We start from the raw sequence: 115,343 nt of genomic DNA, 5'->3' as shown, positions 1-115,343 counted from the left end.
ATTGTTGCCAGGCAATCAGCTAATTTAACTTCAGTCTCCTAGTCAATTTCGATATCGACACTACGAAAGTGTCGGTCCCTTTCCGGTGTGCTCTCGTCACTGCACTCATCACTCCCGTCATCACTAAGGACTTGAATTACACTTGTGCCGGGAATCACGAACAACGCTTCGGGTCTCATTCCTGCAAGGGACGAACTGTCAAGCTTCGCAAGTGGCACTGTCGAACTCGGAGACCATCGATAAAGAGCGAACTCTTGGGAATCGGCGGCAGGGCCTGCGGCTATGAGGTACGTCTGCGGAGAGCCGGGGATCAGTTCAATACTACGAATGCCGAGACCTCTTAACTGGAGGGTCCATACAGTTCCGAACTTAGCCGCTGTTTCGCCCGAATTGACGACCTCGGAGGGATTACTGAACTCGACTACAATAGCGTCGCCGTTTTTTTGTGGGCTGCGGAAACCCACGAGTAAGGCGCCGTTCTCGGCAGCCGCCAAGCCTTCAATATTAACCTCTGACCTCTGAACGTCGGCCGCAATGGCAAGTGCATTTCTTAGATCGCCCCTCGACACGCCGGCGCCGGCCAAAGTCGGCCCAGCGCTCCCAGCCGTTATATCCGTAGCAATGAAGCGCTTTCGTTTCGGCTTATCTTCTCCAGCCTTGTTGAAGGAGTGGGAACTGATCCAGTAAAGACGGCCTTCAACGGCCGCGGCACCTTCGAGGTCAGATTTATCTGCTCCGATAAAATCCTCAAAATTAACTTTGCCGACCGGGTCAGGAACGCCCCGTTTATAGATCCTGACCGTGTTGCTCTCGTCACTTGCGACTGCAAAATGCGTTGCATCTAGCGCCGCTGCGCCAGAGGCCTCACACAATCCAGAGTATTGAAAAGGAGCCGCAAGGGAGTAGGCGGGGATTGTTGCCGCTACAAGAACGCCAGCGAAGGCTCCGCCTAACCTACCGACCATTGGATGGTACTCACTTCGGCACGCATCTTCGCTTAAATGGCTCGATCGCGCAAGATCAAGTTCGCTAATCTTTACTTTTGTAGAACAAGGCTGCGCTTTTAGCCCGGGGTATCCAACGTCGGGTCTGCTTAAGTAATGCGCAGGGCACGTTTCCAAAACTTTTCTCCAACTTATCCAGGAGGCAAGTTTCGCATCTGTCAAGCTGGGCTTCTTAGCTCCGCCTTGTTGTGCCTGAACGCTGCAAGCACGGCACTTAGCTCGCAGATGCTCGCTATAACGCGCAGCACGATTTAACACTTTTCCTGCCCAATGGCCTTTGTACTCGATGCTCGCCTGGTACGAGATCCGCCCACCCGCAGGCAAAGCGGGGACAAGGGGCAGTGCATCAGTTAAACTGATGCACTGCCGAACTAGGATATAAGTTGACAGTCATCGAATATTCCTGAAAAGTACTAGTTCGGCCAAATGCCCGCATGGTTCCTGTTTCTGGGCGTGTGTCATGAAGATTAACGTCTTCCGTATATTCGGCTGGCGCGTTATTTGGCTGCCGATTGTTGGCACGCGCGCTTACCGCTTGGGCACAAAGCTCCACTGCCAAGAGATCCGCCGCCCCAGGAATTTTGCGATACGGCGAGCCACGGAATTTCTGATGGGCGTTGCGGCGGTGGTACTCACCACGCAAGCTGTCGCGCAACCAGCCGTCGAGAGCTTGGAGCCGCATACAGGACCGTCGTCGACGCTGGTCGAGGTCCACGGATTGGGGCTAGAAGGCGCGACGATAATGTGGGACGCCAATCGAGAGGGTCCAGTTGAGATGGCCATGCCAATCGCTGGGGCGACTTTTTTCTCCGTTCCACACGACGCGACGCTTGGATCCCATACTTTGCATCTCGTCCACGCTTCCGGTCAGAGTGTGGGTCTTACGTTCAACGTCACCGATGAGTATGTCGATACTCGACCGCGTGTTGATGATGTCGCGCTCGTAGACGCTGTCTTCGACGGCGCAACTGTTAGAGCAACGCTTTATGTTCAGGGCGCGAATATTGACGTCGGTGCCACGGTCCTCATCAATGATATAGCGGTCGCGTCACAGGCGCACAAAGCGCTGCGCAAGGACTTGTATGGCATGAAGCCGGAGGCGCTTGGCTACCCCATCCGCCATTATCTGAGCCATGTTGTTCCGCTCGACGCACGGCCCGTTGGAGAGACAATCGTGGTGTCGGTACGAAATAGGGGCGGCGAGACCAGTCCGGCCCGCTTCTACAAGCTGCCGACCGAGCCAAACGGGCTCGACAGCGACGGAGACACTATCCCCGATATTTGGGAAACGGCGCCAATAGACTTCGACCGAGACGGCAACGCTGATCTAGACCTGGCGCCCTTCGGCGTAGATCCCCATCGGAAAGATATCCTGGTCGAACTAGATATCATGGACGGGCTGCTAAACCCATTACCTAAGGCAGTTCGACGTATAATTCCGCGTTCCGATGAAATTCCTGTTGAGCAGAATTTTGCGAGGACGCCTTTTGAGGTCGTGGAGTTTGTCTTTGCCAATGCGCCCATTCTCAACCCGTTTGGAGACAACGGCATCGGCCTGAAGTTTGACACAAGCGGAAGCGTTCCGTGGGTCGATACTATTGCCTTCACGCAGGAGCAGCGGCAGAGCGAGAGATATGCGCTTTTCGCCGATTTGAAGTCTCAGCATTTTGACAGCGCGATTCGTGGCCGATTATTCCACTATGGAATTTGGGGATTCCGTCACGCTAACGGCAATACCGGCGAGAGTGACATAGACCATCTGAGGAATCGTGGTGGCGACGACTTCCTTATTGCAATCGACCGAATTCCGGACCTTCAATCCATGCGGGCTCGAGCTGAGGTACTCATGCACGAGTTCGGTCACAATCTTGCCCAGTGGCATGGTGGTGCAGACCACCTGGAAAACAAGCCGTTTTACTGGAGTTCAATGAGCTACAGTTGGTTGTATCGTGCGTCCAAGTTTTACGACGACGCCTGGAGGAAGCAAAATCCTACATGTTACCACGCCTATTATCAGCGCGATCATGCCCTCGAGGAAAGCGGGGCAGCCTTCAACGCATCTTTGGATATGATGCTTCCGGCGTTCTCTGAGGGGCTTGGCCGCTCGTTGGCCAACCCCCAAGACACTTTTAATGAGCATGTCGGGCTATGTGGACATCCAATCGACCTTAACGAGGACGGCGACATGGATGACGTGGTTAAGGCGCGCGAGTTAAAGATTTTTGGAAAGATACAGGGATGTTCGCAAGTGTATTGCCCTGAGGGCAAGCATTTCACCGATCATGCGAACTGGACGTCGCTTCAGTTCGATGGCCCGCAAACAAACGGCACCGTCTCGCCGGACGAAGGTGGAGTCCCGATTGTGTCTGCTAGCCCCAGCACTGTCGTCAACCCTGCAGCGGCTGAAACAGCCCCCAGCCCCTCAGCAGCACCCAGCTTGCCAAGCTCGGATTCCGAAGTGCGCGAAAGAGTTCAACTCACGGAAACGCAACTGACCCAGGCTTCTGTAATCGAGCTCTTGCCGCCGGCGCTAAATAAGCGCCTTGGTGAAAAACACACGGTAAACGATCAGAAGAAAGACGCCCAAGCTCCCTACGGCCAAGATATTCCGGGTGGGTTGGGTGTTGACCCGAATTCGTTCGCTTTTCAGGAGCCAGGGGCCGCTGGGGCGGCGGAACCCAACGTGACCACAGAAGGGCATATTCGGACTCAACTTGAACGGCTTGCGGATCAAAAATGGGGAGAGGCGCATCGCCGTCGTGTGCTCGACGACATTCAGATCGACGCGGGATCTGATGAGAATCTGTTGGTCACGCGTGACGGAGTTTTGAGGCCGGGGGCGGCGGGGGCACCGGCGCCCGAACCAGAGATCGAATTTCGCCTGGAAGGCGGACCGATCGAACGTGTCGATCGGCTAGTCTATTCCGAAGGAGGCGACGTATTGGCCGACACGCTCGAGGCAGGCACCAAGCCGGTCGAACTGGCGATCGAGCAGGCAGATATAACTGCGCGCCAATCAACGGGACAGGATGCATCGCCAGACGTCACGGTGACTGTGGCGGACGAAACGAAAACCCTCAGGCCAGGCGAAAGTGCATTGTTCAAGGAGGGACGCTTGCGAATAGAAGTTCTAACAAGCACCGGGCCGGCTGCGTCATCTGTGGTTAACGATGGGCCGCCCTATGCGCTTCGTATCCAGGCGTCGACTGTACAACCATGAGGCTGTGTAGAACCGTCGGGCGACGGTCCAATGGATTTCGTTGTTGCTTCTAAGAAGGAGGCTTGGTTGGTGACTTGCAAAATGGAGACATTGCTGGCCTACGCAGCCATATCCTGCGTGATCGCCACCGGATCGGCTGCCCAAGGCCTTCGGGACGTTGGATGGACCGACACCTACTTCAACTCCTATCGCTCTGCCTTCCGTGCTCCTGGAGCGGCAGCAGCGGAACCGGGAGCCGGGCCGAGTGAACCTAGTACGTCAATCGTTTGGCTTTTGCCCGTGTTAGGAATACTGGGCACGGGCGAAAATGCCCCAGGAGCGACCGCGGGGCCAATTCCTACGCTAAAGAATCGAGTTCCCGATTGGCCCGCATGCACTACCGAAAAACCGCAAATAAAAACCGTACCCGAGACCGTTGAACAAGCTGCTGGGCTAATCCCAGGCAGCTGGTACGTCCGTACCATTAACTTCGGCTGTATCAAGCTTGTTCTAGAGGGAAACCGCAACGAACCCGACCCGGCGGCTGCCCCTGCAGGCCAAGTGCAGGAAAGCGGAACGACCGAGCTTAACTTTCACGATGAAAATGCGGGCACTGCGATTGATCCGGAGGGCAACCTATTAAACCAAGTCGGCCCTACAGGTGCCCCTGCAGTGAAAGATAAAGGTACCCCTGTATTGACCGTCACTCTCGGCAATCTTCCTTACAGTTTGACGGTCGACTGCGTGACTCCCGAGAGCCGCACCTTTTGCAATAGCGAATCAGGACTGAGAGCTCTCGGGAAGCAATTGGTCGTCATAGCCGGAGATCCGACCAAATAAGGAGGCCATACATGGCGACAGGTTCGCGGTTACCCCTCAAGCTCCTAATCCTCCTCGGCGCAGTCGCGGCAGCGAACCTGCTGCCGAAGCACCCTGCTGAAGCACAGGAACTGACGTACTTCGCGCCAGGTGACATTTTGCCCAAGACCGTTGGCGGAATTGGGAGTCGGGCAGTGACGTTCCCGGACTGGATCTTCCCGATGGAGGTTGGCTCAGGAACAGGCCTGCATGCCTATATCGGCACGCAACTATCCACCTATCATGGTTTGAGTTGGAGCAATGATCCGAAGCTCTTCAATTACCCCCATAGAGACAACCAATGTGAGCCGCGGGCATGGAAAGTGCAAGCTTGCCCAAGTGGTATCGGCCACCAAGGAGTCGACATCCGCGCCAACGACAATTCGGACAAAAAATGGAATGTTATCGCTGTCGAAGGCGGTGTGGTGACCAGCATTACCTCCAACACCACGGTGAGCATAAAGAACGGCACACACACAGTGCAATATCTTCACATGCACCCCAATTCGATTCGGGACGCGGGCATTGACGAGGGAGATGTTGTCGTCAAGGGTCAGGTGCTGGGAAAAGTCTCATGCTTTATGAGTGGCTCTTGTTCGACATCCCGACACCTCCATTTTCATGCCTACACAGGTACGGTGGGTGAAGGTCGACTTTACCACGTATATCCCTCACTCATAGCAGCGTATCGGCGCGCTTGGGGTTTGCCCGACGGCGTCCAAAATGGCGAACTCACGCGTGATTCTATACGAGAGACAGGGGTGCCCGGTCCAAGACCCCAGCCCGTGGTTGTGCCCCAAACGAGTTGCGCGGGCATTCAATTGGGTGATGCGCCGTCGGGCGTGGACCGGAATGCCTTCAGCAGCCTATGGCTTCACAACTGCTCCGTCATGGGGCTGGTGGCCGACAACGTCACCGGAGCCCGCTCCTTTGTCTATTACCGTCCGAAAGCAGCAGTGAAGGATGTCGTTGCGGTCGAACCAATGCTCTTCACTGGTGTAAACGAAGCCGGCAACGTGCGAGGGCAAGCAAAGCACTATAGTTCGCGATGCGGCGTGGCTGTATTCGATGTATTTGGCAAGTCGTTCGAAGAAAATGGCAACCCGGTGATCGAACTAACCGGGAAGCGGCCACAACGCGATCCCACCTGTGCGACGACTGGTTCTGTGGATGAGGTTCTCCGCTTCACTTATATTGAAAGAGTCAGCCCGTCGAACGCGCCCGTTTCCCATGTGGTCCCGAACGACCGCATCACGCTATCGGAGAAGACGCGGAATTTTCTTGCTATCACATTCTACCCCGATGGGGAGGGGGTCATCCGGCTTCTTCCGTATTTTGCCGGGTTTCCCGGGCTGGCTCGCGAAGGAGGCTTGACCGACAGCAAAGGTGGTCTCATTCCATCCGTTCAAACCGACGAAGCAGGAGCGGCGATATCCTGGGTGTGGATCAAGAAACGCGCCCGTTTTACGGACGGCCTCAGGATAAAGCCGCGCACGGTCGCCCATAGCATGGCGGGCGTTGACCCGGCGGCTTGTGATTCCCAGATGCGCCCGACGCCAGGCGGTATCGAGGCCGCCGGTGAGGTTCCAGCGCGGGACGCCTGCAACCGCGTTGCTAATTACCTTCGCGGCTACGTCGGATTTGCAAACGGACGTGATTTCGCAAGCGACTATTTCGGGCGCAGGGTGAACGTGGACGAAGAACTCAATCTCGCAGAGTTAGATGTTGCGTGGAATTGGATGCGCACAATGTATAGCCACGAGTCCGGGAGACCGGCAGTTCTTACGCGTAGCGCGTTTGAACGAGGCCTCAAATTTGGCGATGACTACATCGCCTCGTTCTACGACGGAATTCCGGACGCTGTTAAGTCGGTCGAGTTTTATCAAGACCCTTGTAATTTCGCACAACCTGACTGCGTCACCCCTATTGCGGGAGTCCGCGTTGAGCCCGCCACCGCAGAAGAGGACCATTTGAGGGATACCGCAGAGCCAGATCAAATTGAGGAACTTTTCCGGCTCTTTTCAGGCGTCTCAGCTCGGTTGAAAAAGCTCGAAAATGCGGTCGGGGTTCCTTTATCGAGTGACGAGAGGCCAAATTAGGGTGACTGACCTGTGCTCTTACGACATGCGCCAATCGCCAATTAGGGGCGCCGGCTGAACGTCCGCTACCGCTTTTCGGACGCCAAGAGCTGCCAGTCTGCTGCCGTGAAGAGTTTCGGGCGCCGGGAGGCGTACGAAAGTCCCCGAGGAAGGAACCCGCGGGCCACAGGCGATGGCTATGGGGATTTCAATTTGCTGCTGATGTCAATGAGGGGGTGACGGGCATTGCTCGCAATTTTCTTGGGGAGTGTCATTTACTCATAAGGAACTGGCCTAAATCGGCGAGACGCTCGATCACGTGGTCCGGTCTGAATGGGAACCGCTCCATGTCAGCGCGCGTGCTGACGCCCGTAAGTACAAGGGCTGTCTTCATGCCCGATTCCAGTCCGGCGATTACGTCCGTATCCATTCTGTCACCGACCATGACCGTATCGGCCGCACTCACGCCTAGCCGCTCGAGCGCGCTTCGCATCATGAATGGGTTTGGCTTTCCCACGAAATAGGGCTGACGGCCTGTGGCCTTCTCGATGAGTGCTGCCGCCGCGCCGCAGGCGGGGTGAAAGCCACGCTCAGTCGGGCCAGTGGCGTCGGGATTAGTGGCGAGAAACCATGCGCCTCTTGCCACAAGCTCGGCGCCAGTGGCGATCTGCTCGTAGTGATACGAAGTGGTGTCGCCGAGGATCACGAAGTCGGGGCTAAACTCCGTAATCCGGCAGCCTGCACGCCGTAGGGGATCGACCAGGCCATGGTCGCCGATGACATAAGCGGAGGCTCCGGGTCTTTGCAGATTGACGAACCGTGCGGTGGCAAGCGCCGATGTGTAGACGTGCTCGGGCGATACAGGGAAGCCAACGGCCTTCAAGCGCTCAGCATGATCTTCCGGCGTGAAGCGTGAGTTGTTGGTGAAGATCTGAAACGGCCGACCCTCGGCGACCAGTCCGGCGACATAGTCTACCGAGCCTTCAATCGGTTGACTGCCCCGGACTAGGACCCCGTCCATGTCGAGCAGGTGCGCGATGATCATCGGATCTGAACTCTCAATCTCCTCGGGTGGATTTACTGCCTGAAAAATGTCGGCGCCACCGGGTTTGGCCTTCGAGGCAAGAATGCAGGCGAATGTACGGATTCAGAGCCGTGCGGGAAGGACTACTGATCTCTGTTGCGGCAATTGGAAGTAGCAGCGTAAAAAAGGGTTGGTGGTGCATCCGATCGCCCGCCGGACGGTGTATCGTTGGCTGGGACGAGGTGCCTCTGACAGACGCCGATTGCAGCGGCCCTGACAACTGCCGTCCGGCCGGGTTAAGGCGAGGAAGATGCAGTTCGAGCAGAAGCGCCCGACTGGTGTGCATCAAATGAGCGGCCGTCACATCTCACGGGATGTTGCCCGCCACGCCAGGCCATCTGCACGTTTGAGCTCGGCCCGCTTAGTCGGCCGGATGTTCGCACTGTGACATGGTCGGACACCATCCACCGCATGCCTCGCTGAGCGATGCCGGTGTAGATGGTCACCGCACGAATATAGCTCTGAAGTCGTTTACATTGGTGCCCGTCGGACCCGGCACAAACAAATCTCCGACGGCATCGAAAGCCGTCCAGGCATTGTTCCCGGCGAGCATGGCCCTGGCGTCTAAGCCGGCCCCGCGCATCCGTGCGACTGTCGATCCATCGGCGAAGGCGCCAGCATTGTCCTCCGAACCGTCTATGCCATCCGTGTCGGCGGCCAGGGCGCTAACGCTGGATAGCCCATCGATGCCGAGAGCGAAGGAAAGCAGCAATTCGCTATTGCGGCCGCCCTTGGCCTTCGCACGGAGTGTTACCGTTGTTTCCCCGCCAGAGAGGATAACAACAGGCTTGGGGAAAGGGCGGTTTCGGATCGCAACCTCTCGCGCTATCGCCGCATGCACCTGACCCACCTCCCGCGCTTCGCCCTCGATCGCATCCGACAGAATGACCGCTTCGACGCCGTGTTTACGCGCTTCAGCCGCAGCGGCTTCGAGAGAGACGGCGGCGGACGCAATGACGTGCACCTCGTTTCCGACAAAGCGAGGATCGGATGGCGAGGGCGCGTCGGCAACAGCAGAATTGAGATGCGCCATCACTCTAGCGGACAATCTTACATCATACGTCGCTATGAAGTTCAGCGCGTCGGCCCGATCGGCAGGGTCGGGCACCGTCGGCCCAGAAGCCACGAGCGCCGGGTTGTCGCCTGGAATATCGCAAATGATCAACGAGACGACCTTGGCCGGATGCGCGGCGAGTGCAAGCCGCCCCCCCTTGATCGTCGAGAGATGCTTGCGAACGGCGTTCATGGCCATGATCGGAGCGCCGGAGTCGAGCAATGCCTCGTTGACGGCGATTTCGTCGGCAAGCGTCAGACCTGGGGCAGGTGACGGAAGCAGGGCTGAACCTCCGCCCGAGATCAACGCAACAACCAAGTCATCGGCGGTCAGACCAGAAACCTTCTCAAGAATGCGCTTCGATGCATTTAGGCCGGCGGCATCGGGTACCGGATGCGCTGCCTCAATAATCTCGGTACGCTCACACTGAGCGCCGAAGCCGTACCGAGTTACGACCAGACCCTCCATCGGTGCGGCCCAAGCCCTCTCGAATGCCGACGCCATTTGGGCGGAGCCCTTGCCCGCGCCGATTACGATAGTCCGGCCCGTGGGTCTTGGCGGAAGATAGTCACGGATCATCCGGTCCGGATTAGCTGCCGCGACGGCGGCGGAGAAGATCGAGGCCAGGAACGACTTGGGATCGAACATGCGGTCAATCTCCTACTTGCCTCATTGCTGACTAATGGAAGGGAGGGCTGCCATCGACCTTTTGCCTGCGGCAGTTGGCAGTTCCGCTGCGAGGCCGGTCTTTCCATTCGGGTAGGCGGCATCGTCGCGTCCCTCAGGCAGGGCAACGGCGGTTTTTCAAATGGTTTTCGCGTGACCTATTGGTCAGCCAGGTCTTGGCCAGATGTTCACGTGTAGAACCCCGCATACGGCTTCAAAGGAACGATCTCGAAGTCCAGCATTCCGGCCTTCGCGAACGGCAGTGTCGCGAGCTTGGTTCTGACCTCGACCTCATCGGCCGCCTCCGCGATTTGGCAGGCCCCGCCTTGATCGCCTCGATGCCACAGCTGTCTTGTGAAGCCGAGCCCGTACAACTGCCGCGCCTGGTCCGCCTCCTGTTTAGCCAATTCGTCGAACTCGGCTGCAGTGAATTCACTTGTTCGCCGCCGGGACAATATTAGGAACTGCATTTTTAGGCCACTCCACTTTGGCGCCAGGAGGACGTCGATTCATGCAACCGCGGCAAGCGGGGCAATGGGAACTGCCATCTGGTTGCCTTTGACAAGATCGGCGCCCTTCTCGCCGATCATCATTGCAGGACCGTTGGTGTTGCCACTGATCAGCACCGGCATGATTGAGGAGTCGATGACACGCAGCCCTTCGATGCCTCTCACCCGCAATTCGGGGTCGACGACGGCCATGTCGTCCACGCCCATCTTGCAGGTGCCGACGGGATGGTAGTCGCAGCATGCATATTGCCGGACATAGGCCATGATCTCGTCATCGGTTTGAGCTGACGGGCCGGGGAGCCGCTCAGCCTCGATGAACCTAGCGATCGCGGGCTGCGAAAGGACCTCGCGGATCAACCGCACTGAGTTCAGGGCCATGCCGCGGTCATAAGGATCTGCGAGGTAGTTGGGATCGATCAGCGGCTCCGCGACTGGATCGGCCGATCGAAGCCGGACCGACCCGACGCTTCTTGGCCGCAGAAATGTCGAGTTGATGGTAAAGCCTCGTGCGCCGGGAAGCCGCGTTTGCCCCCCACGCACCACGGTAGCAGGCGCGATGTGGACCTGCAGGTCGGGACGAGTGGCATTTTCCGTCTGGAAGAAACCGCCCCCTTCGACGATTACGGAAGCAGCTGGCCCGTTACGATAGAGCAGCCAGCGCATCCCGTGCAGCATCGACCGAGGAAAGCGATCGTGCCCATCGTAGCTGATAGGCTGCTTTAGTGTGACGTGCACGTTTGTACACAGGTGATCCTGGAGATTTCGGCCGACACCCTTCACGTCCGCGACCGGCGCTATGCCAAGCGCTTTCAATTCATCCGCGGGACCTAGCCCAGACAACAACAGAAGCCGGGGAGAATTGATCGCCCCGCTCGAAACGAGGATCTCCTGGTTCGCTCGTAGGATCTCGCGGCCCCCGTCGAGCTCCACGCCGACCGCCTTGCCGTTTTCGATGACGATGCGCGTCACCCGTGTACGAGTCCTGACGGTCAGGTTCCTGCGGGTGCGGGCGGGGCGCAAATAGGAGACAGCCGCTGAGCGCCGGCGGCCGTCCCGGCAAGTCACCTGATAGAATCCGGCGCCATACATGCTTTCGCCGTTGAAATCCGGGTTGAACGGCAGGCCATATTGCTGAGCGGCTCTCACGAAGGCTTTGGTCAGCGGATGCGGGCTGACCTGGTCGGAGACCCACAGCGGTCCGCCCTGTCCATGATACCTGTTGGATAGGCGATCGTTGTCCTCGGACTTCCGGAAGTAGGGCAGGACATCTTCGTAAGACCAACCCCGGTTTCCCAAGGAGGCCCAATTGTCATAGTCCTCTTTTTGGCACCGGATGTAGATCATTGCGTTGATCGAGCTTGATCCACCCAACGTTTTCCCCTGCGGGTACCACACCGAGCGGCCGTCAAGATTTTGCTGCGGAACAGTATGAAACCGCCAGTTCACGCCACGCCCGAACAGCTTGCCGATGCCCCCCGGAATATGGATCATGGGGTTCCAGTCCCGGCTACCCGCTTCGAGCAACAACACATTGGCGGCGGGGTCTTCGCTCAGTCGGTTGGCGAGCACGCAACCCGCCGAGCCTGCCCCGATCACGATATAGTCCCACATCATTTCCTCCCGGTTTTCCCGGTTCGTCAACGACCCATGAATACAGGCGGTCGCTTCTCCGCAAAGGCTCTCAACCCCTCCGTTCGGTCGTGGAGCCCGAACGCCTCGGTCGTCAGTTCATGCTCAAGTCGCAGGCCCTCGGGCAGGGCCATCCGGTCAGCGGCGAGGACAGCGCGCTTGGCGAAGGGCGCGACAGCAACCGAGTTCGCAGCGACCGCATTGGCGATTTCCAGAGCTCTCTGCACAAGGCGATTCGCAGGCACGACCTCGCTGATCATGCCCTTGTGCTCGGCAAGTTGCGCATCGATCGTCTGTCCCGTCAGGATCATCTGCATAGCAAAGGATTTGCCCACGAGCCGCGGCAGGCGTTGCGTGCCGCCATCGCCCGGAAAGGAACCGATCCTGATCTCCGGGAATGCAAAGGTCGCCGTTTCGGAGGCCAGGGCTATGTCGCATAGCAGGGCGAGTTCCAGTCCACCTCCGAACGCAAAACCGTTGATTGCCGCAAGCAGGGGCTTTGAAAAAGCCTCGACCGATCGCCATGATTCCAGCCGTTCGGGATCGGTATAGGAGGCAACGCCCCGAACGAGCATGTCTGCAATGTCTGCTCCCGCCGAAAAGGCTCGGCCGGCACCAGTCAAGACAACACATCCAAGTGTCGGATCGGCTTCGGCTTCGGTCAGACACGCCGCCAACTGGCCCAGAAGCTCCTTCGACAGCGCGTTGAGCTTGTCGGGCCGGTTGAGCGTGACAACCAGAACCCGCTCCTTTCGCTCCGCCAGAACGAGGCGGGTGATGGATTCACTCCGCTGCATACGCAAGTCCCGTCGTAACTGGAGTCATCGCTTTGCGGTTACCCTTCAGGAGGTCAGATGCCTTCTCCCCGATCATGATCGTGGGCGCGTTCGTGTTGCCCGATACCAGACGTGGCATGATCGACGCGTCGGCGACGCGTAGCCCATCCACCCCGCGCACTCTGAGTTCAGGATCAACGACGGCCAGGTCGTCCTCGCCCATCCGGCATGTGCCGACTGGATGATAACCGGAACGGCTTTCCCGGCGGACGTAGGTCTCGTAGTCGGCCCGATTTCGAACAGCAGGCCCGGGCATGAACTCGTTGGCGATGTACTTCGACATCGAAGGCCGGGCCATGATGTCCTGACCGATCCGCACTGACTCGACGGTATGATCGAGATCAAATTTTTCCGATAGGAAATTGGGATCGATGACCGGCGCCCTCGCGAGGTCGGCGCTTGCAAGCGAGACAGTGCCTCGCGAACGCGGCCGGACGAGGTAGGCATTCAGTGTACATCCATTCCCCGTTGACTGATCTCCCGTGACGGCTTCGATCCCGGTTCCGGCAAGGAAGTGAAACTGGATGTCGGTCGAGGGATCGTTCCCATCCGCCGGCCAGAAAGCCCCGCCCTCAACTACGGTCGCGCTGATCGGACCATTGCGGAATAGCGCATACTGCAGCCCGGCCCAGACCTGCCGATGGGCCTTCTTGTAGACGTCATAGCTCTCGATGCGGGTAACGTTGTACATCATGAAGATGTCCAGGTGGTCGTGGAAATTCTGCCCAACGCCGGGCAGGTCGACGACAGACCGGATGCCATGGGCGGAAAGGTGCTTCGCTGGTCCTATGCCGGACAGCATCAGCAGTTTGGGCGTGCTGATGGCCCCGGCTGTGAGCACGACCTCCCGCTCGGCCCGCGCAAAAAATGGCCGCTTGCCTGTCACGCCCTCGATCCCCACTGCGCGTCCGCCTTCGATCACGATGCGGCGGACGACACAGCCGGTCCGGACTTCGAGGTTGGGGCGCTTGCGCGCGGCTCCGAGATACGCGACTGCCGCGCTGCAGCGGCGACCATTGCGGTTGGTGACTTGATAGAGGCCTGTGCCGCGTTGGTCGTGGCCGTTGAAGTCCGCATTGTAGGGCATGCCGTATTCCTGGCACGCCTTGATGAAGGCCTTGGACAAGGGATGCGTATGGCGTTGGTCCGAGACACCCAGAGGCCCGTCCGTGCCATGGTAGGTGTCCGCGAAGCGTTCGTTTGCTTCGGCCCGCATGAAATAAGGCAGCACGTCCTGATAGGACCACCCCGGGCAACCGGACGCCTCCCAGTGGTCATAATCCGCCGCTACGCCCCGGATATAAACCTGCGCATTGATCGAACTGCCACCCCCAAGCACTCGCGCCTGGGTGTAGGGCGGCGTTATGCCATCCTGATGTACTTGCGATGACAGCGCGAAATCCCAGGTCAGGGGGCCCTTGGTCGTCTTGTAGTAGCAGACAGGCAGGTGGATGTAAGGGTTCCAGTCGCGGGCGCCGGCCTCCAGCAGCAGGACCTTGCAATCAGGATCCTCCGACAGGCGGGCGGCAACCGTGCAGCCGGATGATCCGCCGCCGACCACGATGTAGTCGTAGGTCGGGTCTTGTCTGCCTAGCGAACCCATTTCAGGATGTGCTCCCCCACACAGACAGTCTCGTTGTTCTGATTGGTGACTACAATGTCGGAGCGGGCGCGGCGGCGTTGCGCGTCGATTTCGCGAACCGTGTATCTGAGGGTGACCCTGTCGCCGATCCGGACGGGGAGGAGGAAGCGGATTCGGTCATAGCCAAGTGAGACCGGCGTTTCGGTCGCCCGCACATCCGGAACTCGCTCGACGATTTCCGTTGAGCAGGCCGACATGTAGGCCACGAGCAGCGCTCCATGGGCGATGCGCCCCCCATAAGGGGAACCCTCCATCTCGCCATCATTGACGTGATTTGGAGAGTGATCGCCGCTGACATCTGCGAAGGCTCTTACCGCGCTCTCGGTCACTTCGCGCTCGAGGACCACCTCATCGCCCGGATTGAGGTAGAATTGGCTCGCCGACGTCATGCCGCGTATCCATAGACTGTATTGCCGGTGATGCCAGCGGCGGACAGCATCTTGCCGATCCTGGTGATTTCCGCCGGAATAGGCTTCATCAATGGGGGCCTCACAACGGCACGCTCGAGCTTGCCGAGCAGCACCAGAGCCTCCTTCATGCGATTGTGCATATCGAGGAGCGGCGCATCGTAAAATGCGCGGACCATCGGGTAAATCCGGTCGTTGACGGCCTGCGCCTGCGTCAGGTCGCCGGACTGCACCGCGCGAAAGAGCGCGACCTGAAGGTCGGGAATGACGCTTCCAGCGCCTGAGAGTAGTCCGTCGCAGCCCAGCGCGAGCGACCCCAGAAGCCACGCGCTGTGTGTTGTCAATGTCCGGACAGGTTGGTCCAAGGCCTTGAGTTCGCGGATCTGCCGTTCGTGCTGGTTGCCGTCGCCGATCTGGTCCTTCACCGCGCGGATCGACGGGAAGCGGACACAGAGATCGATCAATGTGGACAGAGGATAGGAAAGATTGGAGATGAGCGGGTACTGGAACAGGATGATCGGGAGGTCTGAGGCTCCCGTGATGTGCTTCAGATGCTCGATCGACATTTCCGGGCGCAAATGTCCGCCAAGCGCCATAAAATCGGGTGGGAAGACGAGCAGGCCCTGTGCGCCTTCGGCCTGCGCGCGTGCCGCAAGACGCCCGGCCTCAAGGCTCGAATTCGAATAGATTCCGACGAGTGTGGCCACGCCCTGGCCAGCGAGCTCCTCGACCGTCACGGCGACGGCCCGATGCTGCTCCTCGATAGTCAGCGCGTGGACCTCAGCGGCATGGCCATTGATGGCGATAGCGTCGACGCCGTCGACCGCCGCGATATCGTTCAAGTGTCGCCGATACGCCCTCTCGTCGATCGCGAAATTGGGGTCGAATGGCATCAGACAGGCGGGGATCACCCCCTTCGGCTCGAATGCGATACTGGTCACTCTAATCTCCTTGCCTATGATCGAAGGGGCCGCGCAATCCGTGCGGCGGCCCCTTCCTCGATTTCAGAATCCTTTGCCGATCATGTCCTTGGCGTTCTCGGCGGTAATCGCGACGGATTCGAGGAGCACCTCTTCCGGGACGCTTTCTCCTTTCGCGATCTTGTAGGCATATTCGATGCCCTCCGGCGCCACATACGGATAGGTGAATGTCGCTGCCAGCTTGCCGGCGGCAACCGCGTCGATGGCGTTGTTCTGTCCGTCGATGCCGATCACCAGAACGTCCTTAAGACGTCCTGCGCCTTCGAGGATCTGGATGGCGCCAAGCGCCATTTCGTCATTGTGGGCATAGACGGCCTGGATCTCGCCTTCGCCAAAGCGCTGCACCATGTCCTCCATGAATTTGACCGCCTTGTCGCGCGTGTAGTCGCAATTTTGTGTCGCCACGATCTTGAGATCGGGGGTCTTGGCTAGTTCATCGACAAAGCCCTTGTTGCGGTCTGTCGTGGCCGATGCGCCAGCCGTGCCCTGAAGCTCGATGATGGCGCCCTTGTTGCCCAGCTTCTTTGCAAGGAAGGCCGCGGCTGCCGCGCCGATCGGGAGATTGAGCGCGCCGATGTGGCACGTCACCTTGGTGTTGACCTTACGATCCAGGGTCACCACGGCGATCCCGCTCTCCATGGCCTGCTTCACGATGGGTGTCAGTGCGTCGGCAGTGAGCGGCGACACAATCAGCACCTTCGGTCCCTGAGCGATCAGGTTCTCGATGTCGGACACCTGTTTGCCGGAATCGTTGTTGCCGTCGGTGATGACGAGTTCGACATCCTTCAGGTTCGCATCGGCATACGCCTTGTTGACGTTGGTCTGCGCAACACGCCAGGGATGGTTCAATGTACATTGGCTGAAGCCGATTTTGATCTTGTCGTCAGCGAATGCCCTTCTGCCAATTCCGATCAGTGGAATAGCGGCGGCGCTGGCCATGAGCGTCAGTGTTCTGCGGCGTGTAAGTTCCATTTCTACCTCCCAGTTTCCTCTGCCCCAGCGTCCTCGTCACCATTGTCGAGGCTCGCCGGACAAAGATGCCTATCTGCCCTTCCGGTGACGCATGACCTCGAAGCCAACGGCTGCGAGGATGATCGCACCTTTGACGATTTGCTGCGTGAAGGGCGAAATGCCGAGCAAATTGAGGATGTTGGCCATCAGGGCGATGATCGCGGCGCCGATCACGGTCCCGACCACGCCGCCTTCTCCGCCGAACAGGCTGGTGCCGCCGATCACCACGATCGATATCGCTTCGAGTTCCAGGTTCGTCCCGGCGGTCGGCTCACCGACGGTGAGCCGGGAAACGAAGATGAGTGCCGTCAAGGACGAGAGCAGGCCGGATATGACATAGACGCTCATCAGCACGCGGGGGACATTTATGCCCGCGAGGCGCGCGGCCTCGGCATTCGAGCCCACTGCGTAGACCTGGCGGCCGAAAGCAGTGTGACGCAGCACAAAATACGCTACTGCGACGATCGCCACGAAGATCCAGATCGGGACCGGGATTCCCAGCAGGAACCCGCCACCAAGAAAATGGAATCCATCTGCGGCCGAGCCGAGGCTCTTGGGCTGACCGTCGGCGATCGTCATGGCGATGCCTCTGCCCATCACCAGCGTTCCGAGTGTCATGATGAAGGGCGGCATGCCCAGGACGACCACACCAACGCCGTTGAAGATGCCGAACAAAACGCCGATAGCGAGTGCTGCGAGGACAACGATTGGGATCGACACGCCGGCGGCCAGCATCATTGCTGCGCTCACGGATGTCACCCCGACGATCGAGCCGACGGAAAGGTCAATGCCACGTGTCAGGATGACGAAAGTCATTCCGACGCTGACGATGCCGAACAGGGCAACCTGACGACCGACGTTGAGCAGATTGCCGGTTTGCAGAAAGCTGGGGGAGAGATAGATCGCGACCCCGCAGAGAATCAGCAGCACCCACAAGAGCCCGATGCCTTGTGCCCAGGAGCGCATCCTGCGGGAAATGCCCGCCACTGAACCCGGGGCAACGTCTCGCGCCGTGATTTCCATGTTCTTCCTCCCTTAGATAACCGCGCGCGCATGTGCCTGATGCTTCAACAGCCAAGTGACGCCATCGGCCAATCCTCCCTGGTCGCAGGAAGGGCCGACGAATCCGGAGAGGCGCTTGACGGCGGTCAGGGCGTTGGCCACGGTCACGGCAACGCCCGCCCACTCCAGCATCTCGATGTCGTTCTCGGCGTCGCCAGCAGCTGCGCACTGCGCTCGCGTGATGTTCAACCGAGTTGCCAGGGTCTCGAGCGCAGATCGTTTCGAGACTTGGAGCGGTCCGATCTCCAGCAGCCGTGTGTGCGAGGAGGCGACTGAAAGCTCGGAGCCCAGGCGCTCCCGCAATCGTTGAAAGCCCGATAAGTCGCCGGGATTGGCTGCGACGCACATGATCTTGCCTGGCTTGTCAGGCAGGTCGGCAGGATTGGCTACGACGTGGAGCGCTTCACGGGTGATCTCCGCTTCGCGGCGGATGCTCTCAGTGATTTCCAGTACGTAAATCCCTGACGTCGTAAACCACATGGGGTTCACGCCCTCAGTCTTGGCCTCGATCATCGCCGCAAGCGCGGCGGCCCTCTCAATCGGTGCCTGGAAAATTGACGCCCCAGTCGCGACGTTGCCGATCCAACCACCGTTGAAGCAGATCGCAAGGTCTGTGACGCCCAGGCCCTCCGCATACGGCCTCAGCGCTGCCGGCGACCGGGCACTGGCCAGCACGACCGCCACGCCGGCACCACGAAGAGAGCGCAGGGCTGCAGACACGCGAGCCGGAAGAGCATAATCGTGGGTCAAAAGCGTCCGGTCGACGTCGGTGACAAAGAGGCGCAGATCGGGCATCGCCAAGTCCTCAACTGCCAAATATCGGGGTGCGGGGACCTGTGTGAATGAGCAGGGTCTTGAGCTGCGTGAACTCCTCAAAACCCGCCTGGCCCATTTCGTACCCGAAGCCCGATCCCTTCACCCCGGCAAGCGGTAGCTGCGGGGCGCCATCAATCACCGTGTTTGCCTGGACAAGGCCACTTCTCAGCTGCTTTGCTACGGTCATGACCGTGTTGATGTTCCTGGACCAGACGTAATTTGCCAGGCCATAGATCGTATCGTTCGCAAGCCGAATTGCGTCTGCGACGGAGTCAAAACGGGTGACGCTCAGTACCGGTCCGAAGATCTCCTCGCGGAAGATCGTCATCCTCGGATCGACGCGATCGAAGATCGTGGCTTCGTGAAAATGCCCGCCAGTCCCGGCTGCAATGCCGCCGCCGAGCACGAGTTCGGCCCCTTCATCGATGCCGGACTTTACGAAAGCGGCGACCTTCGCCAGATGCTGGTCATCGATGAGCGCCCCGACGTCTGTGGCCTCGTCGAATGGATCGCCGACTTTCACGCGAGAGGAGCGATCGACGACCTTCTTGACGAATTCGTCGGCAATGCTGGACTGAACGAAAAGCCTCGATCCGGAAATGCAGCATTCGCCATTGTTGAAGAACACGCCCATCAGCGCGCCGTCTATAGCCGCGTCGAGGTCTGCATCCTCAAAGACGATGTTTGCGGATTTGCCCCCAAGCTCAACTGAGGACTTAACGAGATTGCGCCCCGTATTCGAGACAACACGATGGCCAGTGCGCGTCGATCCGGTGAAGGAGACAAAATCGATCCCGGGATGTGAGGTGAGGTGGTCGCCTATCGCGGCGCCTTGTCCGCTGACCACGTTGAAGACCCCGGCGGGCACGCCGGCCTCGAAGGCCAATGCCGCCATCTCGAACGCACTGCCGGAGGTGAACTCGGCTGGCTTCAGCACCACGGTGCAGCCGGCCGCCAGTGCAAACGGGGCTTTCTGGGCCACGATCAAAGCCGGAAAGTTCCACGGTGTGATCAACGCGACAACCCCGGCGGGCTCTCGCATGATCATCGCAGTCTTGTTTTCCCCGAGATTGGTATAGGCCGACCCTGACATCTGCAGTGCGAGCGATGCCGCGTAGCGTATAAGGCCGATCGCGCCGTCAATGTCGCCACGCGCGAAGCGGATAGGCTTGCCGACCTCCTCGACCTCGATACGAACGAGACGGTCTTTGTTTTCCCGAAGACGGTCCGCCCAGGCGTGCAGGATATTTGCGCGATCCATGCCGCTCATTCGCGGCCACGGACCTTCGTCGAATGCAGTGCGTGCCGCCTCAATCGCAAGGTCGATGTCGCCGGTGGTTCCCCTGGCGTAGCGTGCAACTGTTTGTCCGTTGGCGGGAGACACGCGCTCAATGGAGTCCGTGCCGACGCCGTCAACGTAGCGGCCGCCAATGAAATGCTTGTAGTCTCGTATGCTCATCTGCTTTTCCTTCAATGCCAGACCGCGTGGGACATGATCTGTTCTTCGGTGGCGCCGGGACCTTCGAGAATGGCCGCCACGCAGCCTTGGCGCATCACAAGTATCCGGTGGCAAAGACCGAGGATTTCCGGCAGTTCGGACGAGACCATCACCACGCTGCTTCCGCGCGTCGCCGTGAGTTCGACCAGCAGGTCATAGATTTCTCGTTTGGCGGCGACGTCGACTCCGCGCGTCGGCTCGTCGACGAGCAGGATTTCATTGCCGGCGTGCAACTGGCGCGCGATGCCGCACTTCTGCTGATTGCCGCCCGAAAGAGTGCGCACCTTGGTTCCCGCTGCGGGCGTCTTTATCCGCATCTGACGGATAAACCGGGAAACCACCGAGTTCTCGCTACTTGGACGGATCAGGCCCCGCCAGCTAACCAGTCCAAGCTTTGAGACGGTAATGTTGAAGCCGACAGACTGGTCGAGGAACAGACCTTCTGTCTTTCGGTCCTCGGGGAGCAGTCCAATTCCGACAGCGAGGCCCTTTTGGGGCGTGTCGATTGAGACCGCCTTGCCATCGACCTCGACGGAGCCGGCATCGATACGATCGGCACCGGCGATGGCACGCAAGACCTCCGTGCGCCCAGATCCCGCGAGCCCGCAAACACCGAGTATTTCGCCACGGCGGACATCGAACGAGATGTTGTCGAGAATACCATCGCGCGTCAGGTTGCTGACCCGCAGCCTGATTTCGCTCCCAGGTTCGACACGTTTCGGAAAGACATCCTTCAACTCACGTCCAACCATGTGCCGGATGAGTTCGCCCGTATTCGTCGAGGCGATCGGCGTTGATGCCACGACCTCGCCGTCGCGCATGACGGTGACGTCATCGCAGATCTCGAACAATTCCTTCAGGCGATGGGTGATGTAGATGAACGAGACGCCATGCTCACGGCTCAGACGCCGAATTATGTTGAACAGATGCGCAAGCTCGGAATCACCAAGCACGGCTGACGGCTCGTCGAGAACGATGATCCGTGCGTCGCGTGCGATCGCCTTTGCAATCTCGACCATCTGGCGCTGGGCCACGCTGATTTGGTCAATGCGGGCTTCAGGACTTACGTCGAAGCCAAGTCGACCGAGCACTTCCCGGGCACCCTCTCTGACGCCTGGCCAATCGACGGTCCCCAGTTTGGTTTTCGTGAGGCGACCTAGGAAAATGTTTTCGGCGACTGTCAGGTGAGGCGCCTGGGCGAGTTCCTGATAGATCACGGCTATGCCGAGGCGCAGCATGGCGTCGGGGGTAGGGGACGGCACCACCTTTCCGTCAACCACCACCTCGCCCTCATCCGCGATGTAGGCCCCCGAGAGAACCCGCATCAGCGTTGACTTGCCCGCCCCATTTTCCCCGATGACACCATGGACGCCGCCGTGGCTGACGGTGAAGCTGACGTCTTTCAGCGCATTAACCCCGGGGAATCTTTTGTGAATGCGCCGCATCTCAAGGACCAGCGCGGGAGCCGCCTTTTGTTTTGAGAAATCGTTTTCTCGTTGAGGTGAAAAAGGAGCTTTCGTCATAGCCGATGAATCTGCATACCGCCGCCGATGTGGTAGATGTCGCCAGTGCTGAAAGGTATCGCGCCGACCGCAAGCGCGGCCACGCCGCGTGCTATGTCCTCAGGTTGCCCCCAGCGCCGTATCGCGGAAAGCCCGCCACCTTCGACCTGGCTCGTGTAGCGCTCATAGACGTCGGCCGTCATGTCGGTCTGGATGAGGCCCGGACGCACCTCATGAACGCAGATCCCGGCGTCTGCCAAGCGAAGTGCGAACTGTTGAGAGGCCATCGACAGGCCGGCCTTTGAGATGCAGTAGGGTCCTTTTTCCGGCGAGACCAGACCAGCGTTGGCCGAAGTGATCGTGATGATCGTCCTGTCATGCCGGCCAGCCGACCGTGCCAGCATGGCTTTGGCTACCGCCTGCGTGAGGAAGAAGGTCCCCCGCAGGTTGACGTTGAGCAACCTGTCGAAACTCTCCTCCGTGACATCGAGGAGATCGCCACGGACGGCGACCTGAATCCCGGCGTTGTTGACCAGGCAAGTCACCGCGCCGAGCTCGGCTTCGACACGGGATATGAAATCAGAATTCCCTTCGGTCTGAGTGATATCGCGCTTGTAGAAGGAAACCTTGCAACCAGTCGTTCTTAGGAGATCGACAGTCACATGGCTGCTCTCGTCGTCGACAGCGTCGACAACGGCGAGGTCGAAACAAGCCGAGGCGAGTTCACGGCAGATCGCGCGGCCAATGCCCCTGCGCCCGCCGGTCACGATTGCGACGCCCCGGTCTCCTGGCTCACGACCCTTGGGGGAAATCGAATGCTGTGAGGATTTTACCAGCATTATGAGGCTTGCCTTGCGGTCAGAGTTTCACCACGCGACGCAACGACGGCTTTGGACCGCAACAGTTGTTCGATTTCAGCCTGCTGGTAGTCGAGTTCAGCGAGGATCTCGCGGGTATGTTCACCAATCTCAAGTGCAAGCACGCGAAGCTCAGGAACCTTGCCGTCGTACCGGTTTGGGTGGTTGACCAGGTGAATGGTGCGGCCTCGCACGGAAACCTGCCTGAACACCTCCGAATGAACCAATTGCGGATCAGACAGCAGTTCGTCGTAATACTGGATTGGCGCCGACCAGATCCCGTGTTCCTGGAAGCGGTGATCGAGTTCGGCCACAGACAGTTTCGCAGTCACACTGTTCAGCCGCTGTGCATATTCGTCGCGGTCGCCGAGCCTGTCTATATCTACGGACTCGCGGAGACTTTCGCTCTCGAGCGCTTCGGCCAATGTTGCCGGGTCGCAGAGCGAGATCACGACGTGACCGTCGCTCGCCTTGTAAACCCCATAAGGTGCCGCGTGAAACCAAGTCGCAAGGTTCTCCTCACGATCAAGAACCTTTCGCGTAAAGTTGCCGGCCAAGAAGTTCACCAGTGCCTCGCCTTGAAGATCGATGCCGGAATTCAGCAGACTAGCCTCTACCCGCGTTCCCTTTCCGTCCCGGAGACGGCGCACAAGAGCCCCTAGTATGCCCATTGCGAGGAGAGCGCCGCCATGTTGGTCGATAATTGCCGCGCCAACAGGCGTTGGACCCTGCTTCGGTGCGCCAGTCACTCCGATCAGTCCCGACCGGGCCTGGATCAGCAGGTCTTGACCAGGCTTATTCGCCATGGGCCCGGTCGAACCAAATCCGCTTGCGGACGCGAAGATCAAGTTTGGGTTGAGAGCGTCGAGGGCGGCGGTATCGAAGCCCAATTTGGCAAAGACGCCCGGTCGAAAGTTCTCCATCACCACGTCGGCGCTGGCGATCAGGCGACGAGCAACGTCCTTGCCCTCTGGTGTCTTGAGGTCGACGCCAATCGAGCGCTTATTCCGGTTTGCGCACAAATAGAAGCCACTGATTCCCTCGACGAACACATCGGCGCCAGACCAATGCCGTTCATGGGCTCCATAGATTGGCTCAACCTTGATAACGTCGGCGCCCATGTCGGCGAGATACTGTGCGCCCGCGGGCCCCTGCAGGAAATGGCAGAAACTTACGATCTTTATGCCGTTAAGCAGCATCTTCGCTCCCTCTGGCCTTCTGAGAACGGCCTTGAGAAATCGTTTTCTTGAAATTACCTCCTTGTGTCAAGTGACTTATGCACAGAAAAGCAAGAAAACCGGTGCTAAGCTACGAAAAATGAGCTATCAGAAAACGGTTTCTCAAGGCAGCGGTGGAAGCAGGCATGGACAACGAGGAAGGCGCAAAGCTCATCGACGTCGCCAAATTGGCGGAGTGTTCGCCGGCCACCGTTTCCCGCGTCCTTAACGGCAATCCCACTGTCAATAGGAGCGTGCGCGAACGAGTCATTCGTGCCGCAGCGGAACTGCGCTATGTGCCAAACGGGTCGGCGCGGGCGCTGCGTTCAACACGTACACGGTTGGTTGGAGCCATCATTCCAACCCTCGATCATGCGATCTACGCAACCATGGTCGACGCCCTTCAGGCGCGGCTGGCGGAGAAGGGCGTCTCCCTTATCCTGAATACATCGACCTATGATATCGACCTGGAATACGAACAGGCAAAGCTCCTCGTTGAAAGGGGGGCGGAGGCAGTATTGTTGGTCGGCGCCGAGCACCGCCCGCAAACGCTGGCCATGCTCGAACAAAAGCGCGTCGCCTACGTTTTTACTTACACTTCTACCGCGACCGATGCGGGCGCCGCGGTCGGCTTCGACAATGAAAAGGCTGGGCGCGCCGCGGCGCGTTATCTCCTCGATCTCGGTCACACAAGGCTCGGAATGATTGCCGGCATCACCCAGGACAATGATCGGGCCAGGGGTAGACGGGACGGCTTCCTGCGGGAACTGGCCAAGGCGGATATCGACGCTGCTTCGGTTCCTGTGGCCGAAGGCGCCTACAAGATAGAGAACGGCCGTAGCTCGATGAAGATGCTGATGGCCTCTTCGCCACGTCCGACCGCGGTGTTCTGCGGCAGCGACATCCTCGCCGCGGGCGCGATCAAATATTGCGTTGAAGCGGGCCTCGCTGTTCCAAAGGACATCTCGATCATAGGCTTTGACAACCTCGAAATCGCGGTGCTTACCGCGCCTGAGCTGACGACGCTGGAGGTCCCGGCGCGGGACATGGGCCGCCTTGCGGCTGACTACATTCTCGCATCACCGCTGCAACGCCGACACCTGAGAGAGCGTGAGCTTCCTATCAGCCTGGTCGTGCGGGGGAGCACGGGACCTGGTCGCGCGAACTAGGCTCTCCTCCGGCGCGGTAGCCATGCCGCCGGGACCACGCCGCGTAGGAAGAAGACGAAACCGGCTACCACGGCATATCGCTGCCGAGGTTGTCGACATAACGCCCGTTATCCGCAGTCGTCGTTCGTGAAATGAGCGACTTCACGCGACTTGCGCTATCTTCCGGAAGAAGCGGAGCGTCGGCCCCGCCCATCTTTGTCCGCGTCCAGCCTGGATGGACCATCAAGATGATCACACCGTCCTTGGCCCAGTTCATTGCCATTCCCCGCATGACGCTGTTTACCGCCGCTTTCGAAGAGCAGTAGTCGTAAGCGGTCCCGGGATGTTGCGAAACCGAAGCCCAATCGCTCGAGATGGTTACGAGCCTTGCCTGGGCCGCCATGACGAGATTTGCGCGTAGCGCAAACGAGATTCTCGCCACGCCCAGCGTGTTGACGCGAAGCGTGTCCTCCCAGTCGCTGAAGACCACGCTCTCGGGTGCCGATCCCTTGCGACGATGAATGCCTGCATTGTTGATGAGAAGGTCGACGGCCTGTCCGGACAACCTGTCGCCGAACGCGGCAACCGAGCTTTCGCTGGTGACGTCGAGGGGAATGACCTCAACCTGAGGGCTTGAAGCGGCTAGCGCGACGATCCCTTCGAGATTCGGATTGAGGCAGCCGGCCACGACGCGGAAGCCGTCATTGGCATAAAGCCTGGCCAGCGCGAGGCCCAGCCCTTGTTCCGCTCCTGTTATAACCACTACAGACATAATCTGCTCCTCAGAAAATCAGGAAATGAGCTGTTCCACGCCATCTCGCATTACGCCGGCGGCTTGGTAGATCGCATCGATCGTGTCCATATTGCCAATCGGGTCTGTGCCTTCAGTCGGCATGGGCGATCCACTGCGAATGGCGGTCACGATGGCACCCAGTTGATAGTCGAAGGTCGTGCCTCCAGCGATCGTGAATTCCCGGAATTTGCCGTTGATCGTTTCGAGCACCGAATGACCGCGATGGGGCAGGAGACTGTTGATCAGAATGACTGTCCCATGCTCGGCCGCTACCTCGAAACGTGCATGCATATCCCAGGAAGGAGACATCCTTGTCTCGATTTCCGCGGTGACGCCCGACGGAAAACGCAACCAAGCATTCATCTCCTCATCAACGCCGGTGTCGGACATCTTGCAGCGCGCCGCGACTATTGAGGGCTCCTCGTTGAGAAGCGAGCGGCACCAGTGGACCGGGTAGCAACCGAGATCCATGAGCGCGCCACCTCCGAATTCAGGAATGTGACGAAACTCACCGCCATCCGGACCGATCGAGTGATTGAAGACACCCTTGAGCGAGCTTATGCGCCCGAGGCGTCCCGACGCGACCAATTCCAGGAGATACAGAAAAATGGGATGATACCGGTCATGGAACGCCTCTATGATCCGTCGACCGCAGCGTCTTCCAGCCGCCACCATAGTTCGAGCCTCAGGACCACTCATGGCAAACGGCTTCTCGCAAAGGACGTGCTTGCCCGCTTCGAGCGCAAGGATCGAAAACCGAGCGTGACTATGGGGTGGCAAGGCGTTGTAGATCACGTCGACCTCGGAATCGGCGATGACGTCTTCGTAGCTGCGATAGAACCGGGGTATGTTGTGCGCGCGGGCGAATGCTTCGGCCTTGCCCGGCCGAGCGGCCGCGATGGCGACAATTTCGACGTCCTCGCGTCTCGCAGCCGGCTCCACGATCGCCATGGGCGCGACCCGCGCGGCCCCCAGAATTCCGATTTTGAGCACCATGCTTCCTCACAGATTCTTGAGCGTCGAGGCCCTGACGCGGCCCTTGCCGCGGCAGGCCGACGATGTTGGTTAGTCGACGGGCGGTTTGGTCTTTATACCGAGCGGGATCCCTGGGGGCTGCGGAACTGCGTCGAAGCAGCCCGGGATCGACTGATCGTAGTCGATGACGGAGCCAGTCATCATTCCCGCTTCTTCCGAGCATAGGAATGCGACAGTTCTTGCGACTTCGCTCATGTCGAGCATTCGACCAATGGGGAGCTTGGACTCCGCGTCCGCACGCCAGCCATCCGTCGCTCCATGCCAGCGCCGCATCGTTTGCTCTTCGCCCGGCGTATACATCCAGCCGATGCAGAGGCCGTTGATGCGGCAACCGTAGCGCATCATTGAAAAGCCGGTGTTCTTGGTGAGGGTCACCAGCGCGCCCTTCGCAGCGCAGTAGGCTGACAAAAAAGACTGTCCGCCATGCGCACTCATCGAAATTACGTTAAGAATCGATCCCCTGATACCTTCGCGGACCATGATCGAGAGGCATCTCTGCATCAGGTAGAAAGGTGCCTTGACATTCGTAGCGAAGATTTGGTCGTACAGCGCTTCCTCGGTGTCGAGGATGGTGCCTCGATCGGTATTGCCGGCTGCATTCACGAGAACATCCACTCGACCAAATGTCACGTCACATCGTTCCACGATCCTGAGCACGTCGTCATGCCGGGACAGATCGGCCGCCACGAAGATCGCCTTGCAGCCAAGCTTCTGGACGTGTTGAACGACCCTCTGGCCACGCTCTTCGCTACGCCCAGTGACAACGAGGCCGTAAAGACCTCGCTCGACCAAAAGGTGTGCAATTGCTTCTCCCAATCCCTGCGTAGAACCGGTGACTATCGCGACCTTGCCATCGAAACGGTTGAGCATTTTGCCGGATATCTCGTCCTGCTTTGTAATTGCAGCCATTGCTTCCTGAGCCCTGCTGAGGTTGTGGAAACCCGGCGGCCCGCCGAGCCGCCGGGGAGGCCGACCTGATGATCAGTACGGAGAATCCGGGAAGTAGAAGAGGTCCGCGTTCTCTTTCGTGATCAGGGAGGTATTCAGGATGTACCGGCCATCAAGAGGAATCTTGCTCACGAAGTGCTCGGCCGTGAGCTCGATCGCTGTCGCGATCATGGATGGTGGATATGACACCGTAACAGGGACGTCCTGGCGGCTCCCTTCCTTGACCATTTGAACGATCTGTTTCATGCCGCCGCCACCCACGATGAAGAATTCTCCTTCACGGCCTGCCTGGCGGGCCGCATCGATGACACCAAGCGTTGTGTCGTCATCTTGCGTCCATACGGCGTCGATCTTCGGAAAGCGCTGCAGGTAGTCCTGCATGACGGCAAAGCCTTCGTCGCGATTCCAATTGGAATGCTTTTCGTCAAGGATCTTGATGCTGCTGTTGAGCGCCTTCTTGAAGCCCTCGACGCGCTGATTGTCGATTTCAGTCGGAATGCCGCGCATGGCGACGACCTCGCCGCCATCTGGAAGCTTTGAATTGATGTAAAGCGCAGCTTCACGCCCCAAAGCCGGATTATCGCCGGCGATATGGAACGTTTCGATCCCCGGTTCGGACAGCCCGCGGTCTACTACGGTGACGTAGACCCCTTGGCTGGCGATTTCCTTGACGGGCGCCGTCAACGGCGCCGATTCAAAAGGAAGGATGACCAAAGCCGTCATCGTCCCGGAGTTCAGGTCCTCGATGTCATTGACCTGTTCGGTGGCATTGGCCGCTGTTTGCAGGACAATTTCCAAGTTCGGGTATTGTGTTTGGAGCCGATCGATCGCCTGGCGGGCGTGGTAGTTCAATCCTCCCGCCCATCCGTGCGTGGCAGCCGGAATCGAGACGCCAATCCTGATCTTTTCTTCCTGGGCAGTGGCAGTGCCGGCCAAGCCGAGCATTGTTGCAGCAATAAGCGTTCTCTTCAGTGTCATGACTGTTCCTCCGGTTAAATTTCCGACTTGGGTTGACGTTATGTGCCTGGCCGACACGTCAGCGTTGGCTTGGCCTCTGGAGCAGCACCGCGATGATCACCACTGCACCCTGCATGGCACCGTTGAGGTAGGGGCTTACGATGCTAGTGAGGTTGAGGAGATTGCTGATCAGACTAAGGATCAGGACGCCGACCACCGTGCCCCAGATGCGACCACGGCCACCTTTCAGCAATGTGCCTCCTATGATCACGGCCGCGATGGCTTCCAGTTCCCACAGCAAGCCCGTCGATGGCGTTGCTGAGCCGAGCCGAGGAACATAGAGAAAAACCGCGATGGCCACGCAGACGCCCTGCACGACATAGGCAAGGAGTTTTATTCTGGAGACCTTGATCGCCGAATATCGCGCGACATCTTCGCTTGAGCCGATAGCGGCAATGTGCCTCCCAAAGACGGTTCTCCTCAGGACGAAATCACCAAGCAGTGCCATCGCAAGGAAAGCGATGACTGGCCAGCTCAGGCCAAGAACACCGCCGAAGTAGACTGGTCGGTAGAGCTCGCGCACGGCGAAGTCGAGTGTGAGGGCGCCGCCGTCGGCGAACCACGTCACGAGCGATCGCAGGATCCCCATCATCCCGAGGGTCACGATGAACGGCTCAATGCGGCCGAGCGTAATGGCGGCTCCATTCACAAGGCCCGCCAAAACAGTCACCAGAAAGCCTGCAGCGACACCAGCGGCGACCGCCGCATAGCCGGAACTGGCTAAAGGAGCCGCTGCGTTCATCACGACAATCATTGTCGCGGCGGAGAACGCAGCCATGGATCCCACGGAGAGGTCTATGCCACCTGATGTAATGACAAAGGTTGCGCCAATAGCGATGATTCCGATAAATGCGGAGCGCGCCAGCACGTTCTCAAGATTGTCGATCGAGATAAAAGTCGGGTTTAGAATCGCTCCAAGCCCAATAAGGATGGCGAGTGCAAGCAGCGGGCCGAAAGCCGCATAGTCGATTTGGAACCGTGATTTCTCCTCACCGCGGCCGGGGTGAGCGGCAAAAACGGAAGCCCTTGTCGTGTCTTGCTGGGTCATTTTTCACCATCATGAGAATTGTTCGCGACGCCGGCCGCGAGTTGCACGATTTCTTCCTCGGAAATGTCAGTTCCGGTCAGAAATCCGGCTATTGCGTTGTCACGCATCACCATCACGCGGTCGCTGAGACCAACGACCTCTTGCATGTCTGATGAAATCGCAACAACGGCGTTTCCCTCATCAGCCAGGCGGCGCAGCATCCTGTAAATTTGCGCCCGTGTGCCGACGTCGATTCCTCGAGTTGGTTCGTCGACGACGATGACACGCGGCCGATTCAGCAGGGACTTTGCAAGCATGACTTTTTGCTGGTTTCCACCGGACAGGCTGCCAACGCGCACATTGGGGTAGGGCGCATCAATGCTGAATTCGCGTACCGCCCAATCGCGAGCCTTGCGTTCCTTGTCGGCATCCACGAGCCGGAACCGTGAAAGGATTTGATCAAGGAACGAAACGTTGTGAGCGATGGTCTCGTTAAGAAGGAGGCCGCGCCCTTTGCGGTCCTCGGTTATGTAGACGACACCGGCTTCCAGCATGGCGCGGTACGTACTGTGTCGGATCGCTTGCCCCCAGAGTGCCAAGTCGCCACCGCGGCTACCGCGGAGAGCCACGAGTGATTCAAAGAGTTCGGTACGACCCGAGCCCACAAGGCCAGCTACGCCTAGGATCTCGCCCGCGAAAATGTCCAAGGTGATCGGTGGTGATGGAATGTCTGGCGAAAAGTTATTGATCGAAAGGGCAACACTGGAAGCCGGAGCTGCTGCCTTAGGCGGATATATTTGATTGAGTTCCCGCCCTACCATCAGGTTGGCTATTTGCTGAGCGGTCACATCCTCGATGTTCCAAGTGCCTTGGTATCGCCCATCACGGAGTACCGATACGCGGTCGGCGATGCGCTTGACCTCTTCGAGCTTGTGGGAAACGAAGACGACGGCCACGCCCTCCCGACGCAGGCGCTCGACCTGGGTGAACAGGTTCTCCGTCTCCCGCGACGTGAGCACCGCTGTCGGCTCATCCATGATGATGAGCTTTGCGTCCCGCAGTAGCGCCTTGGCGATTTCCACCATCTGCTTGTCGGAAACGGGGAGGGATGACACCCGTTGCCGGGGCATTACAGAACTGCCGAGTCTTGCGAGCATCTCGCGAGCGCGTCTCGTCATTTCGGCAATCGAAAGCAAGGCGCCGCGGTGCAACTCGTGTCCGAGAAACATGTTCGCAGCGACGTCTAGGTGTTCGGCAAGGGCGAGTTCCTGATGAATGAGGACGACTCCGCGTTCCTCCGCGGCCCGCACCGAGAAATCAGAGACGATTTCGCCGTCGATTGTAATGTGCCCACTATCAGGCCTAGCGAGGCCAGCCAACACGCGAGCTATGGTGGATTTTCCGGCGCCATTTTCGCCAACGATCGCGTGCACCTCGCCTTCGTGGATCGCGAATGAGATCTCGTCGAGCACAGTTGCGATACCGTAGCGCTTGGTGATCCGGTCGATCACCGCAAATGGTTTGTTATCGGCCTGGGCTTGCGGCCGCGTCGCCGAGGACGTGCTCCGGGTCATCAGGACAACGTCGCCATGGCGGGCCGAAAACCGCGCCGACCACCATAGGCACCGCCTGATTTCATCGATTCCTCCCAAACAAGGGCCATTCTTGGCCTCTTTGTGAAATCGTTTTCTCACGTAATACCCGCTGGCGGTAAACGGCCACGGCGAGGATAATTGAGAAAACGATTTCTTGCATAACGCCGAATCTCTGTCAAGATCGAAGAATGACACTCCTCGACGCTACCTTCGGTGATTTCGTAGATGCGCTGGAAACGGCCTACGATGAGGTCGGTATCAGGAATGCGGCTGACCGTCTTGCGGCGCGGCTGGGTTACCGATGGTTTGCCTATCTCGGTTTTTCGGAACCAGCGCTCAAGGTGCTTTCTTCGTATCCAGGTTCATGGGCACGACGGTACATCGAGCAAAGATACGAGGATATCGACCCTATCGTTGGGCTGGCTCGAAAATCACAACGGTCGTTTCAATGGGATCGCCGGACGTTGCGACTTCACTCAGTTTCTCAACAGCGCTTTTTCGCTGAGGCCGGCAAGTTCGGGATTCACAGTGGCGCGACTGTTCCGATTCGGGGAGGCTTCGGCCGATTCGCCGCGTTCACGCTCGCCGGCAATATGGACGCAGGTGTCGAGGTTCGTCCAACTGAAGTGATGGATACCCTACAACTTGCCGCGCTGTACTATCATTCGCACGTCTATGCGAAACTCCAACTGGGCCTGACCCGGCTTGCTGACGCGCCACTCACCCAACGGGAGCGGCAGTGCCTTTCTTGGGCGGCACGCGGCAAGAAGATGCCAGAAACCGCTACTATTCTCGGCATCACCACGCGAACGGTGGTCTTCCATCTCGAGAATGCCAGGTCGAAGTTGGGTGCGTCGACGGTGACGCAGGCTGTGGCCGAGGCCGCGCACCGCGGCCTTATCTCGTCCTGAAATAAACCCTCGCCTCCGCTTCCAGTCGGACCGCTGAGCGCGGTGCCGCTCCAATTTGCTTGGTCCGATCGACATGCCCCATCAACGCGGCACCCGCGCTTGAGCAGGCGTGGTCTCGCTCGCCAAGATTGCGTTTGAGTTTGTTCGGCTCGCCGGCCTGTAAAACCCTACAGCTACGCGGCTCGGCGCGCCGTGCTCTTTGTTGCTCTCAAGCAAAGGAGCCTGCTGCCATGCGTGTAATTCCAGTTACTCACTCGGACGACTCTGAATTTCCTGATCTGATCGCGGGAATGCACCGCTTGCGCTATCGCGTTTTTCGAAACCGTCTGAATTGGGACGTGTCTGTTTCGGGCGATATGGAGATCGACGCCTACGATGCGCTCAAGCCAACCTACATCATTGCAATCGATGACAGCAGCTCGGTGGTCGGCTGTGCGAGGCTGCTGCCGACGATGGGGCCAACGATGCTGGCGAACACCTTCCCCGCGCTGCTTGGATCGAATCCCGCTCCGCGAAGCGACAGAATATTTGAAAGCTCGCGCTTCTGTGTAGATACCGGATCGGCTGGCTGTGTGACCGCAGCTGGCCTTCGTGACGCGACGTTCAGCCTGCTTGCCGGGATTCTGGAGTGGGGACTGTCGAAGGATCAAGAGGCGGTGGTCACGGTTACAGACGTTCGATTTGAGCGCATTTTGAGGCGCGCCGGATGGCCGTTGGAACGCTTCGCTCCGCCCATGCAGATTGATGACACAAAGGCGCTAGCCGGTTACCTGCTGATCTCGGAATCCGTGCTGATGAACGTCCGTGAAATGGGGCAACTCCAAGCGCCCGTGCTCGTCGCTCGCGTCGCCCAACCGGTGGCGGCGTGATCACGGCTGCTGCTGGTCGACAATGACCATCGAACTGCGCCATCTTCGTTACGCTGTCGCCGCCGCGCATTATGGCAGCTTCCGTCGCGCGGCGGAGGCGCTCGGCGTCGAGCAGTCGTCACTCAGCCGCCGCATTCGACAGATGGAGGATCGTCTGGGAGTCGCAGTGTTCGAGCGATCGAGAAGCGGCGTGCGTCTGACGACGGTCGGCACCGAAATCCTGCGGACCTCCAGGCATCTGGTCGATGGGCTGGACCACATGATGGCGTCGGCCAAGGCCGTACGCCGGGGCGAGGCCGGCCGGCTGGCCGTCGGCTTCTATACATCGCTGTCGGCGGGGAATTTGCGGGCGAGCCTGATGGAACATGCGCGACGATTTCCGCGGGTGGAACTCCGCGCCGTCGAGGACGGGCGGGAGAGGCTCTTCGTAGGTCTAGAGCATGGCGCGCTCGACGTTGCCATTGTCATCGGCGAGCCGGTAGTCCGCGAAGCGGGAGCGATGGCATTGTGGGACGAACGCATCATGGTTGCGCTCCCGGAGAGCCATCCATTGTCGGCGAACGAAACCGTCTATTGGACCGACCTCAGAGGTGAAACGTTCTTGCTCAGCAAGCGTGACCCCGGACCGGAACTGCGGGACATTTTACTGACGAACTTAGCTTCGCCCGGAATCCAGCCCAAGGTCGTGAGCCAGGACGTTAGCTCCGAAAACCTAATGAGTTTGGTGGGGGCCGGCTTTGGGGCAAGCCTGATCTGTGAGGCCGGGATAGGCGCCAGTTACGCCGGCGTAGTCTATCGCGATGTTCAGGACGACAACGGTCCGAGCCGGGTCAACTACGTCGCCCATTGGCTGAGGAACAACGACAACCCAGCGCTGGAGCACTTCCTTAAGGTGTTGGAGGAGCCCTATCCCCCTACTAGGGCCGCCGAGTCCGTCGCGCCTTCGCGAACGCACGATCCGTCGCCATGAAGCGCTCGATCATCGGTACGATCAGCCTGGCCGGTTCGCCAACAGGCTGGCCAGTCTCCCGGGCGTGGATCTCGGCGTAAACGACGAGGTCGCGATGCACGGACGCAGGCAGTTCGATCGAGATCTTGGACGGTTTGTCGTCGGGAACGGCGCCAAGTTTGAGTTTCGTCATTGGTCTACTCCGTAGGGTTCGAGGACCAGGTCACGAGCAACAATCACCCTGACCGGGAAACCCGGCCGGATGGTGAGCGTCGGCGCCACCTGCAATTGCCGCTGGATGATCTGCTGACCGGCGTCGTTGATTGTGTCCTGGGCACCGCTGCGGATCGCCTGGATGAGCCGGTCGTCGTCATTCATCGTCAACTCGGCGCCGACAGCGAGCAGCGTCGAGAGGCCAGCGGCCTTCATCAGATCCCACCAGTGATAGTCGACGCCATCCTCCAGGCCGGCATAGCCGGCGGTGTCCGCACCGGGTTGCCGCTCGAGAACGATGGAGCGGCCGTTTGGGAAGATCAGCCGGTTCCAGACGAGGAGGACGCGGCGCTGGCCGAAGGCGACGCCATTGTCGTACTCGCCGATAAGCCTGGTGCCTTGAGGGACGAGGAGAATGCTGCCAGTGGGGCTGTCGTAAATGTGCTGGGTTACCTGTGCGGTGATCTGGCCGGGAAGATCGGAGCGGATGCCGGTGATGAGCGCCGCCGGGATGACGGAGCCGGCTTGCAGCACAAACGGCGAGGCCGGTGAAGCGACGCGATCGAGCGCGACCGTGCGGCGATCGACCGCGGCATTGAGAATGGCAAGCTGCTTGTCCTGCGTTCCGGCTCCGGCGAGGTTCGGCGCCGTTCCGCCGAGCGTCGGTTGTAATGTCGGAAGATCCGTAGCGGTCGCGGATCGGGTCTGGAAGAAGACTTCGCTGGTACGGGCCGCTTCCATTTCCGCAAGGCGCCTTTGTTTCTCCGGATCCGGCTGCGGTGTGGGCGTCACCTCGGCTGGGATCGGTCGCCCCTCCTCCCAGGCGCGCTTGATGGGGCCGCCGAGATCTCCAGGAAGTGGAGGACCGAGCTGTGGGATGCCGCTGTAGTCGGAAGGCAGGCTCTGCAAACCATCCGCCGTCTGGCGGCGATCGGTCGTGAACAGTTCATCGCCCTGCTGCTGCCGATCGGCGGTCTGGAGCGCATAGATCAGGGCGCCGCCTATACCGAGACCGGCGATAAGGCCAAGCCCGGCGAGCACCCTTCGGGAGATGCGGGTGACACGCGGCGCGTCGCTGCGCAGCCGCATGGTCGCCGCAGTGCTCGATGTCGCGGCCGAACCTCCGCTTGTATTGCGGATTTCCGTTTCGCTCATGATGATGGCCTCTCATCGGTTCGCACGATCCTGACGGTTTGCTGGCGCTTGCCGCTGCCGAGACGCAGTTCAGCGGCGCCGAACAGCCGATCGACGATCAGGATGTTCTGATAGATGCGGGTGTTGACGATCTCGGGCTCGCCGTTCGGGCCGATGACGAATATTGGGGGCAGCTCGCCCTGGACGATCCCGCGCGGGAAAACGACATAGACGCGGCGCCCATCGTCAAATACCGACATCGGCCGCCAGGGCGGCCTGTCGCCGGTGAGCCCGTACCGATAGATCCGCGCGGCAACGGCCGGAATAATCGGAGCGGTGGGAACGTTCGTGCGCTGCGATGCGGCTCGGGGATAGGCCCAGGCCACGGCCGGCATGTAGGGCTTCTCGCCCGCGTGCAGCTCCATCAGATAGGTGCGCCGGTCGGTGGTGATGACCAGGTTTGTCGTGATGTCTGTTCGGGTCGGCTTCACAAGAACATGGACACGCCGGGTCGCGCCGCTTCCGCTTTCCGTTTCGCCGATAATCCAACGCGCGGTATCGCCGGCGGCGATTGGACCAGTGCCGGTCAGACTCTCGCCGGGCTCCAGTGCGATGTTTGTGATCTGCCCGGGTGCCGCATACACCTGATAGAGCGCGCCGTCGCTCCAAGGATAGATCTGGATCGAGTTGTAGTATCCCTCCTTGCGCGGTTCGACACGTGCGGCGGTGTTGGCGTTGTCGATCCGCCCGGTCGGCGTGCTCGCGGGATTGCCGCCCTTTGCCGGAGTCCAGGCCGGCGGCACAAGAATGGGACGCGGCGGCCCGTCGCCTGTGCTGACGGCGACGGCCGGCAGCGGCGGCACGTCGGCGTCGTAGCTGATCGGCCGGGGCTTTGGCGCCGTTGCGCAGGCCGCGAGCGTCACGCAGGACAGCACGAGCACGCCAAGCGTGGATACGAATTTGCAGAAAACCGGAAAATCGGCTTTGCGGATCGTCGGTCTGGTCATTGCCCCAGCTCCTTTGACCAGTTGATGGCATTGATGAAGACACCCAGCGGGTTGCGGCGCAGCCGCTCGGCATCGCGCGGCGGCTGGATCACCACGGTGAGAATAGCGGTCCAGCGCTCGGTGCCGGCGAGCTGGCCGTTTTCGTAGTGGCGCTCGGTCCAGGCGACGCGGAACGAATCCGGCGAGGCGCGGATCACGCTCGAGACCTCGACGCTGACCTGCTGCTTGCCTACGCGCGTAAATGGGTCGTTGGAGCGCGCATAGTCGTTGAGAGCCACGGAACCGCGATCGGTGGTGAACTCGTAGGCTCGCAGCCAGTTCTGGCGCACGACGATCGGATCGGCGGAGATCGAGCGAACCTGTTCTACGAAGCGCGCCAGATGGAATGCGATCTGTGGATCGGTGGGGCGATAGTCGGCAACGGCCGGTTCGATTGCGCGGGCCTCCCCGGTTCTATCCACCTCTACGACCCACGGCACAACTGTGCCGCGCGACGACTGCCAGACCAGGGCACCTGAGAACCCTGCAGACAGGATCAGGCAGCCGAAGGCCATGAGCCGCCAGTTTCTGGCCTGTACGCGCGCCGATCCGATGCGCTCGTCCCACACCTGAGCGGCGCGTTGATATGGTGTCTCAGGCTCCGGCGTCTTGCCGTAATGGGTGGCGGCTCGTTTGAAGAAGCTCATGTGCGATCTCTCTCGGAAAGGCTGATTGAAGCGCCGCCGCCGTGGCTGTCGCCGGAGCGGACGGCGTGAGCCGCGGCGGTGACGCCGTGGCTCATGGCTTGGCTATGCCGCATGCGGCGGGCCCAGGCCGGCGGACCATCGCTGGACGTGGGTGGTAGGGGCGGCTCCGTGGTGCCGCCGCCGACAGTGCCCATCGAGGACGCCCCGCCGGTCGCTGCGAAGGCCGCACGGCCCCCGGTGTGGAAGGAAGCTCCGAGGGTTTCGGAAACGCGGGATGCCGCGCGCTTGAGCGGCGAGCCCGCTGCGGCGCCTGCGGCGCGCGCGACACCGCCGAGGCCCGCGGCGACACTCGCTGGTCCGGTCTCGCCGGCTGAAGCGAGAGAGTAGGCGGTAGAACCGCCGCCGACCAACGCGGCGCCGCCCCGAACGCCAGCGGCACTCGCCGACCAGGCTGCACGCCCGCCCCTGACGGCCTGCATGGTGGCGCCACCCGCGGCGACTCCGGCGCCACCGACCGCAAGACCGGTCCCGACTGCGGCGCCGGCGCCGAGCTGCGGCCCGCCGGAGACAATGCCGTTGGCGATGCCCGGTCCGAAGATGCCGAGACCGAGGAGCGAGAGCGCTGCCAGCACGATTGCCATGGCGTCGTCGATGGTGGGCTCCTCGCCACCAAAGCCGGACGTGAACTCGCCGAACAGGGTCGATCCGATGCCGATGATGACGGCCAGCACCAACACCTTGATCCCCGAAGAGATGACGTTGCCGAGTACGCGCTCGGCCATGAAGGCGGACTGGCTAAAGAGGCCAAACGGGATCAGCACGAACCCCGCCAATGCGGTCAGCTTGAATTCGATGAGCGTAACGAAGAGCTGGACGGCCAGGATGAAGAAAGCCAGCAGCACGAGCGCCCATGCGAATAGCAGGCATGCGATCTGGATGAAGTTCTCGAAGAAGCTCCAATAGCCCATCAGATCGGAGATCGATTCAAGCAGCGGCCGGCCTGCATCCAATCCGGTCTGGGCGACACGTCCAGGACGCATCAGGTCCGCAACGGAAAACCCGGTTCCCGATGCCATCAGGCCGAGGCCGGCAAAACTGTCGAAGACGATCTGCGCCAGGCTGTTCCAGTTGCCGATCAGGTAGGCGAAGATTCCGACAAAGATCGTCTTCTTGACGAGCCGCGCAATGATGTCCTCGTCGGCGCCCCAGGCCCAGAACAGGGCGGCGAGCGTAACGTCGATGACGATGAGAGTCGACGCGATGAAGGCAACCTCGCCGCCGAGCAGACCGAAGCCGCTGTCGATGTAGGAGGTGAAGACCTCAAGGAAGCGATCGATGACGCCGGCGCCTTCCATGGCCTAGTTCCGTGCTGCCGGCGAAAGGAAGCGGCGGCGGTTTTCGTCCCATGCGGCGAGGCATTGGGGGTCGCGCGTCGTGGATTCGCCCATCTGCTGGCAGCGTCGGAGCGTCTCGCGCAGCGGATCGCTGCGCGGCGCCTCGGTCACCGGGGGCGAGGGAAGAGTGCCGGCCGAAATTTCCTCGCGCGCACGGTGGTCCGCGGCCGTGATCGCCACGGCGGCGACAATGACCACTACAAGTCGAGCGAGCATCCTTCCGTCCATAATTTGATCCCCGGCCGTTTGCTCAGTTGCCGCCCGGGAACATCTGCGCGTCGCCGGGCTGGTAGCCGGCGCCGGGCTCGAGGAAGCGGCGGCGCTGTTCGCGCCCCTGCTCAGCCGCGGCTGCCTGTTCAGCGGCGGACAGCGCATCGGCGCGGCCGTTGGCCGCGAGCAATGCCGTCAGGTCAGCGAGTTGCTGGGCCTGAAGCGCGAGGATCTGGTTGCCGGCCTGGGCAGCCTGCAGCGCGCCGGTAGCGCCCTGGCTTTCGCCCACCAGGGCGGAAAGCTCGGTGCGCTGCGTCTCGATATTGCCGACGACACCGGCCTGCACACGCATGGCGTCCTGCAGGGCGCCCACCGTATTGCCCCAGCGTTCGCGTGCCAGATCGACGAGCGCCTGATCGGACATGGAGAGATCCATGTTGCTGTACTGCTGCGAAAAGATCTGATCGATCTCCTGCACGTCGAAGGCGATGCGCTGCGCCTGTCCCAACAGCTGCTGGGTGCGCTGAACGGACTGCTGGAACTGCTGCAGCGAGGAGTAGGGCAGGCTCGCGAGATTGCGCGCCTGGTTTATCAGCATCTGCGCCTCGTTCTGAAGGCTCTGTATCTGATTGTTGATCTGCTCCAGGGCCCGGGCGGCCTGCAGCACGTTCTCGGCATAGTTGGACGGGTCGAAGACGATGTCGCCGAAGCCGAACAGGGCGTGGGCGGGCGTGACCATCACGGTCGACAGGGCGATGGGCGCCGAGACCAGGGCGGTGCCAATGAGCAAGGCATGGATCGAGGAGCGAGGGCGGGTCATGGAGAAACCTCCTGGGTTGGTTCAGTTGCTGTCGTCGCGGACGCGGCGAGGTCGGTGAGGTCGGGGATGAGGTCAGCCGCCCAGTCGAGGTTGTGGATGCGCAGCCAGATCTCGAGAAAACGGTCGCGGCCGTGCTCCGACAGGACGTGCTCGATCAAGGCGTGATCGGATTTCGCCGAGGCGGCGGAGAGGGCCAGCGCGACGTCGCCGAGACCGAGCTCGAACAGCCGGTTGCCGCGCCGGGACTGGGCGTAGTAGTCCCGCTTCGGAATGGCCCGGGCCAGGATTTCGATCTGCCGGTCGTTGAGACCGAAGCGGCGATAGATCGCGGTGATCTGGGGCTCGATCGCACGATCATTGGGCAGCAGGATGCGGGTGTGGCAGGAGTCGATGATCTCCGCCGCAATCGTGCTCTTCTCGAGCTGCGCCAGTGACTGGGTGGCAAAGACGACGCTGGCGTTCTTCTTGCGCAGCGTCACCAGCCATTCGGCAAGTTGCTTCGAAAAGCCTGGATCGCTGAGTGCCAGCCAGCCCTCGTCGACGATGACCAGCGTTGGCCGGCCGTCGAGGCGGCCTGCGATGCGGTGGAAGAGGTAGGCGAGTGCGGCAGGCGCGGCGCCGGTGCCGAGCAGGCCCTCGGTCTCGAAGGCGAGCATCGAGGCTTGCCCAAGGTTCTCGCCTTCGGCGTCGAGAAGCCGCCCGTAGGGACCGCCGACGCAATAGGGCTGGAGCGCGCGCTTCAGATCATTGGACTGCAGCAAGACCGTGAGGCCGGTGATGGTGCGTTCCTCGACAGGCGCCGAGGCGAGGGAGGTGAGGCCTGTCCAGATGTGCTCCTTGACCTCAGGCGTGATGGCGACGCCTTCCCGCGTGAGGATGGCGACGATCCAGTCCGCGGCCCAGGCGCGCTCGGGCGTATGAGCAATTCCGGCGAGCGGCTGGAGGGAAACGGAAGACTCGGTCCCTTCGGTGAGTTCGCCACCGAGATCATGCCAGTCGCCACCCATCGCCAATGCGGCGACACGGATCGAGCCGCCGAAGTCGAAGGCGAAGATCTGGGCTAGGCTGTAGCGGCGGAACTGCAACGCCATAAGCGCCAGCAGGACGGACTTGCCGGCGCCGGTCGGACCGACGACCAGGGTATGTCCGACATCGCCGACATGAAGAGACAACCGGAACGGGGTCGAGCCTTCCGTCCTGCCAAAGAGCAGTGGGGGTGCTCGGAAATGCTCGTCCCGTTCCGGCCCCGCCCACACCGCCGAAAGCGGGATCATATGGGCGAGATTCAGTGTGCTGATGGGCGGTTGCCGCACATTGGCGTAGAGATGGCCCGGCAGCGTGCCCAGCCAGGCGTCAACCGCGTTGACGGTCTCTGCCATGCCGGTGAAATCCTGGCTCTGGATGATTTTCTCGACCAGTCGCAGCTTCTCGTCGGCGACGCGGGCGTCAGCATCCCACACCGTCACCGTCGCCGTGACATAGGCTTCGCCGGCAACGTCGGCGCCCAACTCCTGCAGAGCGAGATCGGCATCGGCCGCCTTGTTGGCGGCGTCGGTGTCGACCAGGGTCGAGGCCTCGTTGGTCAGCACCTCCTTGAGGATCGCCGCGACGCTCTTGCGCTTGGCAAACCACTGGCGGCGGATTTTCGTCACGAGCCGGGTAGCGTCGGTCTTGTCGAGCAGGATGGCGCGGGTCGACCAACGATATGGAAAGGCCAGCCGGTTCAGTTCGTCGAGGATGCCGGGTGTCGTCGCCGCGGGAAAACCGACAATGGTGAGGATGCGGACATGCGCGTCGCCGAGTCGCGGCTCGAGGCCGCCAGCGAGCGGCTGATCGGCGAGCAGCGCGTCCAGATACATCGGCGTCTCGGGCATCCGAACGCGATGGCGCTTGGTCGAGACGGTCGAGTGCAGATAGGTCAGCGTTTCGTCGTCATCGAGCCAGCGGCATTCGGGCATGAAGCCATCGAGCAGGGCGAGCACGCGATCGGTGCGATCGACGAAGCCGCGCAGGATGTCCCAAGGATTGACGCCCGACTGCTCGCGGCCCTCGTAGAGCCAGCTCTCTGCGCGCGCCGTGTCCTCGGCCGGCGGCAGATAGACGATGGTGAGGAAGTAGCTGGATTCGAAATGCGTTCCAGCCTCCTCGAAATCGGCCTTCCGCTCCGCGTCGATGAGCGCCGAGGCTGGATCCGGGAACATGCTCTTGGGGTAGGTCAAAGCCTCATGGCGCTGCGCCTCGAGGAAGATGCTCCATCCCGAACCGAGGCGGCGGAAGGCATTGTTCAGCCGGCCAGCGACGCCGACCAGTTCGGCCGGTACGGCGCTGTCGAGATCGGGACCGCGGAATAGTGCCGACCGCTGGAAGCTGCCGTCCTTGTTGAGGACAACACCTTGGCCGACAAGGGCGGCCCAGGGGACATAGTCGGCAAGGCGGTCGCCGGCGCGGCGATATTCTGCAAGGTTCATCATTGCTGTACCTCAGACGCCCAGATGGCCGGGGATGCGGAGGTGCCGGCGCACCACTTCCACAAAGAGAGGATCGCGCCGCGCCGCCCACACGGCGGCGAGGTGGCCGATCGCCCAGAGCACGATGCCGACCAGCCAGAGCCGCAGTCCAAGACCGAGTGCGGCCGCCAGGGTGCCGTTGAGAATGGCCACCGAACGCGGCGCACCACCCAGAAGGATCGATTCGGTCAGCGCGCGATGGACCGGTGCGACAAATCCGGGAACGGGCTCGTCCATCAGACCAGCACCCCGCCGCCAAACGAGAAGAAGGAGAGGAAGAAACTGGATGCGGCAAAGGCGATGCTGAGGCCGAAAACGATCTGCACCAGCCGGCGGAAGCCGCCCGACGTGTCACCGAAAGCGAGTGTCAGGCCGGTGACGATGATGATGATCACGGCGATGATCTTGGCGACCGGCCCTTCGATGGACTCGAGGATCTGCTGCAGCGGCTCTTCCCAGGGCATCGACGAGCCGGCGGCGTAGGCGGCCTTGGTCAAGGTCAGGCTGACTGTGGTGGCGAGCGTGATCGCCGCAACCCGTGGACGAGTGCAAAGGGTTCTGAAGGTCATGACAGGGCTCCGGTGAGTTCGGGGGTTGAGATGGCTGGAACGAGGGCGTAGTCACCGGTCGCGGCCAGGCCGGCGACGTGGGCGAGCTCGGCGAGGCGTCGCGTCGAACCTCGACCCGAAAGGACGACGACGAGGTCGATGGTCTCGGCAATGAGGGCACGGGGCACCGTGACGACCGCCTCCTGGATGAGTTGCTCGAGCCGGCGCAGGGCGCCAACAGCCGAGCCGGCATGGATGGTACCGACGCCGCCGGGATGGCCGGTGGACCACGCCTTGAGCAGGTCGAGCGCCTCGGCGCCGCGAACCTCGCCGATCGGAATCCGGTCGGGCCTGAGGCGCAACGAGGACCGCACCAGGTCGGCAAGGGACACCACCCCGTCCTTGGTCCGGAGTGCGACGAGATTGGGCGCGGCGCATTGCAGCTCGCGCGTATCCTCGATCAGGACCACACGGTCGCCGCTCTTGGCGACCTCGGTGAGGAGGGCGTTTGTGAGGGTGGTCTTGCCCGTGGACGTGCCACCGGCGACGAGAATGTTCTGCCGTGCGGCAACGGCCTCGCGGAGGACCTCGGCCTGCTTCGCCGACATGATTTCGGCGGACACATAGTCGTCCAGCGTGAACACGGCGACCGCGGGCTTTCGGATCGCGAAGGCAGGGGCCGCGACGACTGGCGGCAGCAGGCCCTCGAAGCGTTCCCCCGTTCCGGGCAGCTCGGCGGAGACCCGTGGTGCACCGGCGTGCACCACGGCACCGACGTGATGTGCGACCACGCGAATGATGCGTTCGCCATCGGCGGGCGTAAGATGCTCGCCTGTATCAGCTAGACCTTCTGCCAGGCGGTCGATCCAGAGCCGCCCGTCGGGGTTGAGCATCACCTCGACGACCTTGGGGTCTTCCAGAAACTGGGTTACAGCCGGACCCAGCGCGGTGCGGAGCATCCGAGTACCGCGTTCGACCGCTGCCGTTCGCTGAGAAGAAATTACCACGTCGTCCCCATCCGCTGCGGGCGCGCACGACGCGCGGCCCTGGATCGGGGACAAGTAGAAGAGGCATCAACGGGCCGACCGCAACAAGCCTCAAGGGGTCGTCGTACAGTGGCGTGGAATTACAGGGAAACGGCGGAACCGTTATGGCTGCTTAGCGCCGCATTTCGGCGGCCGTTCAGGCTAACTTTACTTCGCCTGAAAGCGGACGCTGGAAAGGGCGTGCTGCAGATCAGTTTCGCGATCCCATATCGGTCATTGACGCCGCCGAAGGGACGCTGGAGGTGAGCGCCGTGCAAGCGATGCTAGGCTCGATCGGCGATGCAACAGTTGGAGGGCGGGTTTTTTTACATTATTTCTAAAACGACGGTAAGCAGTTATCATTATTGGGATAGCCAGCTTCTCTTTCATCTCGGATTCGAGTATCTTGCTGAAATGCTTGCGGCCGAGCATACTCGGAAGAGGTACCGTTGTCAGGCGCGCTAGCTTTATTGCAAAAAGTCATCACCAGGATGGGGGGGTGACTGTAAATTCTATGATTTTCATAGTGTAGCATTTCAGTTTATGCAACGCGGGGAGGAAAGGTAATGCGGCGACAGGGACGGTGTGTCAGACAATTCTTACTGGTATTTGCCGCGATCACGTTCAGCCTGGGCCACGCTTGGGGTCAGACGAATAGCCCGGCCCTGCCACCCGGCGTCATCCCACTTGATCAGGGTTGGACAGACGACCAGCGCACTCTGTGGTACACCACGACGCAAGGCTCGCGCCTTGTGCCACTTGATTGGATGCTCAATTTGGAGGCGGCGTCTTCGACCTCTGCCCAACCGAAGAAATTTGCAGAAGATCTTGCGCGGCTTGGCTATCTGCCAAACCCAGTCACTGCCCGTAACCCCCACAAGCTGCCCCTCGGGTTTGTCGTCGACCACGAGCCAACGCGCGCGGCTGACCTAATGTGCGACACGTTTCCCGAAACCTGCGATGCCAAAACCATGCGCAAACCTTGGGTCGGGTTGAACTGTTCGGCTTGCCATACCAACGATATCAGGTTCGGCGGCAAAGCGTTTCGCGTCGAGGGCTCCGCGACACTCGCTGACTTCCAGGCGATGGAAGAGGAGATGCTGAAGGCGCTTAAGGCGACGGCTGACGACCCTGAGCGTTTCGACCGTTTCGCAAGGGCGGTCCTCGACGGTGAGTTTTCTGACGAAACCAGTGGGTCGTTGAACAGGCAGTTGCTTGAGCATGTCGCTTGGCAGCAGAAGCTGGAAGACAAGAACCGCAGCAAGGTGCGCTACGGCCACGGCCGTCTCGACGCACAGGGCCACATTCTCAATAAAGTCTCGCTAGTCGCCCGCGTGCAGGACCAGTTGGACACGGTCGCTGCTGACGCGCCGGCAAGCTACCCGTTCATCTGGAATACTTCCCAGCAACAGAAAATCCAGTGGAACGGCATTGCCGATAACCAAACGACGATCGACATTTTCGGCATAAAGACAGATGTCGGCGCTTTGGTGCGCAACACATCGGAAGTGATTGGCGTCTTCGCTCACATAGAGACGGATCGCGGCAAGGCATTTCTAGGCTACGACTCCAGCGTGCGGCTAAAGGAACTTATCGGCCTCGAGCGCCAACTTGCCGCACTGAAATCGCCGCGCTGGCCTGAAACCATCTTGCCGCCCATCGACGGGGCCAAGGCGGCGCGCGGCAAGGCGATCTTTGACGCCATGGGGTGCGCCAACTGCCACCAACCTCTGGCATGGGATGACCTGACCTCCGATGCCCGCGAAAAAATGGTGCAGATCAAGGAGCAGAAAACTGATGTCTTCTTAGCCTGCAACACCTTCCTCCATATTTCCAAGTCGGGCAATCAGGGCGGACAAAAGGTTTACGGCGTCACCGGTGATCGCATCGGGGAAATCGATGCGACGCGCAACATGCTGGTCAACGCTGTTGTGGGGGCGGTGATCGGCAAGTTCGACGAGCTGCTCGCCGGCGTCTTCACGAACGTCTTTCCTCCCGACAAAGCGAGGGTGGGCGCTCTGGTTCGGGCTGAAAATGCTTTGCCGGGGGTCAGTGACTCTATCAAGAAGAGCATGGCCGCTCAGTGCCTTAGCCAGGACAACCACCCGTTACTCGCCTACAAAGCGCGGCCGTTGAACGGCGTTTGGGCGACAGCCCCGTACTTGCACAACGGCTCGGTTCCAACGCTGTACGACCTGCTGCTACCAGCAAAAGTGAAGAATGTGGGCGCTGGTGGGCCTGACCCAGTTGGCCCGACGCGGCCGGAAATTTTCGCGGTGGGCTCGCGGGAGTTCGATCCGGTCAAAGTCGGATTCAAATCCGATGTGATCGAAGATTCCACGGATTTCGTCTTTCGTGTCCGCGACGAGGCAACCGGCGAGCCCATCCCCGGCAACTACAATTCGGGGCACGAGTATGGCAGCGGCCAACTGACCGAGGAGCAGCGGCTGGAACTCGTTGAGTATCTGAAGACGCTTTGACGTTGCAACGGAGGATTTTAATCATGCGCATGAAAGCCTTGCTTGTATTAGGGCTGACAATGGCGACGCTGCCGGCGTTGGCCGAGGACGCCGCCGACATATATCGTAAGGCCTTCGACGCCGCAGTCGCCGATCCTTTCAACGATACGGCCGGCGCGGCGTTCAAGGCGTTGCTGCCGAAGGTCAAGTCGAACTTCGGGCCGGAGCAGGAGCGCTACGTTATCGAGGGCGACATGGTACTGAGCGATGAGGAGGTGACCACATACCTGATTCAGAAGCGCCAGGCCAAGGAATTGGAGGAGAAGGCGGCGGCCGACGCCGCGGTCGAACTCCCTAAGGAAACCGAACTGATCGTCATGCGGCAGCTGGATGGTCGCAAGGCGCGCTGGCCGCTAGGGCAGCGTACGCTGCGCTATGCAGTCATAAAGTCCACCTTTCCCGACGACGGCTCATATCAAGCGGTGCTTGACGACCTCAGCAACGCTACCACCGACTGGCAGCAGGTGTGCGAAAGCTGCCAGATCGTCTTCGAGCACCAGACTGAGTTCGACGGCATCGCGTGGGAAGAATATAAGCAACGAGCGGCTGCGGACGAATTGCGTTTCATTGTCATTTATAATGGCGATGCCGACGGGCCGATTGCTTCGGCCTTTTTCCCCAATGAGCCTTGGCAGGATAGGCTTGTTAGCGTCTTCCCAGACTATTTCTCCCTCGGTGACACCTATACGGGCAGGGGTGTGTTACGGCACGAACTGGGGCATGTGTTAGGCTACCGCCACGAGCATACGCGCGGCATTGTGGGCTGCACTTTCGAGGACTCGAACTGGCTTCCGGTCACGCCTTACGACCCCAAGTCGGTCATGCATTACTGGTGCGGTGATGCCGGCACTCGCGAGCTGTCATTGTCCGACAAGGATCAATCCGGCCATCGCTCAAACTACGATCCGGCGGTCGACGGGACGGATTGAAAAGGAAATCGAAGATTGAGGTGGAGGCGATGCAACTTGCGAATAGGCTGCGAACGATGGGGGCTGCTGCCGCGACGCTTGTCCTATGCGGTCTAAACACGGTACAGGCTGAGGAGAGGCCGGCGGCCGACCTCGCGCCGCCGATTGAGGCGCCGAAAAGTAGAATTGCGGGTGCCAAGGTATTCATCGAGTTTGAGGGTGGTATCGCCTCCAGCGCGATGGCATCCGTTATTCACCGTTTCGGCGTGAAATCCAGAATTCTGCCGGTGCGGGTTTATCGCCCCGATGACACTGTCGGCCTCTGTCCGATCCTGGAATCCGAATTAAAGTTGCCCGGAAGAAACTGCACGACCGATCTTATCGGCTCCATCGTCTGGCTGAATAGGCTTAACAAGCTCGTGCTTGACCCGAATGCTGTCCAGCCCACGCGCGGTGTGTACCTGCCGGCGGTAGAGGCGTCGATAACCGAGATCACGCGAATATTCGACCTATCCAATACGGAGGAGAAGAATCGACTTGACCAAATTCTCAACAATCCGGGCTGGGGCGATTTTGTCGGACGCACGGCTGAGGACATTCTCGGCTCGAATGAGAAGAATGACCCGACGATTCCGCACCTTAATGAGTTGTCTATCAAGCGCATCGCTTGGGAGTTCCAAATATCAGGCGCCGAGCGGGTTGCCGAGGCGACACTGATCGGCAAGAGCCTTGCAACAACCAATCTGATGATCAGCGTCCAGAACATTGAGGGATTCGTAAAATCGAAATATGCCGCCTCGGCGACGAGTGTTTTCCAAAACTGGTGCGCAATTCCACCGGTCTCCAACAACACGGATGGAAGCTTCGCAGGCATGGTCGGAGGCCTCTACGACACCAGCCTCGCGGTTTCGAAGTCCTGTCCTCCGCCGCCGCCCCCACGCCCGCGGCCCAAGGTCGTGATGATGGATCAGCCGATCACACCGCATCCCGACCTTGGTCATGCGTTTCTTAAGGACGACGCTGCAATCGAGGCAGAGCTTAAGCAACTGGGCCCCGCCTGCCAGCCAGGTAACTTCGTTCGAGATGTCGATCACAGTAGCTTGCTTGCGACTATCATAGGGGCAAGCGCTAACAACTATGGCTTTGTCGGCATGGCCCCGGATGCCGTCATCGAAGCCTATCCTTGGAACCAGAAGCCGGAACTGAACAATGATCTGCGACGGTTTGTGGAACGGGTCTGGCCAAAGACGGAGGTGTTCCTGCTGGCGAGTAAGTTCGCACCTTATCCTCCGCAAAGCGCTGCTTCCGCTGTCGAGAAAAGACTGGCCGACAAGACGTGGAAGAAGGATGACAACGACAAGTGGATATTCCAGTTGAAGGACGACAATGTCAGGCTGGAGGAAGATATCGCCAGAACGGTCCTACAAACCCGTATGCTGCTGGTGGCGGCCGCAGGACAAACCCCTGAGGGTAACGCTCCCTTCGAAATACAGGCCGATACACCGATGTCGCCTCAAAATCTTGGCGACTTTGACAATGTGCTGGTTGTGGCGGCGTGTGAGGATTGCGACAAGCCGACCGCTCGCCTTTGGGCGGAATCCAACAGAGGCGCGAACGATGCCGACCGCAGTTTTGTCGGCGTGCTGGCGCCCGGAGGACAGAATGTTCCTTCCTACGTCTCCAACGGCAAGATTGCGATGACCCAGGGCGGCACTTCCTCCGCCGCCGCCTTCGTCGCCGGCCTGGCCGCTAGCATGAGCCAATGTTATCCCGACAACTATCGCCTGCGGCCCGGCGATCTCAAGGAACGCATCATTCTGGCCTCGCGGCCCGTACTCGATGGATCATCCCATGTCGCAGGCGGCGTCATCGACCCGTCAATTTCGATGTTGGATCCAGCCAAAACATGGTTGAAGCTGCAAACCCAACCGGTGCGCCCGGTGACCATGAAGCGATGGTGCAAAGATCATCTCAATTTGAAACCGACCGCTGCAGGGCTGCCCGACCCGTGGTTTCTAAAAAAGGCACGTCGTCTCACGATGGTCGACCAGGTAGGGTTGATCTACCAGTCCTCCGAGATACTACCGGGTGAACGCTACCCAGCGCGCACGATCAGGCGCAAGCCACCCGGCATCGCCGCGGAAAACGGGGTTGTCGCTGCCGTTCAGTACGAAGGGCAGGACTCTGAGTGCGCGGTGGATGTCGGTAGCCTCAAGGATCTTTTCCTTAGCCAGAACATGATGGAGTCGGGTGAGTGTTCAGCTCTTCCACTTTGCCAATAGGGTAGGGCCTTCTCGAATATTGGAGGTGAAAGTGCTCGTCGTTTCTCTCGCTCAAACTTCACGGCTGTCTATAGCATCGGCAGTGCTGGCGGCCATAGTGCCCCCTTGCTTAGCCGATGAAGTACCCGTTACGACTGAATTCGGCGTCGTGTTTACGCCTTTCGTGGACAGCCTTAGCAAGGGCCGCAATCGGATCCAGATTGACGCACCTGATTTTAATGTAAGCCCCCGCTATTATCGTTTGCGATTCCAAGTCACGAACCCTGAAGGCGTGCCCTGGACCATTACTATTCGCTCGCCCGGCGGCCAGATGCTGTCGACTTTCGATCAAACGGACTTGCGCTGCCAGTCCGAAGCCGGTTGCTGGACGGTGCGGTTGGGGTCGAGCTTGCCAACGGTGCGCTTCGACACATCGTCATCAGCGGCAGTGGCCAAGGTGCTCACTGGACTCTATATGCCGAAACAGGCGCAGAGAACTTTCTACTCCCCTATGCAGGGCAGCCGTGACGAACTGATCTCGTCACTCGACTTGCCCGACGATGACGAGCGCTCGACCTTGCAGGACAAGGCCGAAAACCTCGGCATGCTGATCGCCTCCGGGCCGACAGAGGATGGCAGCAAGGCAAACTGGTGCTGCAGCGGCGTTCGGCTGAACGGTGACCTATTCATGACCAACTGGCATTGCGGCGCAGCCAAGGGGTTACCCGACAGCGCCTTCTGGAAAACCAGTGGCTCTTTCAATTCCTGTCAGGCCAGCCTCGTCGACCTGTCCTGGGATCACGATTCGCAAGGCCGCGAATATGCGTGCCGCAGCGTCGAATTTGAGAACAAGAAGCTTGATGTAGCCGTCTTGCGCCTGGAGGCACTTGCCGACGGCCCGCTGCTGGCCCGCCCCTTGAGCTTGCCAGTACTGTCCACCGACGCGCTCCAATCGGGAGATCAGGTGATGGTCCTGCATCACCCGGCTTGCGAGCCGAAATCGGTAACACGAAATTGCGGGGTCAAAAACCCGTCGCTACCGTCGTGGATTGACGACCAGCAGGCAAGCGAGTTCTCACACAATTGCACAACGGAGAATGGGAGTTCCGGCGGGCCTGTCTATTCCGCCGATGGCAGCCTGGTCGGCCTGCATCACCTAGGGGCGAAGGAGGGAGAGGAGGACAAGGGAAATTTCGCGGTCAGGCTCGCCGCCATCCTCACCGCCATTGAACAAGAAAAACCGGCGCTCCACAGGGAAATTACTGCAAGGGCTCAATAGCGGTCGGCCGGCGGCTGCGTCGGCGCATAGACTGCGGGCGCGAAACGCCAGCCAGACTTTGAATTGCCCCATCGAACAATGTGGTTCCTGATCCGACTTGCCTACGCTCAAACGTCGGGGCGTTCACTGGGGGCGACCTTGCCGATCCATCCTCGGAGGGACACCCCGAGCCGCCCGCTACATCCTCGCACAAGGAGTGAGAGGCGGCAACGGCCGCATATGGGCTTCGTTCAAGTGATAGTAAGTCAGGCAGCAGCGTGCGAGAACGTCTGTCCAGGCAGCGTAGCTAGATGGCGGATGTCCCCCCGGGGGATACCTCCTCAGATGGCCGCTATCAGCCAATCACAACCGGAAGCGGTCGGTCCGCTCCTGATGCGGTGGACGGCTCTCCTCCCTCCCTGCGGTATGATCGCGGGATTAGAGCTGGAGGAGCGCTATGATGAGCAACGTTACGACGATCGGTCTGGATATCGCGAAGTCCGTGTTTCAAGTCCACGGCGTGGATGCGGCTGGTGAGGTTGCCGTTCGCAGGAAGCTTACACGTGGGCGCGTGCTGGCATTCTTCAAGAGCTTGCCGCGATGCCTGGTCGGGATCGAGGCGTGCAGTTCGTCGCATTATTGGGCTCGTGAGCTCATCGCACTTGGCCACAATGTGCGGCTGCTGCCGGCTCAGTATGTGAAGCCATATCTGAAGCGGCAGAAGAACGACGCTGCAGATGCAGAGGCGATCTGTGAGGCGGTGACCCGGCCGACGATGCGTTTCGTGCCGGTGAAGTCGCCCGAGCAACAGAGTGTGATGATGCTGCATCGGGTTAGGTTGATGCTCAACCGCCAGCGCACACAGATCTCTAACGCGTTGCGGGCGCACCTATCCGAGTTCGGGATCGTGGCGCCGATCGGGCGCAATGGAATCGAGCAACTGCTCGTAGTCATCAACGACGAGACCGACGCCAGGATACCCGCTGACGCACGGCTTTTGCCTGCGAATGCTGGAGGCACAGGTCCGGGTCGTAAAGGAACAAATCCTCGAAAACGATCGCCGGGTCCGGGCGAGTGCGCGAGAGACCGAGCTGGGTCGTAGGTTGATGGAGATTCCGGGCGTCGGCCCGCTGCTGGCGAGTGCGTTCGTCGCGACCGTCGCCGATCCGCACGCATTCAAGTCGGGGCGATGCCTCTCGGCCTGGATCGGACTCGTGCCAAAGCAGAACTCGAGCGGCGGCAAGGAGAAGCTCGGCAGCATCTCCAAAGCCGGTAATCGCTATCTACGCCAGCTGCTCGTCGTCGGCGCAATGGCGGTCATCCGCTATGCTGAGCGGAACGGGACCAGGCGGCCATGGCTCGTGCAGTTGATGGCACGACGAACAACCAAGGTCGCGGCGGTTGCCCTGGCTAACAAGACAGCCCGCATGGTCTGGGCGTTGATGACCGGCGGCGAGCGCTACAGGGAACCGGTCACCGCATAGAACGAAACAAGGCGCGCGATCGCCGACGAGGTTGGAAAGGGCGGACAGGAGCTAATGCAGCAAGCCGGTTGAAACCGCCGGATCAGGAGAACCCACTGGGGCCGTGCACTTCGAGTGCGAGCTTTCGATCGGGACCTGAGCCGCGCGAATGGCATTATGGCCAGCGGCACATGACAGGCCGCACCTATAGGTCGGATACATGGCCGCACCAACCAGCAACTGCAAACGCTCAAAGACCCCTTGCCAACGGAGAGCCGTCCATACACGGCCCCTTAGCGGCCTTTGTCGCTAGGTAAGACATCCTCGGGGATCTCGGTGCGCAGCTTTGGCCCTTGGGCGAGCCGTTTGCCGAGCGCGGCCACGAAAGCGTCGTAGCGTTTGCCCGACTGGGCGCGGGCCGCTGCCTGGGCCGGTTCCGGCAGTTGGGGGGTCGTGGTCAGCCAGAAGCGCACGAAGACGGCAAGCGTTTCGACTGTAATGCCGAGATCGCGCTCCAAGCGATTGAGGCGCCGGTCGATCTGGTCGAGCCGCTTCGTCATAGCCGCCTCCTGCCGCTCGGCCGCGTCGGGCGAGAGGAACGAGGCGATGGCGGCTTCGGCAACGAGAGAGCGCGAGAGATCGCGTCGGGTCGCGTGCTCGACAAGGGCCTTCATCACCGGCGGGTCGAGGTAGATGGAGAGACGTTGTTTCTTCCCGGGCTTGGCCATGGTCCGCCTCACAACATGCCATCGCCGGGGTCGAGATCAGCTTGCCGGGCAACCCTTTGCATGGAGCGGTTGAGGTTGCGCGCGAGGAGCGCCGGATCCTCGTCCGCATCACGATCGGCGTCGAACTCGCCTTCCATCACCGGCGCCGTCTCGGCGGTAACTTTGCTGCTCAACTCGGGTTGGCGACGCTTCTCGGATTCAGTCGAATCTTCGTCAGCACCCACGGTGATCGGAGGCAGGTCGCTTGCATCAAGCTTCGGGCGCTCTGGCATCGGAAGCAGGCTCCAGTCGTTGGCCGAACTTTGTGCGAGGTGTTCAATCCGAGGCGGCGGCAGAATGCGCTCTGTAAACCGGGCATCCTCGTAGTAGCGGGCCTTCTTGGTTCGGATCGGGTGAATGCCGGCCACCATGACGATCTCGTCGCTCGGCGGAAGCTGCATCACCTCACCGGGGGTGAGCAGCGGCCGGGCCGTTTCCTGACGTGACACCATCAGGTGGCCAAGCCAGGGCGAAAGGCGATGGCCGGCATAGTTCTTCATCGCCCGCATTTCGGTGGCGGTGCCGAGGGCATCGGACACGCGCTTGGCGGTGCGTTCGTCATTGGTGGCGAAGCTCACCCTGACATGACAATTGTCCAGGATGGAGTTGTTCGGCCCGTAGGCCTTCTCGATCTGGTTGAGGGATTGGGCGATCAGGAACGCCTTCAGCCTATACCCTGCCATGAACGCGAGCGCGCTCTCGAAGAAGTCCAGCCGGCCGAGTGCCGGGAACTCGTCCAGCATGAGCAATAGGCGATGCCGGCCGCCACGGGTATTGAGGTCTTCGGTCAGCCGCCGCCCGATCTGGTTGAGCAGCAGGCGGATCAGCGGCTTGGTGCGATTGATGTCGGATGGCGGCACCACGAGATAGAGCGTGGTCGGTCGCGCGCCGCCGACGACATCGGAGATGCGCCAGTCGCAGCGCGACGTGACCTTCGCGACGACCGGATCGCGATAAAGTCCGAGGAAGCTCATCGCCGTGCTCAGTACGCCGGAGCGTTCATTGTCCGATTTGTTGAGCAGTTCTCGCGCCGCCGACGCGATGACGGGATGGGCGCCGCCTTCGCCGAGGTGGGGCGTCTTCATCATCGCGGCGAGGGTTGCCTCGATAGAGCGTGCCGGGTCGGACAGAAAATTCGCTACGCCGGCGAGCGTCTTGTCCGTCTCTGCGTAGAGGACGTGAAGGATGGCTCCCACCAGGAGTGCGTGAGAAGTCTTCTCCCAGTGATTGCGCCGTTCCAAGGACCCTTCGGGATCAACGAGGATGTCGGCGATGTTCTGGACGTCTCGGACTTCCCATTCGCCGCGGCGAACTTCGAGCAGCGGGTTGTAGGCCGACGATTCCACATTGGTCGGGTCAAATAGTAGTGCGCGGCCGTGCCTGGCGCGGAAGCCGGCGGTCAGCTGCCAATTCTCGCCCTTGATATCGTGGACAATGGCAGAGCCCGGCCAGGTCAACAACGACGGGATCACGAGACCGACGCCTTTACCCGACCGGGTCGGTGCGAAGCACAGCACGTGCTCCGGGCCGTCATGTCGGAGATAGTCGCGCTCGTATCGGCCGATGATCACGCCGTCCGGACCGAGCAGGGCAGCCCCTTTCACCTCCTCCAACGTTGCCCATCGGGCGGAGCCGTAGGTCTCGACGTTGTCGGCTTCACGGGCGCGGAGGATCGACATGAGAATTGCCGCGGCGATGGAGGCGAAGCCGCCCGAGGCCGCGATGATCGCCCCCTCATTGAAAATGGTGCGGGCATAGGCGTCATAGGAAAACCACCACCAGAAAAAGGCCGGCGGATGGTAGACCGGCCAGCCCGCGAGATCGAACCACGGGGCGCCAAGCTGGGGCTGAAAGCCGAGCCGCCACGCGGTCCATTGCGTGGCCCCCCAGATCGCGGCCAGCACGATGATGCCGACGATGACGATCTGGCCCCAAAGTATTTTTGTTCCCGACATCGCCTTCTCCTTACGGAGTACAGGTCGGGCTATACAGCTTCATAGTTCAAGATCATCTCGACACTGGTCGCGTTGCGGCGTGCCGCGGCGAGGAAAGACAGATGGGGGACGGCGCTGCGCGGTTACGCAAAGGGCACGCCATCCCGCAACGAACCGGGCTCGCCCCGGTTGTGCTAGTCGCCACCGGCGGCGGCGGCCGCCTTGCGCAGTTCTCACTTTTTTTTCGCCGCCTCGGCCTTGGCCTTCTTTTTCCGCGCGGCACGCTCAGCCTCATCAGCAAAGATGTCAGGCTCTTGTCCCGCAAGCTCTGCCCAGGTGGTTTCAGGGGGGGAAACGGGAAAGAACAGCAGCCGCCGCGTGTTCTTGTAGTTGTTGTCCTCATAATGGCGACCGATCCAGGCGAAGCCCGGATCGAGGCGGCGAGGGTCCTTATCCTTGGGCGGCTTCTTCGCTGCAATTCGATTGATGGCGTCGCGGGAATAGAAGTGTCGGAAGATGCGGTCAAACTCTGTGAAGTAAATGTCCGCCACACGCTTGTCGCCACGGATCAGCAGCATATTCTCGTCGTTACCCTCGAGGGAGTTGACCGAGAAATTCGCCGATCCTGAGCAAATGAGGGGATCTTCACTGAGCGGATCGATCATCACGAATTTTGAGTGGACGAAAAAGACGTGCCCCCGGTTAATCGGCCGGGCCAACTCCTCGCTAATGTACCACTGGTCGAGTTCGCCATTGGCGACCGGGGTGACTTTCGCGCCGCCCTGCTTGTACTTGATAAACGTCTTTCCCAAGATGGCGCCGTTCGAGAACGCCAGGCGTCCGCGGTTTTTGAACTCGGCGTCTTTGACCGCCTTGGTCGATGGGTTCTCCAGAATGGCGAGCCGCAGGGCGTCGTTTTCTGCAGCGAGCCCGCCCAAGATGTTGTTGGCGACATTGAACGCAAGGGTGATGCCGGCGAATGAGCGCGCGTTGCGGATGCGTGCCGCATACCAGTCGAGCATGTTGTCGGCGATACGAGGTGAGAAGAACGGCACCGTTGTCGCTTCGCCGATCGCGCCGGACGGGTTGCCGGAAAGCGCCACGGTCTCGGCAACCATATTCTTGCCAGTGAGATCGCCTTTGACCAGTTCCCAGTAGGCGAGGTACTTCTCGGCCACCGAACCGTCCCGAACGACGTGACCAACATTGGTCTGTCCGAACATGCCGGTGTCGGTGAAGTTCGTCGATCCCGTCCAGACTTCCACGGGCTTGCCATCGACTAGTCGCACGATGAACTTGTTATGCGGAATGCTGGTTCGTGTCCGCTGAAAGAGGACCTGGATACTCTCGCCACCAATATCGGCAAATTCTGGGATCTCCGCCTTTTCAATGGCGTCGAAATTGGGGTCCTTGTCCTTCTTGGAGTAGTGATAGACGATCCTTACATCGACCCCGCGATCCATGGCGCGTCGCAGTGCAAACAGGACCGGGAGGTAGGTGAATTCGTAGGCACAAACCCGCAGCCCTTCGCCCACCTTCGCCGAATTGATGTAGCGGAGGCAGGCCTCTGCTAGACCGCGGGAAAGCCAGGCGACTGTGCGGTCCTTAATCTCTCCATCGTCGGAGACGTCCAGGACCATTTCCTCAGTGATCTTCTTGTTATCGTGGTCGGTCGCGTACGCGTGGCTGGCGATCGCACCACGGTTGAACCAAACGCTGTGCGTGCCCTCCCGTTCGGCCTCCGTCGTCACCTCGAACTGAACGCTGGCACCCTCCGTCAGGTGTCCTGGTTCACCATAGAGCGCCACCACTCGAAATGCCTGTGCCCGTCCGGGCCAAGCCTCATAGTCCGACCATAGGAAGGTTTGGAGGGGGTGTTCCCGCGTCGAGAACTCTGCGTCGGCGGGCGGCACGCCGTCGACCGCCGCCTCGAAGTACTTCGTGCCCGTCATCCATTCTGGCGGGCGGTCCTTTGGCAGGCGTTGGATCGCAAAACCCCGCAGACCCTGGCGCGCTCCCTCTGAAAGATCCCAGGCCATCAGAACGACGCGCGTGCCTGTGACAACCTTTAGGCGGAGTGGGCCGTTCTCGGCGGCGTAGCGCATGGGATCCTCCAAATATTTGAAATCTGGACGCTCATTCAGCAATGTTGCCAACAGTAACACGCATCGATTGTAACAATCCGTATCGCGGCATGACTCGCTCCACAGGATTCTTTTCGACGAACAGTAATTGCGATGGTGATCACCAATTGCTGGCGAGTGAACCCGGAGGCTTCCGGTGCGGGGGACGCGAAGATCGGCGCGGTCCGCTACAGGCTTGCTCACAAAATGCGCTAGTCTGTCGAAACTGCCTTGATCCAACAAAGCGTTCGGCGCGAGCACCATATGATTGTGCACCTGGTAGACGGCACCTACGAATTGTTCCGCCATTTCTACGGCCAACGGCGCTTCAATAACGGCCAGGACAAGCCGTTTGGCGCCGTCGTAGGCGTGCTGCATACCGTCCTGGAGATGGTCGAGGGTGGCGCCACTCATCTCGGAGTGGCGACGGATCATGTCATCGAGTCGTTCCGCAATGGGTTGTGGCCGGGGTACAAGACCGGGCAGGGGATCGAGCCGGCTTTGCTCGCTCAGTTCCATCCCCTCGAGGAGGCCCTTGCCGCGATGGGGGTCGTCGTCTGGCCGATGATCGATTTCGAAGCCGATGATGCGCTAGCTGCTGCGGCACACAAAGCGGCGGCCGATGAGCGCGTCGACAAGGTTTGCATTTGGACGCCGGACAAGGACCTGGCTCAATGCGTGCAGGGAACACGCGTCGTCCAGGTCGATCGCAAAACCAAGACGATCCGCGACGAAGCCGGTGTGCGGGAGAAATTCGGTGTGGATCCCGCGTTGATCCCAGACTTTCTCGCGCTAGTGGGCGATAGCGCGGACGGCTATCCGGGCCTCGACGGCATCGGCCGCATGTCAGCGGCACGACTCTTGGCCCGCTTTGGCTCCCTTGAACGGTTTCCTGACGACGTACTTGGCAAGCGGTACGCGACGGCTTTGCTGTTCAAGACCCTTGCTACGCTTCGAAGCGACGCCCCCACTTTCGAGGATGTCGACGACCTGCGCTGGATGGGCGCAACGGATTCCTTCGCGGCGTTCTGCGAGAAAGCGTCGGAACCACGCCTGCTTGAGAGAGCCGCCAAGGCCGCCGGCCAGGCAGTGAGCCACTCGCAATAGCATCGGCCACTGGGGCACCCCGTCGTTCAAAGGCCGATGCCTCGCTTACGATTGAAACTCCAATCGACGCCGGCACCGCCCCTGGCGATGCCGGAGACGTGCTGACCGAGCTTTCGTTCGAGCGATGGCGTCCAGGGCACGAGCTGGAAGCCCAGGCCGTCATCAATCATGGCGAACCGGCCCGACGCCAAGGCAAACCGCTGGCGGTAAGTACCAGTGACGTGTTCACCGGTCGCCGCCTTGTTGAATGGGCGGCCGAGTCCGGCGGCCAGCTTGTCGCCGAGCGCCTCGACTTCACGGCGCCGCAACGTGTCGAGCAGATTCCGCGCGAAGATCAGCCTGCTGCCCTGGCGTTGCGCGAGACCTTCCTCGATCAGATGCTCGGCCCGCCGTTCCATGGCATCACGAACATCGCGTCCGAAGCCGCCACCCAGGGCGAGGGGATGGTCGGATACGGCCTGCCGGTCGAGCCAGGTCGCTCCGTCCGCTGAAACCTGACGTTCGAGGGGGAAGTCCGATCGAACCGCGATCGCCACCCGGCGCCGGCCTTGCGTGTCGGCGAAGCTGCGTAGTTCGACGATCGAGCCGGGCGCACTGTCCCCGGCAGCATCCAGGTCGGGGAGCCGGATGTGGTGGGCGCGTCCGTCGACGCCATCGATCACGGCGTAGGCCGTCCCCTTGAGCTCGTCATCGAGTCCGCGGTCGATCAGACGTCCGATGATCCGTTCCTGCACGTCCTCGCCGGCAAGGACGAAGGCGGCAGCGCCGCGGTCGATGCCGACTTCGGCCAAGCCGCGATGGATACGTTTGATGATGTCGCCGCGCTCGCCCAATTCGCGCAGGGTCGCTTCCGCTGCTTCGGATAGGAACCATTGGCCATGGCCGATCTGGTGCGCGACACCGAGGCGTTCGAGGGTACGAAGGCGGCCGACCTTCAGCGCATGGTATTCGTCGGGCTGTTCGCCGGCGCGCGGTGCGAGATCGATGATGCCGTTTCGCTGACTGTCACGGTTGAGCTGACGATCGAGACTGGTCCAGCGCTCGGCCTGGACCTGGCGTTCGAGGGCGCGGCGAATATCGTGATCGGTGCGCGGACCGAGTTCCTGGGTGATGAGATCACGCGTCCGGTCACGCATGCCCTCCTTGATGTAGTCGCGCGCGATGACGAGATTCTCGCCGTCGTCGCGTACGCCGCGAACGATCAGGTGGACATGTGGATGTTCCGTGTTCCAGTGATCGACGGCGACCCAATCGAGCTTTGTGTCGAGGTCCCTTTCCATCTGCGCGACGAGATCGCGGGTGAACGCTTTGAGATCGGACATCTCAAGCGCGTCGTCCGGCGAGACGATGAAGCGGAAATGATGGCGGTCGTCCTTGCAGCGCCCGACAAAGTCATCGGCACGTGCATCGTTCGTGTCGGGACCGAACAGCCTGGCCTTCTCTCCATCCTGGGTGACGCCTTCGCGGCGAAGGTAGGTGAGATGCGTCGGCAGGTTGCCGCCGCGCAGATTCATGCGGACGACACGGGCCTTGATGACTGCGCCGCGCGAGCGCGCGGTGAGCAGCCGGTTCGCTTGGACTGATGCCCGTTGACCGCGTCCGAAACGCGAGCGGTTGCCGGGCCCGATCCTTCCCTGCCGGGTGACTGAGCCGCCGGCCTTTTGTGCAGCGGCAAGTGCCTGGGCGATGAAGGGTCGCGCGCGCTGCGTCTTGCTCGAACGGATGCGGCCAGGTCGGATACGAAACTCTCTTTGGTCGCTCATCTCCGCATCTCCACACATCGCGCTAAGGTACTGAAAGCGCTGATCAAGTGCCGATCTCGCGATGTAGGCGCCCAAGGCGCACATCTCAAAAATGTCTCGCAAGTCCTTGAAATATAACCCCCCACCGCCGCGCACCTCGCGTAGGCAAAATCAGGCGCGACCTCGGTCCACTTCCAGTCCTCGGCGGCGATGGCCTCGGATTCGACCTTCAGCTTGTCGGCCACCATCTGGTCGACCAAGGCGACATCCTGCAGCCAGCCACCATCGTCGCCCTCGAACAGGTCGCGCAGCACCGTGCCGCCCGCCTCGACATACGCTTCAGTGCCGATGAACAGTGCCCGCTTGTCGGTGGCACGGACGGCGCCTTCGGTCAGCATGCGCCGAATGGCGTAGGACGACTTGTCGTAGGAGGTTTTCAGGCGTTCGAAGACCTGTTCCTGGCGTGCATGGTCGCCCGACACGGTGAACGCTTCGAGCTGGGCGAGCGTCATGCCGTCTTCGGCATAGACGTCCAGCAGCACCGGAGAGACCGATGCGAGCTTGAGGCGCTGCTTGACCACGTTGACCGAGACGAAGAACGCCGCGGCGACCTCCTCCTCGGACTGACCCTTTTCGCGCAGGGTGAGGAATGCGCGGAACTGGTCGAGCGGATGCAGCGGCGCTCGCTGGACGTTTTCGGCGAGCGAGTCCTCCTCGGCAATACCGCCCTCGCGGACGACACAGGGCACTGGGGCGGTCCTGGCCAGGCGCTTCTGCATGACGAGCAGCTCCAGCGCCCGGAAGCGCCTGCCGCCTGCCGGCACCTCGAACATGCCGGTCTCCGCGCCGTTTTCATCAACGACGGGGCGGACGGTGAGGCCCTGAAGGATGCCACGCCGAGCGATGTCTTCGGCGAGTTCCTCGACCGAGACGCCTGCCTTGATGCGCCGGACATTGGACTGGCTCAGAACGAGCTGGTTGAAGGGGATGTCGCGCGAGGGCGACAGGGTGATGGTGGGCTTCTTCCTGGCAGTAGCCATGGGATGTACTCCGCGACGGGCGGCCGGGAACCTCTCTCGACCTCCAACCCGTCACGAAGATCGGCGCCGCCCTCTCACTCTGAGGGACGGCGCCGCAACTCCGGGTTCCCGGAAAGGCACGCTACCGGAGACACGGAAATCCGTATCGCCGGCTTTGCTGAATTCAGGCGGCCCGGTCGAGCAGCTTCTTGGCCTTGCCCTCCAGGTCGAGCCGGGCATCCTGGTGCGGCTTGTCCCGCGCGACGGCGGTGATGCCCTGCACGAAGTCGAAGACGCTCGCGGGCTTCCGTCCTTCTTCGGCGAGCACGGTCTCGATGATCTTCGCTGTGTCCGCCTTGGAGAATCCGCGCTTGCGGAGAAACTCCGTGCGATCGTCGTCGCTGCGGGCGACGATCTTTTCGCGCGCCGCCCGGATGCCGTTGACGAAGGGCATGGGCGAGGAGTTGGCGAAACGGGTCAGCGCCGGCGCCGCCTGGTGCGCGAAACGCGAGGCGGCATATTTGGAGTGGCGGATGGTGATCTCCTCGAAATCCTCGACGCCCCAAAGATTGCGGTTCTGGCACACGGCGCGGAGATAGAAACTGGCGATGCCAAGCGTCTTCGCCCCGACTTCAGAATTCCAGCAGTAGAAGCCCCGGAAATAGAGGTCGGGCGAGCCATCCGGCAGCCTGCCTGCTTCGATTGGATTGAGGTCGTCGACCAGGAAGAGGAACACGTCGCGATCCGAAGCATAGAGCGTGGTGGTATCCGAGGTGATGTCGACACGGGGATTGTAGATGCCGGTCGACCAGTCGAGCACGCCGGGGATCTTCCAACGCGTGTCGCCCGTGCCATTGCCGGCGATCTTCTGAACGGCCGCAACCAGTTCGTGATCATAGATGCGACCATAGTCCGGGCCGGTGACGGCGCGGAGTTCGACGCGCCCGTTCTCGACCTCGAGCGTCTTGATCTGCTCGGCGCGGTGTGCGGTGAGGCCATATTGCAGGTTGATGCCGGCGAGCGGTGCCGGAAGTTGGCGGAGGTATGTTGCCGGCGCGCCCACGATGCCGGCGAGCTGACCAAAGCTCCAGTGTGTCGGTGCGACCGGCCTATCGGCACCCGGAAGCACAAGGGCAAGCCGCTCGCCATCGTCGCGGCTGGCTTCCAACCGGATCGCGGCGCTGTCGACGGTGCGGGTCCGGCTGCGCTCGGACCGCCCGTGCACCGACGCCATCAACTCGGACAGGGACAGGTAGCGTTCGTCGGCCGGACGGTTGAACCACTCCGAGGAAACACGCCCGATGCGCTCGCCGCGGCTCGCATCCACCCTGTAGCCGCCGGGTGCGTCACGGCCGGCATCGATAGTCACTGAATTGTTCATGAGAGTTCTCCATAACGGGCGCCGGAAGCCTCTCTCCCAGCCCTTCACCGTCATGGCCCTGCAGACCGTCCTCTCACTCTCGCGATGCGCAAGACCGACACTGAGAGGAGGGGGCTACGCGCTGTCGGCGCCGGACCGCGTCAGGGATGGAAGCCCGAAGGGTGAAGACCCGCAGAGCGGGGCTTCAGCGCCAGCCGAGAGCCCGGCCCCAAGGGACGCCCATCTCGACTCATTGGCATTTCGCGATAGAGTGCGCGGCATGTGCAACGCTTACGAACAGCATGTGAAATGGGTCGAATACGTCCAGATGATGCAGGCGCTCGAGCTTGGCATCCCGACGCAACAGACCGAACTTGATCTGCCGGAAAGCGACGATATCCGGATCAACGACATGGCGCCGGTGATGCGCGCTGCCGGCAACGGCATGGAACTGGTGCCGATGAATTTCAGCTTCCCACCATCCAATCCGAAGGGTGGCCCAGTCTTCAACTACCGCTCTGACGGAAGGCATTTCGACAAGAGCAACCGATGCCTCATTCCCGCGTCGGCCTTCTTCGAGTTCACTGGCAAGAAATACCCGAAAGCAAAACATCGGTTCACGCTGAACGATGCGCCATTCATGGCAATCGCCGGCATATGGCGGGAAGGCACAGATGGGTCCAGCCCGGCCTTCGCCATGCTGACCACCGAACCTGGTCCCGATATTGTTGCTTATCATGACCGCCAAGTCGTGGTCCTGCGTCCCACCGACTGGGCGCACTGGATCTACCTGACCAAGACGGAAGCCGAACTGCTGCGGCCCTTGCCGGAGGGCTCACTCGCGGTTGAAACCGTTCGACAGGGATCGGACTAGGGCGGCATGGGTAGGCCAAAGGCCGGATTGGAGCTCATTCCAACCGGCCGGTTCCGACCCCAATTTGGTCGTAGCAAGGCAAATTTGGAATGCCGAATAGCGGCCGATGCCCTGCACGAACCCTCACTGCGCGATGTTGTGCTACATTAGTCTTCCTCGGTCGCAGTCTGGGCCAAACCTTCGGCAGCACATCAGAAATAGGAAAATCGGCACGGTCATCTAAGGCGATCGTGTAGGGTTCCTCTCGCGGAGCGGCATGGAAGAGTCCTGATCAGCCGATGAAAAACACCATTGCTTATGGCAGTTCGGACGACGAGAAATGGGAGCTGGCGTGTCAGTGCGCCGATTTCTACATTCGCACAGCCATAGCTCGTAGCTATGGTTTGAGAATGCTGATGGAATCCTCCTTCGATCAACTGAGGAGGGAGGTATCCGATCAACTCTACGCCCAAGCACTGGACTTCAGGCAAAAAACTTTCGAGGCTGAGAATTTCCATAATTACTGTCGACAATCCCTATTGGAACGCGAGCAGCAAGCTGCGCACCTCGCTGCTCGGACGGCTCGCTTGCCATCGAGTCACTCTCGTGCATGGAAGCGTGACTTAGCGAAGCATGTCCTAGGACATCACCGATATCAGCTCCCGGTGGGTCAGGGCGGCTTCAACGTCGGTACGCTTCGGGATCTTGGACCGAACGAGGCGATGTGGCAGCCGTCCCTGGTTGCCGACGCGATACCCTTCGCCGACTTCATGTATGTTTATGACTGCGGCTCGGATCCGATAGCAGGTGTGGTGCAGTCCGTGCGGTCTATAGTAGCTCGGCGCCCATCTCGCCGACTCGATATGCTTTTCGTGTCGCATTTCGACCGAGATCACATCTGCGGCATTCCTCATCTATTGCACCAACAAAGAGGGCTCCGGGTCGACACGATCGTGATGCCATATCTAGACGACATCGATCGGATGATCGCATTTGGAAGAAGTGTGGCGACTAGCGGCGAACGCACTGCAGAACGCTTCCACGAAGATGTTGTCGTCGATCCCGTCGGTACCATGGCTCGGTTCGGGCCGCGGCAGATCGTCATGGTAATGCCGGGTGACGAGGACGAAGGTGGTTCGGGCTTTTTCGAACTACCGCCCGCAGAGCCTCCTCTTTCCGACCCGGATGGTATGCCTTGGAAGGCAAGAGATTCGACGGGCTGGGGCAGTGCCTCACCTGCCGCACGCCGGACGCTCGACGGAGCGACCGTCGTGCGGCGTATCGAGTTCGACGTTGGCGGGGGCTCCGAAGGCGGATGGCTCTTAAAGCCACATGTAAAACAGGCATCTCGGCGAGACCGGGAGGCGTTCTGCGCCGCGGTGGAGGTGATCCTGCGATGGCCAAGAGGTAGCTTCCGCGAAAAGGTGAAAATCGAGAAGGAGCGTCGAGGATTGGTGACGAAACACCGTACCGCCGTTTCCCGAGCTTATGCGTGGGCGTTTGGCGACAAGAACGAAACCTCCTTGTCGTTGTACTCCGGGCCGGCCGAGCCACAGAAGGCCGGCGCCGTGCTGCGCAATTCGCGGACGTTCGCGAGTGCGCGCGTAGGCTGGATGGGAACCGGCGATGCGGGCTTCAAGGATCCGGAAACAGTGCAGAGGTTCCAGGATCATTATCGCGACGAGATAGATTGGGTTACCACCTTCATGCTGCCCCATCACGGATCAGAGAATAACTTTGATCCCTCACTTTTCGTGGTCGGTGCGGAGCTCTTTGTGGCAGCTGCCCAACCGATCCACTCGCATTGGAAGCATCCGGCGCCGGAGATCGTCAAAGCGATCAAGGCAAGCGGTGCCAGATTCCGCAGGGTGGGCTCGTCGCCAAAATCTCTTCTGGAGGAAAGAATGGTCGTTTTCTGGCCGGGCTGAAACTACGCAAACACTTCGGCTACAGATGGCAGGCATGTGATCTCGGCTATGAGGACAAGTGTGGTCCGATCGGCGCCGTCACCACCTAGCGCCGCTCTCGGAGATCGGCGAAGCCTATTAGGTCGACCCTATCCGCGATCTGGTGCCGCTTTGCGCAAGTTGTCATGATGTCGTGCATCGCCGCCCACGTATTCGTTAGTCGAACTGGAAGTGCGATCACCGAGCAGCCAAATCGCTCTTCGGCGAAGCCAGAACTTGCTATCGACCATATGCCAATCCAGAGTGACTGCTATCTTGGCATGGGCGCCTGTAAGCAGCCCAGCGGCTTACCACCCTAGTAATGACAGGACACGCAAGGCAGCGCTCTCGACTAAGCGCTCACCCGCGCCGCGTCGGATGACCGCTCAACGCCAAATTTCGGTACGCTCCACCAAGAGCAGCGCATTCCTCCACGTCGACACCCAGATCGCGCACCTTGTTCTCGATCTTGGAGTGAAATCAATCGGGTAGGTTGATCCACATAATGAACTCATGAGGCCGGTACTCGGCCGGCTCCGCGTCTTCAACGGGAATGGCGTCGAGCGCTTGCATCAGGAATGCATCTAGCCGCTTGCCGCCTATGTTCTGGCACCATACGTTCGGCAGGCCTCCATCAACGTGATCGAGCCGAAAATAGCCGGGCCTATGCGCGTGACCCTGCTCTTGCGCACCGGCATGGAGTACGGCGAGATGATTCATGACGATCACCCCGTCAACGGCATCGAACGGGACCCGCACGCCATTTACCTGATAAAAAGATTGCTCGGTCAGCAGACCTGATCGCGGGTAAATTAGCGCCGAAATGGGTTCATACACATAGGCGTCCCAGAAAACGACGAGCACACCGATCGTCTCCTTCGCGGAGAAGCCAGAGAACTTGCCATCGGCGCTTTCGAGAAAATCCTTCAGGACGTTGTCACGGGGCCACGTGACGGGATCGTTGGGGTCCGGTTTGGCGCGAAGGGCGTCCCCTAGGGCGGAGCGGGCGGGGATCTGTCGCGCATTCGCACCCCTTGCCGCCTGATGGTCGACGAGGGAAGGGCATTTCACCTCAAATAGATAGACACGCTCCTCGAGTTCAACCGCTAATTCTGGCCGACGACCGGTGTTCGGGTTGGCTGGTTCATGCCTGAAATTTGCGCCCGCCGGCCAAGGCGCTTCGACCAGCACCCTAAGAACCAAGATTTCGGCGAACTTCTGCAGCAATTGCTGGAAGCCCGCTCTCCACGCCGCTGGGTCCTGCGCCGCAGGCGTATATCCCGTATCGATCAGATCATCGACCAGACGCTCGCCCAAACCAGGCAACCGATACTCGCAGGAAGCTAAAGCTTGGATGAGAGCTTCGCCGAACTCCGTTACGCGACCTTTGTGGAGGTGATAGGTCAGCCAATGGGTTCGGCTACCGACGCCGGCACGATAGCGGTCGGCGAGCGTTTCCGAGATAACTGAAAGGTCTGGATTGGCCACGCCTTTCACATACTGGGTCAAACTTAGCCTCCAGCGCCCGTACAAACCTAGAATTGAGGCGAGGATGTTAGACCAAAATCCGCTCCGCTTCATCGAGTGAAACCTCATCTGATCGCCGGTCATAAAGCTGCGTGGTAAGCGTCGAACTGTGGTTCGCCATGGCAGCCCTCAATGGTGCCGCCATTCTTCAGATAGGCCGTGATCCACGTCGCGCGAAAGCTATAATTGCCGATCTTGTAGCGATGCTCGCCGCGGCGGCGCGGCGGGTGATTATTTGGTACGCCTCGGCCTGCGCGAGCGGCGTTTCCTATAATGCTTTCGACCTTCGGCTGATGGTGCAGAAGAACGACGATTTCGGCTTGGCGGCGAGTCCTATCACGTCGAAAGTAGGCGTGCGGCGTCTAGACGTGGTGGCACGTCATTCTATGCCGCTTGCCGCCCTTGTCCGCGACGCCGACAGGGTTTCCTCAGCGAGCCTTGAGGCGACGTCTGCTCTTACGCGAAGGCATCGCTCGCATGAGCGACCGCTATGGGGCGTTGCGGCCGAAACTCGTTGACAGATCAAGGGCAGCTTTCCCGGCGTAGTTACCCGAAACCTGCCATTCCGCTTCCCACCCCATCTCCGACGGCGCTTTGCGTTACGGCTGGGCACGGACGATGCGAGCACTATCGAAAGTCCCTTGTTTTCACCTTGATCGGCTCAACCTGCAGCGTGGGATCGACGAGGTCCCGTGGCCGCAGACCCTTCGGCATGCTTCGCGGATCGAGTCCGGGCCCACCATGATGGGCTTCGTCGCCCCGCCCATGGGGAAGCGGAAACGGCGTCTCGCGATTGCCCACACTGGCGAGTTCCCCCGAAAGGTCGGTGAGGGAATGGGCGACGAGGTGGATCACTTCGCCCTCACGTTGAATCTTGCCCCGGACGCTGAGCATCGAGGAAGAGAGCAGCACGCGGCGAAACTTCTCGAAGACCTTGACCCAGACCACGACATTGGCGGCGCCTGTCTCGTCTTCCATGGTCAGGAACATCACGCCCTTGGCCGAGCCCGGCCGCTGGCGGACGAGGACAAGGCCCGCCGCCTCCAGCCAGCGGCCATCACGCGCCTGCATTGCGTCGCGGCAGGTGACGATGCGACGGCGGGCAAGTTCCGCGCGCAAGAAGGACAGCGGGTGGCTGCGCAGGGTCAGGCCGACATGGCCATAGTCCTCGACGACTTCTCGGCCGGCCGTCATCGGCCGCAACACCACGGCCGGTTCATGGATTTCCGACACGGTCTGCTGTTCGCGAGCCGAGGCCGCGGCAAAGAGGGGGAGGGGTTCGTCGCGCAGCCCCTTGAGCGCCCATAGCGCCTCGCGGCGCGCCAGGCCCAGATCGGGACGGAAGGCGTCTGCCTCGGCGAGTTGGACCAGAGATGCCGCCGGCACGCCGGCGCGTAGCCAGAGATCGTCGATGGAAGCGAAGGTCTCTTCGGCCCGGGCCGCGACAATCGCCGCAGCATCGGCATTGGCCAATCCCTTGACCAGGCGCAGGCCGAGGCGGACCGCGAAGCGACCGTCCTCGCCAATCGGCTCCAGCGTGCAGTCCCACCGGCTCGCATTGACACAGACGGGCCGGATCTCGACGCCGTGAGCCTGGGCGTCGCGCACGATCTGGGCCGGCAGGTAGAAGCCCATTGGCTGCGAATTGAGCAGTGCGCAGCAGAAGACATCGGGATGGTGGCATTTCATCCAGCTCGAGGCGTAGGCGATCAGCGCAAAGCTGGCGGCATGGCTCTCCGGAAAGCCGTAGCTGCCGAAGCCTTCGAGCTGCTTGAAGGTGGTCGCCGCGAATTCGGGCGTGTAGCCGTTGGCGATCATGCCGCCGATCAGCTTGTCGCGGAACTTGCTGACGCCGCCCGTGTGCTTGAACGTCGCCATGGCCCGGCGCAACTGGTCGGCTTCGCCCGCACTGAAGCCGGCGCAGACCATGGCGACCTGCATGGCCTGCTCCTGGAACAGAGGGACGCCCAGGGTTTTGCCGAGCACGCGCTCGAGCTCGGGGGTAGGGAACTCGACCGGCTCCTTCCCCTCCCGGCGACGCAGATAGGGGTGGACCATGTCGCCTTGGATTGGACCAGGGCGCACGATGGCGACCTCGACCACGAGGTCATAGAAGGTGCGCGGCTTGATGCGGGGCAGCATCGACATCTGCGCGCGGCTCTCGATCTGAAAGACGCCGATCGTGTCCGCCTTGCGGATCATGGCGTAGGTCGCCGGGTCTTCGGCAGGGATGGTGGCCAGGTCGAGGGTCGTGCCCTTGTGCTCGGCCAGGAGATCGAAGCTGCGCTTCATGCAGGTGAGCATCCCGAGCGCGAGAACGTCGACCTTCATGAATTTGAGGATGTCGATATCGTCCTTGTCCCACTCGATGACCTGGCGGTCGACCATGCGCGCCGGCTCAATCGGCACCAGGTCGTCGAGCCGGTCATTGGTCAGAACGAAGCCGCCCGGATGCTGGGACAAGTGGCGGGGCGTGCCCTCGAGCTGCTGCGCGAGTTCGAGCGTCAACCGCAGCCGGCGATCAGCGAGGTTGAGATTGAGCTCTCGGGCGCGGGTCTCGTCGATGCCTTCGCCGTGTCCCCAGACCTGCGAGGACAGCAGCTTGGTGAGGTCCTCGGGCAGGCCGAGAGCCTTGCCGATATCGCGGACGGCGCCCTTGGTGTGATAGCGCACCACGGTCGAGCAGAGCGCGCTGTGATCGCGGCCATAGGTCTCGTAAACCCACTGCATGACGATCTCCCGCCGCTCGTGCTCGAAGTCGACATCGATATCCGGGGGCTCGTTGCGCTCCTGCGAGACAAAACGCTCGAAGAGGAGATTGTTGCGTTCGGGATCGATGCTGGTGATGCCCAGCACGTAGCAGACCGCCGAATTGGCGGCCGAGCCTCTTCCCTGGCACAGGATGTCCCTGCTGCGTGCGAACTGCACGATGGCGTTCACGGTGAGGAAGTAGGGGGCGTATTGCAGGATCTCGATCAGGCGCAGTTCGTGCTTGATGAGCGCCACGACCTTGTTCGGCACGCCTTCGGGATAGCGCCGTTCCGCGCCTTCCCAGGTGAGTTGTTCGAGCGCCTGCTGCGCCGTCAGGCCGGGCAGCATCTTCTCTTCGGGGTACTGGTAGGCGAGTTCGTCCAGGGAGAAGCGGCATTGCCGGGCTATCTCAAGCGTTCGCGCGAGGGCTTCCGGATAGCGCGAAAACAGTCGCGCCATCTCCTCGGGCGGCTTGAGATAGCGGTCGGCATGGCGCTCGCGCCGGAATCCCAGCTCGTCGATGGTGATGTTGTGGCGAATGGCGGTCACCACGTCCTGCAGGATGCGCCGGCCAGGCTCGTGGAACAGGACATCGTTCGTCACTACGGTCGGCACCCGCATTTGGGTAGCAAGATTGGAAAGCTGATGGAGCCGGACCTGGTCATTGGGCCGGCGGCGCAAGGTCAGCGCCAGATAGGCGCGATTGCTGAAGGTTTCCCGCAGGCGACGCAGTTGCAGGGCGCAGGTGTCGTCGGCCCGATCCGGAACAAGAACGGCGATCAAGCCCTCGGCATAGTCGGCCAGGTCGCTCCACTTGAGATGGCATTGCGCCTTGCCGCCGCGTTTCTTGCCCAGGGTCAGCAGCCGGCACAGCCGGGAATAGGCGGCCCGATCGGTGGGATAGACGAGCAGGGACATGCCGTCGACCAGATCGAGGCGACAGCCGACGATGAGCCTGACGCCGGTGTCCTTGGCGGCCTGATGGGCTCGGACAATGCCGGCTAGCGAATTGCGGTCGACGACAGCCAGAGCCTCGATACCCAGCGCGGCCGCCTGCGCGAAGAGGTCGTCGCAAGAGCTGGCGCCGCGGAGGAACGAGAAATGGCTGGTCACCTGCAATTCGGCATAGCGCGGGGTGGTCATGCGAAGACCCCGTGCAGGAACCATTTGTAGGAACCGGTCCCGGGATCCTCGCCGTCGCCGGCCCGGTAGATCCAGAAGCGCTCGCCTGACTCGTCCTCCACCTGGAAATAGTCGCGCACTGCGATCAGTTCGGCATCGCGCTGCCACCATTCGCCGAACACGCGCTCGGGACCGTCGGCCCGCGCGACGCGATGCCGGATGCCACGCCAACTGAACCAGACCGGCGGATGGTCGGGCAGCAGGGCCATCGTCTCGATGGGTTCAGGGTGGTTCAGCAGACGCGGCGGACGAGGCCAGTCACGTGGCCAACTCGTCCCGTCGTCCGGCGCATTCGGCGCAATGCGGCGAACCGAGCGCTCGGGAACGTCGCTCTCCACCGGGGCAAAGCGGTAGAGCCGCTGCTCGCCAATTCGGTTGGCCAGCACGTCGAAGAGATCGGTGATGTCTGGCTCCGGCTCCTCGACCAGCGAGGAGATGATCTGCTTGCTGCCGAAGGGTTCGGCGAGCGTCGCGGCCAGGGTCATCACCTCGATGCCGAAACCGGGATCAACAGTTTCGATCCGGTCGGTCAGGAGACGGGTCAACCGTTTGGCATCGCGCACGGGCACCGCGGTGCCGACGCGAATGGCTTCGATGCGGTTGTCGACGCGATGAAACAGCAGGTCGAGCCGGCGAGCGCCGAGCCCCTTGGCCTCGAGCGCCTCGCAGAGCGTCGCGACGAGCTTGCCCGTATAGCGGGCTATGGTCTCGGCGGCACCGATCGGCTCGCCGAAGGCACGGCGAACCTCGATGAGTTCGGCGGAGCGGGCGGGCTCGAATGGTTCACTGCGCCGGCCAATAGCCTGGTCCAGGCGACGGCCGAGTTCGGGCCCGAAGCGCAGGGTAAGAGAGGCGCGCGGCGCCGCCTCGACTTCCCTCACGCGCTCGAAGCCGAGCGTGAGCAGGCCTTCCACGATATCGTGGGGAAGCCGCAGCGCGCCGATCGGAAGATCGCGAACAATCGCCGTGGCTTGCCCCACTGGCGCGACGAAGGTCGGCCGGGCGAGGAACCGCGCGCAGGCATGAGCGGCCCCCCACGTGTCCGCGACCGCGGCACGTGACTCGATGCCGGAGGACGCCATGCGCGAGACCAGTCCCTCGAGCATGGCATCCTCACCGCCATGCAGATGGTCGGCGCCGGTGGTGTCGATGATGAGGCCATCTGGCGGATCGGCGGCGACGATTGGCGCATAGCGCAGCGACCAAAGTGCCATTCTATCGAGTGCCTCGGCATCGCCGGCAGCGTCCAGGTCGAAGCTCTGCAGATTGGGCACCAGCACCTGGGCCTTGCTCGCCGGTATGCCCACGCGCAGGCCGGCCGCGCGTGCCGCCGCATCGGCGGCCAGCACGAGTCGCCGGTTTCCCTGCCGGCCGAGCATGATGACCGGGGTTTCAGCCGATGGCGCGGACTGGCCCATTGCGCGCCTTAAGCGATCGGTCGGCCAGGTCGGAAAATAGAGCGAGACGACCCTTGTCATCGCAGGCTTCCACTTCAAAATCGGCGCTTTCTCCCGCCCGTACCCGGATCAGCTCGAGCCGCCAGCGAGCGCGGCCGATACCGGGGACCGGCAAGGGACGGGAGGGGAGCGCGGAGACGCGCCAGCGGGTGACCGCGGCGGTCGGTTGTCCAAAGTCGGTTGCTTCGGTCTGCCGGCGCCAGCGGCGAATGGCGATGCCGATGGCGCCGGAAGCTTCGGCGGCCAGTTGCAGTCGGCGGGAGGCGGTCATGGAGAGACGGGCAAGTTCAGCAAGGACGGCACCTAGACCACCATGGCGGAGCCCTTCCTCGAAACAGGCGAGCACGGACGCCTCGTCGCCGGCCTCGACATAGACGACGCGGCCGGGCAGCAGCCCAGCCTGGGCGAGGGCGGGGGCGAAGAGGTCCGGCCGGGTGACGCACCAGAGCACCTTGCCCTTGGTGCGCGCGGCGATCCCGGCGGCAAAGAGCGCCGCCGCGGCGCCATCGATCGCCCCGTTCCGGCCGCCGGCAACCTCGTGCAGCGCCCCGAGCGCCAGCCCGCCTCCCGGCAGGACCTTGTCGATCGTGGGAACGCCGAAGGGAAGTGTCGCACGGTTGCGCGCCGGCCCGCCTTCGAGGCGCGCGATTCGCTCGCGAAGCGCGGCGATGGCAGGGCTGGCGGCCGGCTGACCCATGAACGAAACACTCTCAAACTGTCTTCCCAATGGATTTCGGAGCTGATATGTTCCTTATTTGTTCTCTTTGGTGTCCGAGAGTCAATCGGACTCGTTGCGCCGCTCCGAGAGTTGATCCCAGACTGCACTCGATCGAGTTGCGGTCTATTGATGTGCCCAGGTGATGCAGGGACGGCGAAGTGGGCGAGGGAAGCGACAAAAGCCGAGAAGCTGACGGGCCGGGGGGAGGCACGGCCATCCTTCGCAAGATCATCCATGTCGACATGGATGCCTTCTTCGCCTCGGTCGAACAGCGCGACAACCCGGACCTGCGCGGCAAGCCGGTGGCAGTCGGGGGCACGGCGGCGCGCGGTGTGGTGGCCGCTGCGAGCTACGAGGCCAGAAAGTTCGGGGTGCGATCGGCCATGCCCTCGATTACCGCAAAACGAAAATGTCCCGAGCTGATCTTCGTGCCGCCGCGCTTTGACGCCTACCGGGTTGTCTCCCAGCAGATCCACGCGATCTTCGCCGAGCATACGCCACTCATCGAACCGCTGTCGCTCGACGAGGCCTATCTCGACGTCACCGACAATTTGCAGGGCATCCCCGTCGCCACGACGATCGCGGAAATGATCCGCGCGAAGATCAAGTCCGAGACCGGCCTGACCGCTTCGGCCGGCGTCAGCTACAACAAGTTCCTGGCCAAGCTCGCCTCAGGCCAGAACAAGCCCGATGGGCTGTTCGTGATCACTCCGAAGCAGGGTCCCGCCTTTGTCGAGGCCTTGCCCGTGCGGAAATTTCATGGTGTCGGCCCGGCAACCGCCGACAGGATGGCGCGGCTCGGCATCGAGACCGGCGCCGACCTGCGGGCACAGAGCCTGGCCTTTCTCGAGGAGAAATTCGGGAAGGCGGGTTCGTACTATTACTGGATCGCCCGGGGCATCGACGAACGCCCGGTGCGGGCCGACCGCGAGCGCAAGTCGGTGGGAGCTGAGGATACTTTCGCGAGCGATTTGTTTGACCTCGAAAGTGCTCGCAGGGAACTCGCGCCCTTGGTCGGCAAGGTCTGGCGCTATTGTGAGGAAAGATCGATCCAGGGCCGTACCGTGACGTTGAAGGTCAAGTTCGCCGACTTTCAGCAGATCACGCGCAGCCGTACGATCGGTGGGGTCGTCGAGGCGGAGACCGACCTCGCGACCGTAGCGGGCACCCTCCTCGAACAGGTGTTCCCCGTCACTAAGGGAATACGCCTCCTCGGGGTGACGCTTTCGAATTTGAGCGGAACGCGAACCGAGGCAGATCGGCAGATGTCGCTCACGATCTAGGACTCGCAGCTGCTATCGGACCGCTTTTCGGATGCGAGCGGTCAGCGTTTGTTCGACGCCGAAATAGCCTTCCCACGCGTCGGATTCCTGGGCCCGAGCGGCGGCGGCGAAAACGTCGAATGCGCTGGCACTCTTGAATGTCGGCAGCTCATCCCACGTGACGGGTACGGCGCAGGACGCACCAGACCGCGCGCGGGTCGACCACGGGCAAATCGCCGTGGCGCCCTGACCGTTGCGCAGATAGTCGAGGAACATCCGACCCTTGCGCCGCGCCTTGCTCATGCTTGCTACGAAGCGGGACGGATCGGTGCGGGCCAGCAGTTCGGCGAAGTCCTGGCAGAAGCTCTTGACCGCGTGCCAGTCGGCCTCGGGAACGAGTGGCACGACCACATGCACGCCCTTGCCACCGGACAGCAGCGGCCAGGATTGAAGGCCGAGTGCCTCGAGAACGCCGCGGATGTCGAACGCGGCCTGCTTGACGTCATCAAAGCCCAGGCCCTCGTCCGGATCGATGTCGAAGATTATCCGGTGCGGAAGGTTTGGCTGCTGGCGCAGGCTTCCCCAGACATGGAATTCGAGCACATTCATTTGGACGCCGGCGATCAGCCCAGCCAGGTCGTCGACCCAAAGAATGCGGCTCTCCTTGCCGGACATCTTCTCAAACTGGCCGTCATGGATGGCCTTGGGCATCCCTGGCAGCTTGTGCTTCTGAAAGAAGGTCTGCCGCAGGTCGCCATCGGTGTCGCGCACCAGCGAAAGGGGCCGATCCTGGATATGCGGCAGCATCCTCTCGGCAACCGCGGCGTAGTAGGCGGCGAGCGTCGCCTTTGTCACCGCAGTGCCGGGATACATCAGCTTGTCGGGATGGGTCAGGTTAACGCCAACCGCGCGGGCGATCTCCTTGCCCATAGCGGGATCGAGATTGGCGGTGGCGGCGGACGCGACGGTCTTGGGCGTTTCCATCACCACCTGGTCAGCGCGCTTGTCTTCGCGCATGCCTTGGAAGCTCGGGTGGCGCAGGCTGCCGTCTGGTGTCACCTCGGAATAGGTGACCTCGGCAACGAGCTCGGGCCTTACCCAGCGGGCGCGTCGCGCGATGTCGCGCGGCACGGATACGAAGGCGGGCTTCTCTAAAGGCCGCTTCTCCAACTGCGCGAGGATGGATCTGCGCATCGCCTCGGTAAACCCGGTGCCGACACGGCCGCGGTAGATCAGCTTGCCCCTCTCGTAGGTGCCCAGGATCAGCGAGGCCATACCGCGGCCGGTGTCGCTTGGACGGTAGCCACCGACGACAAATTCCTGACGTTTCGTGCACTTGATCTTGAGCCAGTTGGCGGTGCGGTCGCCGACATAGCGACTATCGGCGCGCTTGGCGATGATGCCCTCGTGGCCGCCGGCGCACATCGTATCGAAAACCTTCTTGCCATTGTCGGCAATATGGCTGGAGAACTGCAGGCTGTCGCCCGGGTCCCTCTCGCCTAGAAGCTCGGCAAGCCGTTCCTTCCGCTCGACCAAGGGCAGGCTGGACAGATCCTCGCCGTTCAATTCTAGCAGGTCGAAGGCGTAGAACTTGAGCGGCATGCCGGCGGCAATGCCGGTTTTCAGCATGGAAAAGTTGGTGCGGCCCTGGCTGTCGATGGCCACGATCTCGCCGTCTATCAGCGCCGAACCGCTGGTGAGTGCCTGAAGCGGCGGCAGGATCACCTTGAACTGGCGGGTCCAGTCGTGGCCGTTTCGAGTGTAGACGACGAGTTCCGATCCCGAGATGGCGACCTGGGCGCGGTAGCCGTCGAACTTCATTTCGAAGAGCCAATCGGCGCCAACCGGTATGTCGTCGGTGAGCGTGCAGAGTTGGAAAGGACGAAACTGGGGTAGGGGGTATCTCGGGGTAGATTCTGAGTCCCTGCGCCGTGCGCGCTTTTTAGGGAGGGCGGCCTCTACGGCCGACATGGGGAACCCGAATACATAGTCCGATTCAATACTCTGCCCCGGGTTTCAGTTCCACACGGCGCCCCGATGAATTGAACCGGATGAGTCCGGCCGCGTTGTTGGGAAACTGGAACGCAATCCTTGGAGGAAAGAAATGGCTACTCAAACAACTCGCGGGCGCAGCCAGGATCGCGCAAAGGTCGCTGGCGGGCAGGACCATGAGGTGAAGTACGAGGCGGGCAAGACTGGATCGAGCAAGGCTGACGTCAAGTCTGCGGTGAAATCGGTCGGCAACAGTCGCAAGAAGGTCGAGGACGAGCTCGGAAAGAAGTGAGCCGCGGCAGCGGGGGCGGATGGTTCGCATCGCCACCTTCAATGTGAACGGCGTCAATGGTCGGCTGCCGGTGCTCCTCAAGTGGCTCACGGCTACCAACTACGACATCGTCTGCCTCCAGGAACTGAAAACGTCCGATGAGAAGTTTCCGGCCGAAGCCATCCGCGAAGCCGGGTACGGCGCCATCTGGCATGGCCAGAAATCCTACAACGGAGTGGCCATTCTAATTCGAGGGACGGACCCTGTTGAACGCCGGCGTGGCCTGCCGGGCGATCCCGACGATACCCATAGCCGCTACATCGAGGCCGAGGTGGACGGGCTCATTGTCGGCTGTCTCTACCTGCCCAATGGGAATCCGGCGCCTGGTCCCAAATTCGATTACAAGCTGCGCTGGTTCGACCGCCTGATCAGTTACGGACGGGACCTGCTCAAAGCGGGCGGGCCGACTGTGCTGTGTGGAGACTACAACGTCGTTCCAACCCCGATCGATGCGGTCGCGCCGCGACGATGGCTGGGCGATGCGGTCTACTTCCCCGAGAGCCGTCAAGCCTTTGCCGAGATGCTGGACGATGGTTGGATCGATGCGGTCCGGCGCATCCATCCAGAAAAGGGCGTCTACACGTATTGGAATTTCTCCTTCGGCGGGGGCTACGACAGGAGCTCTGGCCTGCGAATGGACCACCTGCTGGTGAGCCCGTCGTCGGCACCGCGGCTCTGCGGTGCCGGCGTGGATGTGGAGCTTCGTAGCTGGGAGAAGCCCAGCGACCATGCGCCCGCCTGGATCGAAGTCGTACTGAAACGCAGCGCTCGACCGACCCTGGACACAGACTGAAATCAGCAGGAAGTGACTAAGGCCGCTGAAGGGTTGTAACGTGTTGTCACCAGATCGAACTGGTCGGCGGGATTCAAGTTATCGACGCGTTGGGGTGGACAGTTGTTTTTCTCCACGTCGATGCCAAGGGCGAGGCTGCGTGGCGCTTTATGAAAAGTGGTGTGTTGCCACCAAGGAAAAGAACCAGCGCAAGCAGTACTGGACTCTTGTCGAGAAAGACGGCGGCCGCGATGAAGTCCGTGATGCGCTGGTTGAGACTGTGCGATCCCACTATGAACGGCTCGAACGCATCGCAGACGACGTAGCACGGCTCGGCTTCAAGACCGCGGCGGAGATTCTACGAGCAGAACTGCCCCAAACGCCGACAGCACGATCGGGTGATCTCGGCGAAATTCTCGCAACCGAGTTGGTCGAGGAGGAGATTGGCCTCCGTGTCCCAGTGCGACGACTGAGGTACAAAGGACGGGCGCAATATGGCGCTTCGTGGTGACGACTTTATTGGAGCGGGATATGGCCCCGGCAACGACGCCGAATTGTGGCTCCTGAAGGGTGAAGCCAAGAGCAATATAGTTCTTGGGAAGACCACCGTCAGCAATGCACGGAAGGTTCTCAATCGCGACAACGGCAGATGTACACCGGACTCTTTGCTCTTCGTGGCCAATCGGCTGCTGGAAAGTCCGGACGATGAAGACGTGGAGCTAGGCCGAGCTATCCGAGATGAGGTTGGGCTCAAAGCCCTCCGCGCTGACCGCATCGATCACATGCTCTTCACCATGTCCGGAAATGCGCCCCCAGCGGCGTTGAAGGAGGACTTGAACGGAGCCGGCAACAACAGAGATCAGTTCGTAGTGAATCTCCGGATCGAGGATCACCAGGAATTCATCAAGGAGACGTTCGAAGAGGCGGAAAACCTTGGAGACGATTGACGAACTCCGAACCTTCCTGACCAGAGCGACCCAAGACGGTGTGCTGCGGCGTCTTCTATACCGAGGGACAGCGTGGTCTTTGATGCGAACCGATGGCGTTTTGCCGGCCAACGCTCCCGCCCTTGGCGCCACTATCGATACGGACCTGGCGGAACATGGATTTGCGTTGCTTCGAGCGGCGATGGCCCTTCGAGGACGCGAGGGCGCTAGTCCGCTCACCGGCAAGGCATTCGAGCGCGCAGCAAATGCGTTTGAAGCCCTTGTCCGCAACGGCGATCCGACGGCGGCGGAGCGGGGATTTCGGAGAACGATAGCCGCCGCCGCCTATCACTTGGCAGGCTTCTCTGCTGTCGCCTACTCACTCTTTAACGAAGCACCGGAGGATCTCAACTCGGCGCCTGGGGAAACGGCCGTGATGCTCTTGATCCTTCGCGATCTCGATCGTCTCCGCGCGTTCGTCCGTGATTGGCTGACGGACGAAGCCCACGACGATGTACAGGTGTCGGAGGCCTTGTCGGGTGACGACGTGGACTCGGACGAGGTGCTGGCGACGATCCTCAACACGACGATTTGCCGCGCGTTGGCGTTCTTCGAGTTTGCCTTGGAGACCGGCGAAGCCGAGCCCTTGGAAGCAGCGCGGTCCCTCCTTGCTGCAGGAGTCAGCCTGGCCGACAAGGCCGAGAACGTACCACTATGGTGGATTTCCAATCTCTGCCGCCATCTCATCGATGACCTGTGGGCACATTCGCTACATCAGAACCTTCCAGTGCAACCCCCTGAAGGCGCAGAGGAGCGCTACTCTCCGAACTTCGGCAGCTATTCGTTGGCTCTCTGTTTGCTCGGAAGAGCTCTGAAGTCGAACTCTGGCCGTCGCAACGGGAGGCGGCGCGTCGGTCAACGGATATGACGGACGATTTGGTAGTTGCTCTACCGACGAGCGCCGGAAAAACACGCGTGGCAGAAATCGCGGCGCTGATGACGCTTTCCGCCGCTCGCCGCGTGCTCATAGTTACCCCGCTCCGGGCACTCTCGGCGCAGACCGAGCGCTCATTTAGGAAGACCTTCGCTCCGTTGGGCTTCAGCGTCTCGTCGCTGTATGGCGCGAGCGGGTTGTCGTCCGGCGATGAGGATGCGCTCCGCTCTCGCGAGATCATAATCTCCACGCCTGAGAAGCTGGATTTCGCGCTCAGGAGCGATTCCACGCTGATTGATGACGTGGGACTGATCGTTCTCGATGAAGGGCACATGATTGGCCCAAGTGAGCGCGAGATCCGATATGAAACCCTAGTCCAGCGATTGCTGCGCCGAACTGACGCTGCCGATCGTCGGATCATCTGTCTTTCGGCGATTCTTCCCAGTGGGGACGAATTGAGCGACCTGACCGCATGGATACGCAGTGACCAGCCCGGCGAGCCCGTTCGGTCGGATTGGCGCCCGACCCGCCAGCGTTTTGGTATGCTAACCTGGCGAGGTCGAGAGGCGCGGCTCACGCTCGATTTGACTGTGAACGGTCCCTTCATTGACAAGTTTGTCCTGCAGAAGGCCGCGTTGGGGCGCGAGAAGAAGCCATACCCACGAGAAGCCGGCCACCTCGCCTTGTTTGCCGCATGGGAGTTCGCCGGACAGGGAAAGCGGACCCTGATCTTCTCCACTCAGGCAAACTGGGTCGAGGGCTATGGCAAGCGCGTCATCGACCTTTGCAAGCGTGGCTATTTGAATTCGCTCCTCGACGAAGAGCTGGCCATCGCCCGGGCCCTGGAGGTCGGAAGGGAATGGCTCGGTGAGGAGCATCCCGCGGTTGGCTGTCTGAAAGCCGGCGTAGCCATCCATCATGGCCGTCTTCCAAGCCCGTTTCTGCGGGAGCTCGAAATCCTGATTTCGGACGGAGTCCTGAAGGTCATCGTCGCGTCGCCGACGCTATCTCAGGGCCTCAACCTCAACGCAGCCGTGTTGCTTGTTCCGGCGCTCTATCGATCGGGGACGCTTATCACGGGGGAGGAGTTCGCCAATGTCGCGGGCCGTGCCGGTCGCGCGTTCGTCGACGTTGAGGGGCTGATCGTCCATGTCATGTTTGACCGAGTTGACTGGCGCAGCACCGAGTGGCGCGCTCTCGTTGCATCGTCGAAGGCACGGACCTTGAAGAGTGGCCTGATCCAGATCGTCGCCGAGATTCTTGAGCGATTAAGCCGCGAAGGCGTTCTGGATCGTGCTGACGCTTGGGAGTATCTCGCCAATGCGCGGGCCGCCTGGAAGTCGGACGCCGAAGAGGCAGCATTGACCGCCGCGCATAGCGGGGGTGGGGATGATGCCCTCGCTGACGATACGGTCGAAGACGATGAAGTCGGCGATGGCGGCGGTGATGGCGAGGAGCCTATCGACGAAGAGCCGCTGTCGCAGCTTGTCGAGCGTCTAGATGCCACCGTTTTCGGTTTGATCGAGGCTCTCGACGCTGATCGCGCTGACTTACCCACGCTGCTCGACGAGGCGTTGCGAGGGTCGTTGTGGGCACGACAGATTTTGCGCGAGGGCGAGGCCACCATGGTGTTGCATCAGAAAATATTCGAGGCACGCGCGAACCTCATCTGGACGTCGACCACACCCCAGGCGCGAATAGGCCACTTCGCAATGGGCGTCGGGCTGGAAGCTGGTCTGATCATCGATGCGATGGCAGTGGAACTCGGAGAACTGGTAGATCGAGCCGACATGGCGTCGCTTCCTGGCGACGTAGAGGAACTCTCGGAGGCGCTGGCGGGCCTAGGCGAGCGTCTCCTTGTCATGCGTCCATTCATCCCTGACAAGAAGAATGCGCTGCCCGGCAATTGGAAAACCATTCTCCGGCAGTGGGTTTCGGGAACTGATGTCTCCGAGATTGGCCCTCAAAATATGCGTGTCGTCGAAGAGGCTTTCACGTATCGGCTCGTTTGGGCTCTCGAGGCGATTAGGACGCGGCGTGTGACGCTCGGTTGGTCGCCTGACATCATTCCTGGTGGCGGCGCGGCCTCGTTGGAGACAGGCGTGCCGCGCTTCATGATGTCGATGCTGGTTCGCGCGGGGCTGCCGTCGCGACGAGCGGCCATGACGGCAGTCGACAGTATAAACCCTGTTTTTGTCACCCCGGCCGAAATGCGGGTTTGGCTTGAATCCGACGAGATTGCGTCCTTCACGGACGATGGCGACTGGCCGACACCTGAGACCGCTGCTCTCTGGGCGAGGTTCCGGACGGAGGCGCTCAGCGGCGGGATTCAGAAGTGGAATATAGAGCGCAACAAACGGCTGCTCGATGTGCCCTCCGGCCAGGAGGGACCGCCGCCGGGACTCTATCGAGTCGTCACCGACGCGGGCGATGGGCGGACTTGGCTTGCAACGCCAGACTATCGGCTTCTTGCGTCGTTCAGGAAGGCCGCCGTTGACCCGAAGCCGAGCTTGTTTTCAGGAAGGATACCGGACAATACGACCCTCGTGGACGTCCTGCGTGTTGGCCGGGGCAAAATGAGGTGGCCACCCGCGAACCCATCGAAGTAGGCTTTCTGTGTGTTCTTGCCCACCTGACAGCCAGCAGCAGTTCCGTTCGGTATGTGTTCGGGTAGCGTTCGGGGACATTCGGACGGTTGATAGCCATAGTCGTTGCATCCTCAACGCGGAGAGCGACAATGGAAACAATGGAACGAGATCCCGCCTTCATCGCCGAGCAGGTTAAGTTCATCCGCAAGCTGCATAGGCTCACGCAGCAGAACTTAGCCGATGCCGCCGGCCTCACGACTCGCACTATCGAAAAGATTGAAAGCGGTCGGCACCGGCCAGACGAGCAGACGCTCCGCAGCATCGCTCGCGCCATGCAGATCGATGCGAAGTATTTTGAGAAACCCACTCCCGAACAAGAAGCCCGGCAGAAGGCCGAGATGGAGCGGGCGCTCCGCAAGATGGTGTTGGTGCCTACACATCCAATTCATACGACCAGTGATTTCCTTGGCGCATTTGAACAGAGACACGCGTTCCGAATCGACACTTCAGCTGTAACTGCAGATGAGGCGCTGGACGCGGCTGCAGCGATGACTGACTACATCACTGATCTAAATGACATATGGGATGATGTTCCGAGGTCGCAGCAGTTGGAATATGCGCGAAGCTTCGTTGAGCTGTGTCGTCAAATCGAGGAGCACGGTTACGTCTGCTATATGGGCGATCATCGCCAGCGGCTGAGAGAGAAGGATCGGCCCACGCTCGTGTTCGGGGTCGGACTCATGACCATCCAGCCCAAGGAGGGGGTCGATGGCACCCGTTATGCATTGATCCATCTGGAGGGCCGGTGGGAAAGCCTCGATGCAGATCGCGTCCTACGCCCGTTAGATCCTGCCTAGCACGCGGACAAAAACTGCCGAGCTTGCGGCGCAACGTGCAGGGGACGACCGCTTGGAGGCGGGATGCTAGGATTCGAACATGAACAAGGTGGTCCCTACTCAGTTCGATGCGGTACGTGAGCGGGCGCGACGTGCCGTCGCTCCGCTGAAGCCGGTGGATGCAAACAGCGAGGCGAGACAGGATTTCTTGTTCTCGGCGCAGCGCGCAGTTGGGCCTGACGGGCTGCCTCCGCCGCACCTGATCTACTTCCTGCTGGTCGAGCTTCTCGGCTTCCGAGATCTCGGCCGCTTCGAGAAACTGGCCTGGTCGATTCCTGTCGATTGCGAAAGCAAGGCCTTCCTCATCGAACATCGGAAGTTCGGAGTTGGAGTGTTCACCCAAGACGCTGGCGATCTCGAAGCGGCCAAGCGCATCGCCATTCTAGTAAAAAAGGGTGTGCGGCGGGCGGAGCCGTATTTCAAATGGAAGGCGGACCAAGCGGTCGCCGCTTCGCAATTCAACGTCGTCAACAACGCGGGCGTGTTGCTGCGGCGGTATCAGTACCTCAAGGCCCAGTTCGACGCGGCGCGGGCGGAAGCAGAGCGGCGCAAAGACGAAGCTATCGAGACGAAGTTCGGCAACGCCACGAGCTACAAGCGGCCGTATCATGGCCTTGCCCAGGAGGCGCAGTGGCTCGCAATGGCAGCGATCGACGCATTCTTTAGCTGGACGGAACACATCTTTGTCCATCTCGCGATCCTGAACGGTGCGATCACGACGGGCGTGCAATTTTCTGGCGTCTCGGGTGCCGAGTGGGGCGTTAAGTTCAAGCAGGCCCTGGATCTCGGTGAGGCAACCACGAAGAATCACTTTGACGGGCTGGTCGACATCCGTCGGCAGCTGCGGAATTTCGTTGCGCACGGGGCCTTCGGGAAGGATGGAGAAACGCTCTATTTTCATTCGAGCGCCGGAGCGGTGCCGGTGTTGCTTGACGTCACAGCCAAGGCGTCGAAATTCTCGCTCAACGAAGAGCTCGAATTCGACGCGGCGCATGCTTTCGCGGCGACGGAGGGGTTTATCGCGTATCTCTCTGCCGGACCGTGCAGGCCGGCGTGGGTGTATGTGCAAGAGTTTGGCTTGCCGCTGATTCTGACTATGGCGCAGGACGGCACATATCGTGACGCAATGGCATCGCCCGAAGAGATGGAGCGCTTCGCCTACCAGCTGGCGAGCCGCATGGACGACGCAGCAAATATGGATTGGTGAGCGCCGCTTTTTGGTCTCGACGTCGGTCTGACTCGAAGTGGGCGACCACGATGTATGGCTAGGGTTGGGATTGGCCTCAGCAGAGTTCGTTTCGAGGTGTTCGAGGTACTTGTTGATGGCGAGCGTCCTGCGCAAGATGGCTTAGTCGCTCGCGCGGCATGTGAATGCCAACTACGATCTCCACAACACGAGGGGGAACCGATGGCCGCCGATCCGAACAAATTGACCGACGCGAAGCAGGTGCGACAGCTCATGCTGAACGCCGAACGCCGGAAAGCGACCGAGCTCGCCGCAGCTTGCCGTCGCCGTCTGTACGAATTGAGCGGAGTGGACATCGCCGACCCAGTCGAGCGACGTCTCGCGGAGGCGGTGGCCGCACTGGAGGAGACGTACCGTGAGAAGCATGGCCGCGCCCAGGCGGCTGGCTACACGCGGCGAAAGATTGCCAAGGACGGCGCGGTGGCGACGCTCTCTGATTGGGCGCTCAAATCCGATGTCACGCCCGGTTTCGTCGCTCTGGTTGAGGGAGGCATGGCCGAGTTCACCGGCGTCATCGCCGAGTTTCCAGATCGTTTTGAGCCTCGCGTCGTCGATGCCGCCAGGAAGCGGTTGACCGAACACGGCGTAAAGCTGCCTTAAGGTCGAGGTTGCTATGGCCGACAAGCGCAGGTTTTATTACGAGGCCCGTAGCTTCAGCATCTACTATTTCGCAAATGCCGTGTTCAACATTGTCACGGATGCGGGGACCTATCTACGCGGGATCGAGGACATCCTCGGGGACATGCAGGCGCTGACGTTGATGCGACCCTTCCACCGCTATACCAATCTTCATCATTTCCTGGACGGGATCCTCAGGGAATTGCTCGAAGAGGAGGTCGAAAGGCTTGACGAAGAGCCGCCTCGTTTCCTGACAAAGTTCATGCAGACTTATTCAGTACCATTCTCGCAGACCGACATTGTGGATGAGGAAACCTTCTACGACTTCGCGGCTCAGTCGGAGCGGTACCAAGCCTCTATCGACGAATTGATCGACGAGGTCTTCCACGTCTTGTTCAACGACGTCCGCTTCCTCGAGTCCTTCAATGGCCTCTGCGCCACATACATCGACCTGTCCGGGTTCGGTGACGAATTGAAGAATGGGAGCAGGCATCTGAAGCGGGTTTCGATACCGGCGTGGGCAAAGCGGGCGATATTCCATCGCGACAAGGGCGAGTGCCGTGAATGCAAGCGCAGCTTGGCGGCAACGGTCAACCAAGTCGAGAACGAGCGGTACGACCACATGATTCCACTGGCCAAGTTCGGCGCCAACGACGTGACGAACCTCCAGCTGCTGTGCGAGCCTTGCAATCTCAAGAAGGCGGCGAGAAGACAGCCGGTTTCGCCCCTATATCCTAAGGCCATACTCGAGGACGCGAGGGCCGGTATCTTCGTCCGCCCGCGACAAGATCGATGTTCTTGGACTGTTATCGAGGACGCCTCCAGAATTTCGACATCCGCTGTCGGGCTCTGCGTGACCACGCGCGGAAACGCCCCGCCATCATGAAGCGCGAGACGTTTCCACGGTTGATGCTCATCGTGCCGGAATGCTTGGTGCGGTTTCGCTTCCCGCTAGCCGCCTGGCGTGGTGTCAGGTTTTCTCAGAACTCACGACGCCGCACGATGAGGCTTTCGAAGTCACCCGTACCCGACGTAATCCATGCGAGTAGGCGACCAGCCGTGTCGTCTATACTCATCGCTCTAAGACCGCATTCCCAGATCAAAGCGACGCGCCAGCCGGCTGCTCCAAGCGTTTCCACCGCTTGTGCGTCACGCTGGACATTACTCGCGAATTTCGCATTCCAGAATTCCGCGTTCGATGATGGTGTAGTGCACCAGTAACAGCCGTCATGGCGATGCCAGAAGCAGCCATGAACGAAGATGGCGATCCGACGAGACGGGAATACGATGTCCGGTCGTCCCGGCAGGTTTGCCGTATGCAGACGATACCGCAGACCCGATCGGTGAAGTAATCGCCGGAGGGCGATTTCCGGCTTGGTATTCTTCCCGCGAATGCCGGACATCATCCGTGAACGGGTGGTCGGATCAACTACGTCAGCCATGGACCGCGGCCTACCATCTCGACGGAATACTTGCTACTCATGAGCAGATTGCCACGTGGGTTCGGGGAAAGCGTGATTCTTGCCAATATATTCGGTGGTCGACATTTTTGCAGGGCCGGGGGGGCTCGCGGAGGGGTTTTCAAGGGTCCGGAACGGTGAGGGCGAGCGTGCGTTCCGAATCGCACTCTCTGTCGAGAAGGACTCGGCCGCCCATTCAACGCTCCGGCTTCGCAGCTTTCTGCGTCAGTTCGGCGATAGCCTCCCCGACAGCTATTACAGCTTCATCAATGGCACGATCACCGAACCCGATTGGTCAGAGCTGTATCCAGAGCAGTGGTCGTCGGCGAAAGACGAGGCCTGGCAGCTCGAGCTGGGCAAGGAACCCCCAGAAAAGCGCCTGAACCAACGCCTCGATCAGATTCGTGACACATCTGACGGCAACGTCATCCTCATTGGAGGCCCGCCCTGCCAAGCCTATTCCCTGGTCGGTCGTGCCCGCAACCAGGGGAAGGAAGGCTATGTGGCGAAGAACGATCGCCGCCACTTTCTCTACGAGGAGTACATACGCATTCTCGACAGACTTCGTCCCGCGGCATTCGTGATGGAGAACGTCAAGGGCATGCTTTCTTCGTCGGTAGATGGCGAAAATCGCATCTTTGACCAGGTACTGCGGGATCTGCGCGGCGAACGCAGCGATGGCGAAAGTTACAAGCTCATTGCACTAGACCCACGCCGCAGACGGCAACTCGACCTTGGCAAGTTCGAGCCACGTGCCGCAGATTTCATCGTGCGCGCCGAGGATTTTGGCGTACCGCAAGCGCGACATCGGGTCATCGTGGTGGGTCTGCGTTCAGATCTCGCGGCCGATCTGCCGGACTTGGCGCTTGCTGATCTGATGGTCCGACACAGCCTGAAGGCCACGGTCGGCAATGTCCTTGGCGGCATGCCGCCCCTGCGCAGCGGTCTCAGCCGTGGCCCCGATTCACATGAGGAATGGAAACGCGTCGTCAGCCATGCCATGGCGTTTGTTGCTGGCATCGACACAGGCCTGTCGGATGATCTCCAGGCCGCCTTCACGATGAGAGCGAGACGATACGAGGGACGTTTCAGGCGCGAAAGGGAAATCCTCGGTCGAGAGGGGACCGGCATCGGAATCGCGTCGGACTGTCCCGAAGACCTCTCCGACTGGCTGACCGATCCTCTCCTCGAGACGCTACCTAACCACGTTACGCGCAGTCACATGGCGAGCGACCTGGCACGATATTTCTTCGCTGCGATTTTTGCCGAGGTGGTAGGCCGGTCCCCGAAGGCCTCGGACTTTCCGAGGGACCTGGCGCCCGACCACAAGAACTGGGACTCAGGCAAGTTTGCCGATCGGTTTCGAGTGCAGCTGACAGGTGGACCTTCGACGACGGTGACCAGCCACATTTCTAAGGATGGGCACTATTTCATCCATCCTGACCCCATGCAGTGCCGCAGTCTTTCGGTACGGGAGGCGGCTCGTCTCCAGACCTTCCCCGACAATTACTTCTTCAAGGGCAATCGCACGGAACAATACGTTCAGGTGGGCAACGCCGTGCCGCCCCTGCTTGCGCACTGGATTGGCGACGCCTTGTTCACGATTTTGACGGCGCGCGAGAAACGGTCGGACAAAGAGGCCGAAGATGTCAGGCTCCCGCATGTCGCCTGACTACGACATTGCCAGCCCAGGAGCCGGCGAGCTTTTCGAGTCTCTTCGGGCGTTTGGCTACGATCTTCCAACAGCGCTTGCCGATGTCATCGACAACAGCATCACGGCAGGCGCCCGAAACGTATGGATCGACCTGCAATGGGCAGGTCGCGACTCTCGAATTCTTGTTCGCGACGATGGCCGAGGCATGGCCGAGGAAGATCTGCGGCAGGCCATGAAGCCGGGCAGTCTCAGTCCCTTGGCGGATCGGGCGGCCAATGATCTTGGGCGCTTCGGGTTGGGGATGAAGACAGCCTCGATCTCGCAGTGCCGGTGCCTCACGGTGCTGTCGAAAACCAAGAAATCGGCGCCTTCGCTCCGGCGTTGGGATCTCGACTACATTGCCTCAACCAAGACCGGCGAGTGGCGCTTGCTCAAGCGGCTGGATCTGCTCTCTGCGTCCGATCACGCTCTGCTCGAGGGCCAGAAGAGCGGGACCGTGCTCTTCTGGGATCGACTTGATGCACTCGTAGGTGACGCGTCAGTCGATGACGACGTCGCGCAAAAGCACTTTCGCGAACGCGCCGACGCCGTGAAGCAGCATCTGGCGATGGTGTTCCACCGGTTCCTGAAGGGCCGGAAGGCGGTCAACCTGCATATCAACGGCAGACAGATCGAGCCTTGGGATCCCTTCATGGAGGACACGGGCTTTACGGAGCCGCAGGTAACCGAGAACCTGGCCTGCGAGGGCGAGCAGGCGGAGATCAAGGCGTTCATTCTGCCACACCACAGTCGGATCAGTGCTGATCAGCACAGTGCCGGCGCTGGTCCACGGGGATGGAACGCTCATCAAGGATTTTACATCTATCGCAATCGCCGTCTGCTCGTGGCGGGTGACTGGCTTGGTCTCGGAATGCAGAAGGAAGAGCACTTCAAGCTCGCTCGCATTCGTATCGATCTCGCTAATTCGGCCGACCTGCTCTGGCAGATCGATGTGAAGAAATCGCGCGCGCGGCCCCCGGCCGCCCTGCGGCAGGACCTCCTGAGAATCGCACGAGCGACGCGAAGTCGAGCATCGAGCATCTACAGGCATCGCGGCAAGGTCATCCAGCGCCAGCTGAATGACAAGGAGACGTTCCTGTGGACGCATCTCATGAAGCACGGGAAGTCATTCTACAGGATCAATCGCGACCACCCGCTCGTCCGGAAGGTCCTCGCGACGTCGGACGACCGCGCGCCCGTGCGCGCCCTGTTCAACCTGATCGAGCAGACTATCCCCGCACCTCTGATCGTTATCAACAATGCGGAGAAACCGGACACCTTCAGCCAGCCGTTCGAGGACTCTCCAGCGGAGCTTCGGAAAGCCATGGAGGCGGTGTTCGATGCAATGGTCGAGGACGGCCGTGAACGCGCCGAGGCGGCGCGCGCGCTGCTCCTGATGGAGCCGTTCAACAATCATCCGGAGCTGGTCTCGGCGTTTCTGGACGACGTTGTCCGCAAGGTGGCAGCGCAAAAAAAGTAGGGGGAACACATGGCCATTGGATCGGCGGAGGCGTTGCTTCGTAGCGCTTATGGCGTTGCGAACTCGCTGCTCGAACTCGAGCCTCGGACTACCCAGGAGGCTCTAGAGCGAGCGGTGGACACCGTCGTCGCAATGCCAATTTACAAGGAGCTCGATCGAACACGGCTGCTGCGCGAGCTGGAGGCAAGGAATAACACCCTGGTCGGCGGCTATTCGGTGATCGACGACAAGGACTTCAGCGCGTGGGTCGCGAAAGCTCGCGAGCTTCGGACTTTCGCGTTCTGGGAGCGCTATCGACATTGGATGGATCGCGGCAAGCGGTGGGCGGATGGTCCCCTCCGGCAGATGGATCGCCTGACCGACGACATCCTCGACCGGCTCAGGAATCCTGAGACACCCGGGGCTTGGGACCGACGCGGTCTCATCGTCGGCGACGTGCAGTCAGGCAAGACTTCGAACTATACAGCACTGATCTGCAAGGCGGTCGATGCGGGCTTCCCGCTCGTCATCGTTCTTGCCGGGGTTCACAACAGCCTGAGAAGCCAGACGCAGCTGCGTCTTGACGAAGGGTTCCTTGGTTTTGATACCCGTCTCAGCCTTTTGGCCGACGAGCAGGAAAATCAGCGTGTCGGCGCCGGCAGGATGCCGAGCGCGCCGTTTCTCGTGGCACATTCGCTGACGAGCAGCTCCGATGGCGGCGACTTCAAGGCGGCGACGGCCAATGGCACCAGGCTGGTTCCCGGAGGGCGAGACCCGATCATCCTGGTCGTGAAGAAACGCGTCAGCATTCTCAAGAATCTGCTGGCTTGGGTGCTTTCCGTGCGAGCGGTCGATGACCCTGCCACACCTGGCGGGAAGATCGTGCGCGATGTCCCGATGCTCGTGATTGATGACGAGGCGGACAACGCGTCGGCTAACACGAACGAGTATCGCGACGAAGACGGCAACATTGACGAGGACGCAGATCCCACGAAGACGAACTTTCTTATCCGGCGGATGCTCACCTCCTTCGAAAGGAGCGCTTACGTGGGGTACACGGCAACGCCCTTTGCCAACGTGTTCATGCACCATGAGGCGAAGCACAAGATTGCCGGCGAGGACCTCTTCCCCCGCAGCTTCATAATCAACCTGCCCGCCCCGTCGAACTATATTGGCCCAGAAAAGGTGTTTGGCCTGAACCGGCCGGGTGCGGATGGCGAGGCCAAAGGCCTTCCGATCATCATCAACGTTCGCGATGCAGAAGCGATCTTCCCTCCAAGCCACAAGAAGGAGCTTCCCGTCTCGGAACTGCCTGCAAGCCTGAAGGAGGCGATCCTCGCTTTCATTCTCGTTTGCGCCGCGCGACGGGTGCGTGGGGACATCGACGTGGACAATTCGATGCTCGTTCACGTCACGCGGCTTACGGCCGTACAGGATAAGGTTGCGGCGCTGATCGACGAGCATTTGGTTGACATCGTGCGCCAGCTTGAGTTCCCGGGGACCGGTGGTTCTGCAACGGCGGATCTGGAGGCTCTCTGGAACAGGGAGTTTGCCGCGAAGTCCGACGAGTTGCGCGAGCAGTTATCGAACTACGATCTCCCACCCGTGGGGTGGGCGGAGGTCAGGTCTCAGATTTTTGACGCGGCGAAACGGATAGGGGTCCGCCGGGTGAACGGGTCGGCGAAGGATGCCCTCGACTACGTCGACCACCCGGAAGGATTGTCAGTAATCGCTGTGGGCGGGGACAAGCTGTCGCGGGGCCTGACTTTGGAGGGGCTGTCGATCAGTTACTTTATCCGCACGTCGCGAATGTACGATACGCTCATGCAAATGGGGAGGTGGTTCGGCTATCGTCCCCGCTACGCAGATCTCTGCCGGCTCTACACCTCGCCGATCCTCGTACGGTGGTATCGCCACATCGCAACGGCCACCGCCGAACTGCGGGAAGAATTCGATCTTGCCTTCGACAAGGGCGAGACGCCCTTGCAGTTCGGCCATCGGGTGCGCACGCATCCTGATGGCATGCTGATTACTGCTGCCAACAAGATGCGCGCGGGGACGCAGGTACGGGCCGGTTTCTCGGGAACGATCTCGGAAACGGTCGCTTTCGATGCCGCAAGTGTCCGAAAGAACCTCGACGCATTCGCCGAATTCCTGGAAGGTTTGGCGCCCAGGGAAGGGAAGGGCACACAGCGGTGGGACGACGTCCACGGAAGTCAGATTGTCAGCCTATTGCAGCGTCTCGAAACGTCACGGGAATCGTGGAAGGCCAACTCCAGGGCGCTTGCCGACTATGTCGCCAACCGAGTCGCGAATCGCCGGCTTGGACAGTGGTCAGTCGTGCTGGCTGGACAGGGCGCATCGGGCGTGTCGACGTCTATAGGACGGTATGAGGTCGTTCTTACCGATCGGGCTCTTCAGGTTCATGACGGAGGCACTCGCATCACGATTGGCCGTCTGGTCAGTCCGGCCGACGAGGTCAGTGACCTCGACAAGACGCAGCAGGATCTCGCAATGACGCAGACGCTTGCGGCCTGGGAGAAGAAGCCCGAGCCGAAGCGGGACATGCCAAAGACGCCGAGTGGCCCGTTCATCCGCCGGCAGCGCAGTCCGGACCGAGGACTGCTGCTGATCTATCCGCTTGCCACAAGCCTGCCGGACGGGTTGCCGCTCATGGGATTCGCGATCAGCTTCCCATTCGACGAACAGGCGCCGTTGATCGACTACGCCGAGAACAGCGTCAAACAACTTGAGAGCATCTTCGAATGACTCCCGACCGGCTGCTCGAGATCTGGCGCGGCCTGGGGGAAGAGCCCTCCAATCCCACCGGACTGCAGCGTATTCGGCTCGATACAGAGACGGCGATTGACGTTTTCGCCTGCATTTTCTGGCCGAGCCGGCGGCCGGGCATCCTGATCGAGGGACTTGGAGAACAGCGGCCGATTGGCGGCAGGATCCCGACCTGTCGCGGAGTGCGCACGGTCCACGAGGTCATCGAAACTCCGGAACCGCGAACAATCCTGCGCATCATGCTGGAGGATGACCGGCTTCTTCCCATCTTTGCTGTCCTGTCGGCCGACCTCATCGGAATTGCTATAGCTCAGCCGACGGTGTCGGCAGCGCTCAGGCGGTGCATCGACCGGCTTTGCATGTGGCAGGGTCTCTTCGAGAGAGTGCCTGCTGAAGGACTCTCGGAAGAGAGTCAACGCGGACTCCTTGGCGAACTGCTTGTGCTCGAGACGCTGCTGCTCGACAGGCTCGATCCGCTTGTTGCCGTGACGGCATGGGTCGGGCCTGATCCCGCTCACCAGGACTTCATCCACTTCGGAACGGCGATCGAGGTGAAGACCAGCCTGGCGAAGCGCCATGCCCGCATCATCATCGCCAACGAGAAGCAGCTCGACGAGCGACCGCACGACGCACTTGTGCTCGTGCACCTTAGAATGGACGAAAGCGCCAGCCTTGGTCAGTCTCTGCCGACGGCCGTTGCCCGGCTGCGTCAGATTCTTGCCGGGGATGCAGCCGCCGCTCAAGAGTTCGACGATCGACTGATGCTTGGCGGTTATCTCGACCTTCACGCCCTCCTTTACACGTCGAACAGGTGGCGAGTGTCATCGACCCACTGCTATCGGGTCCAAGGCGCGTTTCCTCGCCTGACAGAAGCCAACCTCCCGACTGGGGTGGGGGACATCCGCTACTCAATCATTGCCGACGATCTCGGTGCGTATGAAATCACGACTGATGAGGCGGCCCAGCTTCTGGAGATCGATCATGTCTGAGGCAGAGGATCTTCAGGCTTTCGCACTCAACATTCAGCAGGATGTAATCGCGCGGGCCGATGCTGCAGAGGACGGGGCGCTTCGAGCCGAGGCTTTCGCCGAGCTCATGTTCGAGCACCTCGTTGACGCCGGCGAAATTGATGACGGAATTCCGTGTGCCGTCGAGGGACGCGGCATTCGGTGCTCCGGATACTTCCTTTCGGAAGACAACGATCGTCTGGACCTATTCCTCGTGATCCCGCGCCTTGATGGCATTGCCTCGAGCGTGCCAAAGGCGGATGTCGACGCGGCGTTCCGCCGACTGAGTGCCTATCTCGAGAAGGCTGCTGCCGGTCTTCACAAGGAGCGGGAAGAGGCGCTCACGGGCTACGACATGTCGCGGGCAATCTGGGAAGCACGCGATGATCTGAGCCACGTCCGGCTGTTTGTTGTCACGGACGGCCTTGCTACCGTCGAGCAGATCGAGAGCACCATGTTCGGCTCGATCGAGGTTTCCAGTCATCTCTGGGATCTTCGTCGCCTCCATCGGGCAGTCTCGTCAGGTGCAAACCGTGAGCCAATTCATGTGGACTTTCCCAAGCTGGGCGGATCTCCGGTGCGCTGCATCCTCGCCAGCCCACCAGACAGCGGCTATCGCTGCCTTCTGACCATGCTGCCAGGTAACCTACTCGTTGAAATGTACAGGCAGCATGGGCCGCGGCTCCTCGAACGCAATGTCCGAAGCTTTCTCCAGCTTAAGGGAAAGGTAAACCAGAGCATTCGGAAGACGATCATCGATGAGCCGCAAATGTTCCTCGCTTTCAACAACGGCCTCTCGGTCACGGCTACCGGCCTCAAGCTGATCGATCATGGAGACGGAACTGCGGACCTTCTCGCCGCCGACGACTTCCAGATTGTGAATGGAGGTCAGACTACAGGTTCGATCTTCCGCGCATGGCGGAAGGACAAGGTCGATGCGAGCCGGCTGCAGGTCCCGCTGAAAATCACCGAAATTCTGGTTGATGGCGACATAGAGGAGATTGCACCGCGTATCTCCCAGTCGGCGAACAACCAGAACAAGGTCAACATGGCCGACTTCTCGTCGAACCATCCGTTCCACAGGAAATTGCAGGAACTATCGCGGTCGATCTGGGCCCCGCCGGCAACGGGTATGCAGCGTCAATCGCGCTGGTTCTACGAGCGCGCGCGGGGCCAATATCACGACGCGCTTGCGCAGAACCGCACGGACGGCGAACGGAAGGCTTGGGAGGCCGTGCATCCGCGCAGCCAGTTAGTCACCAAGACCGACCTCTCCAAGTACGAGCATACCTGGTCGCAGCTGCCGCACATTGTCAGTCGAGGCGGTCAGAAGTGCTACCTGGATTTCATGGACCACGTGGAAAACAGAGGTTCGTTTGAGCCTGACGAGGGGTACTTCGAGCGCTGCGTCGCCAGAGCCATTCTCTTTCGGCGGGCCGAGAAGATTGTCTCGCGTCAGAAGTTTGGCGGCTATCGAGCCAACATTGTTACCTATGCCCTGGCTTGGCTCTCGCACCATACCGCGAAACGAGTTGACCTTCAGGGGGTCTGGGCAACGCAGCAACTGTCACCCGCTCTTGAAGCCTTCATCGAGACGTTGAGTGTGCACGCGCACGAGCATGTAACCACGCCGCCCGGCGGCCAGAACGTCACAGAGTGGTGCAAGAAGGAGGCGTGCTGGGAACAGTTCCGTGAGCGATCGATACACATCCCTGCGAACCTTGAGGCGGAACTGCTTTCGCGCGACAAGGCACATGTCGCCGGATCGACGCATGCACTTGAGGAGCAGACCAGCGTCGCCGAAACGGAGCAGGTTGCTCGGGTCGCGGCCTTCCCGGCGCAGACCTGGTTCGATCTTGCAGCCTGGGCAAAGGACACTCAGACACTGCAGCCGTGGCAGCGGTCGCTCTCGTTCAGCTTGGGCAAGTTGGCAGGAAGCGGAAAGCCGCCGACCCGAAAGCAGGCGATGCACGGAGAAAAGATCATTGCCGAGGCGAGATCGCTTGGTTTCAGGGGATAGGTCCGGTCAAATTCTGCCGAACGGATGGGCCTCTAGGTCGAGGGCTTCCACCGCGGCACATAGGTTTGAACGACGATAGCTTGGCCTGGCTGACCGTCTTCCTCCGATAACACCATGTACAATCCGCCTGGAAGGAGGGGGCGATCGGTCAACGGCACACCATTCGCTTCAGCAATTGCGCGGCGTGTACCGAGTTCACCCTCGGCCAGGATCAGGTAGGCCTGCTCGATTCGCGCGCCGGGAAAGTGGGTCCCGGGATCATAGCCCTGCATCCTCTTGAATGATGTGAGCAGCTCGTCGCTGAGAAAATAGAACTCATCTCGCATGAGGTTGCGCTCGACGGCATCGTCCGTGAGGATGCTGTAGAGCCGCTCCATCAGAGGCAATTTCTCCCCGCCTTGTGCGTCTACCGGCATAGACAGGTCCGGTCGTGCATTGAAGCCGCGGTGCATCTCTCGGTGGCAGGCGCTGCAGAGAGTTATGCCGTTGCCGGTCTGGAATTGCGCCTCGGTGAGAAACGACTTCCGAGAGATGTGATGGGCGGAGATGCGTCGCCGTGAATGGCAGTCTACGCACCTGTGTCCATCGCGTTCCCGAATGAACTCGCTCCAGCGGCGGAGGCAGCGCTCGCGGGACAGGCCATCCGATAGCGCTGCCTGCAGCTTCGCCAGCTTGGAGGATATCGCTTCGATATCGGGAACGGGGTCATAGGCTACTGCTCCCATCGGAGCTCGGTCGCAAGGGATTCCGACATGACCATCAATGGACAACCAGAACGACCGGATTGTGATCGCTGACCTGCGTGAGAGCGTCGGCGTTGAGGTTGAGGTACGTCACGGTCGGGTTGGCAAGCCCAGTGCCACCGACGGCGAAATGGTCGATAGCTTCCCGAACCCCATTGAACGCATACGAGGCGGTGTAGTTCTCGCCGCGATGATCGCGAAGGAAAGTAAATCCGAGGGTGCTCTGGTGAAAAGGCTCGAGGGCTTTCGCGTCAACATGATCGTTGAAGTCGCCCATCAGCAGGATGACTGGCGGATTGCCGCTGTAGCGCCGTTCCAGTTCGGCAACGAGTTGGGCGGCTTGGCGCCGGCGGCGGTCGGTGCTTCCGGGCTGTGGATTCTCGGCGTTGGTGTATAGGCCCTGATCGCCGAGCTTGGAGCTAAGGTGGAGATTGACCAGCACATAGCGGGTGCCATCAATTTCCGCTTCCACCAGCAGCGGCCGTCGAGCAGCCTGGAATGGATTGGCCGAACTGTCGCATCGGTCGTCTCCATCGAACAACCGCTCGCTCGACAGAATCTCTACACCGCTGTCGTCGGCGACAAGGAAAACGGTCCGGATGTTCGCGCCCGGCGCACCGCCATCTGTGTTCGGCTGCATCGGATCCAGAGCGACGGGAAGGTGACGCCGGCCGCCTGTCGCGAGGATCGCATCCACCAGCGCGCCGATCGTTTGGGTGGCTGTGACCACCGCTGTGGCACCTTGCCCGTCGTCATCCTGCACCTCCTGCAGCGCGATGATATCGGGCGAATTCAGATCACCGACGACCTGCGCCGCGATTGCGGCGAAGCGATTGGCGGAACCGGGAGCGCCGATCGTGAGGTTCTCGGCATTGTAAGTGGCAATGCGGAGGCCCTCTGGATTTGTCGGGGCCGTGACGGTGGGCTGGGTCGGCGCTGGATACGCCGTTTCGTCAATGGCGGCGTCCAAAACCACCATGTAGTTTCCGTTCTCGTATGTGAGGATGCCGGTGCGGTCACCGAGCTTCGTGCCGACCGGAAGCGCAAAGGCTGGCTGTCCGACGGCCTTGTGCACTTGGACGACCTCCGGAAAAACATGACCGGCGTGGGCGAGGGGCAGTCCATAGGCGGTGAGATCGTCAGCGTCCAGTCCGGCTGCCGGTGCCACCCAGAACTGATCCCAGCCGCGGTCCTTACGCGATACCACCACTGCTTCCTCAATCACCACACGCATGCCCTCGAGCGATTCAAAATAGTCTCTCGGATGGTCGGTAGGGTTGAAGGGCGTGTGCGGTTTGTCTGCGTAGCCAATGGTGCTGTTCATCCCGGGAGGAGCGAAGGACACGGGCTGGGGCAGGGTGCCGCTGCCATCCACGGTGAGGGCGCTGACACGGTAAATTTGGGTGCCGGCGAGGAACGTCCCCCGGTCCTGGTTATTGACGGTGGTGATCTGAGTCGTACCGCAGACGGCTTGCTCTCGCGTAGGAAACAATGGCGGTTGGAGGAGCGGCTGGAATTCCGTCACTTGTCCGGTCACTGTGACGATGTCGCCGCGGACAGGCACCGGGAAGGCAGGGGCGCTTCCGAGGAACACGAAAATGCCTTCCGACGTACCCTGATCGCCGTCGGGCAACGCCGATTGCAAGAAAAAGCCGCTCCCGAAGTGGCCCGTGACGATGCCCGACGTCGTCACCTCCTCGGCCGCGGCGATGGGGCTTTTGTGATCAACACCCTGAATCTCGGCAATCGACCGCTCGGCGGCATTGGTCGGGCCGGCGAGGAACGCAGAAAAAAACAGCGGCGTGGCGATGCGGATATTGGCAAGCAACGTCATAGCACAGGCGCTCCCCTGAGTGCCGGTCACATTACTTAAGTATCGGCGGCTAGTTTTGTGAGGCCATTCTGACATCACTCATGTATTCGCAACAGGGGCTTCCGTGCCTCGTGAAAGAATTTTCGGGCAGCCAATTGAGCTCCCCTCCGGTCCGCGCGAGGATACCGGCTCATGCAGCGAGCGTGAATGTGTTTCGCGCGAGCAGCTTTCTGACGTAAACGTCCCACTTCTTCATCGCGGCGCGCTTCTCAGGCATGTAGCTCCAGCGATCGTAACTCTTGGAACTGACGTCCTGCAGCGCATGGTTCTGCAGGCGATCACGGATTTCCTTGGAGATGCCGGCTTTGCCGGCGAGAGTCTTGAACGTCCGGCGCAAGTCGCGGTTGGTTGCGAAGGGGATGACTCCACGGTCCCGTTGCCGCCAGACAAAGCTGTAAAGCGAGCCGTGGCCGACGGGCCGGGATGGATCCCGTGCCGATGGGAAATACCAGCCATATTCGTTCGGAGTAATGGACTCGATGAGTTCTGCAGCCAACGGCGGCACTGGCGCCGCGTGCGGCTGATCGTTCTTCGTCTTCGACCAGTCTATTATCTTTTCGGCCGCATCCCATTGATCCACATGGAAACGTGCAATCTCCTCAACGCGCTGGCCGGTGAGCATGATGAGCTGGATGGCGCGCGGATAGGAGGGGTGAACCGGGACATCAGGGCAGTCAAGCCACCAATAGAGACGCGCGAACTCGGTCTCGTCCAGCCACCGTGTGCCTCGCACCTTCGGCTCAGTCGGAATCGCCGAGGCGGGATTGAACGGTATGCGGAATCGGCGCGGCGATGAGTTTCGATAGTCGTGTTCGGATTTCATGCCCCAGCTATAGGCGGCATGGACATAGCTTCTGACGTGGTCCGCCATGGCGCGGGCGCCGCGCTCATAGATAGGCCGGATCACCTCGACGATTTCTTCTGGGTCGATTTCGCGGGCCAGGCGGTGGCGGCCGAGCGTGTTGGCTATCTTGTTGAGGCCCTTTTCTGTCTCCTTCCAGGAGGGCTTACCCGCGGCCTTCAGCGCCGCGACATAGCCAGCGAAGAGGTCTGCGACGGTGCCCGGTCGGGTATCCGTCGCTATCTTGATGCTTCGGCCCTTCTGGATGATCTTGGCGAAATCGCGGTCGAATATCTCGCGGGCGCTGGCGAGAGACAGCGATGGGTAGGAACCGATCTTCTTTTTGACGCGCTTTTTATCGCGCCACTGTTGCGCCATCCAGTCGGCCGTCACGCGGGTCGGCATCGGCTTCAGGATCAGGATGAGTCGGCCAGTGCCATGTCCGTCGCCATCGACAAGTGTTTCCTGCTTGCCGGTTTGTTCAATCCGCTTGATTGCGGCGCGTATTTCTCCATCGGTGATGATCGGCATCCTTGTTCTCCCGTTGGGTTGAGAGTGGGCTTTGCCGACGGGTGGTAAGTGGGATTTGCACCCACCGAAAAACTAGGGTCGGCAACTGGGGTCTGTAGGGGTTTTGATCCCCCGAAAACCACCCCGAATCTGCCACACTAGCCGGGACTGCGACAAGTCAAAAAATACAGATGAATCAGTGTGATAGAGCGTGATCCTGCGGGATCGAAATAGGCATTTTTGGATGATTATGCGCCAGAATGATCGCCGTGGCAGAGAGTTCGAGCGCGCGCTTGACCACTTCGCGCGGATAGACCGGCGTGTGGTCGACGGTGCCGACCTGCTGCACCTCGTCGGCGATCAGCGCGTTCTTCTTGTCGAGAAACAGGATACGGAACTGCTCGCGCTCCTCGAAGGCCATGACCGACCGGCAGTATCCGAGAACCTGCGTCCAGGACGACAAGACCTCGCGGCCCTTGATCTCGCTACGCGCCGCGCGTTGGGCCGTGGCGGCAACGATCTTCAGCTCGAGCGCCACCGTCGGACCGATACCTCTAACCTCCTCAAGCCGTGCGACGGGCGCGCCAAGCACCTCCGCCAGCGTGCCGAAGCGTGCCAGCAATGCCTTGGCGAGGGGCTTGGTGTCGGCGCGGGGAATCAGGCGAAACAGCAAGAGCTCCAGCAATTCGTAGTCGGGGAGGGCGTCGGAACCGGCCGCAAACCGTTGGCGCAAGCGGTCGCGATGGCCGAGATAGTGCGGCTTTTCGACCGGCTTATCGACCGTATTGGCTTTCGCGGACGATTTTATCGGTCTTTCGGGAAAGAAGATCCGTTCGTCTTCGTCGCTGGTTTTCCCCATAGGCCGCCCGCATTTTCTTCACCGGAGAGACCCGGCCCTCGCATAAACACTATGCTGGCAGGACACTATGCCGGCAGGCCTGGGCGGTCGAGGTTTTTTGGCGACAGCGTGAAAATCTCGCATCCGGTCTCGGTGACGCCGATCGTGTGCTCGTACTGCGCCGACAGCGAGCGGTCGCGTGTCACCGCCGTCCAGCCATCCGACAGCACTTTTACGTGCGGCCGGCCGAGATTGATCATCGGTTCGACGGTGAAGATCATGCCTGGCCGCATCTCGACGCCCTCGCTGGCGCTGCCATAGTGCAGGATGTTCGGCGCATCGTGAAAGAGCTGGCCGACGCCGTGGCCGCAGAAATCGCGCACCACCGAGCAGCGCTCGGCTTCGGCATAGCTCTGGATGGCGGCGCCGATGGCGCCGGTGCGGGCGCCGGGCCTGATCGCGGCGATGCCGCGCATCAGGCATTCATGCGTGACCTCGAGCAGGCGCTCGGCGGCGCGCTTGATCGTTCCCACCGGATACATGCGCGAGGAATCGCCATGCCAGCCATCGAGGATGTATGTGACATCGATGTTGACGATGTCGCCGTCCTTCAACGGCTTGCTGTCGGGGATGCCATGGCAGACGACGTGGTTGATCGAGGTGCAGGACGACTTCGTGTAGCCGCGATAGTTGAGCGTCGCTGGCAATGCGCCGTGATCCATGCCGAACTCGAAGACGAAGCGGTCGATGGTTTCGGTGGTGACGCCCGGCGCCACTATCGACATCAGTTCGTCGAGGCAGCGCGCGGTGAGATCGCAGGCCTTGCGCATGCCGGCAAAGCCTTCTTCGCCATAGAGGCGGATCTGGCCGGTGTTTCTGAGCGGTGCCGTGGCGGCGTCGAGATAGGTGACCATTGTGTCCGTCTTGCCGGGTGAAAGGGCTTCTGATGAGCCCGCGAGAAAAGTCTCCCAGATTTGGCACCGGACGGCGCCAGGTTCAAGGACGAACTGCCGGCGATTTGGCTCAAGCCGGTGATATTCACGCTTTGCGGCATCGATCTTGTGCGTGTCCGGCCCATGCCGAGCTGTTCGTCCGCACTGACGACATATTTTGTGAGCAAGAAGTTTCTGGGCAAGAAGTGGAGCCCCGAGCGAAAAGCCGGTCAAAGCAACTTTTTGCGACGAGCGGCGTTGCTGCGGGAACGCGTTCTGGAGAGACAGGAATGGACAGATTGCAATTCGAGGTGCCGGTGCGCATCACGACCGCGCCTGGCCTGCCGGTCGAGGAAATCTATAGCGTCGAACAGGCGCTGGATCTCCTGCAAGGCTGGCCGGTTCGCCGCCAGGGCCCTGTCTATCAGGCCGCGTTCAACGCCTGCTTCGGCGCCACGGTCGACCTGGTCGAGACCGAGGAGGCTTGCCGGGCGTTCATGGCATTCTGCCGGGTGAGCCGCCTGCTGGCCAGGGATATGATGGTTCCGCGCAAGCGGTCTGGCGAGGCGAGGGGGCTGAGGGCTTAACGGCCGAGCGGGCAAGTCCCAGCAAATTGCTTGATGCATAGCTCCATGTGTTCACGAGTGACAAAACTGCCCCTCGGTGGCAAAGCCTGTCGGTGATGCTGTGCCAGCCAGCCACGAATCGGCTATGCGTCGCGCATGCAGGAAACGTCTCTTTACATCCCGGTGAAGCAGTTTCTTGAGAGTCTGGACTTCACTGTCAAAGGCGAGGTTGGCGGCTGCGATGTCGTTGGACTGCGTGACGGCGAGCCGCCCGTGCTCGTCATCTGCGAATTGAAGCTGCAGTTCAACCTCGAGCTCATTCTTCAAGGTGTTGACCGTGCTGCGTCATGCGACGAGGTCTGGCTCGCGGCGAGGATGTCAAGTCGAGGCAAAGGCCGCGAGCACGATCGCCGGTTTCGTGCGCTGTGCAGGCGGCTCGGCTTCGGCCTTCTCGGGGTCGGCTCCACCGGCAATGTCGAATTGCTGCTCAGTCCGGCCGCCTTGCCGCCCCGGCGAGATCCGAGGCGAAGATCGCGCCTGGTGGACGAGCATCGGCGCCGGCGCGGCGACCCTGTAGTCGGCGGCGGCTCGCGTACGCCGGTGATGACCGCTTACCGGCAGGACGCGCTGGCCTGCGCCGCTGCCATGGTCGACGGCCCGAAGCGCCCGCGCGATCTGAAAACCATTTCGCCGCGCGCCGCCAATATCCTGCTTCACAATGTCTATGGCTGGTTCGCCAGGGCCGAGCGCGGCGTTTATGCGCTTACCGACCTTGGCCGTGCTGCGCTACAGCGCTGGCCTCAATCGGCTTCATGACGAGGCGGCACGAGTCGTTTGAGCGACTTGCAGCGGCAGGCAGACAACGAAGCCCTCGTCAAGCGACAGAAGAGGTGGAGCGGCTTGCGGTTGCCGGCCGCGCAACCGTGAGCAGAGTCGTCAGCCCCAGCGGCACCGACGGCTGGATGACGGGCTTCTCGCGCTCAGGTTTCTTTAGAATGTAGAGCGGCTTGGCTGTCCTCAACTGCTGCAATTGTCGCCGGGCTTTGGCGCGCAGGGCGGTTTCCGCGGGCGCGGGCGATCCATTCTCAAGGACCAGCGTGAAAGCCTGGGCCGCCTCATCCGTCCGCTGCAGGGCGAGAAGGCTGCGGCCCCGGGCATAACGCGCCAGGATGAGGCCCGGATCGAGGTCCGTGGCTCGCCCAAACGACTCGATGGCTGCGGAGTGGTCGTTTAGCGACTGCTGCGCAATGCCCAGGCAAAGCCAGGCGTTTATAGATTGCGGCGACATGGCTGCAAGCGCGCCGAAGCATTCCGCAGCCTGACGGTGATCGCCCTTCGTACCCAGAACGTGACCGAGTCCGTACAGAGCCTGATCATGCGTCGGCTCGGTGTTCAGGATCTGGCGATAGACGTTCTCAGCCTGGATGACCCAACGCTTCTTGTGGAGGCCGGCCGCCTCCTGCAACGCGCCGACCAAGGATCGCCTGTCCAGCCGGTCGCCAAGGTTCCGGCCGGTTTTGGTTCGCACCAATGTGCAGTTGAGGACGGTGTCGTGAGTGCCGAAGGAATATTTGTAAGGTTCGTTGCCGCGCAGGAAATCGTATGTCCGGAAACCGTTCTCGATTGCGCGGCGGATGCAATAACCGTGCAGGACCAGTCCCGACGGCAGCATGTCGGCCGTCTCGTCGCGCCCGACCATGTGGAACAGCATGCTTTTCTTGACCGGATCGAGGAAGATCGCGAGAGCGCTCAAGGGCCGGTCGCCGTGCCACAGCACAGGCAGGAACAGCGTGCCGCTTTCGAAAGCTTTTCTGAACAGCAGTCGGTTGCTCTTGACCAGGCCGGGAACGAGGTTCCCCTTCCGCGGCGTCCACTTGATGCGCCAGAACTCGAGCAGGATGTCGATATCGCGCTCGATGGTAGAGGCGTCGGCATGCGTTATGCGAAACTCGTCAGAGTTCTCCAGCTTCCGGAGAAATCTCCGCATCTTCTGGCGGGTGTTGGTGCTGAGATTCTGCAGAAGATAATCTTCCCATGAGGACGGGAGGTCGATCGCCGGGCATATGCAGTTGTCAACATTGTCAACCTGGTTGACGCGCCTCATCCGACGCATCGTCAGCCGATTGTCAGAAAACTGCTCCATCAGCCAGCCTATCCTGCGTTCCGACATCCGCAGGTTTTCCAGATGCAGGCTGGCCCAATGCATAGTCTTCAGATGCTTCGCGAAAACCGCGATTGCCCGGTAGGCGTATTCCGGCGCGCAGAGGATGCCGGTATAATCGGCTGCGTGGTTTCCCCCCATATATACTTCATGGTAGATTTCGCCGGTATTCTTCCTCATCCTGGTGCGCAGCCGGAGCGGCAGAAGCGCGACATAGGGAGAGCCCGGCGGCCCCTTGCGCGCCGCCAAAATGAACCATTCACCGTCGAAGCGTCGAAGATAGTGGGAAAGAAAGTCCCACGAGACGAAGAAATGCGCGTCGGGATCCCTGGCGTAGAGGTCGTCCCAGTTGTCGCGAAGCCCGCTCAGTTCTTCCGGGCGTGTTAAGACGTCGATCTGCATATTTACCCCCGCCTCTACGATCAGCGCTCCATAAATGCCCTGGCCATGCTGTCCTTGATCGGCTTGGACAGGTAGCTGAAAAAGGTCCGCTCCGCCGTCTGGATGAGAATTTCGGCGGGCATGCCAGGCGTCGGAGCAAATCCAGGCACGCGAGCCAGTTCGCTGACTGGCAGGTTGACGCGCGCCAGATAAACCTCCTTTGCGGTCGGACCAGAGGCGTCGGGGAGCGAGTCGGCCGAGACGTAGTAAACTTCGCCGTTCAGAACCGGCGTCGTGCGCGCGTTGAGCGCGACCAGCCGTACCGTCGCTTTCTGTCCGACCTTCACATTGTCGATCTCGGTGCGAGGCACCTGCGCTTCTATGATAAGCGGTACATTCGCCGGCAAGATCTCCATGATGCTCTTGCCGCTCTCGATCACGCCGCCGGACGTGTGGTAGAATATCCGCACGACAGTGCCCGAAACCGGCGCATGGATCGTCGCTCGGCGCAGCACGTTTTGCGCCTCGCGGGACTGTTCGCGGATGCTGTCCAGTTCGGTTTCAACGCCCTCGAGCTCGTCGAGCGCCGCCTGGCGGTAGGCGTTTTCTGTCTGCCGCATCTCCTGTTCGTGCTTGACGACCTGGGCGCCGGTCTCGGATATCTCGGCTGAGAGCCGCCCCATCTGCCCTTCGGCATCTGCTATGGCGCGCTGAATCGCCTTGATCTCGGTCGCGCGGATCAACCCTTGGTCGAGCAGGGTCTTCTTGCCGGTGTATTCCTCCCTTAGAAGACTGAGCTGTATCGTAACCGCTTTCAGCAACTGCTCATAGCCGCCCGCCCGGAACTTCAGGGCTCCGATGTTCTGGTCGAGCAATCGGATCTCACTGCTTAACTTGGTGCGCGAGCCCTCGAAGTTGAGACGCTGGCTATGCACGATCGAAGCAATTTCCGGGTCGTCGCGATTTTCAGTTATTGTGGCCGGGAACTGTATAGTCTCCGCCCCATGCACCTCGGCGGTCAAGCGCGCCACGATCGCTTCAAGGCGCGCCTGTCGGAAGAACAGCTGCCGTTCCTTTGCCCGCGCGGCCGTCTCGTCGAGCAGCACCAAAGGCTGATTGGTTACGACATGGTCGCCTTCGCTAACCAGAAGCTCCTTGATGATACCCCCTTCCAGGTGCTGGATGATCTTATTCTGCCCAGTGGCCACGAAGCTTCCTTGCGCGATAATCGCGGCTGCGAGGGGTGCTGTGAATGCCCAGGTGCCAAATCCGCCGAAGGTGACGGCCATCAGCAGCAATCCGGCGGTCGTCTGCTTCCAAATGGAACGCGGAACGGCGCCATACCATTGAGCGTCTTCGATCTTGGCTATTTCCTTCACGGCCGATCTCTCTCATTTGACCTGAATGTTGGCAAAATAGCCGCCATCGAGGCTCATGCCGCGCGCCGCCAAAGCCTGGAGCACGTCCTGACGCATCCCGAAAAGAGCCACGGTGCCGTTGACGAGCACCAGGATCTTATCCACGGTCTGCAGCAAAGCAGGCCGCTGTGTGATCGTGACCATCGTGATCTTTTGCTCTTTGGCTTGCTGTAGAGCGCGCGACAAAGCCAACTCGCCAGCGGTGTCGAGGTTCGAATTCGGCTCGTCGAGGACCACCAATTTCGGGCCGCCGAAAAAGGCGCGCGCCAAAGCGATGCGCTGCTTCTGCCCGCCAGAAAGCGGCGCGCCATCGGCGGCGACAAAGGTCTCGTAGCCATGCGGAAGCGAGGCGATCAGTTCGTGCACGTCGGCCAGCTTGGCGGCTTCGTAAATTGCGCCATCGTCGACGTCCTCGCGCATTCTGGCGATGTTCGCTTTGATCGACCCCGGGAAAAGCTGCACGTCCTGAGGAAGGTAACCGATGCTTTCACCAAATTGCCGCTGATCCCAGTTCCGCAGGTCCATCAGGTCGAGCCGCACGCTTCCCGAAGTTGGAAGGATCGAGCCGACGAGCATTTTGCCCAGGGTCGTTTTACCGGCGCCCGAATTGCCGATGATCGCGAGCGAGTCTCCGGCCTCCAGACCAAAGCCGATGCCATTGAGCACGACACGTTTGGTTCCTTGCGGCACGAACAGCAGCCGCTCGACATCGAGACGCCCTTCCGGACGCGGCAGCTTCAGGCGTTCGAAGTTCAGCGGGGATTCCTTCAGCAGCGCACTGATGCGGCCAAAGGCGGCGCGTGACTGCACAACCTGGTTCCACCCTTCAATCGCACCCTCGATCGGGCCAAGTGCGCGACCGGCAATGATTGACGCGGCGATGACCATGCCGCCCGTGACCGTGCCTTCAATGGCCAGATAAGCGCCCCAGCCGAGCATCACGACCTGGGTCAGCAGCCGGACGCCCTTGGAAAGAGAAGCAAAGGCTATGTTTCGGTCCTGAGCTATGACCTGCCATTTGAGCGAGTTGCCGGTATCCTTGCCCCAGATCCACACGGCTTCCGGGATCATCGCCAGCGCGTTGATGATCTGCGAGTTTCGCGACATCGAATCGACGTGGAGGTTGGCTTTGGTTTGGCTTGTGTTGGCCTCGCCGAACGGCTTGGCGGTTGCGCGCTGGTTGGCGAGCGTGATGGCCAGCAGCAGCAGCGCCGTCGCCACGACGATGAAGCCGAGGTCGGGGTGGATCAGAAATATCGCCAGCATGAATAACGGGGCCATCGGCGCATCGAGAAGAGACAGCAACGTGCCGGACACCAGAAACGTACGCAGCTGCTGAAGATCCCCCAGCGTCTGATATTCGCGCCCGTTGCTGTGCAGTGAAGCCCTGGCAGCTGCGCTGAGGATTGGTCCGCCCAATTGCGCGGCGATCTCGACCGCTGTGCGCATGAGGATGAAGCGCCGGATGGCGTCAAATATCGACTGCAGGATGACCGCACCGACAATCACGACCGTCAGCATCACCAGGGTGTCGACCGAGCGGCTCGTCAGGACGCGATCCGAAATCTGGAAGAGGTAGACAGGTATCGCAAGCACCAGCACGTTGGTCGCGATCGTGAAGATCATCACCGCGATGAGGTTCTTCTTGACCGCGCGAAGGCCGGCTGTGAGGCTTGCCGAGAGATCGACTGGGCCGAGACGCTTGTGGAACCCGCCGCCGCCATTGCCGCCGCCACCGCCGCCGCCCTTGCCGGTTCCGGTCGGGCCGCCGCCGCCAGGCACTTCCCGGGCAAGCAACGGACCGCGGTCGCCCTCGATTGTCACGCCGGGCAGAACCGGCTTGCTCTTCATCTCCTGCGTGGGCGGCTCTACTCGCGCGCTCGGCTGGTCCTGCTTGCCGGGCGCATCCTTGGGCGCGTTCGGCGTCTTGCGTTCCAATATTTCCGGCTCGGGCTTGCGCGCGGGTTCTTCCTTTGGTGGTACGGCGCGCTGGGTCGGCTCGGAGATCCGAGGGCTTGGTGGCCGGATCTCCTGCGTGGGCGGCTCTACTCGCGCGCTCGGCTGGTCCTGCTTCGCGGGCGCGTCCTGCAGTGTGCTCGGCGTCTTCCGTTCCAATATTGCCGGCTCGGGCTTGCGCGCGGGTTCTTCCTTTGGTGATACGGCGCGCTGGGCCGGCTCGGAGATCCGAGGGCTCGGTGGCAGGATCTGATGCGTGGGCGGCTCTTCTCGCGCGCTCGGCTGGTCCTGCTTCGCGAGCGCGTCCTTCGGCGCGTTCGGCGTTTTCCGTTCCAGCATTTCCGGCTCGGGCTTCGCGGGTTCTTCCTTTGGTGGTACGGCGCGCTGGGCCGGCTCGGAGATCCGAGGGCTCAGTGGCCGGATCTCCTGCGTGGGCGGCTCTGCTCGCGCGCTCGGCTGGTCCTGCTTGCCGGGTTCGTCCTTCGGTGCGTTCGGCGTCTTGCGTTCCAATATATCCGGCTCGGGCCTGCGCGCAGGTTCTTCCATTGGCGCTACGACACGCTGGGCCGGCTCGGAGATCCGAGGGCTCAGTGGCCGGATCGGGTCGGGCTTTCTAACACTGTCTGCCGCTGGAGCAGTGGGCGTGACCCGCGGCGGAGCCGACGGCGCTTTTGCTTGCGGATAGGGTGGTTGCACCTCGCGTGGCTGAGCGGCGCTATCAACAGGTAAAGGAGGTAAAGGCGCGGTGGAAGGGCGCGCTTGTTCGATGACCTTGGCTGGCGTCGCGTCGCGAAGCGATATTGGCGTTTCGGCTGGCCGGGCGTCCACTAGGCGCCGCAATTCGGCAACGACATCGTCCAGTTCCTCCACCGAACGATCGACCGCCTTGCTCTGACGAAACAAAGACTGTGAGATCGGCTCGGCGGCCCCGATGGACGCCTCGCTTCGCGCGACTGCTTCGCCGCCGTCATCCGGCCGATCCCATTCTGGTTCCTGGGCGAAAGCGCGCCCGGTTTGATCGTGATCTTCGGTCATTGCTGCCACCCCGGTTCGAAAATCACGCGAGAACGCTTTGCATCGGATCGGAATAGGTCTGCTCAGGCACGAGCGAGGGATACGCCACGTTTTGAGAGGCTTCCGGCGCCAGCATATCGTCATCGAGGAAAGCGACCGCTTCATTAACCAGCACGTCGGGATTCTGGCCGCCAAGATCGGGGCCGGTGGAAATCAGCTCCGCCTGGATGAGGATCTCGTCCGAATAGATGCCGCCGCCTACATAGGTCTTGCCGGTGGAATCCACGTCGGCAATGTAGGCATAATTGACCAGCGAGTTGGTTCCCGTCGAAATTGTCCAGTCCGCCTCCGGATGCGCCAGCGCATTCATGGCCAGGGCCACCTGATCGCTGTCACCAAGAATGGTGGTCTGTTTGATGTATTGCAGATTGAGGATGTCGCCGGAGATGTAGAGCACCCGAATCGCCCCGATGCCCGCGAATGCGCCATCGTTCAGTATGTCGGAAAGGTCACCCTTGCCGTTCTGCAGGCTTTCACACGCCTTGCGATAAGCTTCGGACATCGCCTCGAAGCGATCGCCGGCGCCGTAATTGACGATGTTGGCCTGGTTCCAAAGCAGATTGTCGCTGGTGGAGGCCGCGCCTTCGCCGGTTGTCTGGAAACCATCGACCGCGCCGATCAGGTCGTTGTCCAGGAGCACGTTCAACTGATGGATGATGTTGGCGTCATAAATGTTTCCGCCGACGACGATCAGGTCGTAATTGAAGCCCAGTTCGTCCAGCGAAATGTCGTTAGCCGCCGTGTTGGCGCCGGCTGTCACCAGCGTCTTGACTCCCGATGACGACAGGACGGAAACGTCATTGTCGGTCATGAAGGTGTATTGCTGGATCCAGTTCATGATGAGCAGGTCGCCTTCGACCTCGGTGACAACCCAGTGCTTGGGAAAGTCACCCTGCTTGGCCTGCGACGCCGCAGCTTCCGCCGACGGATCGATGCGCTTGAACATCGCGATATTGAAGCCTTGGGTCGGATCGGTGGCGTTCAGGCCCCAACCGTTGATGGAGGCACTGACGAGGTCGCTGTCGCACGAGACATTGATCTGAATGATCGCGTTGAGCTCGACATGGTCGCCCATCACCGCGCAAACCGGCGACTGCAGCCAATTGTTGGCCATCGCAACGCTGTTGACGAGGAGATTGCCGCCGGCTTCCAGCTCGACTGAAACATCGATGTCGATGCTTCCGGACCCAGGCGTGTAGGAGGGTTGCTCGGGCTCTTCTTCCTCGTCCTCTTCCTCATCGGCTCGACGGTGCTTCTCCGGGAGGTGATCGTCGAGCTTGGGCGCTTCGTCCACGGACTGCCCATTGACGTAAGTGCCTTCGATGACGTCAGCCTTGACGACGAAAACATCGGCTTCGCCATCCGTTTCCTCCGGATAGCCGTTGAGCCGTTCGCCGGCTGTCTTGATGACAGCCACTATCTCCTCGGACGAACCCGGCATTTCCAGATCGTCGATCGGCGAAAGATCCGCCGCCGCGCCCAGCAAGGCCGTCATTTCGGCAGCATGGTCGGCGGCTGCGGGAGAGAATTTCAGGCCATGTCCGCCAGCGCCGACATAGTCGTTATCGGAGAGCCGAAGCTCCTGATTGATAAGGACCGCCACCGAGCCAGGGGGCTCGATATGGGGCAGGATCAGGCGTGAAGGCGCACTCCCCATCGGCGGCGCGTCCGAGTGGAACAGAAAACCTGGATAGGCGACGTCCGGCTGCGGGATCGCAGGGATGTCTGGAGGGACGAACTGGAAATCCGACCAGGGTGTCGTCAGGACAAGTTTGGGTGCAACCGGCGAATACTCGATGGAGGGAACAAAATCCTCCAGATCGTATCCTGCGTCGACGTTGACTGTCTGATTGGCAAGCTCGGGCGTTTCTTCCTCGACCGCCTGGGCCGCCTTGAATTCGTCATAGGCCTTCCTGAGACGGGCTTGCTCCAGCGTGATTTCAAAGAGTCCCACAAAGTGGCTGATCGCCTCGGTGATCTTGTCCATATACACGGAAGTTTCCTCCGGTTTTCGAGATCATCCGCGCCCTCGCCGGGTCGCGCTTCTCTTCTCTGGTTCGAAAGACTGCGCGGGGTTTTCCCCCGCGCAGTCCCTTTTTTGCAGGTCTCGCCGCGGCGAAACCGGCATGCCAGTTATGTCGCGTCGTCTTCGCCAACCAGCGAGCTGGTGAGGTTGCCGCCCACTACAGTCATGTCGACCGAGTGGCCTTGCAGGTTGGCGCCCATCACGATCTGCTGGTTGAAGCCGTTCATGTCGATGGTGCCATTGGCGTTGGCCTGGCTTATGGCTTCAATGTGCTGGTCGTGGCCGATATTCGACCCCCAGCTGCCGCCGCCGCCGCCATCGCCAGCCGCGCCGCCGGTCGCAGTCGCTGCGCCGCCGTTGCCGCCAGCGCCGCCCGTGGCGTCGCCGCTCCAGGCATAGCCACCGTCCGCTCCGTCAGCCCAAGCGCCGCTGAGAGCAACCGCGCCCGTTCCACCGGTCGCCGTCGAAGCGCCGCCCGTCGCATCGCCGCCAGTCGCGGCGCCGGCCGTGGCCGCACCGCTGGTGGCTGCGCCACCGGTGTCGACGTTGCTCGCAAAGCCGCTGCCGGCTCCGCCGCTGCCGGCACCGCCGGTTGCGTCGCCGCTCGTGCCAGCCCCACCCGCGCCGCTGGTCGCACCGCCGCCGGCGCCGCCGACGCCAGAGCCAGTGCCAGCGCCGGAGCCGGAGCCGGAGCCAGCGCCGCCGGTCGAACCTGCGCCGCCGCCAGTCGAGCTTGCAGCGCCGCCTTCGACATCGGCGAAGTTGCCGGCAATCGCGCCGCCGCCACCGCCACCGCCGCCACCGCCGCCGCCGCCACCGGTGTTACCGGCATCGGTGTCGCCATTCGCGGCGATCGGGATAGCCACGGCGACGTTGTCACTGCTTTTGTTCCCACCCCAAGAGGGATCGTTGTCGCTGCCAGCCTCGGCATCGTCCATCAGCGCCAGGGCGATAGGTACCGCGGTCGAGTTGCCGCCGTTGCCGCCGTTGCCGCCGTTGCCGCCGTCGCCGCCCTTGGCGTCGGCAAAGCCAAGCGCGCCAGCATCGCCGCCCTTGGCGTCGGCATCGCCGCCGTCGGCCTTGGAGTCGCCGCCGACGCCGACACCCAGGCCGAAGCCCAGGCCGAGCCCGACGCCGTCGCCGCCTTCGCCGCCCTTGGCGTCGCCGCTGTCGCCGCCCTTGGCGTCGCTGTCGCCGTAGCCGCCCTTGCCGTCACCGCCGAGGCCTGCGCCGACAGCCACGCCGGACGCGTCGCCGCCCTTGGCGTCGCCGCTAACCGCGATCGGCACGGCGTCGCCGCCATAAGCGTTGCCGCCGTCGGACTTGGCGTCAGCGGAGCCGACGACAATCGGCACGCTCACGGCCACACCGCCGCCCTTGGCGTCGCCAGCCTTGGCGTTGCCGGTATCGGCATCGCCGCCCTTGGCGCCGAAGCCACCCAAAGCGACCGAATCGCCAGCATGGCCGCCGTCGCCGCCGGCATCAATGCCTTCGTCGGACTTGGCGTAACCACCCTTGGCGTCGCCCTTGTTGCCGAAGTAGCCGTTATTCTGGACCGTCGCGCTGCCGAGATAGTCGTTGTCCTTCATGTCACCGGTCTGGTTGATGATGGTGGCGCTGTGGCCATTGCCAGCCCCGGCAAACGCGCCGTTCAGCACGTCCGAGAAGCTGACGTCATCGCCCGGATCGAAGCTGATGTCGCCGTCGCGGCTGAACATCATGACGCCGCCGAGGCCGACATTCACGTCGTCGAGGTCAATGAAATCGTCGTCCTGCTTTCCGTCGGACGACGCGGTGGCGCTAACATTGGCGTTAACATTGGTGTTTACGTTGTTGGTGTTGGTATTGGTGTTGCTGTTGTTGCTGCTGTTGCTGTTGCTGTTGCTGCTCGAATTGCTGTTGTTATTGCCGTTATTGTTGGTGTTGTTGCTGGTCGAATTGGCCGTAGCGTCGCCAATGCCGATACCAGCTCCGACACCCACACCTACGCCGACGCCTACACCGGTGGCGTCGGCGTCGCTCTTGGAGTCAGCGGCGGATTTTGCATCGGCATCGGATTTGGCGTCGGCGCTGGCGTCGCTCTTGGCGTCGGCGCTGGCGTCGCTCTTGGCATCGCCATCTCCGATATCGATTGTGGTGTCGTCATCGGAGACATCGCCGATGAACTGCCAACCGGTGTTGGAGTTATTGCTGTTGCGAGTAGTCATTGTCGTTCCCTCGGTTAGAGGCCACGACAACCGAACCACATTCAATCTGACGTGGTCTTGGGCTGCTCGCGGCCGTTAAGTTTTCTCGGTAAGAGGCCGCGACAACCGAACCACATTCAATCTGACGTGGTCTTGGGCTGCTCGCGGCCATTAAGTTTTCATGTGGTTGGTTTTGGATCGCCTGCGCCTAGGGGACTAAGGCCGGAGATCCGGTCATCGTCTGTTTTTATGGCGTCACCTCCCTTTGACGGGGGAGCGAGGCAGCCAGATTGCGCACGAGTTTCCACCTGCGCCGCCCAACGGTGCGGTCGCTCGCTGCTCTCGTGAATCTCTGGATGTTCCCCAAAACTCCCAATACGGAACATTGGAAGTTTGTGACCGTCAGCCGTAAATTGTAAGCTGATAGTTGGAGCTAGCCCGTTCGGGACGATCTGCTCGCCATGAAGGCTTAAATCCTGGAGGGAAAACTAGGTCGGTAGCAATCGTGAATGGCGGACATTGCGCGCCGCGCCGCGGTCTCCCAGCAATTGCCTAGCTCGTCAGGACTATATTTTTTCGCCTAGTTTTGAGTTAGGAAGTCGTTAACGTGTGTCGTCCGGGTTAGGGGTTCCCGGCCTTTAGTGCTTGTTAGTAGACAGGTGGGCCATGAATGGGGTGGACGGGGTGGAGGCGAGCGGACGAGGTCGAGCTGATTCCGCCGATAGAGAATCCTGGGCCCGACGAACCTTGCTGTTCATCGCCCCTGACGACACGATCTCCGAGAGCCTGGTGCATGCCGTCGAAAGAGAATTCCCGTGGATCGGGGTTGAGCGCGTTCGCGACCTGTCCGCCACCTGGACGGCGTTCGAACCTTCGGTTTCCCTTATTCTGATCGATGCGGTGTTTCTGAGCGAGATCGATTCCTGTTCCGCCCAGCTGGCCCGCTTCCACCCGGCAGCCATGACCGCTGTGATGCAGGACGACGGCAGGAGGCCGCTTATCCCCGATGAGGTCTTTGCGTCGCGAGTGGTGCGCGGCGTGCTTCCCATGAACCTGAAGCTGGATGTGTGGCTTTCCGTGATCAGGCTCATGCTGCGCGGAGGCGAATATTTCCCCTTGGCCATGTTTCAGCCGTACCTGAACAACGGCATGCCCCATAGCGAGGCGAAGGAGTCGAAGCCCGCCATCAAACGGCAAGCCGCATTCGAGGAGTCTGGCCAACTGACATGTCGGGAGAGTCAGATCCTGGAGATGGCGTCGCAGGGACTGCAGAACAAAACCATTGCCGCCGCGCTTCGCCTTTCCGAACACACCGTCAAAATTCATATGCACAACATCATCAACAAGCTGGGCGCCCACAACAGGACTGAAGCCGCAGCCCTTTTTCATGCCCGACGGGTTGCGGCCGCTGGAATGGTTCCCAGTGCGGATCGCCCGGTGATCTCAACTCTCACGTGAGCAGGTCGATGCCGCGCTTCCAGGAGATTTTACTGCTTGTTGGTCAATTGAACTACACATGGACCAACACGGAAAGCTTGCTGATTTACCTGATTGCCGGTCTGGCGAAAGTAGACAAGGAGACTGCGATCGTCATTTTCCTGACGCTGAACACCACGCGTGCACGGATCGAGTTGGTCGAGCGGTTGGCGAAGATGGCGGGAACACCGGTTGAATGCCGACGCCAGGTTCTGGAGATCGCCAGTCAGCTTACCCGCCAGGGAAAGCTGCGCAACAAATACAGCCACTGCATCTATTCGTTCGACGAAACGGGAACGCACGCGAGCACGCAACTAATGCGCATCTTCGACAGCAAGGATGCCATCAAATATGGAAAGATCGAAGAACTCGACGATTCCGAGATGAAGCGGATCAGCGCCTCCATCCAGGCGATCAGCGCAATCAACAAGGATATTTGGCGGGTCGTCGAAAGCAATTCCTTTCCGCATTGAACGCTTGTCCTGTGACGCCGCGCATCGAGGTTGACGTAGACCGCGATCGGGGCCGGGCCGCCGTGACGTCTGCCTGGACGCATTATCGCACAGAGCCGGTGACGGTCGCGGCCAACCGTCGGGCTGAGGACGCCAGATGGAAGATAGATCTGGTTGCACTGCGGCGAAATCGGCGCGGGGCGATCAAGGCACGGGTGTCAGGTTTTTATCCGCGTCCACTTGCCGTTCTCGGACTGGGACTGCCGAGCAAAGTAACGGTACGACGTCCGTGACCAATTCCTGATCGCGCCCGTCCTGTTATCCAGCACCAGATCGCCCTGGTTCGTCCGCACCGTCAGGACCGTATGACCTGCGCCGCCGAGCGTCGCAACGGTCAGCAACAGGGTGGATGCGGGCCACCCGCGTTTCAACAACTCGGCTTTCTTGAGGATGGCGAAATCCTCGCAGTCGCCTTCGCCGGTCGGCAAGCCCCAGACGTCGGCTTGGCCTGCGGAGTCTCTGTCGCCTCTCTCACTGATGCGGCGATTGACCGAGCTGTTCACGCTCGCAAGTTCCGCTTCCAGCCTCGGCGTGAGTTCGACCGCTTTGACCTTGCCGCGGGTGCTGCAGAGCGCCGGATCGCTGGCGCAGAATTTGTAGAAGGCGGCCGGTGCAAAGGCGTAGCCTTGCGTGGGCATCTTCGTTGCTGTTCCGGTGGTTTGATTGTTGCAGCCGGCCAGCAAAATGGCCGCCGCGAGAAGCGTCGCTGAACGAATCACTTAGTGTCCCCTTTGGTGGGTCGCCATAATCTTGAAGGGGTCTGGTAAATCAACCCTGAGAATCGCAATTGCGCAGGAACAAATTGTTTGGCATACTTAATAAAGTGTTACCGATGGTCGGTAACATTGACCCTTTCGCGCAACCAAAGGGGACGGGAGCGCCTTTTTTCCCTCAAAAGGAGGAAGAAAATGCACCTGTACCCAGGCGTCTCAAGCACGATTCTAAGAATACTGCTCCTTTCATCCGCCGCCTTCACGGTGGCAATGATCGCACCGGCAACCGCGCAGCAGAGTCCACGTCCGCGGCTTGCGGCCGCACAGTGCCAACCTCTTACTGAAGCCAATTTCGCGCTTTGCTGTATTGCATCCAACCGCACCAGCATTCTTTCCGCCGAACAGATCGACATGTGCCCGCCGATTACCACGGCCCTTGTCGCCGCCGCCTTGAACGATGGCGGTGACGGCGATGGCGACGGCGACAAGGGCCGTGGTAATCG

At 61.0% G+C, this 115,343-nt stretch carries 90 protein-coding genes and 3 pseudogenes; 37 read left to right on the top strand and 56 right to left on the bottom strand.

What is annotated here, in order from left to right:
* Positions 1–38: 38 nt before the first annotated feature.
* A complete protein-coding gene (locus BQ8794_RS20930; protein ID WP_077380584.1) occupies positions 39–965 on the bottom strand; it encodes a DUF3616 domain-containing protein in 927 nt (308 codons plus the stop codon).
* Between the two features lie 499 nt (positions 966–1,464).
* Here BQ8794_RS20930 and BQ8794_RS20925 point away from each other — a divergent pair, with 499 nt between their 5' ends.
* From BQ8794_RS20925 to BQ8794_RS20920, 3 genes are read left to right on the top strand one after another with little or no spacing between them, the layout of a single operon-like run.
* Positions 1,465–4,224 carry a hypothetical protein gene (locus BQ8794_RS20925; protein WP_077380583.1) on the top strand — a complete coding sequence of 920 codons (2,760 nt, stop codon included), beginning with the start codon at positions 1,465–1,467 and terminating at the stop codon, positions 4,222–4,224.
* Positions 4,225–4,254: 30 nt separating this feature from the next.
* Positions 4,255–5,043, top strand: a complete 789-nt coding sequence (locus BQ8794_RS34950; protein WP_143744637.1) for a hypothetical protein — start codon at positions 4,255–4,257, stop codon at positions 5,041–5,043.
* Positions 5,044–5,054: 11 nt separating this feature from the next.
* The gene (locus tag BQ8794_RS20920; protein WP_077380582.1) at positions 5,055–7,160 is read left to right on the top strand and encodes a M23 family metallopeptidase; all 2,106 of its coding nucleotides are present in this window, start codon (positions 5,055–5,057) and stop codon (positions 7,158–7,160) included.
* A gap of 250 nt (positions 7,161–7,410) precedes the next feature.
* On the opposite strand, the gene BQ8794_RS20915 is transcribed toward BQ8794_RS20920, so the two are convergent.
* The 15 genes from BQ8794_RS20915 to BQ8794_RS20845 form a co-directional block, all read right to left on the bottom strand.
* Complete coding sequence (locus BQ8794_RS20915; protein WP_077380581.1) at positions 7,411–8,184, bottom strand: HAD-IIA family hydrolase; 774 nt, start codon at positions 8,182–8,184, stop codon at positions 7,411–7,413.
* Positions 8,185–8,665: 481 nt separating this feature from the next.
* Positions 8,666–9,925 (bottom strand): glycerate kinase type-2 family protein, encoded by a 1,260-nt coding sequence (locus tag BQ8794_RS20910; RefSeq protein ID WP_077380580.1) that lies wholly within the window; start codon positions 9,923–9,925, stop codon positions 8,666–8,668.
* 206 nt (positions 9,926–10,131) lie between these two features.
* Complete coding sequence (locus tag BQ8794_RS20905; protein WP_077380579.1) at positions 10,132–10,413, bottom strand: muconolactone Delta-isomerase family protein; 282 nt, start codon at positions 10,411–10,413, stop codon at positions 10,132–10,134.
* 39 nt (positions 10,414–10,452) lie between these two features.
* Positions 10,453–12,063 (bottom strand): GMC family oxidoreductase, encoded by a 1,611-nt coding sequence (locus BQ8794_RS20900; protein WP_077380595.1) that lies wholly within the window; start codon positions 12,061–12,063, stop codon positions 10,453–10,455.
* A gap of 26 nt (positions 12,064–12,089) precedes the next feature.
* The gene (locus BQ8794_RS20895; RefSeq protein WP_077380578.1) at positions 12,090–12,878 is read right to left on the bottom strand and encodes an enoyl-CoA hydratase/isomerase family protein; all 789 of its coding nucleotides are present in this window, start codon (positions 12,876–12,878) and stop codon (positions 12,090–12,092) included.
* Positions 12,865–14,520, bottom strand: a complete 1,656-nt coding sequence (locus tag BQ8794_RS20890) for a GMC family oxidoreductase (RefSeq protein WP_077380577.1) — start codon at positions 14,518–14,520, stop codon at positions 12,865–12,867. The genes BQ8794_RS20895 and BQ8794_RS20890 overlap by 14 nt, the downstream gene beginning before the upstream one ends.
* Complete coding sequence (locus BQ8794_RS20885; RefSeq protein WP_077380576.1) at positions 14,508–14,948, bottom strand: MaoC family dehydratase; 441 nt, start codon at positions 14,946–14,948, stop codon at positions 14,508–14,510. The genes BQ8794_RS20890 and BQ8794_RS20885 overlap by 13 nt, the downstream gene beginning before the upstream one ends.
* Complete coding sequence (locus BQ8794_RS20880; protein WP_244555050.1) at positions 14,945–15,907, bottom strand: dihydrodipicolinate synthase family protein; 963 nt, start codon at positions 15,905–15,907, stop codon at positions 14,945–14,947. The genes BQ8794_RS20885 and BQ8794_RS20880 overlap by 4 nt, the downstream gene beginning before the upstream one ends.
* Positions 15,908–15,970: 63 nt before the next feature.
* Positions 15,971–16,918: a substrate-binding domain-containing protein gene (locus BQ8794_RS20875; RefSeq protein ID WP_095521360.1), complete on the bottom strand. Its 948-nt coding sequence runs from the start codon at positions 16,916–16,918 to the stop codon at positions 15,971–15,973.
* Between the two features lie 69 nt (positions 16,919–16,987).
* Positions 16,988–17,980 (bottom strand): ABC transporter permease, encoded by a 993-nt coding sequence (locus BQ8794_RS20870; protein ID WP_143744636.1) that lies wholly within the window; start codon positions 17,978–17,980, stop codon positions 16,988–16,990.
* Between the two features lie 12 nt (positions 17,981–17,992).
* Complete coding sequence (locus tag BQ8794_RS20865) at positions 17,993–18,814, bottom strand: Cof-type HAD-IIB family hydrolase (protein WP_077380573.1); 822 nt, start codon at positions 18,812–18,814, stop codon at positions 17,993–17,995.
* 10 nt (positions 18,815–18,824) lie between these two features.
* Positions 18,825–20,294 carry an aldehyde dehydrogenase family protein gene (locus BQ8794_RS20860; protein ID WP_077380593.1) on the bottom strand — a complete coding sequence of 490 codons (1,470 nt, stop codon included), beginning with the start codon at positions 20,292–20,294 and terminating at the stop codon, positions 18,825–18,827.
* A gap of 11 nt (positions 20,295–20,305) precedes the next feature.
* Positions 20,306–21,778, bottom strand: coding sequence for a sugar ABC transporter ATP-binding protein (locus tag BQ8794_RS20855; protein ID WP_174654496.1), 1,473 nt, complete (start codon positions 21,776–21,778; stop codon positions 20,306–20,308).
* A gap of 74 nt (positions 21,779–21,852) precedes the next feature.
* Complete coding sequence (locus BQ8794_RS20850; protein ID WP_077380571.1) at positions 21,853–22,674, bottom strand: 3-ketoacyl-ACP reductase; 822 nt, start codon at positions 22,672–22,674, stop codon at positions 21,853–21,855.
* Positions 22,674–23,891, bottom strand: coding sequence for a CaiB/BaiF CoA transferase family protein (locus BQ8794_RS20845; protein ID WP_244555048.1), 1,218 nt, complete (start codon positions 23,889–23,891; stop codon positions 22,674–22,676). Before BQ8794_RS20845 ends, BQ8794_RS20850 begins: the two co-directional genes overlap by 1 nt.
* 164 nt (positions 23,892–24,055) lie before the next feature.
* Between BQ8794_RS20845 and BQ8794_RS20840 the strand changes: the two genes are divergently transcribed.
* Positions 24,056–25,078, top strand: coding sequence for a LacI family DNA-binding transcriptional regulator (locus BQ8794_RS20840; protein WP_077380570.1), 1,023 nt, complete (start codon positions 24,056–24,058; stop codon positions 25,076–25,078).
* A 64-nt stretch (positions 25,079–25,142) separates the two neighbouring features.
* Here the strand turns inward: BQ8794_RS20840 and BQ8794_RS20835 are convergent, their stop codons facing one another.
* The 6 genes from BQ8794_RS20835 to BQ8794_RS20810 form a co-directional block, all read right to left on the bottom strand.
* Positions 25,143–25,829: an SDR family NAD(P)-dependent oxidoreductase gene (locus BQ8794_RS20835; RefSeq protein WP_077380569.1), complete on the bottom strand. Its 687-nt coding sequence runs from the start codon at positions 25,827–25,829 to the stop codon at positions 25,143–25,145.
* A gap of 18 nt (positions 25,830–25,847) precedes the next feature.
* On the bottom strand, positions 25,848–26,846 hold the full coding sequence (locus BQ8794_RS20830) for a Gfo/Idh/MocA family protein (RefSeq protein ID WP_210189849.1): 999 nt from the start codon (positions 26,844–26,846) through the stop codon (positions 25,848–25,850).
* Positions 26,847–26,915: 69 nt separating this feature from the next.
* Complete coding sequence (locus tag BQ8794_RS20825) at positions 26,916–27,755, bottom strand: SDR family oxidoreductase (RefSeq protein WP_077380590.1); 840 nt, start codon at positions 27,753–27,755, stop codon at positions 26,916–26,918.
* 111 nt (positions 27,756–27,866) lie between these two features.
* Positions 27,867–28,811 (bottom strand): substrate-binding domain-containing protein, encoded by a 945-nt coding sequence (locus tag BQ8794_RS20820; protein WP_077380568.1) that lies wholly within the window; start codon positions 28,809–28,811, stop codon positions 27,867–27,869.
* A gap of 58 nt (positions 28,812–28,869) precedes the next feature.
* Positions 28,870–29,898, bottom strand: a complete 1,029-nt coding sequence (locus tag BQ8794_RS20815; RefSeq protein WP_077380567.1) for an ABC transporter permease — start codon at positions 29,896–29,898, stop codon at positions 28,870–28,872.
* Positions 29,895–31,451 (bottom strand): sugar ABC transporter ATP-binding protein, encoded by a 1,557-nt coding sequence (locus BQ8794_RS20810; protein WP_077380566.1) that lies wholly within the window; start codon positions 31,449–31,451, stop codon positions 29,895–29,897. Before BQ8794_RS20810 ends, BQ8794_RS20815 begins: the two co-directional genes overlap by 4 nt.
* 209 nt (positions 31,452–31,660) lie before the next feature.
* Between BQ8794_RS20810 and BQ8794_RS20805 the strand changes: the two genes are divergently transcribed.
* From BQ8794_RS20805 to BQ8794_RS20795, 3 genes are all read left to right on the top strand, one after another.
* Positions 31,661–32,383 carry a LuxR family transcriptional regulator gene (locus tag BQ8794_RS20805; RefSeq protein WP_077380565.1) on the top strand — a complete coding sequence of 241 codons (723 nt, stop codon included), beginning with the start codon at positions 31,661–31,663 and terminating at the stop codon, positions 32,381–32,383.
* 230 nt (positions 32,384–32,613) lie between these two features.
* Positions 32,614–33,252: an acyl-homoserine-lactone synthase gene (locus BQ8794_RS20800; RefSeq protein ID WP_077380564.1), complete on the top strand. Its 639-nt coding sequence runs from the start codon at positions 32,614–32,616 to the stop codon at positions 33,250–33,252.
* 22 nt (positions 33,253–33,274) lie between these two features.
* Entirely contained in the window at positions 33,275–34,222 is a 948-nt protein-coding gene (locus tag BQ8794_RS20795) for a LysR family transcriptional regulator (protein ID WP_077380563.1), read from the top strand.
* Here BQ8794_RS20795 and BQ8794_RS20790 read toward each other — a convergent pair.
* Genes BQ8794_RS20790 through trbB form a run of 11 tightly spaced genes read right to left on the bottom strand, consistent with a single transcriptional unit; the run spans position 34,170 to position 43,679 of the window.
* Complete coding sequence (locus BQ8794_RS20790; protein ID WP_077380562.1) at positions 34,170–34,394, bottom strand: DUF2274 domain-containing protein; 225 nt, start codon at positions 34,392–34,394, stop codon at positions 34,170–34,172. The two genes, BQ8794_RS20795 and BQ8794_RS20790, sit on opposite strands and share 53 nt — an antisense overlap.
* Entirely contained in the window at positions 34,391–35,569 is a 1,179-nt protein-coding gene (locus BQ8794_RS20785) for a TraB/TrbI/VirB10 family type IV secretion system protein (RefSeq protein ID WP_077380561.1), read from the bottom strand. The genes BQ8794_RS20790 and BQ8794_RS20785 overlap by 4 nt, the downstream gene beginning before the upstream one ends.
* The gene (gene trbG, locus BQ8794_RS20780; protein WP_077380560.1) at positions 35,566–36,555 is read right to left on the bottom strand and encodes a P-type conjugative transfer protein TrbG; all 990 of its coding nucleotides are present in this window, start codon (positions 36,553–36,555) and stop codon (positions 35,566–35,568) included. The genes BQ8794_RS20785 and trbG overlap by 4 nt, the downstream gene beginning before the upstream one ends.
* On the bottom strand, positions 36,552–37,241 hold the full coding sequence (gene trbF, locus BQ8794_RS20775; protein WP_077380559.1) for a conjugal transfer protein TrbF: 690 nt from the start codon (positions 37,239–37,241) through the stop codon (positions 36,552–36,554). The genes trbG and trbF overlap by 4 nt, the downstream gene beginning before the upstream one ends.
* The gene (trbL, locus tag BQ8794_RS20770) at positions 37,238–38,596 is read right to left on the bottom strand and encodes a P-type conjugative transfer protein TrbL (RefSeq protein ID WP_077380558.1); all 1,359 of its coding nucleotides are present in this window, start codon (positions 38,594–38,596) and stop codon (positions 37,238–37,240) included. Before trbL ends, trbF begins: the two co-directional genes overlap by 4 nt.
* Before the next feature lie 3 nt (positions 38,597–38,599).
* Positions 38,600–38,851 (bottom strand): putative entry exclusion protein TrbK-alt, encoded by a 252-nt coding sequence (gene trbK-alt, locus BQ8794_RS20765; RefSeq protein ID WP_342188345.1) that lies wholly within the window; start codon positions 38,849–38,851, stop codon positions 38,600–38,602.
* Positions 38,852–38,885: 34 nt separating this feature from the next.
* On the bottom strand, positions 38,886–39,665 hold the full coding sequence (trbJ, locus tag BQ8794_RS20760; RefSeq protein WP_077380556.1) for a P-type conjugative transfer protein TrbJ: 780 nt from the start codon (positions 39,663–39,665) through the stop codon (positions 38,886–38,888).
* Positions 39,662–42,136, bottom strand: coding sequence for a conjugal transfer protein TrbE (gene trbE, locus BQ8794_RS20755; RefSeq protein WP_077380555.1), 2,475 nt, complete (start codon positions 42,134–42,136; stop codon positions 39,662–39,664). The genes trbJ and trbE overlap by 4 nt, the downstream gene beginning before the upstream one ends.
* 9 nt (positions 42,137–42,145) lie before the next feature.
* Positions 42,146–42,409: a VirB3 family type IV secretion system protein gene (locus BQ8794_RS20750; protein ID WP_077380554.1), complete on the bottom strand. Its 264-nt coding sequence runs from the start codon at positions 42,407–42,409 to the stop codon at positions 42,146–42,148.
* Positions 42,409–42,741, bottom strand: coding sequence for a TrbC/VirB2 family type IV secretion system protein (locus tag BQ8794_RS20745; RefSeq protein WP_077380553.1), 333 nt, complete (start codon positions 42,739–42,741; stop codon positions 42,409–42,411). Before BQ8794_RS20745 ends, BQ8794_RS20750 begins: the two co-directional genes overlap by 1 nt.
* Positions 42,738–43,679: a P-type conjugative transfer ATPase TrbB gene (trbB, locus tag BQ8794_RS20740; RefSeq protein WP_077380552.1), complete on the bottom strand. Its 942-nt coding sequence runs from the start codon at positions 43,677–43,679 to the stop codon at positions 42,738–42,740. The genes BQ8794_RS20745 and trbB overlap by 4 nt, the downstream gene beginning before the upstream one ends.
* Before the next feature lie 632 nt (positions 43,680–44,311).
* Here trbB and BQ8794_RS20730 point away from each other — a divergent pair.
* The 5 genes and pseudogenes from BQ8794_RS20730 to BQ8794_RS20710 all read left to right on the top strand — a co-directional run bounded on the left by BQ8794_RS20730 (position 44,312) and on the right by BQ8794_RS20710 (position 52,175).
* Positions 44,312–46,225 (top strand): di-heme-cytochrome C peroxidase, encoded by a 1,914-nt coding sequence (locus tag BQ8794_RS20730; protein WP_244555047.1) that lies wholly within the window; start codon positions 44,312–44,314, stop codon positions 46,223–46,225.
* Positions 46,226–46,248: 23 nt separating this feature from the next.
* Positions 46,249–47,193: a zinc metalloprotease gene (locus BQ8794_RS20725; protein WP_077380549.1), complete on the top strand. Its 945-nt coding sequence runs from the start codon at positions 46,249–46,251 to the stop codon at positions 47,191–47,193.
* A gap of 29 nt (positions 47,194–47,222) precedes the next feature.
* Positions 47,223–49,454 (top strand): S8 family serine peptidase, encoded by a 2,232-nt coding sequence (locus BQ8794_RS20720; RefSeq protein ID WP_143744635.1) that lies wholly within the window; start codon positions 47,223–47,225, stop codon positions 49,452–49,454.
* A 25-nt stretch (positions 49,455–49,479) separates the two neighbouring features.
* On the top strand, positions 49,480–50,712 hold the full coding sequence (locus BQ8794_RS20715) for a trypsin-like serine peptidase (RefSeq protein ID WP_143744634.1): 1,233 nt from the start codon (positions 49,480–49,482) through the stop codon (positions 50,710–50,712).
* Between the two features lie 439 nt (positions 50,713–51,151).
* Positions 51,152–52,175, top strand: a pseudogene (locus tag BQ8794_RS20710) (IS110 family RNA-guided transposase).
* Between the two features lie 272 nt (positions 52,176–52,447).
* Here BQ8794_RS20710 and BQ8794_RS20705 read toward each other — a convergent pair.
* The 3 genes from BQ8794_RS20705 to BQ8794_RS20695 all read right to left on the bottom strand — a co-directional run bounded on the left by BQ8794_RS20705 (position 52,448) and on the right by BQ8794_RS20695 (position 56,960).
* Complete coding sequence (locus tag BQ8794_RS20705; RefSeq protein ID WP_077380546.1) at positions 52,448–52,882, bottom strand: ribbon-helix-helix protein, CopG family; 435 nt, start codon at positions 52,880–52,882, stop codon at positions 52,448–52,450.
* 8 nt (positions 52,883–52,890) lie between these two features.
* Positions 52,891–54,876 (bottom strand): conjugal transfer protein TraG, encoded by a 1,986-nt coding sequence (locus BQ8794_RS20700; protein WP_077380545.1) that lies wholly within the window; start codon positions 54,874–54,876, stop codon positions 52,891–52,893.
* A 212-nt stretch (positions 54,877–55,088) separates the two neighbouring features.
* A complete protein-coding gene (locus BQ8794_RS20695) occupies positions 55,089–56,960 on the bottom strand; it encodes a phospholipase D-like domain-containing protein (RefSeq protein WP_167378801.1) in 1,872 nt (623 codons plus the stop codon).
* Positions 56,961–57,242: 282 nt separating this feature from the next.
* On the opposite strand from BQ8794_RS20695, the gene BQ8794_RS20690 reads away from it, so the two are divergent.
* Positions 57,243–58,085 (top strand): 5'-3' exonuclease, encoded by an 843-nt coding sequence (locus tag BQ8794_RS20690; RefSeq protein ID WP_077380543.1) that lies wholly within the window; start codon positions 57,243–57,245, stop codon positions 58,083–58,085.
* A 26-nt stretch (positions 58,086–58,111) separates the two neighbouring features.
* Here BQ8794_RS20690 and BQ8794_RS20685 read toward each other — a convergent pair whose 3' ends face one another.
* The 3 genes and pseudogenes from BQ8794_RS20685 to BQ8794_RS20675 form a co-directional block, all read right to left on the bottom strand.
* On the bottom strand, positions 58,112–59,848 hold the full coding sequence (locus BQ8794_RS20685) for a relaxase/mobilization nuclease domain-containing protein (RefSeq protein WP_077380542.1): 1,737 nt from the start codon (positions 59,846–59,848) through the stop codon (positions 58,112–58,114).
* A 140-nt stretch (positions 59,849–59,988) separates the two neighbouring features.
* Positions 59,989–60,867 (bottom strand): annotated as a pseudogene (locus BQ8794_RS20680) (ParB/RepB/Spo0J family partition protein); the annotation flags it as partial.
* A gap of 163 nt (positions 60,868–61,030) precedes the next feature.
* Positions 61,031–62,227, bottom strand: coding sequence for a DUF932 domain-containing protein (locus BQ8794_RS20675; RefSeq protein ID WP_077380541.1), 1,197 nt, complete (start codon positions 62,225–62,227; stop codon positions 61,031–61,033).
* A gap of 259 nt (positions 62,228–62,486) precedes the next feature.
* On the opposite strand from BQ8794_RS20675, the gene BQ8794_RS20670 reads away from it, so the two are divergent.
* Both BQ8794_RS20670 and BQ8794_RS34945 read left to right on the top strand, forming a co-directional pair.
* Positions 62,487–63,080: an SOS response-associated peptidase gene (locus BQ8794_RS20670; RefSeq protein WP_077380540.1), complete on the top strand. Its 594-nt coding sequence runs from the start codon at positions 62,487–62,489 to the stop codon at positions 63,078–63,080.
* Positions 63,081–63,358: 278 nt separating this feature from the next.
* Positions 63,359–64,987 carry an MBL fold metallo-hydrolase gene (locus BQ8794_RS34945; RefSeq protein WP_143744633.1) on the top strand — a complete coding sequence of 543 codons (1,629 nt, stop codon included), beginning with the start codon at positions 63,359–63,361 and terminating at the stop codon, positions 64,985–64,987.
* 498 nt (positions 64,988–65,485) lie between these two features.
* Here BQ8794_RS34945 and BQ8794_RS20655 read toward each other — a convergent pair whose 3' ends face one another.
* Positions 65,486–66,514 carry a hypothetical protein gene (locus tag BQ8794_RS20655; RefSeq protein WP_143744632.1) on the bottom strand — a complete coding sequence of 343 codons (1,029 nt, stop codon included), beginning with the start codon at positions 66,512–66,514 and terminating at the stop codon, positions 65,486–65,488.
* A 137-nt stretch (positions 66,515–66,651) separates the two neighbouring features.
* On the opposite strand from BQ8794_RS20655, the gene BQ8794_RS20650 reads away from it, so the two are divergent.
* Positions 66,652–67,050 (top strand): hypothetical protein, encoded by a 399-nt coding sequence (locus tag BQ8794_RS20650; RefSeq protein ID WP_143744631.1) that lies wholly within the window; start codon positions 66,652–66,654, stop codon positions 67,048–67,050.
* A gap of 109 nt (positions 67,051–67,159) precedes the next feature.
* On the opposite strand, the gene BQ8794_RS20645 is transcribed toward BQ8794_RS20650, so the two are convergent.
* The 3 genes from BQ8794_RS20645 to BQ8794_RS20635 are packed head-to-tail and all read right to left on the bottom strand — an operon-like array spanning position 67,160 to position 72,619.
* Complete coding sequence (locus BQ8794_RS20645; protein WP_077380536.1) at positions 67,160–70,426, bottom strand: error-prone DNA polymerase; 3,267 nt, start codon at positions 70,424–70,426, stop codon at positions 67,160–67,162.
* Positions 70,423–71,943 carry a Y-family DNA polymerase gene (locus BQ8794_RS20640; protein WP_077380535.1) on the bottom strand — a complete coding sequence of 507 codons (1,521 nt, stop codon included), beginning with the start codon at positions 71,941–71,943 and terminating at the stop codon, positions 70,423–70,425. Before BQ8794_RS20640 ends, BQ8794_RS20645 begins: the two co-directional genes overlap by 4 nt.
* Entirely contained in the window at positions 71,858–72,619 is a 762-nt protein-coding gene (locus BQ8794_RS20635; RefSeq protein ID WP_077380534.1) for an ImuA family protein, read from the bottom strand. The genes BQ8794_RS20640 and BQ8794_RS20635 overlap by 86 nt, the downstream gene beginning before the upstream one ends.
* Before the next feature lie 263 nt (positions 72,620–72,882).
* Between BQ8794_RS20635 and dinB the strand changes: the two genes are divergently transcribed.
* Positions 72,883–73,923, top strand: a complete 1,041-nt coding sequence (gene dinB, locus BQ8794_RS20630) for a DNA polymerase IV (RefSeq protein ID WP_143744630.1) — start codon at positions 72,883–72,885, stop codon at positions 73,921–73,923.
* Between the two features lie 12 nt (positions 73,924–73,935).
* Here dinB and ligD read toward each other — a convergent pair whose 3' ends face one another.
* Positions 73,936–75,873: a DNA ligase D gene (gene ligD / locus BQ8794_RS20625; protein ID WP_077380532.1), complete on the bottom strand. Its 1,938-nt coding sequence runs from the start codon at positions 75,871–75,873 to the stop codon at positions 73,936–73,938.
* A 133-nt stretch (positions 75,874–76,006) separates the two neighbouring features.
* Here ligD and BQ8794_RS20620 point away from each other — a divergent pair, with 133 nt between their 5' ends.
* From BQ8794_RS20620 to BQ8794_RS20585, 10 genes are all read left to right on the top strand, one after another.
* On the top strand, positions 76,007–76,186 hold the full coding sequence (locus tag BQ8794_RS20620; protein ID WP_077380531.1) for a DUF3606 domain-containing protein: 180 nt from the start codon (positions 76,007–76,009) through the stop codon (positions 76,184–76,186).
* 19 nt (positions 76,187–76,205) lie between these two features.
* Positions 76,206–77,018, top strand: coding sequence for an exodeoxyribonuclease III (gene xth, locus BQ8794_RS20615; RefSeq protein WP_077380530.1), 813 nt, complete (start codon positions 76,206–76,208; stop codon positions 77,016–77,018).
* Between the two features lie 139 nt (positions 77,019–77,157).
* Complete coding sequence (locus tag BQ8794_RS36630; protein ID WP_244555045.1) at positions 77,158–77,508, top strand: Hachiman antiphage defense system protein HamA; 351 nt, start codon at positions 77,158–77,160, stop codon at positions 77,506–77,508.
* The gene (locus BQ8794_RS36625; protein ID WP_244555044.1) at positions 77,492–77,944 is read left to right on the top strand and encodes a DUF1837 domain-containing protein; all 453 of its coding nucleotides are present in this window, start codon (positions 77,492–77,494) and stop codon (positions 77,942–77,944) included. The genes BQ8794_RS36630 and BQ8794_RS36625 overlap by 17 nt, the downstream gene beginning before the upstream one ends.
* Positions 77,931–78,851, top strand: a complete 921-nt coding sequence (locus tag BQ8794_RS36620) for a hypothetical protein (protein ID WP_244555043.1) — start codon at positions 77,931–77,933, stop codon at positions 78,849–78,851. Before BQ8794_RS36625 ends, BQ8794_RS36620 begins: the two co-directional genes overlap by 14 nt.
* On the top strand, positions 78,848–81,466 hold the full coding sequence (locus tag BQ8794_RS20605; protein WP_244555042.1) for a DEAD/DEAH box helicase: 2,619 nt from the start codon (positions 78,848–78,850) through the stop codon (positions 81,464–81,466). The genes BQ8794_RS36620 and BQ8794_RS20605 overlap by 4 nt, the downstream gene beginning before the upstream one ends.
* A 128-nt stretch (positions 81,467–81,594) precedes the next feature.
* Positions 81,595–82,302: a helix-turn-helix domain-containing protein gene (locus BQ8794_RS20600; protein WP_077380529.1), complete on the top strand. Its 708-nt coding sequence runs from the start codon at positions 81,595–81,597 to the stop codon at positions 82,300–82,302.
* Between the two features lie 79 nt (positions 82,303–82,381).
* A complete protein-coding gene (locus BQ8794_RS20595) occupies positions 82,382–83,548 on the top strand; it encodes a hypothetical protein (RefSeq protein WP_077380528.1) in 1,167 nt (388 codons plus the stop codon).
* Between the two features lie 201 nt (positions 83,549–83,749).
* Positions 83,750–84,187, top strand: coding sequence for a hypothetical protein (locus BQ8794_RS20590; RefSeq protein WP_077380527.1), 438 nt, complete (start codon positions 83,750–83,752; stop codon positions 84,185–84,187).
* 13 nt (positions 84,188–84,200) lie between these two features.
* On the top strand, positions 84,201–85,091 hold the full coding sequence (locus BQ8794_RS20585; RefSeq protein ID WP_077380526.1) for an HNH endonuclease: 891 nt from the start codon (positions 84,201–84,203) through the stop codon (positions 85,089–85,091).
* A 94-nt stretch (positions 85,092–85,185) separates the two neighbouring features.
* Here the strand turns inward: BQ8794_RS20585 and BQ8794_RS20580 are convergent, their stop codons facing one another.
* Complete coding sequence (locus tag BQ8794_RS20580) at positions 85,186–85,647, bottom strand: very short patch repair endonuclease (protein ID WP_077380525.1); 462 nt, start codon at positions 85,645–85,647, stop codon at positions 85,186–85,188.
* Between the two features lie 94 nt (positions 85,648–85,741).
* On the opposite strand from BQ8794_RS20580, the gene BQ8794_RS20575 reads away from it, so the two are divergent.
* Genes BQ8794_RS20575 through BQ8794_RS20555 form a run of 5 tightly spaced genes read left to right on the top strand, consistent with a single transcriptional unit; the run spans position 85,742 to position 94,634 of the window.
* Complete coding sequence (locus BQ8794_RS20575) at positions 85,742–87,337, top strand: DNA cytosine methyltransferase (RefSeq protein WP_244555041.1); 1,596 nt, start codon at positions 85,742–85,744, stop codon at positions 87,335–87,337.
* Positions 87,312–88,838, top strand: a complete 1,527-nt coding sequence (locus BQ8794_RS20570; protein ID WP_342188339.1) for an ATP-binding protein — start codon at positions 87,312–87,314, stop codon at positions 88,836–88,838. The genes BQ8794_RS20575 and BQ8794_RS20570 overlap by 26 nt, the downstream gene beginning before the upstream one ends.
* A gap of 9 nt (positions 88,839–88,847) precedes the next feature.
* Positions 88,848–91,586 carry a Z1 domain-containing protein gene (locus BQ8794_RS20565; protein ID WP_077380522.1) on the top strand — a complete coding sequence of 913 codons (2,739 nt, stop codon included), beginning with the start codon at positions 88,848–88,850 and terminating at the stop codon, positions 91,584–91,586.
* Positions 91,583–92,596, top strand: a complete 1,014-nt coding sequence (locus BQ8794_RS20560; RefSeq protein WP_077380521.1) for a PD-(D/E)XK motif protein — start codon at positions 91,583–91,585, stop codon at positions 92,594–92,596. Before BQ8794_RS20565 ends, BQ8794_RS20560 begins: the two co-directional genes overlap by 4 nt.
* Positions 92,589–94,634 carry an AIPR family protein gene (locus BQ8794_RS20555; protein WP_167378800.1) on the top strand — a complete coding sequence of 682 codons (2,046 nt, stop codon included), beginning with the start codon at positions 92,589–92,591 and terminating at the stop codon, positions 94,632–94,634. The genes BQ8794_RS20560 and BQ8794_RS20555 overlap by 8 nt, the downstream gene beginning before the upstream one ends.
* A 32-nt stretch (positions 94,635–94,666) precedes the next feature.
* Here the strand turns inward: BQ8794_RS20555 and BQ8794_RS20550 are convergent, their stop codons facing one another.
* The 5 genes from BQ8794_RS20550 to map all read right to left on the bottom strand — a co-directional run bounded on the left by BQ8794_RS20550 (position 94,667) and on the right by map (position 100,353).
* On the bottom strand, positions 94,667–95,359 hold the full coding sequence (locus BQ8794_RS20550) for an HNH endonuclease (protein ID WP_077380519.1): 693 nt from the start codon (positions 95,357–95,359) through the stop codon (positions 94,667–94,669).
* A 34-nt stretch (positions 95,360–95,393) separates the two neighbouring features.
* A complete protein-coding gene (locus BQ8794_RS20545; protein WP_077380518.1) occupies positions 95,394–97,211 on the bottom strand; it encodes an endonuclease/exonuclease/phosphatase family protein in 1,818 nt (605 codons plus the stop codon).
* Between the two features lie 169 nt (positions 97,212–97,380).
* Positions 97,381–98,622 (bottom strand): tyrosine-type recombinase/integrase, encoded by a 1,242-nt coding sequence (locus BQ8794_RS20540; RefSeq protein ID WP_077380517.1) that lies wholly within the window; start codon positions 98,620–98,622, stop codon positions 97,381–97,383.
* A 175-nt stretch (positions 98,623–98,797) separates the two neighbouring features.
* The gene (locus tag BQ8794_RS20535; RefSeq protein WP_077380516.1) at positions 98,798–99,460 is read right to left on the bottom strand and encodes a JAB domain-containing protein; all 663 of its coding nucleotides are present in this window, start codon (positions 99,458–99,460) and stop codon (positions 98,798–98,800) included.
* A gap of 65 nt (positions 99,461–99,525) precedes the next feature.
* On the bottom strand, positions 99,526–100,353 hold the full coding sequence (map, locus tag BQ8794_RS20530) for a type I methionyl aminopeptidase (RefSeq protein WP_077380515.1): 828 nt from the start codon (positions 100,351–100,353) through the stop codon (positions 99,526–99,528).
* Positions 100,354–100,661: 308 nt separating this feature from the next.
* Here map and BQ8794_RS20525 point away from each other — a divergent pair, with 308 nt between their 5' ends.
* Together BQ8794_RS20525 and BQ8794_RS20520 are read left to right on the top strand one after the other, a co-directional pair.
* Positions 100,662–100,958: a DUF982 domain-containing protein gene (locus BQ8794_RS20525; protein WP_077380514.1), complete on the top strand. Its 297-nt coding sequence runs from the start codon at positions 100,662–100,664 to the stop codon at positions 100,956–100,958.
* Positions 100,959–101,093: 135 nt separating this feature from the next.
* Complete coding sequence (locus BQ8794_RS20520) at positions 101,094–101,753, top strand: DUF2161 domain-containing phosphodiesterase (RefSeq protein WP_077380513.1); 660 nt, start codon at positions 101,094–101,096, stop codon at positions 101,751–101,753.
* A 58-nt stretch (positions 101,754–101,811) separates the two neighbouring features.
* On the opposite strand, the gene BQ8794_RS20515 is transcribed toward BQ8794_RS20520, so the two are convergent.
* The 5 genes from BQ8794_RS20515 to BQ8794_RS20495 form a co-directional block, all read right to left on the bottom strand.
* A complete protein-coding gene (locus BQ8794_RS20515; protein ID WP_077380512.1) occupies positions 101,812–103,500 on the bottom strand; it encodes a GNAT family N-acetyltransferase in 1,689 nt (562 codons plus the stop codon).
* A 20-nt stretch (positions 103,501–103,520) separates the two neighbouring features.
* Positions 103,521–104,858 carry an HlyD family type I secretion periplasmic adaptor subunit gene (locus BQ8794_RS20510; protein WP_077380511.1) on the bottom strand — a complete coding sequence of 446 codons (1,338 nt, stop codon included), beginning with the start codon at positions 104,856–104,858 and terminating at the stop codon, positions 103,521–103,523.
* A 12-nt stretch (positions 104,859–104,870) separates the two neighbouring features.
* Positions 104,871–107,192 (bottom strand): type I secretion system permease/ATPase, encoded by a 2,322-nt coding sequence (locus BQ8794_RS20505; protein WP_425293562.1) that lies wholly within the window; start codon positions 107,190–107,192, stop codon positions 104,871–104,873.
* Positions 107,193–107,910: 718 nt separating this feature from the next.
* On the bottom strand, positions 107,911–109,914 hold the full coding sequence (locus BQ8794_RS20500) for a hypothetical protein (RefSeq protein WP_077380510.1): 2,004 nt from the start codon (positions 109,912–109,914) through the stop codon (positions 107,911–107,913).
* Between the two features lie 146 nt (positions 109,915–110,060).
* On the bottom strand, positions 110,061–112,160 hold the full coding sequence (locus BQ8794_RS20495; protein ID WP_077380509.1) for a hypothetical protein: 2,100 nt from the start codon (positions 112,158–112,160) through the stop codon (positions 110,061–110,063).
* Positions 112,161–112,886: 726 nt separating this feature from the next.
* On the opposite strand from BQ8794_RS20495, the gene BQ8794_RS20490 reads away from it, so the two are divergent.
* A complete protein-coding gene (locus BQ8794_RS20490) occupies positions 112,887–113,597 on the top strand; it encodes a response regulator transcription factor (protein ID WP_244555040.1) in 711 nt (236 codons plus the stop codon).
* 8 nt (positions 113,598–113,605) lie between these two features.
* Positions 113,606–114,088, top strand: a complete 483-nt coding sequence (locus BQ8794_RS20485; protein WP_027156248.1) for a hypothetical protein — start codon at positions 113,606–113,608, stop codon at positions 114,086–114,088.
* Positions 114,089–114,285: 197 nt separating this feature from the next.
* On the opposite strand, the gene BQ8794_RS20480 is transcribed toward BQ8794_RS20485, so the two are convergent.
* On the bottom strand, positions 114,286–114,813 hold the full coding sequence (locus BQ8794_RS20480) for a transglutaminase-like cysteine peptidase (protein WP_244555051.1): 528 nt from the start codon (positions 114,811–114,813) through the stop codon (positions 114,286–114,288).
* 222 nt (positions 114,814–115,035) lie between these two features.
* Between BQ8794_RS20480 and BQ8794_RS20475 the strand changes: the two are divergent.
* Positions 115,036–115,343: pseudogene (locus BQ8794_RS20475) on the top strand (hypothetical protein); the annotation flags it as partial.

It is taken from the genome of Mesorhizobium prunaredense, assembly GCF_900156895.1.
GTDB lineage: Bacteria > Pseudomonadota > Alphaproteobacteria > Rhizobiales > Rhizobiaceae > Mesorhizobium > Mesorhizobium prunaredense.
The sequence above is the reverse complement of the archived record's forward strand: the minus strand, read 5'-3'. Positions and strand labels throughout refer to the sequence as shown.

Excerpts from the sequence above, each read along its gene's own strand:
- BQ8794_RS20750 (WP_077380554.1), bottom strand. The coding sequence starts at position 42,409 with ATGGACGAGCCCGTTCCCGGATTTGTCGCACCGGTCCATCGCGCGCTG.
- BQ8794_RS34945 (WP_143744633.1), top strand. The coding sequence starts at position 63,359 with ATGAAAAACACCATTGCTTATGGCAGTTCGGACGACGAGAAATGGGAG.
- BQ8794_RS20595 (WP_077380528.1), top strand. The coding sequence starts at position 82,382 with ATGAACAAGGTGGTCCCTACTCAGTTCGATGCGGTACGTGAGCGGGCG.
- BQ8794_RS20590 (WP_077380527.1), top strand. The coding sequence starts at position 83,750 with ATGGCCGCCGATCCGAACAAATTGACCGACGCGAAGCAGGTGCGACAG.
- BQ8794_RS20535 (WP_077380516.1), bottom strand. The coding sequence starts at position 99,460 with ATGGGGAAAACCAGCGACGAAGACGAACGGATCTTCTTTCCCGAAAGA.
- BQ8794_RS20850 (WP_077380571.1), bottom strand. The coding sequence starts at position 22,674 with ATGCTGGTAAAATCCTCACAGCATTCGATTTCCCCCAAGGGTCGTGAG.
- BQ8794_RS20695 (WP_167378801.1), bottom strand. The coding sequence starts at position 56,960 with ATGCGCTACGCCGCCGAGAACGGCCCACTCCGCCTAAAGGTTGTCACA.
- xth (WP_077380530.1), top strand. The coding sequence starts at position 76,206 with ATGGTTCGCATCGCCACCTTCAATGTGAACGGCGTCAATGGTCGGCTG.
- BQ8794_RS20605 (WP_244555042.1), top strand. The coding sequence starts at position 78,848 with ATGACGGACGATTTGGTAGTTGCTCTACCGACGAGCGCCGGAAAAACA.
- BQ8794_RS20860 (WP_077380593.1), bottom strand. The coding sequence starts at position 20,294 with ATGAGCATACGAGACTACAAGCATTTCATTGGCGGCCGCTACGTTGAC.
- trbF (WP_077380559.1), bottom strand. The coding sequence starts at position 37,241 with ATGAGCTTCTTCAAACGAGCCGCCACCCATTACGGCAAGACGCCGGAG.
- BQ8794_RS20570 (WP_342188339.1), top strand. The coding sequence starts at position 87,312 with ATGTCAGGCTCCCGCATGTCGCCTGACTACGACATTGCCAGCCCAGGA.
- BQ8794_RS20905 (WP_077380579.1), bottom strand. The coding sequence starts at position 10,413 with ATGCAGTTCCTAATATTGTCCCGGCGGCGAACAAGTGAATTCACTGCA.
- BQ8794_RS20585 (WP_077380526.1), top strand. The coding sequence starts at position 84,201 with ATGGCCGACAAGCGCAGGTTTTATTACGAGGCCCGTAGCTTCAGCATC.
- BQ8794_RS20725 (WP_077380549.1), top strand. The coding sequence starts at position 46,249 with ATGCGCATGAAAGCCTTGCTTGTATTAGGGCTGACAATGGCGACGCTG.
- BQ8794_RS20875 (WP_095521360.1), bottom strand. The coding sequence starts at position 16,918 with ATGGAACTTACACGCCGCAGAACACTGACGCTCATGGCCAGCGCCGCC.
- BQ8794_RS20580 (WP_077380525.1), bottom strand. The coding sequence starts at position 85,647 with ATGGCTGACGTAGTTGATCCGACCACCCGTTCACGGATGATGTCCGGC.
- BQ8794_RS20835 (WP_077380569.1), bottom strand. The coding sequence starts at position 25,829 with ATGTCTGTAGTGGTTATAACAGGAGCGGAACAAGGGCTGGGCCTCGCG.
- BQ8794_RS20925 (WP_077380583.1), top strand. The coding sequence starts at position 1,465 with ATGAAGATTAACGTCTTCCGTATATTCGGCTGGCGCGTTATTTGGCTG.
- BQ8794_RS20845 (WP_244555048.1), bottom strand. The coding sequence starts at position 23,891 with ATGCTGCTTAACGGCATAAAGATCGTAAGTTTCTGCCATTTCCTGCAG.
- BQ8794_RS20690 (WP_077380543.1), top strand. The coding sequence starts at position 57,243 with ATGATTGTGCACCTGGTAGACGGCACCTACGAATTGTTCCGCCATTTC.
- BQ8794_RS20840 (WP_077380570.1), top strand. The coding sequence starts at position 24,056 with ATGGACAACGAGGAAGGCGCAAAGCTCATCGACGTCGCCAAATTGGCG.
- BQ8794_RS20890 (WP_077380577.1), bottom strand. The coding sequence starts at position 14,520 with ATGGGTTCGCTAGGCAGACAAGACCCGACCTACGACTACATCGTGGTC.
- BQ8794_RS20820 (WP_077380568.1), bottom strand. The coding sequence starts at position 28,811 with ATGACACTGAAGAGAACGCTTATTGCTGCAACAATGCTCGGCTTGGCC.
- BQ8794_RS20900 (WP_077380595.1), bottom strand. The coding sequence starts at position 12,063 with ATGTGGGACTATATCGTGATCGGGGCAGGCTCGGCGGGTTGCGTGCTC.
- ligD (WP_077380532.1), bottom strand. The coding sequence starts at position 75,873 with ATGTCGGCCGTAGAGGCCGCCCTCCCTAAAAAGCGCGCACGGCGCAGG.
- BQ8794_RS20915 (WP_077380581.1), bottom strand. The coding sequence starts at position 8,184 with ATGATCATCGCGCACCTGCTCGACATGGACGGGGTCCTAGTCCGGGGC.
- BQ8794_RS20675 (WP_077380541.1), bottom strand. The coding sequence starts at position 62,227 with ATGAACAATTCAGTGACTATCGATGCCGGCCGTGACGCACCCGGCGGC.
- BQ8794_RS20930 (WP_077380584.1), bottom strand. The coding sequence starts at position 965 with ATGGTCGGTAGGTTAGGCGGAGCCTTCGCTGGCGTTCTTGTAGCGGCA.
- BQ8794_RS20500 (WP_077380510.1), bottom strand. The coding sequence starts at position 109,914 with ATGGACAAGATCACCGAGGCGATCAGCCACTTTGTGGGACTCTTTGAA.
- BQ8794_RS20910 (WP_077380580.1), bottom strand. The coding sequence starts at position 9,925 with ATGTTCGATCCCAAGTCGTTCCTGGCCTCGATCTTCTCCGCCGCCGTC.
- BQ8794_RS20855 (WP_174654496.1), bottom strand. The coding sequence starts at position 21,778 with ATGCGGCGCATTCACAAAAGATTCCCCGGGGTTAATGCGCTGAAAGAC.
- trbE (WP_077380555.1), bottom strand. The coding sequence starts at position 42,136 with ATGATGAACCTTGCAGAATATCGCCGCGCCGGCGACCGCCTTGCCGAC.
- BQ8794_RS20670 (WP_077380540.1), top strand. The coding sequence starts at position 62,487 with ATGTGCAACGCTTACGAACAGCATGTGAAATGGGTCGAATACGTCCAG.
- BQ8794_RS20790 (WP_077380562.1), bottom strand. The coding sequence starts at position 34,394 with ATGACGAAACTCAAACTTGGCGCCGTTCCCGACGACAAACCGTCCAAG.
- BQ8794_RS36625 (WP_244555044.1), top strand. The coding sequence starts at position 77,492 with ATGGCGCTTCGTGGTGACGACTTTATTGGAGCGGGATATGGCCCCGGC.
- BQ8794_RS20650 (WP_143744631.1), top strand. The coding sequence starts at position 66,652 with ATGGCAGCCCTCAATGGTGCCGCCATTCTTCAGATAGGCCGTGATCCA.
- BQ8794_RS20645 (WP_077380536.1), bottom strand. The coding sequence starts at position 70,426 with ATGACCACCCCGCGCTATGCCGAATTGCAGGTGACCAGCCATTTCTCG.
- BQ8794_RS20785 (WP_077380561.1), bottom strand. The coding sequence starts at position 35,569 with ATGAGCGAAACGGAAATCCGCAATACAAGCGGAGGTTCGGCCGCGACA.
- BQ8794_RS20520 (WP_077380513.1), top strand. The coding sequence starts at position 101,094 with ATGCAGGAAACGTCTCTTTACATCCCGGTGAAGCAGTTTCTTGAGAGT.
- BQ8794_RS20540 (WP_077380517.1), bottom strand. The coding sequence starts at position 98,622 with ATGCCGATCATCACCGATGGAGAAATACGCGCCGCAATCAAGCGGATT.
- dinB (WP_143744630.1), top strand. The coding sequence starts at position 72,883 with ATGGATGCCTTCTTCGCCTCGGTCGAACAGCGCGACAACCCGGACCTG.
- BQ8794_RS20550 (WP_077380519.1), bottom strand. The coding sequence starts at position 95,359 with ATGGGAGCAGTAGCCTATGACCCCGTTCCCGATATCGAAGCGATATCC.
- BQ8794_RS20865 (WP_077380573.1), bottom strand. The coding sequence starts at position 18,814 with ATGCCCGATCTGCGCCTCTTTGTCACCGACGTCGACCGGACGCTTTTG.
- BQ8794_RS20705 (WP_077380546.1), bottom strand. The coding sequence starts at position 52,882 with ATGGCCAAGCCCGGGAAGAAACAACGTCTCTCCATCTACCTCGACCCG.
- BQ8794_RS20560 (WP_077380521.1), top strand. The coding sequence starts at position 91,583 with ATGACTCCCGACCGGCTGCTCGAGATCTGGCGCGGCCTGGGGGAAGAG.
- BQ8794_RS20815 (WP_077380567.1), bottom strand. The coding sequence starts at position 29,898 with ATGACCCAGCAAGACACGACAAGGGCTTCCGTTTTTGCCGCTCACCCC.
- BQ8794_RS20505 (WP_425293562.1), bottom strand. The coding sequence starts at position 107,192 with ATGCTGGAACGGAAAACGCCGAACGCGCCGAAGGACGCGCTCGCGAAG.
- BQ8794_RS20720 (WP_143744635.1), top strand. The coding sequence starts at position 47,223 with ATGCAACTTGCGAATAGGCTGCGAACGATGGGGGCTGCTGCCGCGACG.
- BQ8794_RS20485 (WP_027156248.1), top strand. The coding sequence starts at position 113,606 with ATGCCGCGCTTCCAGGAGATTTTACTGCTTGTTGGTCAATTGAACTAC.
- BQ8794_RS20825 (WP_077380590.1), bottom strand. The coding sequence starts at position 27,755 with ATGCTCAACCGTTTCGATGGCAAGGTCGCGATAGTCACCGGTTCTACG.
- BQ8794_RS20515 (WP_077380512.1), bottom strand. The coding sequence starts at position 103,500 with ATGCAGATCGACGTCTTAACACGCCCGGAAGAACTGAGCGGGCTTCGC.
- BQ8794_RS20830 (WP_210189849.1), bottom strand. The coding sequence starts at position 26,846 with ATGGTGCTCAAAATCGGAATTCTGGGGGCCGCGCGGGTCGCGCCCATG.
- BQ8794_RS20620 (WP_077380531.1), top strand. The coding sequence starts at position 76,007 with ATGGCTACTCAAACAACTCGCGGGCGCAGCCAGGATCGCGCAAAGGTC.
- trbJ (WP_077380556.1), bottom strand. The coding sequence starts at position 39,665 with ATGACCCGCCCTCGCTCCTCGATCCATGCCTTGCTCATTGGCACCGCC.
- BQ8794_RS20495 (WP_077380509.1), bottom strand. The coding sequence starts at position 112,160 with ATGACTACTCGCAACAGCAATAACTCCAACACCGGTTGGCAGTTCATC.
- BQ8794_RS20635 (WP_077380534.1), bottom strand. The coding sequence starts at position 72,619 with ATGGGTCAGCCGGCCGCCAGCCCTGCCATCGCCGCGCTTCGCGAGCGA.
- trbK-alt (WP_342188345.1), bottom strand. The coding sequence starts at position 38,851 with ATGCTCGCTCGACTTGTAGTGGTCATTGTCGCCGCCGTGGCGATCACG.
- BQ8794_RS20800 (WP_077380564.1), top strand. The coding sequence starts at position 32,614 with ATGCGTGTAATTCCAGTTACTCACTCGGACGACTCTGAATTTCCTGAT.
- BQ8794_RS20745 (WP_077380553.1), bottom strand. The coding sequence starts at position 42,741 with ATGACCTTCAGAACCCTTTGCACTCGTCCACGGGTTGCGGCGATCACG.
- trbL (WP_077380558.1), bottom strand. The coding sequence starts at position 38,596 with ATGGAAGGCGCCGGCGTCATCGATCGCTTCCTTGAGGTCTTCACCTCC.
- BQ8794_RS20810 (WP_077380566.1), bottom strand. The coding sequence starts at position 31,451 with ATGACCCGGAGCACGTCCTCGGCGACGCGGCCGCAAGCCCAGGCCGAT.
- BQ8794_RS20565 (WP_077380522.1), top strand. The coding sequence starts at position 88,848 with ATGGCCATTGGATCGGCGGAGGCGTTGCTTCGTAGCGCTTATGGCGTT.
- BQ8794_RS20920 (WP_077380582.1), top strand. The coding sequence starts at position 5,055 with ATGGCGACAGGTTCGCGGTTACCCCTCAAGCTCCTAATCCTCCTCGGC.
- map (WP_077380515.1), bottom strand. The coding sequence starts at position 100,353 with ATGGTCACCTATCTCGACGCCGCCACGGCACCGCTCAGAAACACCGGC.
- BQ8794_RS20795 (WP_077380563.1), top strand. The coding sequence starts at position 33,275 with ATGACCATCGAACTGCGCCATCTTCGTTACGCTGTCGCCGCCGCGCAT.
- BQ8794_RS20870 (WP_143744636.1), bottom strand. The coding sequence starts at position 17,980 with ATGGAAATCACGGCGCGAGACGTTGCCCCGGGTTCAGTGGCGGGCATT.
- BQ8794_RS20885 (WP_077380576.1), bottom strand. The coding sequence starts at position 14,948 with ATGACGTCGGCGAGCCAATTCTACCTCAATCCGGGCGATGAGGTGGTC.
- BQ8794_RS20555 (WP_167378800.1), top strand. The coding sequence starts at position 92,589 with ATGTCTGAGGCAGAGGATCTTCAGGCTTTCGCACTCAACATTCAGCAG.
- BQ8794_RS34950 (WP_143744637.1), top strand. The coding sequence starts at position 4,255 with ATGGATTTCGTTGTTGCTTCTAAGAAGGAGGCTTGGTTGGTGACTTGC.
- trbG (WP_077380560.1), bottom strand. The coding sequence starts at position 36,555 with ATGACCAGACCGACGATCCGCAAAGCCGATTTTCCGGTTTTCTGCAAA.
- BQ8794_RS20525 (WP_077380514.1), top strand. The coding sequence starts at position 100,662 with ATGGACAGATTGCAATTCGAGGTGCCGGTGCGCATCACGACCGCGCCT.
- BQ8794_RS20895 (WP_077380578.1), bottom strand. The coding sequence starts at position 12,878 with ATGCAGCGGAGTGAATCCATCACCCGCCTCGTTCTGGCGGAGCGAAAG.
- BQ8794_RS20730 (WP_244555047.1), top strand. The coding sequence starts at position 44,312 with ATGCGGCGACAGGGACGGTGTGTCAGACAATTCTTACTGGTATTTGCC.
- BQ8794_RS20700 (WP_077380545.1), bottom strand. The coding sequence starts at position 54,876 with ATGTCGGGAACAAAAATACTTTGGGGCCAGATCGTCATCGTCGGCATC.
- BQ8794_RS20640 (WP_077380535.1), bottom strand. The coding sequence starts at position 71,943 with ATGACAAGGGTCGTCTCGCTCTATTTTCCGACCTGGCCGACCGATCGC.
- BQ8794_RS20805 (WP_077380565.1), top strand. The coding sequence starts at position 31,661 with ATGACACTCCTCGACGCTACCTTCGGTGATTTCGTAGATGCGCTGGAA.
- BQ8794_RS20600 (WP_077380529.1), top strand. The coding sequence starts at position 81,595 with ATGGAAACAATGGAACGAGATCCCGCCTTCATCGCCGAGCAGGTTAAG.
- BQ8794_RS20685 (WP_077380542.1), bottom strand. The coding sequence starts at position 59,848 with ATGAGCGACCAAAGAGAGTTTCGTATCCGACCTGGCCGCATCCGTTCG.
- trbB (WP_077380552.1), bottom strand. The coding sequence starts at position 43,679 with ATGCTCCGCACCGCGCTGGGTCCGGCTGTAACCCAGTTTCTGGAAGAC.
- BQ8794_RS20545 (WP_077380518.1), bottom strand. The coding sequence starts at position 97,211 with ATGACGTTGCTTGCCAATATCCGCATCGCCACGCCGCTGTTTTTTTCT.